This window comes from Micromonospora sp. NPDC049004 (assembly GCF_040649315.1).
GTDB lineage: Bacteria > Actinomycetota > Actinomycetes > Mycobacteriales > Micromonosporaceae > Micromonospora.
This window is the reverse complement of record NZ_JBEZFG010000006.1, coordinates 319,469-432,966: the sequence shown is the minus strand read 5'-3', so window position 1 is coordinate 432,966 and position 113,498 is coordinate 319,469. Positions and strand designations below refer to the sequence as shown.

Sequence of the window (113,498 nt, the reverse complement as noted above, 5' to 3'; positions counted from 1 at the left end):
GTGGGACCTGGGTGGTCTACCGCCGTACCTGCTGCGCAACCCGAGCATCAGGCTGCGCGTCCGCACCGCCGCCGACCCCAACTACATGGCCGCCGTCACGCGCTACATCACCGCGCTCGCCGCGGTGGTCAAGCCGCTCATGGTGGCCAACGGCGGGCCGATCCTGATGGTCCAGATCGAGAACGAGTACGGCTCGTACGGCAACGACGCCGTCTACCTGGAGGAGTTGCGACAGCTGTGGCTGCGGGCCGGGATCACCGGACCGTTCTACACCGAGGACGGCCTCGGCCAGGTGCAGGGCAACCGGACTGTCGTCACCGGTGGCGCGATCGCGCTCAGCGGTGGTGACGCCGCCGCCATCGCCGCCGCGCGGCAGTCCTTCCCGACCGTCCCGGCCATGTCCGGCGAGCTCTATCCGGGCTGGTTGACCCACTGGGGCGACGGTGGCTTCGCCGGCTCGAACACCGACATCTCCAGCCAGCTGCGGGGCCTGATGGCCGGCCGGCTGTCGTTCAACATCTACATGATCCACGGTGGAACGAACTTCGGGTACTCCGCGGGTGCGAACGCCGCCGACAATGGCTCCGGCTACCAGGCGGACATCACCACCTACGACTACGGTGCGCCGATCACCGAGCAGGGCGCCCCCTCACGGTTGTATCCGACCTACCGCGAGATCATCGGCACGGCCCTCGGGGTGACGCTGCCGGCCGTGCCGGCGCCGATCCCCACCATCGTGCGTACCGGCGGGCAGGCGGTGCTGCCCACGCCGTACGCCTCGCTGTGGGACAACCTGCCGGCGGCGCTGCCGACCCAGACGAACCCACAACCGATGGAGATGTACGGCCAGAACTCCGGCTTCATGCTCTACCGCCGGGTCCTGCCCGGCTACACCCGGGCGACGCTGGACATCAGGTCGGTACGCGACTACGCGACGGTGTTCCTCGACGGCGTCTACCAGGGCGGAATGTCCCGGAGCAACCTCCCGGCGGCCTACACGACGCCGCTCGGCGTGACGGTGCAGGACGCGCCGCTGGCGTTGAAGACCTCGGCGAGCGGCAGCCCCACGCTCGACATCCTGGTCGAGGGCATGGGCCGCAACAACTACGGTCAGGCGCTCGTCGACCGCAAGGGCATCACCGAACGCGTGTCCCTCATCGACGCGGGCACCCTGACCGGCACGTTGACCAACTGGCAGACCCACCTGCTGCCGGTCGACGAGGCGTTCGTGGCCGGCCTCCGTCCGGTGCTCACCAACAGCTCGCGGCCCGGCATCTTCTTCAAGGCCACCGTGAACCTCACCCAGACCGGCGACACGTACCTCGACATGTCCCGCTGGACCAAGGGCGTGGTCTGGGTCAACGGCCGCAACCTGGGTCGCTACTGGAAGGTGGGGCCCCAGCAGCGGCTCTACTGCCCGGCGCCGTGGCTGCGGGTCGGCGCGAACGAGATCGTCGTCTTCGACCTGCACCAGGTGCAGGCCCAGCCGATCTCCTTCGAAGCCAGCCTGAGCGGCCAGTCGGGCGCCGTCCGCCACACGGTGGTCAACCGGGCCAGCGGCAAGGCCCTCGACGTGCCGGACCTGTCCCGGGTCACCGGCGTGCAGCTGATCCAGTGGACCCCCAACGGCGGCGCCAACCAGGCGTGGCTGATGGCCGGCGCGGTGGGTGCCGTCACCACGATGACCAGCGTCAGCTCGGGTCTGCTCGCGGATGTCGAGGCGAGCTCCACGGCCGACGGGGCGCGGGTCATCCAGTGGACCGCTACCGGCGGCGGCAACCAGCAGTGGCGGGTCGTGACGGCGTCCGGCGAGTTCGTGAAGCTCGTCAACGTGCAGACCGGCAAGGTCCTGGCCGTGGCCGGCGGCGCGACCACCAACGGAGCCACGATCGTGCAGCAGACCGACACCGGCAGCGCCTCCCAGCACTGGCGGCTCACGCCGTCCTGACGCCGCCCGGGCGGCCAGACCCCGGCGGCGACCACCGGTCGGCCCGGGGTGGTGGGGGTCGGTGTGCGACCTGTTGCGGTGCGGCGGCCGCGCAGGTCGCCCACCGGCCCCGCGTCGTTCCCGGGAACTGCCCACGCAGTCGTTCCCGTGAACTGCCCACGCAGTCGTTCCCGTGAACTGCCCACGCAGTCGTTCCCGTGAACTGCCCACGCAGTCGTTCCCGTGAACTGCCCACGCACCGGAGATGCGAAGATGGCCGCATGGGCAGGCGGAGCGACCGGAGTGGGACGTGAACCAGCGCGAGCGGTGGCACCGGCTCCTGGAGATGGTCGCGGTCGAGGGCCAGCTCGACATCGAGTCCACCGCCCGTGAGCTGGGCGTGAGCACGGCGACCATCCGTCGTGACTTCGACGAGCTGGCCACCCAGCAGTTGGTGACGCGCACCCGGGGCGGCGTGGTCGTCACCAACGTCTCCTACGACCTGCCGCTGCGCTACAAGGCGGTACGGCAGGCATCGGAGAAGCAGCGGATCGCCGCTGCCGCCCTCGCGTTGATCCCGCCGGGCAGCACGGTCGGGCTCAACGGCGGCACCACGACGACCGAGGTCGCCCGGGCGCTCGCGCTGCGCACCGACCCCGACGGGCAGTTGTCGGCGGCCACGGTGGTGACCAACGCGCTGAACATCGCCCACGAACTCATCGTGCGTCCGCACATCCGGGTGGTGCTCACCGGCGGGACGGCCCGAACCCAGTCGTACGAGCTGGTCGGCCGGATCGCGGAGACGATGCTCGCGTCCGTGGCGCTGGACGTCGTCGTGCTCGGGGTGGACGCGATCGACCACCAGCACGGCGCGAGCGCCCACAACGACGGCGAGGCGGCGGTCAACCACGTCATGGTGACCAGCGCGGCGCGGACGATAGTCGTCGCGGACGCCTCGAAGCTGGGCCGCCGCAGCTTCAACCGGATCTGCCCGTTGGGCGACATCGACACCCTGATCACCGACCGGTCGGCCGACCCGCGGCAGGTGAGCCTCGTCGAGCAGGCCGGGGTCACGGTCCTCCAGGTCTGACGGTCGGCTGCCTGGATCGTCGGCCGGCGCACTCGTGTGAGCACGGGCACCTGGCAAAGATGTAACTCGATGCAAAATCGCGGGCTACTTATTGCATCTTGAGTCAAGCGGGTGCAGCATTCCATTTCATCGGTCTCTGTGAATGTCGTCCTCACCACACCGGGAGAAAACGATGATCTGGTCATCGCTGCCCGCGCCCACCCGCCGTACGTCCGCCCGGGCCGCCGTCGTGGTCCTCATCCTGCTCGCCGCGATGCTGCACGCCGTACCCGCCCGGGCGAGCACACCGGGCAGCGCGACCGGCCTCACCCGGGCCGGGAACACGTACACCATCACCACCAGCACTGCCGCCCGCATCCGGCTCACCCTGGCCCGCGCGGACATCTTCCGCGTCTGGGTCGCGCCCAACGGCACCTTCACCGAACCGGCGGCGAACGAGATCACCGTACGGACCGACTTCGGTACGGTCGCCAGCACGGCGACCGACGAGGGCAGCGCCTTTCGCATCGCCACCGCGGCGGTGGTCATCCGGATCACCAAGAGCCCCCTGACGATGCAGGTCCAGCGCCCGGACGGGAGGCTGATCTGGCGGGAGTCGCAACCCCTCGACTGGGGCTCGGGCCGCACCACGCAACGGCTGGCCCGCGCCGCGGACGAGCAGTTCTACGGCACCGGCCTGCGCCTCGGGGAGTGGGCGTTGCGCGACAAGACGGTGCCGATCGCCGTGGACAACCAGTGGCGGGAGAACACCAACGCCAGTCCGGCGCCCTTCTACCTGTCCACCAACGGCTACGGCGTCCTGCGCAACACGTGGGCGTCCGGCTCGTACGGCTTCACCGCGCCGGTGACCACCACCCACAACGAGGAACGGTTCGACGCGTACTACTTCGTGGGTGACTCGCTCAAGGGCGTGCTCGGCGCGTACACCGACGTGACCGGCAAGCCGTTCCTGAGCCCGATGTGGGGCCTCGAACTCGGCAACGCCGACTGCTTCAACGCGTCCAACCCCGCGTACCAGGGCGACCACAACCGGGCCGGGCACCAGCGGACCCCCGACGTGCTGTCGTACGCGCGGGAGGCCCGCGCCAAGGACATGCCGTCGGGCTGGTTCCTGCCCAACGACGGGTACGGCTGCGGCTACACCGACCTGCCCGCGACAGTCGCCGGCGCCAAGGCGCTCGGTTTCCAGACCGGCCTGTGGACCTCCACCGGCCTGTCGTCCATCGACTACGAGGTGGGCACCGCCGGCACCCGTGGCGTGAAGACCGACGTCGCCTGGGTCGGTGGCGGCTACCAGAACGCCTTCCGTGGCGTCCAGCAGGCGGTGGACGGCATCGAGCGCAACTCCGACGCGCGCCGCTACGTGTGGACCGTCGACGGTTGGGCCGGCACCCAGCGCAACGCAGTCGTCTGGACCGGTGACACGTACGGGCGGTGGGACGACATGCGGTGGACCGTGCCGGCCGTGGCCGGCGCCGGGCTGTCCGGCCTCAACTACGCCACCGGCGACGTCGACGGGATCTTCGGGGGCAGCCCGAACACCTACGTGCGGGACCTGCAGTGGAAGTCGTTCACGCCGGCGTTCATGACGATGTCCGGCTGGGGCGCGACCAACCCGGCGGCCGGCTACCAGGACAAGCAGCCGTGGCGGTACGCCGAGCCGTACCTGTCGATCAACCGCCGGTACCTCCAGCTCAAGATGCGGCTGATGCCGTACCACTACACGATGAGCCGCGTGGCCAGCGTGACAGGCGTGCCGTCGACCCGGGCCCTGGTGCTGGAGTACCCCAACGACCCGGTAGCCCGGGGCAACGCCACGTCCGGGGAGTTCATGGCGGGCGACGCGTTCCTGGTGGCGCCGGTGGTCTCCGACACCGAGCTGCGCGACGGCATCTACCTGCCGGCCGGCACCTGGACCGACTACTGGACCGGGCGGGTGTACCAGGGCCCGCTCACCCTGAACGGGTACGCCGCGCCGCTCGACCGGCTGCCCCTGTTCGTCAAGGGCGGCTCGATCGTGCCGATGTGGCCGCAGATGAATTACACAGGCGAGAAGCCGGTCTCCACGCTCACCTACGACCTGTATCCGCGCGGCTCGTCGAGCTTCACCCTCTACGAGGACGACGGCGTCACCCGCGCCTACCAGGGCGGGGCGTACGCCACCCAGCAGGTCGGCATGACGGCACCGACGTCCGGCACCGGGACGGTCACCGTGGACGTGGGCGCCTCCGTCGGCACGTACGCGGGCAAGCCGTCGTCACGCTCCTACGAGTTCACCGCGCACCTCGCGGCAGCTCCCCGCGCGGTAACGGTCGCCGGGCAGACCCTGCCGTCGCTCGCCACTCGCGCCGCCTACGACTCGGCGAGCAGTGGTTGGTTCTACGCGGACGGCGTGTTGCGGATCAAGGCCGGGTCGCGGAGCGCCGCGTTCCAGACCCGGATCGACGGCGCGGTGCTGCCCGTCGCCGGCACGAGCACGACGCCGCCGCCGATCCCGCGCGACAACTGGCGACTCGTGTACGCCGACAGCGAGGAGACCAGCGCGGAGAACGGCGCGGCCACCAACGCCTTCGACGGGAGCACGGCCACCTTCTGGCACACCGCCTGGTCGTCCACCCCCGCGCCCCTGCCGCACGAGATCCAGCTCGACCTGGGTGCCACGTACCAGGTCGACGGGCTGCGGTACCTGCCCCGCCAGGACGGGGGAGTGAACGGCCGGATCGGCGGTTACGAGGTGTACGTCTCCGACAGCCCGAGCACCTGGGGCACGCCGGTGGCGTCGGGAACCTTCGCCGACACGTCGACGCAGAAGGTGGTGCCGTTCACCGCCGCCCGCAGCGGCCGGTACGTGCGCCTGCGGGCACTGAGCGAGGCCGGTGGCCGGGGGCCGTGGACCACGGTGGCCGACCTGACGGTCACCGGCAGAGCTGTGGCGTCGGCGTCGGGGGGCTGACCCCGTACACCTGTGCAAGCGACGCCGCGGGCTGCTGGAGCAGCCCGCGGCGTCCTGCTACGGCGGTCCTAGGAGAGGGACCACTGCTGGCGGGTCGCGCCGGTGGCGGTGCGCTGGACGACGTCCGCGCCGTTGTCGGTGATCGTCCCGTCGAGGTCGAGCACCCGGCCGCTGTTGCGGTTCGTGATGGTGACGTGGGTGCCGACGCGCGTGATCCGCCACTGCTGGTTGGCCGCACCCGAGTACGTCCACTGGATCACGTCCGCGCCGTCCGCCGTCGAGCTGCCGGCCACGTCGAGGGCGCGTCCGCTGCGGCGGTTGACGATGCGGTGGTACCCGTTGCCGAGGGGAACTATCGACCACTTCTGGTGCAGACCACCGTTGTCGGCCCACTGGACGGCATCGCCGCCGTCAGCCGGTGCGGCGACCGCGACCTCCATGACCTTCCCGCTGGCCCGGTTCGTGAGCGTGTAGCTCGCGTTCGGGTCGAACGAGCCGTTCAGGGCGTCGAGTTCCTTGAGGCTGAACCGGACGGTCATGATGTACGGGTAGCTCGTGTCCGCCGGGTCGAAGTATCCGTACGACGTCAGCACGAACGTCCCGTCGGGGAGCACCACGTTGCCGGCGTAGCCGGTGTCGCCGCTCTTGACCGAGGGCGTGAAGTCCTCCAGCAACCGCACCCGGTACTGGCCCTCGCGGGAGTTGACCAGGTCGTCGTACGTGCCGACCCAGGCCACCCAGTCGCCGGCCACCCACGCGCCGGTGTTGCTCACGCTGTTGCGGATGATGTCGCGGAAGGTGATGACGAGTCGACCGGTGGCCGGGTCGTACGTGGCGGCGTGCCGCTCGCCCATCAGCGCACCCTGCATCTCGCGCGGCTCGGTCCAGGTGTTGCCCTCGTCGTTGGAGAAGGCAACCATGGCGTTCGTGCGCTTGTGCTGCGCGCGGGCGAGCAGCGCGAGCTGGCGACCGTCCGGCGACCGGATGATCTCGATCTCGCACAGGCCGGCGTACTTCTCGATGGTGTTGTGTGCGGCGAGCAGCCGGGTCGGCGTGCTCCAGACGGCGTTGCCGGCGGCGTCGAAGGTCAGGTACGTCTTCCAGTTGTTGAATCCGCCGTCGTGGAAGACGCCCATGTACCGGAAGTCCCACGACCCGTCGGCCTTCTTCAGCCGCACCAGCGTGGCGTGCGCGACGAACCCGGCGAAGCCCGCGTCGGCGAAGTGGTGGGTGAACTCCGACCAGGACCGACCGCTGTCGTCGGAGTACGCGGTCTTGAACCCACCCGGGCTCGCCGGGAGGCCGCTGACCAGCAGCAGCCGGGTCGTCCCGTTCGGCTTCACTACCTTGTAGAGGGTCGGCGTCTCCTTGCTGGTCGCCCAGCTCGCCGGCGTGGGGAGCCGGCCGGTCCAGGTGCGGCCACCGTCGTCGCTGCGCTTCAGGATGATCTGGCCAGTGCCGTGGCCCATGGGGTAGACGGCGAACATCGTGCGGCCGTCGTCGAGCAGGACGGTGTCGGGGTGCCCGAGGTACTGGCCGGCCTGACGGTCGGTGAGCATCTGGCGGCGCGTGTCGTCCTTCAGGTCCAGGAACGGGATCGTGTAGTCGATGCGCGCGCTGAGGTCAGGCTCAGCAGGAGGGCGAGCGCGGCGGTGGCGGCGGTACCGGTCCGGGCCAGCGCGCCCCGTGGCGCCCTCGATCGGCAGTTCATCGGGTGATGGTCCATTGCTGTTCGGTACCTCCGCGGTAGGTCGACTGGACGACGGCCGCGCCGTCGGTGGTCGCGGCGTTGGCGACGGTGAGCGCCTTGCCGGAACCTCTGTTGATGATCTTGAAGTACGTGCCGACCGGGATGACGCTCCACAGTTGGTTCGCGCCGCCGTGGTAGGTCCACTGCACGACGCTCGCCCCGTCGGCGGTGGACGAGCCCGAGACGTCCAGCACCTTGCCGCTGCTGCGGTTGACGATGCGGTGGTAGCCGCCGCCGGCCTCGACGAGCGTCCAGCGTTGGTGCGCCCCGCCGTTGCCCGACCACTGGACGGCACCGCCGCCGTCCCCGCTGCCCGCCGGCACCTCGAGCACCTTGGCGCTGTTGCGGTTGACCACGCGGTACTCGGTCGACGGGTCGAAGGCGGCGGCCGGGGTCGCCGCCGTGGACACCTCGACCTTGTCCGCCGTGACCGCCGTACCGGATGAGTTCGCGTTCTTGCTGTTCAGCACCCGCACCTTCAGGACGTGCGAGCCCTGCGCGAGCGGTCCGCTGGTGAAGACCATCGACTGGTCCACCCGGGTGGGGGAGTACAGGTCGACGACAGTCTCCGGACCGCCGTCGATCGAGACGCCCGCCCGGCCGTGGTTCGGCGCCCGGGCCACGAAGAGCTTGATCTTGTTGCCGGTGAACCGCACCTGGTAGGCGCTGTCGAGCGTGCTGCTGTAGTGGTCGTCGCGCTGGAACTGCTGGGTGCCGCCGGCCCCGTAGGACCACGTGCCCGAGTAGCTGAACTGGTTGTCGCCGGTCCCCACGGTGTTGTCGTTGACCTGGACCACGCTCGGCACGCCCGGGGCGTCCCCGATCGCGTCCACGCGGGCGAAGAACGCCTCCACGGTGCTCGACCGTGGCCCGCCCCACAGGCGCTCGGCCAGGACCTCGGCCGGCCGCTTGGCGTACTGGTCGAACCACTCGTCGCTCTGGTACTCCACAGCGTCCGACCAGCGGGCCATCTGGTAGCCGTTGACCTTGGCGTTGGTGTCCGGCGTCCAGCTCTCGTAGACGTTCTTCGTGTTGACGTAGAGGTTCAGGCCGGGCGTCACGTACAGGGTGCCCTCCGGCACGCCGACCACGGTGTAGCCCAGGTTGTAGAAGTAGCTGAGCGACCCGGTGTACGGGGTGAGGACGATGCTGGTCGCCGGCTTGATGCTGGTCTGCTGGCCGTTCGTCTCCCACCAGTTCCACAGCTGGGCCGTCTTGCCGTACGAGCGCACCTTGTCGTTCATCAGGTTCATGAACTCGGTGAAGACGTCACCGGGGTACGCGAAGCCCCGCGCCTGCGCGTAGCTGACCAGCTCGGGGCATGCGTTCTTGGCGCTGTCGGTCTGGTACTCGTCGCCGCCGATGTGGAAGTACGGACCGTCGAACAGCGGCACGAACTCCGACAGCAGGTTCATCACGAACGTGCGGGCGTTCTCCTTGGTCAGGTTCAGCGTCCAGCCGCCGTTCGACCCGCCCGGCCAGGGCGCGTAGTCCATCGACGCGCAGCTGAACCGCATCGTCGGGTCGTACCTCGTCATCGCGGTCGCGTGACCCGGCAGGTCGATCTCGGGAACGATGGTGATGTGGTAGCGCTTGGCGACGTCCTGCAACCGGCGCAGGTCGGCCTTGCTGTAGGACTGGGCCGACGCCAGACCCGGGTACCTGTCGCTGCGCAGCCGGAAGCCGTTCCACTCGGTGAGGTGCAGGCGCAACGTGTTCAGGCGTAGCCACGCCATCCGGCGGAGCAGGTTCTCCAGGTAGTCCATCTCGTAGAAGTGCCGGCCGACGTCGAGCATCACCCCCCGGTCCCGGTACTGCGGATAGTCCCGGATCGCTCCCGCCGGCACTGTCGTCCTCGTCGCGCTCTGCTTGATCATTTGCAGCAGGGTCTGGGTGCCGTAGTACACGCCGGCCGCCGCGTTCGCGCGGACCACGACTGTCGGGCCGGCGGTCAGCAGGTAGCCCTGGTCGCCGATGCCGGCGTCGGTGCTCGCCAGGGTGAGCAGGATGTCGCCGGTCCCGGGCGTCGCCGACGAGACGACAGGTACGTCCACGCCGCTCACCGCGCCGAGGTCGACGCGCAGCGACGTCGCGGCCGACGACAACTGGGCGCCGGACACGGGGTCCACCAGGATCCGGGACGACGGGGTCAGCGTGTACGTGCCGGTGCCGCCGGTCCACTCCCGGACGCTCGGCGCGACCTGGGGTGCCGGGTTGGCTGCCGCCTGCGCCGGCGTCGGGACTCCGAGCCCCACGCCGGCCAGCACTGAGGCGAGTACGAGAGAAGGAAGCCGCTTGCGGGATGAGATCACTGTCGCGTACCCCGATCGGTCAGAGCGGTAGGAGGTCCTTGACGTTGCCCTGCAACAGGGGCGCGGTGCCGCTGTTGGACTGCGTGCCGACCAGGTGCACCGGCGCGGTGCCGGCGCAGGTGACGGCGAGGTTGGAGAGCGTGCACCCGGACAGCAGCCAGCGGGTGCCGAGCAGGTTCGTGGCACGGACGTCGCTGTACCAGAGGGTGTTGCCGGTGAAGGTCGGTGGCAGGACACCGTCGACGACCACACCGGTGCCCGGGTCGCGGACTGTCGCGCCGATCGGAAACGACAGGGCGGTGCTCCAGCGCACGGGGACGCCGCCGTTGCAGTGGTTGAAGGTGTTGCCGGTCAGGCTGCCGTGCCCCCAGTTGTCACCGGCGAGCGCACCGTACGGGCTGGTCTGGGCGAACGAGTAGTAGGCGCCGTAGCAGCCGACGGTGATGTTGCCGTTGATCGTCCAGTTCCCCGACGAGTTCCAGATGGCGAGTCGGCACGAGGTGAAGCTGTTCGCGGTCAACTGCGAGTACTCACTGCGGTCGGCCAGCGAGACGCCGAAGTAGCAGCGGTGAAAGGCGTTGCCGCTGACCTTGAGCCGGTAGCCGAAGTAGTCGTCGGCGGTCGAGCCGGTGATCGCCAGGCCGGCGCCGCGCCAGTTCGTGAAGTCGCAGTCCAGGATGCGTACGCCGGTGCTGCGGCTGATCCGGACGGCGACGTGCGCGAACTGTGGCGCGGTGCCGACCGGGCTGGCCTGGCGGCCGAGGAAGTGGACGCCGCTGATGGTGACACCGCTGCGGCCCATGATGGACAGTGCGCCGGTCTGGTCGTTGGCAACGGTCACCGTCGCGCCGTTGCCGACGATGAGACAGCGGTCGGGCAGGGCGACCGGCGCGGTGAGGGTGTACGTGGCGCCGGGTGCGAGCTGCACCTGAGGCGTACGGGCGAGGACGGCGTTCCAGTCGTCGGAGACGCCGAGCACCGGGAGGGACGTCGAGGCGATCGCGGCATCGGCGCGGCCGGGCGGAACGACTGCGGCGAGGGCACCGGCGGCGCCCGCCAGTGCGACCGCGCGGCGGGGGAGTCGTGTGGTCATGGGTGGTCCTTCGGACAGCGGGGGGATTGTCCTACGTCTGATGTCGGACGAACTTACGAGGGATATCGACGCCCGTCAAGGGAGGGGTTCCCGGCTCTCGGCCGCCGTTACCGGCGGCGCTCCGGCCGCCGGTCTCGCGGGGCCGTGCAAGTTGGTGCAACTTTTAACTGGGGTTCGAGCGTGGCACGCGGACCTGCCAGCACGCTGTGGCTTCCTGGATGTTGGTGCCAACGGAGGCCGTGAGCGCGTGTGAGCGCTCGGGACCGACCTTGACGCCGCCGATGCCAGATCCTAGTGTCTGCAACATCGTGAGTGATTCTGGCGCTTGGGCGTCATGACAGATCATGCGCGCTCGTGTTGCCGGCATCGTCGGAAGAGGCGGACATGAAACGAGACCTGGACGGCGGTCCGCCGGAGTCCGGGATGCCCGGCGAGCTGATCATCTCGGTGGCGCTCAATCCGGCCCTGGACGTCACCTACACCGTGCCCGACCTGGTGCCGGACGCCTCCCACCGGGTGACGGACGTGGTCTCCCGCGCCGGCGGCAAGGGCCTGAACGTGGCCCGGGTGCTGCGGCAGTTGGGCGCCGAGACGATGGTCCTCGGCCTGGCCGGCGGCGCCGCCGGCGAGCAGATCGAGGCCGAGTTGGCGACCGCCGGCGTACCGGCTCAGTTCACCCGCCTCGACGCGGAGACCCGCCGCACGGTCACCGTCCTCGGGCGGGATACGGCGACAGTCCTCAACGAACCAGGTCCGTACGTCACCGCCGCCCAGTGGGTGGCGTTCCGGGACGTGTTCGCCCAGCGGGTCCGGGCGGCCCGGGTGGTGGTGCTGTCCGGCAGCCGGCCACCCGGCGTCCCCGAGACCGCGTACCGCGATCTCGTCACCATCGCGCGGGCCGGCGGTGCCGAGACCATCGTGGACACCGAGGGTGCCGCGCTCCGCCACGCGCTCACCGCCACCCCGACGCTGGTGAAACCCAACGCCCACGAGGCTGCGGATCTGCTCGGCCGCCCGGTGCGCACCCGCGACGACGCCGTCGAGGTGGCGCACCGGCTCGTCCGGCTCGGCGCCGACGCCGGCGTCGTGTCCCGTGGCGCGGACGGGTTCGTGGCGGTCAACGGCGGGACCGCCTACGACGCCCGCGCGCCCGAACGGGTGGCCGGCAACCCGACCGGCGCCGGCGACGCCCTCGCGGCAGTGCTCGCGCACGGGCTCCTCACCCGCGCGCCCTGGCGGGACGTCCTCGCCCGAGGCGCGGCCGTCTCGGCGGCCGCCGTCGCCTGCCCGTGGGCAGGCGAGTACGACGACGCCGTGGCTTCCCGGCTGCTGCCCGGAACCACTGTCGACGAACTGCACGAGCACCACACCGACAGAGAGCAGGAACCGTGTCGCACGTCGCCTCCGAGATAACCTCCCAGCCCGAGACGTGGCGTCGCGCCGTGGATCTGGTCGCCCGACCGGCCGTGGCGCGGGCCCTGCCCCAACCGGGCGAACGGGTCGCCGTCGTGGGCTGCGGCACGTCGTACTTCATGGCGCAGAGTTTCGCGGCGCTGCGGGAGTCGGCCGGCCAGGGTGAGACCGACGCCTTCGCCGCGTCGGAGTTCCCCACCGGGCGACGGTACGACCGCGTGGTCGCCATCACCCGTTCCGGCACCACCACCGAGGTGATCCGGCTCCTTGAGCAGGTGCCGCCCGGCAGCCGCTCGACAGTGCTCACCACCGACGCCGACCGGCCGGTGACCCGGCTCGTGAGCGACTGCGTCGTCCTCGACTTCGCCGACGAGCAGTCGGTGGTGCAGACCCGCTTCGCCACTACCGCGCTCGCCCTCTGGCGTGCCGGTCTCGGCGAGGACCTCACCCAGGCCATCGACCAGGCGCGCACCCAGCTGGCCACACCACTCGACCCGGCAGTGGTCGGTAGGGACCAGTTCACCTTCCTCGGCACCGGCTGGACGGTGGGCGTGGCGCACGAGGCGGCCCTCAAGCTGCGGGAAGCGGCGCAGATGTGGGCCGAGTCGTACCCGGCGATGGAGTTCCGGCACGGTCCGATCAGCGTGGTGGACCACCGGTCGGTGGTCTGGATCTTCGGGCCGGTGGTGCCGGGCCTCCTCGACGACCTGGCCGCCACCGGGGCGATCGTGGTGCACGAGGACATCGACGCCATGGCGCACCTCACGACCGCGCAGCGCCTCGCCGTGGAACTCGCCGTGCGTCGCGGCCTGCACCCGGACCAGCCCCGGCTGCTCACCCGGTCCGTCGTCCTGACCGCGCCGGTCGCCTGAGGACCGTCGATGACCCTCGTTCCCACCGCCGACCTGGTAGCGGCGGCCCGGGCCGCCGGTACCGGCGTGCTCGCGTTCAACGTGATCACGATCGAGTACGCCCAGGCGATCGCCGCCGCGGCGGAGCGTGCCGGTCGTCCCGCGATCCTGCAGATCAGTCAGAACGCCGCGCGCTACCACTCCGGCGTGTCCGCCATCGCGGCGGCGACGGCCGAGGTCGCCTGGCGTTCCAGCGCCACCCTGTCGCTGCACCTGGACCACGTCGAGGACACCACCCTGCTGGAGCAGGCGGCCGACGCCGGATTCAGCTCCGTGATGGTCGACGCGTCCACGCTGCCGTACGCCGCGAACGTGGCCGCCACCCGCAAGGCGACCGAGTGGGCGCACGACCACCGGCTGTGGGTGGAGGCGGAACTCGGCTACGTCGGCGGTAAACCGGACGCCCCGGCGAGCGCCCACACCGCCGGGGTCCGCACCGACCCGGCCGAGGCCGCCCGCTACGTCGCCGAGACCGGCGTCGACGCCCTCGCGGTCGCGGTGGGCAGCTCCCACGCGATGGTCGACCGGACCGCCTCGCTGGATCTCGACCTGGTGGCCGCGATCCGCGACGCCGTACCGGTGCCCCTGGTCCTGCACGGCTCCTCCGGGGTGCCGCTGGAGCAGATCCGCGCCGCGGTCACCCGTGGCATGGTGAAGATCAACGTCGGTACGGCCCTCAACGTGGCGTTCACCGACGCGGTCCGCGCCGCCGTGCCGCACTCCCGCGACCCGCGCCGATACCTCGCGGCCGGCCGGGACGCGGTGACCGACAACGTCGAGCGGCTGCTCACGCTCCTTCCCAGGGCCCGCTTCTAGGCGGGGAAGGCGGGTGCCGGCTCGGACAGGTTGAGCCGCAGGGCGGCCGCGACGGCGCCGAGGGCACCGCCCTCGTCGCCGAACTGGGCCGGCACGACGTCCGGGTGGCGGGTGTGTCGGGGCATCGCCAGTTCGGCGATCGCCGCGCGGACCGGCCCGAGCACCACCTCGCCGGCGTGGGCCAGGGTGCCGCCGATGGCCACCGTGCCCGGATCCACCTGCACCACCATGCCCGCCAGCACGCGACCGAGCAGCGTCGCGGCGTGCCGCACCACGTCCTCGACTGTCGGCTCGCCGGCGCGGGCCCGCGCCACCAGGTCGGCCGGGTCGCTGACGGTCACGCCCCGGGCGGCGCAGCGCTCGATGAGCACCGACGGACGGATCAGCAGTTCCAGGCACCCGCGGCCACCGCACGGGCACGGGTCCCCGTCGGGATCCACGCTGACGTGGCCGATCTCGCCAGCCGCGCCGTTCGCCCCGCGGGCGAGCCGGCCATCGACGATGAGGCCGCCACCGACGCCGTCACTCCACCGGACGTAGATGGCGTCCCGCACGTCGCGTGCCGCTCCCCAGGTGCCCTCGGCGAGCGCGGCCAGCCGCGAGTTGTTGTCGGTGACGACGGCGACGCCGTACCGGTCCTGGATCCGCGCGCGGACCTGCTTGGCGGCCGCCGACGGGCTGGCGCCGCCCGCCGGACGAGCCGGGCCGGCCACCAGGCCGGGCAGGCCGAGGCCGATCGCCTCCAGCGCCCGCAGGTCGATGTCGTGCTCCTGCACGAGGTCGTCGATCAGCTTGATCGCGGCGTTGGCCCGCCGGGCCGGCCCCGCCGCCAGCGCGACGGGGCGGCTGCCCCGGGCCAGGATGTCGTGCCCCAGTGTGGCGACGATGACGGTGATCGTCGCCCGGCCGAGGTCGATGCCGACGATGCGGCCGGCGGACGGGTTGAGGCTGACTGTCGTGGACGGCCGTCCCCGGCCCCGGTGGCCGGACAGCGCGGGTTCCCGCTCGACGACCACACCGCGGGCGATGAGGTCGGCGATGATGTCGAAGAGGGTGGTGCGCGATAGCCCGGTCAGCCGGATGAGGTCGGCCCGACTGAGCGGGCCGGCGCTGCGGAGCTGGGCCAGCAGGGCCTCCGTGTGCGCCAGCCGCACGCGTTGCATGGCATCCGGGCGTTCGATCACGGCACCATCATGACCGACGCCTGCCTCCGGGTGTCGTCGCGGCAACGTACGGCGCGGTGGCCGGCGCCGCCACGTGGTGAGGTGGCGGCGCCGGCCGGCGGTCAGCTGGCGCGGACGGTGACGCTCAGGGCCGCCTGGACCGGGGCCAGCCAGGCCGACCGCACGGACAACGTCCCGGTGTACGTCCCCGCCGCGCCGAACGTGCGCCGGGACACCACGGCGAACGCGCTGTTGATCTGCATCGCCGGGATGCTCGGCTCGCGCGTCGCGGTGGGCGTCAACGCCTCCACCCGGCCGTCGCTCCAGGTGATCGTGGCGGCCAGGTCGGTGCTGCGGAGCCCGGGGGCGGTGATCGTCCAGGTGGCGCCGGCCGGTGCGCCGACGACGACGGCGGTGGGCCGGCCGATCGCCTGGTGGCGCCACGGCACGTCGGCGGTGGGGAAGAAGTTGACGCCCTCGACGGTCAACCGTCCCCCGGCCACGGACAGGCGGGTGGTGAAGTCGGCGTAGTCGCGCTGCGCCTGCGGCGTCCACCCCACCTCAGCGGTGGCGATGAGGCGCGGGAAGCTGTAGTACTGCGCCTGGCCGACGCGGCGGATGAACTCGCCCCACAGGGCCGATTCGACCCCGAGCACGCTGGTCTCGGCGATGTTCGGGATGAAGGTGCCCGGGTCCCAGTTGTAGTGGCGGTCCAGCCCGCACGGTCCACCGCACGCCCAGGTGCCGCCGAGCGGCTGGCGGGAATCCTGCTTCTGCGGCACGTACGTGTGGGCGGCGGGGGAGAGGACGACCCGGGCGCCGCGGCCGTTCACCGCGTTGGCCACCGCCGTGCGGTCGCCGTTCCAGTACTGCACCACCGCGTTGCCCTGCGGCAGCGCCGTGCCGGCGTACTCGTTCCAGCCGACCACTGTCTTGCCGAGCGACGCGACAGTCGCGGTGAAGGCGTCGACCATCGTGGTGTAGTTCGCGTGGCTGGTCACGTGCGCCTCGTCGCCGCCGATGTGCAGGTAGGGCCCCGGCGTCATGGCGGCGATCTGGGTCAGGACCTGCGTGGCGAACTCGTACGTCGTCGCGCTGGCGGAGTCGAGCGTCGAGTAGCCGACGTTGCCGGTGCCGTTGGCCGGCGCGGTCTGCTGGCCGGACGCCGGCTTGGGCTGGGCGCCGGCGGTGTTCATCTGGGGGATGGCGTGCAGCGCCGCGTTGGTGTGCCCCGGCATGTCGATCTCCGGGATGACCGTCATGCCGTTCAGTCCGGCGTAGCGCACGATCTCGGCGTAGTCGGCCCGGGTGTAGAAGCCGGTGACACCCAGCTCGGTGCCCATCAGTTGACCGCTGTCGTTGTAGGTCATGGCGGTGCGTCCGCTGACCGAGGTGAGCCGGCCGTAGTCGATGCCCGCCGGGTTGCTCGCCGGGTTGTCGATGGCGATCCGCCAGCCCTGGTCGTCGGTCAGGTGCAGGTGCAGACGATTGATCTTGTATTGCGCGGCGCTGTCGATGTACGCCTTGATCTCGTTCACCGGGTAGAAGCTGCGGGCGACGTCGAGCATCATCGCGCGGTGGGCGAAGCGCGGGTAGTCGGTGATGGTCACCGCCGGCACCGTCCACGCGGTGCTCACGACGGTGTCGGACTCCACCCACTGGGGCAGGAGTTGCCGCAGCGTCTGCACCCCGTTGAGCGCGCCGTTCGCCGTGTCGGCGCTGATCCGGACCGTGCCGCTGGTGACGACCAACCGGTACCCCTCGGCGGCGTGGCCGGCCGGACCCTTGCCGGCCCCCACCTCCACGACGATGGGCGCGGGCGCGGTGCTCTGGGTGACCACCGGCAGGGCGTACCCGGTGGCGGGGCGGAGCAGCCCGGCGAGGTAGGTGGCAGGTGCTGTCGCCGGCGATCCGACCGCGACGATCGGTGTGCTCGGGTTCAGGGTGTACGGCGTGCCGCCGTTCTCCGCGAGCGACACCGGCTTGGGCAGCAGGCCCAGCGAGGGTGCCGGTGCCGGCTCGGTGCCGTCCCAGATCTCGAACTCGGAGATCGAGTAGCCGTAACCGGCCCATCGCTGGTGGCCCTGCATCCGTACGTAGGACACCGGCTGGGACGAGTTGACCGCGATGACGTCGGTGCGGGGGCAGGTGTCGCGCTGGAGGCGGGTCACTGTGGTCCACGCGACGCCGTCGGTCGACGTCTGCAGGGAGAAGTCGCGGGCGCACGCGTTGGGCCAGGTCAGCGTCACGTGGTCGACCCGGGCGGCGCTGGCCAGCCGTACCTGGACCCAGCTGTCGTCCTGGTACTTCGACGACCACCTGGTGCTGCGGTCGCCGTCCTTGACGTGTGCGGCGACGAAGTCGGCGCGGTCGAGTTCGACGCTCGACGCGGTGGCGGTGCCGGTGCGGGCCAGGTTCACCGGCGCGGCCATGGCCGGCGTGCCGGCCGGAAGCGGCGCGAGCAGCGACGCGGTGACCACCACGGCGAGCTTCGCCGCGCTCAGGCGGCGTCGGGATCCAGGGGTGTGGCGGGAGCGCGGAATCGACATGGGACTCCTTCGTCCGTCGCCCGGCTCGCCGGGAGACTGGTGGCTCGGGTAGCCGCAGTCTGGTCAAGCCGTTCAATTTAGTCAATGGGCCGGACAATAAACGGGTATGCCGGCCGGGCGTTGTCACATGGCGCGGCCAGCCCTAGGCTGCGGGCCAGAGGTCTGACATCTTATGAAACGCCGCGGCGCTCCCAGCTCGGGCTTTTTAGTCCGAAGGGTTGACATGATTCGTCGAGTCACCAAAGATTCGCTTACCTTCAGCGCCGCCGACCGGAAAGGGGCCCCATGTCCGAGCTGGGCTACGGAGCACCACCGTGGCGATAGACGTTCAACCGTCCCCACCCCGAGGGTCGGAGACCACCGCGGCGTCGCCGCAGCGCCGCGCCGTACCGCTGCTGGTGTGGAACGTGATCGCCGTCGTGCTGGGCATCGGCATCTGGACCGTGCTGGCACAGATCGGGGTCTCGGGCCTCCCGGGACCGCAGGAGGTCGCCGTCCGCGCCGGTGAGCTGGCGATGGACGGCACCCTCCTCGACGACAGCCTCGCCAGCCTGCGTCGGGTGCTCATCGGTTTCGCGCTCGGCAGTGCCCTTGCGATCCCGGTCGGCTTCCTCATGGGCTGGTACGGGACGGCACGCGGGCTGATCGAGCCCTACGTGCAGTTCTTCCGCACGATCCCGCCCCTGGCCGTCATCCCGCTGGCCATCCTGCTCATGGGCATCGGGGAGACCCCGAAGATCTTCGTCATCTTCCTCGCCGCGTTCCTGTCCTGCGTCGTGTCGACGTTCCAGGGCGTGGTGAACGTCGACAAAACCATGATCAACGCTGCCCGGGTGCTCGGCGCCAACGACGCGGTGGTGTTCCGCCGGGTGGTGGTCCCCGCGTCCACCCCGTTCATCCTGGTCGGCATGCGCGTCGGCCTCGGCGCGGCCTGGGCGACACTCGTCGCCGCCGAGTTGATCGCCGCGCAGGAGGGCCTCGGCTACCGGATGCAGCAGGCGCAGATCTACTACGACCTGCCGAGCATCTTCGTCGGCCTGATCACCATCGGTGTGCTCGGCCTGGTCATGGATCGGCTCCTGCTCGCCGCCGAGAAGCGCCTCACCGGATGGCAGGAACGCCGATGACCGAGAAGATCTCCTTCCGCTCCACCAGCCGCACGTTCGAGGTGGGCGGCAAGCCGTTCCACGCGTTGCGCGACGTCGACCTGGACATCGCCGACCGGGAGTTCGTCACAGTGGTCGGGCCGTCCGGCTGCGGCAAGTCGACGCTGATGAACATCGCCGCCGGCCTCGTCGAACCCACCGGCGGCGAGGTGCTCGTCGACGCACGACAGGTGCGGGGGCCCGGCCCGGAACGCGGCGTCATCTTCCAGCAGTACGCGCTGTTCCCCTGGCTCACCGTGCGCGAGAACGTCGAGTTCGGTCTCCGGATCGCCAAGGTGGGGCGGGCCGAACGGCGCCGACGGGCGCAGCACTTCATCGACCTCGTGGGCCTGACCGACTTCGCCGACGCGCTGCCCCGCATGCTGTCCGGTGGGATGCGGCAGCGGTGCGCCATCGCCCGCGCGTACGCCGTCGACCCGGGCGTCCTGCTCATGGACGAGCCCTTCGGCGCCCTCGACGCCCTCACCCGGGTGCAGATGCAGGATCAGCTGCTGGCCACCTGGGGCTCCGAGCGACGGACCGTCCTGTTCATCACCCACGACGTCGACGAGGCCGTCTACCTCGCCAACCGGGTCGTCGTCATGGCGGCCCGGCCGGGCCGGGTGCACGAGGTCATCGACGTCGACCTGCCCTACCCGCGGACCGAAGCGGTCCGCCTCTCCCCGGAATTCTCCCGGATCCGCAATCGGGTCTGGCGCGCTGTCTACCACCAGACCCCTCAGGAAGGTGCATCCCGATGAGCACTCTCTCCCGTCGCGCCCTGCTCGCCGGCATCGCCGGCCTCGGCGCCACCGCGGCCCTCGCCGCCTGCGGCGACGACGACAAGTCCGGTTCGGGCGGCTCGGCCACCGAACCGGTGAAGCTGGGCTACATCGCCGACTTCACCGGCGCGAGCCTGATGGCGATCGCCGAGGACAAGAAGCTCTGGGCGCAGCACGGCCTGAAGCCGGACCTCAAGGTCTTCACCAACGGGCCGCTCCAGGTGCAGGCCCTCGGAGCGGGCGACCTCGACTTCGGCTACCTCGGTCCGGGCGCGCTGTGGCTGCCGGCGTCCGGCAAGGCCCGGGTCATCGCCATCAACTCGCTCGGCTTCGCCGACCGGGTCATCGCCCAGCCGGGCATCACCTCCATGGCCGCGCTCAAGGGCAAGAAGGTGGGCGTACCCGAGGGCACCTCCGGCGACATGATGGTGCGGCTGGCCCTGCGACGCGCCGGACTCTCCATCGACGACGTCAGGAAGGTCACGATGGATCCCAGCACCGTCGTCACCGCGTTCGGGTCCGGCCAGATCGACGCCGCCGGCATCTGGTACCCGCTCATCGGCACGATCAAGAAGCGGGTCCCGAACCTCGCCGAGCTGGCCAAGAACGACGACTTCTACCCGGACATCAGCTTCCCGTCCGCCTATGTCGGGCGCAACGACGTGGTGACCGGCAAGCCGGAGCTGGTCAGGAAGGTGCTCGCGGTGCTGCGCGCCGCCAACGACGAGCGGGCGGCCAACGTGGACCGCGCCGTCGAGGTCACCGCGAAGTTCCTCAAGTCGGCGCCGGTCGAGCAACTCCGCGCCGAGGCCAACAACGCCCGGTTCCTGCCGTCGGCCGAACTCGCCGCCAAGTCCACCGACGGTACCGTCGCGGGCTGGCTCACCGGCCTCAACGGCCTGTTCAAGGACCTCGGCAAGCTGCCGGACGTCGTGGACCCGAGCACCTACTACGACGCCGCCGCGTACGCGTCCTGAGTCCGGTGAGAAGGGATCAACCCGTGCGGCCCAACATCGTCTTCATCATGGCCGACGACCACGCCGCGCACGCGGTGGGCGCCTACGGAAGCAAGATCAACGAGACGCCGCACATCGACCGCATCGCGACCGGTGGCGCCCTGCTGGAGAACTGCTTCTGCACCAACTCCCTGTGCGCGCCCAGCCGGGCCACCATCCTCACCGGCACCTACAACCACGTCAACGGCGTGCAGACGTTGTCGACCGAGTTCGACAACCGGCAGCTCGTCTTCCCGGAGCTGTTGCGCCGGGCCGGCTACCAGACCGCGCTGGTCGGCAAGTGGCACCTCGGGCACGGCCCGGAGCACGACCCCCGCGGTTTCGACTACTGGGAGGTCGTGCCCGGTCAGGGCCGCTACCGCGACCCCGTGTTCATCGGCATGGACGGCACCGAACAGGTCCGCACCGGCTACTGCACGAACATCATCACCGACCTGGCCGTCGACTGGCTCGATCAGCGCGACCAGCAGCGGCCCTTCTGCCTGCTGGTGCACCACAAGGCGCCGCACCGCAACTGGGAGCCCGACGACAAACACCGCGACATGTACGTCGACGACGTGGCCGTACCGGGCTCGTTCGACGACGACCACTCCGGGCACGCCGCTGCCGCCCGGGCCGCCCGGATGCGGGTGGACCGGGACCTGACCGCCAACGACATCAAGGAGATGCTGCCGCCGCACCTCGACCCGGACGAGGCGGCGCTCTGGACCTACCAGCGGTACATCAAGGACTACCTGCGCTGCGTCGCCAGCGTCGACGACAACGTGGGCCGCCTGCTCGACTACCTCGACGAGCACGGGCTGACCGACGACACGATCGTCGTCTACACGTCCGACCAGGGCTTCTTCCTCGGCGACCACGGCTGGTACGACAAGCGGTTCATGTACGAGGAATCGCTGCGCATGCCGTTCCTCATCCGCTACCCGGCGGAGATCCCGGCCGGCTCCACCACCGGCGCGCTCGCCATGAACGTCGACTTCGCCCAGACGTTCCTCGACTACGCCGGCGTCCCGGCCGACAGCCGCATGCAGGGGCGCTCACTGCGCCCGCTGCTGCGCGGCGAGGACGTGGACGACTGGCGGCAGTCGGTGTACTACCGCTACTGGGAGCACGACGACGACGAGCACCACGTGTGGGCGCACTACGGCGTCCGCACCCACGACCACAAGCTCGTCTACTACTACGCCGACGGGCTGGGTCTGCCCGGCACCTCCGACACGGCGCAGGAGCCGGAGTGGGAGCTGTTCGACCTGCGGGCCGATCCGTGGGAGATGCGCAGCGTCTACGACGACCCGGCGTACGCGCCGATCCGGGCGGCCCTCACCGCCGAGCTCGCCCGCGTCCAGCAGGAGTGTGGTGACACGCCCTGGCAGCCGCCGGCAGCGGCCACCGGGTGACTGACGAGTCGGCGGGACGAGCCGACCGCCGCTGGCCACGCCGGGTCTACGGGGTGGGCACCGAGCCGGACCCGAGGTTCACCCTCGCCAACGAGCGCACGTTCCTCGCGTGGCTGCGGACCGCGCTGGGTCTCATGGTGGCCGCCGCGGCGGTCAAGGCCTTCGGTACGGACGGCTCGCAGTGGGCGGCGGTCGTGCTCGCGGTGCTCGCCGTCGGGGTGGCCGCCGAGGCGTTCCCCCGCTGGAGCCGCAACGAACGGGCGTTGCGGCTCCAGATGCCGCTGCCGTCCACACCTGTCGTGGCCGTGTCGGCGGTGGGGGTGGTCGTGGCCGGCGTGACGATCGCCGTCGTGGTGCTGATCTGATGTCGTGGTGCTGAGGTGACGGATCCACCGCTTCTCACCGATCGGGGGGCGCAGGCCGAACGCACCCTGCTGGCATGGCTGCGCACGGCGCTGGCGACGGCCGCCGTGCTGGTGGCCGTCGGCCGGGAGCTGCTGCCGACTCGTCCGTTCGCCGCGGGGATCGTGCTGGCCTGCGCGCCGCTGGCCGTCGCGGTGGTCACGGTGGCGCGACGCCGGTACCGCACCGTGCGGCTGCCCACCGGGCTCGGGCGTCCCGACGGCGCGGCACCGCTGGCTGCTGCCGGAGCGTTGGTGGCGGTCGGCGGCATGGCGATCCTCGCCCACGTCCTCGCCCGCTGAGGGCGACAGGTGCTGCCGTCCCGGGGCGTCGACAGGGGGCGCCCCGGGACGGCGAATTCGGTCAGGCCGTCGATCCGTACAGGTTGATCTCGGCGGCCGAGGCGTACCCGGCCCCGTTCGCGGCGCGGGTGGTACGCAGGCGCACGTACCGGGTCGTGGTGGGGGCGAAGACCGCTGTCTTCAGGGTGCTGCCGGCGCCGAAGGTGCCGGCGGTGACCTGCGTCCAGGTGGTGCCGTCGACGCTGGTCAGGATCTGGTAGTCGGCGATGGTGCCGTTGGTGCCTCCGTCCTGACGGGGCAGGTAGTCGAGCCTGTCGACGCGGAAACTGCGGCCGAGGTCGATGGTGAGCTGGTGCGGCATGGGGGCGACCCCGCCGACGTAGCGGGTGTGCCAGATGGTGCCCGGGTTGCCGTCGATGGCGTTGGCGGCGACGCCGTTCTCGCCGACGGTCTCGATGCTGTCCGCAGTCGCGGTCCACCGGCTGCGGGGCAGCTGCGGGCTGTCCCCGCCACCGATCGGCTCGTCGGTCGGTGCGGCCTGGAAGACGGCCACCTCGAACGGTGCGAGGGTGATGTTCACCGGTGCGGCCGGACCCGACACGAAGCCGGTACGCCGCCCGTCGCGCTCGGTGAACCGGTACCGCTGGTGGGTCCCGCTGGGCAGCTCGAAGACCGTCTGCGGGTTGACGGTGAAACTCTGCGCGGACGCCGCCGGGTTACGCAGCATGAGCATCCCCTTCGACGCGCCGGCCGAGGAGTTCCAGGCGGCGGTGCCGTAGACCGCTCCGGCGGCCGGGTCACCGCCGACCCAGTGCACGTCGCTGAGCAACCCCTGGTTGGCCCGCGCCCACCGGGCGTTGGCCGCCACGGTGTCCCAGAACCAGGCCACGCCCGGCCGGCTCGCGTCGACGAGTGTGTTGCGGACGTACAGCTCCTGAAGGCTCAGCCCGAGCGCGAAGTAGGCACGGATGTCCTGCGACACCTCGGCCTGGACACTGGGCTTGGTCAGGTCGTAGTCGGCGGTGAACTGCGGGGTGCGGTCGGAGAAGATGATCCCGTGGTTCATCAGGCTCGGGATCGGGAACAGCGGGTTCTGCGTGGCGTTGTTGCGGAACGTCTCCGAGTCGCGGTAGTTGACGTAGCGCTGCTGCGCGCTGCCCGCGCCGACCAGGCTGGCGTCGTGCCCGTCGCGCCAGATCGAGTCGGTGAACCACAACCAGTACGGTGAGCCCCAGGTGCCGACCGTGGCGTTGACGAACACGTCCTTCTGGTGCGCGCGCAGGTCGCCGGTCAGCCCGAGCAGGGCCTCGTAGTCGGCGATGTAGTTGGCGTTCGGGCCGGACTGGTAGAGCCCGCCGCCGATGCCGTCGAGCTTGAAGCCGCGTACCCCCTGGTTGTCCATCATGTCGAAGGCGACCGACCGGAACCGGTCGTGGTAGCGGGCGCCGCCGAGTTTGAACTGGCCGCCGCTGTGCGTCTCCAACCGCTGGTCGGCGGGTTTGCTCGCGTTGATGGCCTGGCGGGTGGCGGCGCTGGTGCCGTACCCGCCGAACGGTGACATCCACACCGACATCGAGGCCCCGTACTGCGCGGCGGCGGCCTTCTGCGGTGCGAAGCCGGTGGGGAACTGGGTCGGGTCGAACGACCAGACGTTCAGGTTCGTCTCGTCGACCTGGGGCGTACGCAGATAGTCCCAGCCGTCGTCGACCCAGAAGCTGTCGATGGTGGCCCCCCGGTTACGCAACTGGGTGCCGAACAGGTTGATGGCCCGGGTCAGCTCGGCGCTGTTGATGACCTCGCCGGGTGGCTTGAGGTCCAGCCAGCTCTGGTAGTGCAGGAACGTCCGCCGGTCGTGGGCCCGTTCGCGTTGCAGGTAGTACTGGAACGAGCGGCGCAGCTGCCCGGCGGGTGCGACCCCGGTGGAGGCGGTGTAGACCCACGAGGCGCCGGTGGTGAGGTCACCGGCGCGGGGCACCGAGATGTCGACGGCGGACCCGTTCACTGTCGCCTTCGCCATCGGGTTCTCGATGCCGACGAACACCGTCTCGCTGCCGGCCGCGCCGTGCACCACCGGGCTGCCGTCGTCGCTGCCGAGGACCCGCGCGTTGGTGAGGCCGAGTTCCACCAGGCGCAGGGAGGTCACGTCGAACGTGCCGGCCACCGAACGCACGGTGAAGCTGTGCTGTACGGAGTTGGCCCCGCCGCGCAGCCGCACCTGCCACTGCACGTCGAGTGTCCGGGTGCCGGCGCCGTACCGGAAGGTGGTGGTGACCGCCTTGCCGGCGAAGCGTTCCGCGAGCCGTGCCGACCCGGCGTTCGCCGCCAGGTCGCTGACCACCGGGCCGGCGGTGACGCTCGTGTTCGCCGTCGTGATGGTGCTGCCGTCGGCCAGGGTGAGGGTGAAGAGCCCGCGCAGGCTCATCGGCACTGTCGCGTTCGCTGCCCGGTTGTCGAACCGGGTGAGCGACACAGTGCTGCCCTGCACGCTCCAGGTGGACGAGAGCGCCGCGTTGGCCAGGGTGAAGCTGCCGCCGGAGAGCGACGCCGTCGCCGCGCCCGGTTGGATGCCGGGGAAGACCAGGCCGGCGGCGTCGGTGTAGGTCGGGTCCGCCGGGACCGCCGCGCCGGCCGGGGCCGGATGGCCCCCGACCGTCGCGACGGCTCCGGCGATCAGACCCAGGACGATGGTGTGCACGACGAACCGCCGTGGCCGTGTTGTCGATGAGGATGGCAGGGGCATGGCGTGCTGCATCGTGCCTCCATCGGTGGTCAGACGGTGGGGGTGCTCCAGCGCTGGTTGGCGCCGTTGGTGCAGGGCCAGAGGATGAGGCGGGTGCCGTTGGCGGTCGCGCCGCCGTTGGCGTCGAGGCACTTGCCGCCGGTGCGGTAGCTGCCCGAGGTGGCGTCGTAGGTCCAGCGCTGGGTCGTGGCGCTGGTGCAGGCGTTGATCACGATCGTGGTGCCGTCGGCGACGCTTCCGTTCGCCGGTTCCAGGCACTTGCCGAGGGCGGTGAGGGTGCCGTCGTTGCGGTGGGTCCAGGTCTGGTTGGGTCCGCTGTTGCAGTCCCAGAGGTTCACCGCGGTGCCGTTCGTGGTGTTGCTGCCGGGGATGTCGACGCAGCGGCTGCTGGCGGCGCCGGTGATGGTGCCCTTCTTCGGCCCGTAGACCTCGAACTCCCAGAGGGAGTAGCCGAAGGTGGTGGCCCGTGCGGTGCCCTGCATGCGCACGTACCGGGCGGTGGTGTTGAGCGCGTGCTCGTCGAGGCCGCCGTCCCCGGCGGTGACGGTCACCGCGGTGGTCCAGGTGGTGCCGTCGGTCGACGTTTGAATCTGGTACGCCCTCGCGTAGGCGGCCTCCCAGCGCAGTGCGACGCGGGAGAGTTCCTGGCTGCTGCCGAGGTCGACCTGGATCCAGCTCGGGTCGGTGTAGGCCGACGACCAGCGGGTGCTGAGGTCACCGTCCACCGCCGCCGAGGCCGGGAAGCTGGGAGTCTCGGTCGACGACGCGGTCACCGGGCGGTTGAGCGACAGGCTGCCGGTCGTCGCCGCCGGGCCGCCGGGAGCCCGACCGATGCGGTCCATGATGACGCTGAAGGCGGTGTACGTGGCGGCCGGCTTCGGCGACCCCCAGGTCTGCTGGGCCACCACCCGCAGGATCGTCCGGATGCCCGCGGTGACCTGCTCCTCGGTCTCGGCGTTCGGGTTGTCGCACCAGACGTGCACGACAGTGCCGAGATTGCGCGAGGGGGTGTTGATGGTGTTGTTGCCCTGGAACAGATCCGGGTTCCAGGTCTCGTAGCCCCACGTCACGTTTGGTTTGCCGACGCCGAGGACGTAGTAGGTGGGGTTCCACGCCTGGTTGGAGATCGTGTGCCCGCGGTCCAGCAGGGCCTGCGGCGAGATGCCGTAGTTGTACCAGACCTCGACGTGGATGTTCGACGCCGGACGGATGGTGCCGTCGGTGCCGATTCCGTCGTTCCACATCCGGGTCGTCTTGCCACCGGCACGGACGATGTCGTTGGCCCAGTTGATGAAGCCGTAGTAGGCGTCCTTGGCGGTGGCGTTCGGCCCGTACGTCGCGCGGGCGTACGTCAACAGCTGCGGGTAGGCGGCGTAGTTGCCGATGTACTCGTCCGCGCCGATGTGCCAGTACCGGCCGGGGAACAGCGGCAGGAACTCGGTGATGAGGTCGCGGGCCAGGGTGTACGCGCCCGGCTTGGACAGGTCGAGGTAGTAGGGGTTGCGGTTGCCCGCCGTGTCGGCGAGTTGCAGGTCCGGGTGGTCTTCCAGGATGGCGTTCATGTGGCCCGGCATGTCGATCTCGGGCACGACCTCGATGTGATACTGGGTGGCCAGGGCGATGAGGTCGCGGATCTGCTGCTTGGTGTAGTACTGCTCCGACATCGCCTCCGGGTGGGTGGTGCTCTCCAGCCGGAACCCCTGCGAGTCGGACAGGTGCAGGTGCAACCGGTTCATCTTCAGGTAGGCGAGCTCCTTGACGTGCCGGCGGAGCCAGTCGACGGTGAAGTACTTGCGGCCCACGTCGACCATCAGACCGCGTTCGGACTTGGTCGGGGAGTCGGTTGTCGTCCCCGCCGGGACCGTTGTCGACTGCTTGAGCAGTTGCAGCACCGTGCGGGTGCCGTAGAAGGCGCCAGCGTCGGTCGAGCCCTGGATGGCGATGCTCGACCCGACAGTCATCGTGTAGCCCTCGGCGGGCTGGCTGCCGCCCAGGGTCAGCCGGATGTCGCCGGTGGCGGCGGCTCCGGTGGCGACCGGCACGGTGCGTCCGGTCAGGTCCCGCAGGTCTGCGGCGAACGTGGCCGCGTCGTCGTTGAGTTGGGCGGTGTAGGCGGGGTCCACCACGATCCGGGTCGCGGCGCCGAAGGTGTAGCTGCCGGTGCCCGCCGTCCACTGCTTCAGCGCCGGGATCACCTGTAGGTCACCCGGTACGGCCGAGGCCGGCGTCGCCGGCACGGTCAGCAGTGCGGTGGCGAGGACCCCCACTGCTCCGGTGACGCTGATACGTCGAAGACGCATGAACCGTTCCTCTCGGGATAGGGCGGGGAAATCAGCAGGACGCCGGGTTGGCGGTGCTGTCGGTCGCGTACGCGGTGAGCGTCGCGACCTGCGGTACGCCGCGCGCGGCGGTGACCCGCAGCCGCAGCCGGTCGCTGGTCACGGCGGTGGACAGCGGCACGATCCGCTTGTAGCCGACCGTCCCGGCGGCGGCGACCTGCTGCCAGCCGCCGTTGATCCAGGCGTCCACGGCGAACGCCTCGATGCGCTGGCCGCTGCCGACCGATTCCTGCACCAGGAGCCGGTCGAACGTGCGGGCCCGGCAGGCGGTCAGCTCGACCGCGCCGGTGGTGGCACCCCCCGAAGGCGACCAGTACGTGTTCAGTGCCGTGTCGGTGAGGGCGGCGGGGGTGCCGGTCGCGCCCGCCCTGGCGAACAGCTCCCGGCCGTACCGGGCGCGCTGGGCGGTGCCGAACCCGTCGAGGGCTGTGACGTCCGGCGCGTCAATCACACCGGCCCGGTTCGGCGGGACGTTGAGCAGCAGGTTGGCGTTGCGGCCCACCGCGTTCTCGTAGAGCTGCATCAGCGCGGCCGGCTGCTTCACCGAGCCGTTCTGCCCGGAGTGCCAGAACCAGCCGGGCCGGATCGACACGTCCGCCTCGGCCGGATACCACGACAGGTACGTGACCGTCCCCAGGTTCCGGCCGATCAGCGCACTGGAACCCAGGTCGCTCGACGAGGCGCCGGCGAGCAGGTCGTCGTCGCGGTTCAGCGCGCCGGGATCGGTGCCCCGGAACGGCAGCGCGCTCCACTCGTCGGCCCGGAACGCCCCGGACTCCGAGCCGACCCAGCGCACGTCCGGGCCGTTGATCGCGATCGTGGCGTTCGGTTGCAGCGCCCGGATCAGTCGGTACCAGTCGCCGACCTGGTACGGCTGCGGGTACGCGGTGTACGGGTTGGCGCCGTCGAACCACACCTCGGCCATCGGCCCGTACTCGGTGAGCAGTTCGTAGAGCTGGTTGAGGAAGTAGGCGTTGTAGTCGTCGGCCTGGTAGGCGTACGTCTGCGTCGGGGTGCGGGTGTCGCCGGCGACGAGCGTCGGGATGCTCACCGCCCGCTTGGCGCTGCCGTTGCCGAACCGGTCGCCACCGCGTCGGCCGGGGATCTCCGCGCCGTCGGCGGGGGAGAGGTAGAAGCCCACGGCCAGACCGGCCGAGCGGGCGGCGTCGACTGTGGCCCGCAGGATGTCGCTCTGGCCGGTACGGCCCCACCAGGGGCTGCTGCGCACCGAGTGCGTGCTGTACCGCGACGGGTAGAGCAGAAAGCCGTCGTGGTGCTTGACGGTGAGGATGACCTGCTTGAACCCGTTGCGTTTGAGGACGTCCATCCACTGTGCCGGGTCGACCGCCGTCGGGTTGAACAGGGCCGGATCCTCGTTGCCGCTGCCCCACTCGACGTCGGTGAAGGTGTTCATGCCGTAGTGCAGGAACGCCGTCAGCTCCCGTTGTTGCCAGGCCAGCTGGGCGGCCGACGGGACGACCTGGGCGGCCTTCTGCCGGATCCGGTCGAGCGTGTCGCACCTGTCGACGGTGATGACGGTGGCCGGGGTGACCGGACCGCTGCTGCCGGGATTGCCGGCGCAACCGGGTGGCGGCGGGGTGCCGCCGCAGACCGGCGCGTCGAGCTGGAAGTCGACCGGGCCGGCGGCGCCGGTCATCGTCGCCAGCGCGATGGCGTCCACGGTGCCGTGCCAGCCACGGTTACGGGTTCCGGCGTCGTTGCCGAAGGTCAGCAGGCCCTGCGACGCGTTGGCCGCGGCGACCGGAGTGGTGACGGTGCTGCCCACCTGGCAGCCGTTGACGTACGCGACGAGCCGGGCCGAGGTGTCGCTCACGTACTCGTAGGCCAACGCCACGTGGGTGTCCTGGGTGTCGGACAGGTTGGGCCCGCTCTGCCGGGTGTCGTGGTACGGCGAGTCCGGGCCGTACATGCCGAACTCCGTGGTGGTCTGCGAGCCGCTGGCGTACCGGAAGTAGCCGCCACCGGCGAGGCTGAGCACCGTGTCGAAGGTCAGGGTGGCGCCGCTCTGGCGGCGTACCACCGCCTCGGCCAACAGGCTCCGGTTGACGTACTTGGTGCTGGTCACCGGGATCCGTGGGGAGAACCCGATGCCGGTGCCCCCGCCGGTGAGCGTGACCGACGTCCCGCTGATCGCCTCACTGCCGGCCAGCCGGGTGAGCTGCCCGTCGACCAGCTCCCCGGTCGAGGGGGTGTAGCCGGTGGCGGAGGTGAAGGTGCCGCTGAAGCCCACGTCGAGCAGCGGCTGGTAGTCCGCGGCGGCCACCCGCCACTGCTGGTTGGTGGCTGTGGTGCAGGTCCAGAGGATGACTGCGGTGTTGTTGGTGGTGCCGCCGCCGTTGGCGTCGAGGCAGGTGCCGGTGGCCTGGTTGCGCAGGGTTTTCGCTGTGGTGTCGTACGTCCATCGTTGGTTGGTGGCGGTGCCGCAGGTGGTGATGGTGGCTGCGGTGCCGTTGGTGGTGCTCGCGGCGGTGAGGCACGTGCCGCGGTTGCGGATGGTGTTGTCGGCCTGTCGGGTCCAGGTCTGGTTGGCGGCGCCGGTGCAGTCCCAGAGGATGACTGCGGTGCCGTCGGCGGTGGCGCCGCCGGGCACGTCGACGCAGCGACCGCTGGCCACGCCCGTGATCGTGCCGTCCCCCGGGGCCGCGGCGGCCGGCGCTGCCGATGGGGTGAGCTGGATCAGGCAGGTGGCGAGCAGGACCACGGCGGCCAGGACGGCCCCGCTCGCGTGCGGACGATGACGGCGCAGGGTACGGGTCATGGGGGCGTCCTTCCCGGGAACGGGCAGGCAGGGGCGGTACGGGTGGGTGGCGGGTGCTACATCAGCCACTGCTGGTTGGTGGCTGTGGTGCAGGTCCAGAGGATGACCGCGGTGTTGTTGGTGGTGCCGCCGCCGTTGGCGTCGAGGCAGGTGCCGGTGGCCTGGTTGCGCAGGGTTTTCGCTGTGGTGTCGTACGTCCATCGTTGGTTGGTGGCGGTGCCGCAGGTGGTGATGGTCGCCGCGGCGCCGTTGGTGGTGCTCGCGGCGGTGAGGCACTTGCCACGGTTGCGGATGGTGTTGTCGGCCTGCCGGGTCCAGATCTGGTTGGCGGCGCCGGAGCAGTCCCAGAGGATGAGTGTGGTGCCGTCGGCGGTGGCCGCACCCGGCACGTCGACGCAACGGCCACTCGCCACACCGGCGATCGTGCCGGTCGCGGCCGTGGAGACGGCCTGGTAGCGGTGTCCGGCCACGGCCGTGAACGTCACCCGGTCACCGTCGCGGGTCACCGGCACGGTCTGGTTGGTGTTCAGGTCCACCAGCGAGGCGGTGGCCAGCATCGGGTTGCGGACGGTGAGGGCGCCGCCGCTGCCGGCGGTGAGCGTGATCCGGCTGGCCAGTCGGTTGCGCCACTCGGCGTCCACTGTCACGTTGCCGCGTGCCCTGAGGCCGTTGACCGAGCCGGTGGGCCACGCCGCCGGCACGGCGGGCAGCACGTCGACCACGCCGTTCTGGCTCTGCAGCAGCATCTCAGCGATGCCGGCGGTGGCCCCGAAGTTGCCGTCGATCTGGAACGGCGGGTGGGTGTCGAACAGGTTGGCGAGCGTACTGCTCTTGAGCTGTTCGGCGAGCATCTTGTGGGCGTGGTCGCCGTCGAGCAGCCGAGCCCAGAAATTGATCTTCCACGCCTTGCTCCAGCCGGTGCCACCGTCGCCGCGCGCCGTGAGGGACACCCGGGCGGCGTCGGCGAGCGCCGGGGTGGTCAGCGGCGAGATCTGCCGGCCCGGGTGCAGGGCGAACAGGTGCGAGACGTGCCGGTGGTCGTTGGTCGGGCTGTCCCAGTCGGCCTTCCACTCCTGCAACTGGCCCCAGGAGCCGACCCGCAGGCCGGGGTCGAGCTTGCTCAGCGTGGTCTGCCACTGCGCGCGCAGGGTGGCGTCGACGCCGAGCGTGGTGCTCGCCTCGATGGTGTTGGTGAGCAGGTCCCACACGATCTGCTCGCTCATCGACGCGCCGGCCGAGAAGTCACCCTGCTCCGGCGAGTAGCTGGGCGTCACGACCAGCCTGCCGTCACGCGGGTCGACGCGCAGGTTGGCCCGCCAGAACTCGGCGGCCTCCTTCATCGCCGGGTACGCCTGGTCGCGCAGGAACGCGGTGTCGCGGGTGAAGCGGTAGTGCTCGTAGAGGTGCTGGCACAGCCAGGCCGCGGCCTCCGGGAACCAGAATGCGGTGGCCCAGTCCTGGACACCGGTGAAGCCGTACGGGTTGGTGCTGAGGTGGGTGACCCAGCCGGTCGTGCCGTAGATGGTCTGGGCGGTGGTCCGGCCCGGCGCCCGCAGGGCGTCGATGAAGTCGAACAGCGGTGCGGCGGTCTCGGTGAGGTTCGTGGTCTCCGCCGGCCAGTAGTTCATCTGCACGTTGATGTTCGTGTGGTAGTCGGCCTGCCAGGGCGGGTTGTTGGAGTTGTTCCAGATGCCCTGGAGGTTGGCCGGCAGGGAGCCGCCGCGCGACGACGCGATGAGCAGGTACCTGCCGAAGGAGAAGTACAGCGACTCCAGCGCCCGGTCCTGGGCCCGTCCGGCGGCGCCGGTGTAGGCCGACCGCAGCTCGTCGGTGGGAACGTTGGGCATCTGCCCGCCCACGTTGAGCCGGACGCGGTCGAAGAGCCGCTGGTAGTCGGCGAGATGAGCCGCGCGCAGCGCCGCCCACGTCGAGGTCGCCGCGGCGTCGACCGCCTGGGTGACCCGGGTGTGCGGGTCCGCGCCGCGATAGGTGGGGTACGTGTCGGCGTACGACGTGCCGGCCGACAGCACGACGAACGCCGAGTCCGCGCCGGTGACGGTGACCCGGTCGCCGCCGTCGGTCCGGGTGCCGCCGGTGGTCACGACCCGGTACTGCGTCTCGTGGATCAACCCGTTGCCGGGCAGGGTGCCCCGCACGGTGATCCGGCCGTTCGCCACCGTGACGGTGCTGCCGGGCTGGGCCGGGACGGTCCGCAGGACGAAGGAGACCTTCCCGGCCTGGCTCGCCGACAGCCGGGCGACGATCACGTTGCCGGGGTAACTGGCGACGTACTCGCGCTGGTAGGTGACCCCGCCGTGGGAGTACGCGACGCGGGCGGTCGCCTCGGCGAGGTCCAGCTCGCGCCGGTAGCCGCTCACAGTCGTCGGGGTGCCGGTCATGTCGAGGTACATGTCGGCGAGGTTCTGGTACGAGCCGAACGCGGTGGCCGGTTGCCCGAGCGCGGTCGCCACCGGGCCGGGCGCCATCCGTCCGTCCCGGTCGATCTGGGCCTGTACGCCGGCCAGGGCACCGGGCCGTGGTGACGCCCAGTTGCCGTGGTTGTAGCCAGTGGCGCCCGGTCCGCCCGTCCAGAGGCTCTTCTCGTTGAGTTGGAGGTGTTCGGTCTGGACGCCGCCGAAGACCATGGCGCCGAGCGCGCCGTTGCCCAGCGGCAGCGCGTTGCTCTCCCAGGCGGCGGCGGGCTCGTCGTACCAGAGCGCCAGGCTCGGGTCGGCGGCGGCACGGGCGGGAGGCGTGCCGACGGACACGGAGGTCAGGCACGCGGCGACGAGAAGGGGCGCGGCTGACGCCCGCAGGATCCTCCGGAGACTGCTGTTCCCGAACATAGGACCTCCTCTATGTAGAGGAGAGTTAACGTGGGATGTTTATTATTGTCAATGGACCGGATCCTTAAGTTCTACTGTGGCCTTCGAGGAGGAAGATCGCGGGCTTGGTGGCCAATCATCAGCTCATCGGCCTGTCGCCGAAGGGGCAGTTTCCTGGTGGACGTCCGATGTCAGAGCTCCGGAGGCAAAAAACATCCGATGTATGGCTCCCAGACGCTCTTCGGGTGTCGCTGTCGGCATCCATCAGCTAGGAATGGAATCCTCGCGGTCACGGCAACGGGCTCGAACCGACGCGGAGGCAGCGATGGCGCTCACCGACGAGGCGATCGGCAAGATCAAGAGCATGATCACCTCGGGCGAACTCGGCCCCGGCGATCGACTGCCCAAGGAGGCGGACCTGGCCCGGCGGCTCGGCCTGTCCCGCAACTCCCTGCGGGAGGCGGTGAAGGCGCTGTCCATCATCCGCGTCCTGGACGTCCGCCAGGGCGACGGCACCTACGTCACGAGCCTTGCCCCGCACCTGCTGCTCGACACGCTCGGCTTCGTCGTGGACTTCCACCGCGACGACACCGTGCTGGAGTTCCTTGAGGTCCGGCGGATCCTCGAGCCCGCCGCCACGGCGTTGGCCGCGCAGCGGATGGTCGCCGAGGACATCGCCGGCCTCCAGGCCGTCCTCGACGACGTCGGCGACACCAGCGACGTCGAGGCGCTGGTCGCCAACGACCTGGAATTCCACCGCAGGATCGCCGTCGGCGCCGGGAACGCGGTGCTGTGCTCGCTGCTCGACGGGCTCTCCGGCCCCACCACCCGGGCCCGCATCTGGCGCGGTGTCACCCAGGAGGGCGCCGTCACCCGGACCCGTGAGCAGCACCAGGCGATCGTCGACGCGATCACGGCCGGGCAGCCCGAGCTGGCGCGCTCCTGGGCCACCGTGCACGTCGCCGGTGTCGAGGAGTGGCTCCGCCGGACGCTGTGAACGGGGGCCCCGGAACCCGCGTCACGACGGGCCGTGGGGCGTCCGGCCCCTCTCATCCGGGCGCGATTCCGGCCCGGGGCGTATCGGTGCGGTCACGAATCCGGCGGCGTTGGCGGAGTCGCTTCAGGCCTGTACGACGCGCGCGATGCTGGCCCGGATGGGTGCGTAGTGATCGGCGATGGCGGCGCGTAGCTCCGACGCATCCCCGGCCGCGACCGCGTTCACGATTGCCCGATGCCGCTGGGCGGTGATCACCCGGTCCTCCGGCTCGGTGCGCAGCGTGGGGGCGACGATGGCCTGCACCTGCCAGAACGCCTCGGTCAGTTGGAGGATCAGGTCGTTGCCGAGGGGCTCCAGCAGCTTCACGTGGAAGGCGCGGTCGACGTCGAGGAAGTCCGCCCCCTGGGCGGCGAGGGTCTCCATCTCGTCGACGAGGGTGGAGAGTTCCGCCAGGTGCCCGCTGTCGAGGACGGCGATGACCTGGGCTGCCAGCCCCTGTTCGAGGGTCTGCCGGACGTCGACGACCTGCCCCAGCACATGGTGATCCTCCTCGCCGCTGAGCAGGCCGCGGAAGGTCAGGCTCTCCACGAGCGCGGCGAGAGACATGCGGCCGACGAAGGTGCCGTGACCGTGCCGAACCTCGACGATGTCGAGGGCCGAGAGGATCTTGACGGCCTCACGGACGCTGGAGCGGCTCGCGCCCACCGCTTCGCACAGCTCCGCCTCGGTGGGCAGGATGTCTCCCGGCTTGAGGCGATTGCGCAGGATGTAATCCTTGACCTTGGTCGCCACCTCCTGCCGGCGGGGACCCGGGCGCTCCGCACCGCGCAGCGGGGACGCGTCAATGGTCGTCATCTGCCACTTGCCCTTCGTTCACGGATCTGACACGCTCACCCTATCGGCATCAGATGTCTGACGTCAGACCCCATTACCTTCGAATCCCTCAGCGCGAGCGGTACGCGAGCGCATGAAGAGCCTATGGAGGCAGCTACGTGAGCACCACCGTTGAGCCAAAGGAGAGTCGGCGCTTCCCCCCGCGCCGGTTCCGCTCGTTGGCCGTCGCATCCACCGCGGCAACCCTCGCACTCGGGCTGGTCGCGTGCAGTGGCGGCCCCGCCTCGACCAATGCCGTCGAAGGCGGTAACGGGGGTGCGACCTCGATCGAGACCACTCTGGCGTTCACCCTTTCCAGCGGGTTCGACCCCGGGAACGCCTCGTCGGCGGTGGCGACCGCGGTCAACCAGCACATCTTCGAGGGTCTGATCGATCTCGACCCGGTCACGCGGGAACCTTACCGTGCCCTGGCCAAGGAAGACCCGGTGGCCAGCCCGGACGGGCTCACCTACACGGTGGCCGTTCGTGACGGCGCGAAGTTCTCCGACGGCACGCCAGTCACCGCCGAGGACGTCGCCTGGTCCTTCCAGCGCGTGCTGAAGCCGGCGGACCCCAAGGCCCCGCCGCTGATGCAGGGGTTCGTGTCGTTCATCGACTCGGTCACCGCCAAGGACGCGACGACCGCCGAGTTCAAGCTGAAGTACCCGTTCGCCCTGTTCTCCGAGCGGATCTCCGTCATCAAGATCGTGCCGAAGGCGAAGACCGCGGACCCCGCCGCGTCGAAGTCCTTCGACACCGCGCCGATCGGCTCCGGCCCGTTCAAGCTGGACAGCGCGTCCAAGGAGTCGGGCGTCAAGCTCAGCAAGAGCCCGAACTACAACGGCCCGAAGCCGGCCAAGGTCGAGACGATGACGTGGAACACCACGTCGGAGGCCTCCGCCCGGGTGTCGGACCTGCAGGGTGGCCGTGTTCAGGCCATCGAGTCGGTGCCGTACCTGAACGTCGACTCGCTCAAGGGCAAGTACACGGTTGACGTGAAGCAGGCCTTCAACCAGGTCTTCCTCATGTTCAACTCGTCCGCGGCGCCGTTCAACGACAAGCGCGTACGCCAGGCTCTGCACTACGCGATCGACAAGGACGCGGTCATCAAGACCGCGCTCAACGGCTACGGCACCCCGGCGACGAGCTACCTGGACGAGGGCAACAAGGACTACCAGAAGGCCGCCACCGTCTACGACCACAACGTGGACAAGGCCAAGGCCCTGCTCGCCGAGGCCGGCGTCACCAACCTGTCGTTCCAGCTCGACACCACTGACAACTCCGCGGTGAAGGACGTCGCCCCGCTGGTCATCGAGCAGTGGAAGAAGATCGGCGTCAACGCCACCCTCAACACGGTGCCCTCGTCGGCCATCTACGGCGACATCGTTCCCAAGGACACCTTCCGGGTGCTGATGGCCACCGGCGACCCGAGCGTCTTCGGCGTCGACACCGACCTGCTGCTGCGCTGGTTCTACTACGGCCAGACCTGGCCGGGCCTGCGGTACCGGTGGGACGCCGCCGACCGCAAGGCCATGGCCGACCTGCTCGACAAGGCCGCGCAGACCTCCGACGAGGCGGCCCGCAAGGCCCTGTGGAAGCAGGCTCTGGACAAGGTGGCCGACGAGGTCCCCCTGTACCCGATCCTGCACACCAAGGTCGTCACCGCGTACGACCCCGCGAAGCTCAGCGACTTCTCGGGCGCGGCGACCACCGGCCTGTACTTCCTGGGCAGCAGCCGAAAGGGCTGAGCCCGCCCCCGGGGGCCCCGGATCCGGCCCCTCCGCGTCCCGCCCAGCCCTTCGCCCCTCGGGCTGGGCGGGACGCCCCGGCGCCCTCGACGAAAGAAAGACACCATGCTGAGCGTTCTGAGTCTTGTCGCGCGACGACTCCTGACCCTGATACCGCTGGTTCTGGGCATCACGATCTTCGTCTTCGTGATCATGCAGTTCTCGCCGATCGATCCCGCGCTGTCCGTCCTCGGCGACCAGGCGACGCCCGCGCAGGTGGCCGCGTTCAAGGCCGCCAACGGCCTGGACGACCCGCTGCCCCTGCGGTACCTGCACTTCCTGGGCGACCTGCTCCGGGGCGATCTCGGCGTGACCTTCCCGCCGTCCGTTCCGGTCGCCGACAAGATCGCCACCGCGCTGCCGCTGACGATCCAGCTCACGGCCCTGGGCATCGTCGGCGCGCTGGTCATCGCGTTGGCCCTCGGCATCACCGCGGCGCTGTACCGCGACCGCTGGCCCGACCAGGTCATCCGGTTCGTCTCGATGGCCGGTATCGCCATGCCGTCGTTCTGGCTGGCCCTCCTGCTCATCCAGGAGCTGTCGGTCCGCCGCCCGATCTTCCCCACCGGCGGGTACGTCAACCCCGGTGACTCGTTCTCGATGTGGCTCCAGTCCCTCGCCATGCCCGCGCTGGCTCTCGCCGTGCCGGTCGGCTGCTCACTGGCCCGGATCGTGCGGACGTCGATGGTCGAGGAACTCGACAAGGACTACGTCCGTACCGCCATTGGCGCCGGGCTGCCGCCGCGCGTGGTGGTCGGACGCAACGTGCTGCGCAACGCGCTCATCAACCCGCTCACCGTGCTGGGCCTGCGGATCGGCTACCTGCTGGGCGGCACTGTCGTCATCGAGGCCATCTTCTCGCTGCCGGGCATGGGCACCCAGATCATGAGCGCGGTGCAGCAGAACGACACAGCCCTCGCACAGGGGACCGTGCTGACGATCGCCATCTGCTTCGTCTTCGTGAACCTGGTGGTCGACATCCTCTACCTCTTCGCCAACCCTCGACTGCGCGGAGCCCACTGATGCGTCGAACACTCACCGCCCGGCTGTCGGTTCCCGGCATCGCCTTCAAACGGCTCAGCGTCACGTCCCGGATCGCCCTGAGCTTCATCCTGCTCATCCTCGTGGTGGGCGTCTTCGCGCCGCTGATCCTGCGGCACGACCCCGCGCAGGCCGGGCTCGGTCCCGCGCTGACCGGCCCGAACGGCGACTACTGGTTCGGCCTGGACAAGCTCGGCCGCGACGTGTTCTCGCGGCTGGTCGCCGGCACCCGACGCTCGTTGATCGTGGGCTTCGGCAGCGCCGGCATCGCCCTGGTGGTCGGCGCGATCCTCGGCGCGCTGGCGGGAACCAGCCGGCCCGCGGTCGACGAGGTGGTGATGCGGTGCCTCGACGTCGTCATGGCATTCCCCGCCATCGTGCTGTCCGCCCTGCTGATCATCTCCTTCGGCAAGAACAGCCTCCTGGTCCTGGTGATCGCGATCGGCTTCGTCTTCGTCCCCCAGGTCGCCCGCATCGTGCGCGCCAACGTGCTCTCGCAGTACCGGGAGGACTACGTCGCCGCCGAACGCATCATCGGCGCCCGCCGGCCGCACATCCTGTGGCGGCACATCCTGCGCAACTGCGCCGCACCGATCCTCGTCTTCGTCACCGTCATGGTGGCCGACTCGATCGTGTTCGAGGCGTCCCTCTCCTTCATCGGCGGCGGCCTCGCTCCCCAGGAGGCGGCGTCCTCGTGGGGCTCGGTCATCGCCTTCGGCAAGGAGATGGTCCAGATCGGTGGCTGGTGGGCCACGTTCTTCCCCGGCCTGCTGATCCTGCTGACCGTGCTCGCCCTGAACGTGCTCTCCGAGGGCATGTCGGACGCCTGGGCCGCCCCGGCGGCGCGGCGGGCCACCAGGACGAAGGCCGGCGACGCACAGGAGGAGGCGCAGCCCGGCTCCGGTGAGATGGTGCAACTGCCCGGCCTGCCCGAGGCGGCGCAGCGGCTGCGCGAGCGGGCCCGTCCGCTCCCGCAGGGCGAGCCCGTCCTGGAGGTCCGGAACCTGTCCATCGGGTTCCAGGGGCGTCACCGGGGCGTCGACATCGTCGACAACCTGACCTTCGACGTGCGTCCCGGTGAGGTGCTGGGCCTGGTGGGGGAGTCCGGCTCGGGCAAGTCCCTCACGTCGCTCGCCGTGATGGGTCTGCTGCCGCAGGGTGCCCGGGTTCGCGGCGAGGTCCACTTCGGGGGCACCGACCTGCTGACGTTGAATGCGAAACGACGCCGCGCCCTGATGGGCCGCGAGATCGCGATGGTCTACCAGGACGCCCTCTCGGCCCTGAACCCCTCACTGCGCATCGGGCCCCAGCTCGCCCAGATGATCAGTCGGGGCGGCACCAGGTCGGCCGAGGAGCTGATGGAACTGGTGGGTCTGGACGCGCAGCGCACCCTGTCCGCGTACCCGCACGAACTCTCCGGCGGCCAGCGGCAGCGTGTGGTGATCGCGATGGCGCTGTCCCGCGACCCACGCCTGATCATCGCCGACGAGCCGACCACCGCGCTCGACGTCACGGTCCAGGCGCAGGTCATGGAGCTGCTGATGCGGCTGCGCGGCCAGTTGGGCTTCGCGCTGATCCTGGTCAGCCACGACCTGGCACTGGTCAGCGACGTCGCCGACCGCGTCGTGGTGATGTACGGCGGTCAGATCGTCGAGAGCGGTGTCACCGCCGACGTGGTCGGAGCGCCCGCGCACCACTACGCCCGGGGCCTCCTCGGCTCCGTGCTCTCCCTCGAGGCCGGCGCGGAGCGGCTCACCCAGATCCGCGGTGTGGTGCCGTCGCCTGCCGACTTCCCGTCGGGTTGCCGGTTCGCCGACCGCTGCCCCATGGCGACGGAGATCTGCCGGGAGGAGACGCCCCACCTGGAGGGCGACGCCGGGCACCGGTACGCCTGTCACCACCCGGCCGTCACCGTCAGGGAAGAGGAGCTGGCCCGATGAGCGAGTCGGTCCCACACCAGTCGATCGTCGAGCTGCGCGACGTGCACGTGGTCCACCGCACCGGCGGGGGCGGCATGTTCGGCCGCGAGCGGGTGTACGCCCTCACCGGCGCCGATCTGACCGTTCGTGCCGGCGAGACCATCGGCGTCGTCGGCGAGTCCGGCTGCGGCAAGTCCACGATGGCCAAGGTGCTGGTGGGTCTGCAGCGGCCGACGAGCGGCACTGTCGCCTTCGCCGGCAAGGACGTCTGGTCGATGAACGCTGCGGAACGCCGGATGCACATCGGTGCCGGCGTCGGCATGATCTTCCAGGATCCGGCCACGTCGCTGAACCGGCGCATGCCGGTCCGGGACATCCTGCGCGACCCGCTCGACGTGCACCGTCGCGGCACGAAGGCGCAGCGCGAGGAGCGGGTGCGGGAACTGATGGCCCTGGTGGGGCTGCCCCGGTCGGTCGCCGACGTCCTGCCGAGCCAGCTCTCCGGCGGCCAACGCCAGCGGGTGTCCATCGCGCGGGCCCTGGCCCTGGAACCGGGGCTGGTCATCGCCGACGAACCCACCAGCGCCCTGGACGTGTCGGTACGGGCGCAGATCCTCAACCTGCTCCTGGACCTCAAGGAGCGCCTGAACCTGGCCATGGTCTTCGTGTCGCACGACATCCAGACCGTGAAGCGGATCAGTGACCGGGTGGTCACCATGTATCTCGGCCGGATCGTGGAGCAGACCCCCGCCGCCGGCCTGCCCGAGGTCGCGCAGCACCCGTACACCCGGGCGCTCTTCTCCGCGACGCCCGGTCTGCTCTCGCCGCTGGATCCGATCCCGCTCGTCGGCCCCGTCCCGCTCGCGACCCGGCCGCCCACCGGCTGCCCGTTCCGCACCCGCTGCTGGAAGGCCACCGACGGCTGCGCCATCGAGATGCCACCACCCACGACGGGCGACGGCGGTGCCGGCCTCCACGAGTTCCGGTGCTACCACCCCGTTCCCGCCGGATCGAGCAACACGGAGCTGGTCGAGCTCGCCAGAGCAGCGACCGGCCGCAACACCCCCCTACATGTCGAGGAGACAGCGTGACCACCCCTGCCCCGCGGTTCGCCGGAGTCGTGCCGCCGGTCGTCACCCCCCTGACCGAGGAGGGTGCTGTCGATGTCGCCTCCCTTGAACGGCTCGTCGAGCGGATGCTCGCTGCCGGCGTCGACGGCATCTTCGCCCTCGGCAGCTCCGGCGAGACGGTCTTCCTCACCGACAGCCAGCGGGACCAGGCTCTCGAAACCATCGTGAAGACCGTCGGCGGCACCGTCCCGGTCATCGCGGGCTGCATCGAGCCCACCACCCGCCGGGTCGTCGACCGGGCCGAGGCCTCGACGCGTCTGGGTGTCGACGGCCTGGTGGCCACCGCACCCTTCTACGCCATCGTCGGCCCGCACGAGGTCGAGCGGCACTTCCGGTCGCTCGCCGCGGCGGTCGAGCTGCCGCTGCTGGCGTACGACATTCCGGTCTGCGTGCACACCAAGCTGTCGCCGGGTCTGCTGACCCGGCTCGCGGCGGACGGCGTCCTCGCCGGCGTCAAGGACTCCAGCGGCGACGACGTCTCCTTCCGCCAGTTGGTGCTGGCGATCGCGGAACACTCGCCGAACGCCGACTTCAGCCTGTTGACCGGCCACGAGGTGGTGGTCGACGCGATGATGCTCGCCGGCGCCTCCGGTTCCGTCCCGGGACTGGGCAACGTGGACCCGGCCGGCTACGTACGCCTGCACCGGGCCTGCGTCGACGGCGACTGGGATGCCGCCCGCGCCGAGCAGGACCGCCTGACCCGGCTGTTCCGGATCGTCGACGCGGCCGATCCGGCGACGGCGGCCGGGGCCACCCGCGGGGTGGGCGCGTTCAAGACCGCCCTGGCCCTGCTCGGTGTCATCGACAGCAACGCCGTGTCGCTGCCCCTGCGACCGCTCGACGCCGACGAGGCGGCCCGGGTGCGGGGCCACCTGGAACTGGCGGGGCTCGTCTAGCCATGCCCACGGTACGCACGCCCCCGGTTGTCGCCGCGCTCGACATCGGAGGCACCAAGACGGCCGCCGCCATCGTGACCCGCGACGGCGAGGTCATCGACCGACTCACAGCCTCGACCCCTGGCCGGGCCGGGGCGACCGCCATCCTCGACAACGCAGCCGATCTCGTCGGTCGGCTGCGGTCGAGGGTGGCGGGACGAGTCGGTGCCCTCGGTGTCGGCAGTGCCGGTGTGATCGACCCCCGGACGGGCCTGGTGCTGTCGGCCACCGACGCCCTGGCCGGCTGGGCCGGTACGGACCTGCGGGGACGACTGCGCGAGCAGTTGGGCGTACCCGTGTCCGTCATCAACGATGTGCACGCGCACGCCCTCGGTGAGGCGCGGCACGGCGTCGCGGCCGGCTACGACACGACGCTCTTCATCGCCGTCGGCACCGGCATCGGCGCCTCCTTCGTCGTCGACGGCGACGTGCTCACCGGCGCCCACTCGACTGCCGGCCACGCCGGCCACCAGCCCTCGCCGTACGCCGGGCAGTTGCAGTGCACCTGCGGCGGCCAGGGCCACCTGGAGGCCATCGCCTCCGGCCCCGCCCTCACCGAGGAGTACGTGCGGCGTACCGGCCAGCGGGTCGACGACCTGCGGTCGGTCGCCGCGCGGGCCGCGGACGGCGACGCGGCGGCCCGGGACGTGATCCTGCTGGGCGGCACCGCCGTCGGCTCGGCGGTCGGCGGGCTGGTCAACATGCTCGACCCCGGCGCCGTCGTGATCGGCGGCGGCGTTGCCGGCCTCGGCGACCTCTGGTGGCAGGCCCTTCGCGCCGCCGTACGGCGGGAGATCCTGCCCAGCCTGGACGACGTGCCGGTGCTGGCCTCCACCCTCGGTTCGGACGCCCCACTTCTCGGGGCCGCCACGCTCGCCTGGAAGGGCATCTCATGAACGCGCTCATCGAAGGACTCCGCCACCGGCTGGTCGTCTCCTGCCAGGCGTACCCCGGTGAGCCGATGCGCACCCCGGACACGATGCGCCGGGTGGCCCTCGCCGCCGCCCAGGGCGGAGCCGCCGGCATCCGCGCCCAGGGCCTGGCGGACATCGCGGCCATCCGGGAGGCCGTCGACCTGCCGCTGATCGGCCTGTGGAAGGACGGGAACGACGACGTCTTCATCACCCCCACGCTGGAGCACGCGCTGTCGGTGGCCCGGGCCGGCGCGCACGTCGTCGCGCTCGACGCCACCGCGCGGCCCCGGCCGGACGGCCGGAGCCTGCGCGAGACCATCGCCGCCGTCCACCAGTTGACCGGAGCTCTGGTGATGGCGGACTGCTCCACCCTCGCCGAGGGGATCGCCGCCGCTGCGGCGGGCGCCGACCTGGTCGGCACCACCCTGGCCGGCTACACCGCGTACACCACCAAGCAGCCCGGACCGGACCTGGACCTGGTCGCCCGGCTCGCCGCCACCGTCGACGTGCCGGTGGTAGCTGAGGGCCGGATCCACACGCCGGCGCAGGCTGCGCAGGCGCTGCGGGCGGGGGCGTGGTCGGTGGTCGTGGGTACGGCGATCACCCACCCCGCCACCATCACCGGCTGGTTCGCCTCGGCGATGGCCGCCCGGTAGCGCAACCCCCCCCACACACCGACAAACCTGCTGTCACGGAGGCCATGCTGTGGCTCTGAGCGATCTCACCCTCGCCGAGTGCTGGGCGTACCGACCCGAGTTGGACGTGCCGAAGGACCTGGACACCTTCTGGGAGCGGACGCTGGGCGCCGACGAACCCACGGCGGCGACGTACGAGCCCGTGGACACGGGCCTGACCCAGATCCGCACGTACGCGGTCACCGTCGCCGGTTTCGGCGGCGAGCCCGTGCACGGCTGGCTGCACCTGCCGGCGACCGCCACCGGGCCGTTGCCCTGCGTCGTCGAGTACCTGGGGTACGGCCGTGGCCGTGGCCTGCCCCACGAGAAGCTATTCTGGGCCGCGGCGGGCTTCGCCCACCTGATCATGGACACGCGGGGTCAGGGCTGGAGCGCGGCGCCCGGCGTCACCGCCGACCCGGACCGGTACCCGGCGGGAACCGTCCCGGGTTTCCTCACCCGCGGCGTCACCGACCCGGACGACTTCTACTACCGCAGGCTGATCACGGACGCGGTCCGGTTCGCCACCGCCGCCGCCGCGCATCCCGCCATTGACGCCGACCGGATCGCCGTCACCGGCATCAGCCAGGGCGGCGGCCTGTCGCTGGCCGTGGCCGCGCTGGTCCCCGGTGTCGCGGCGGCCATGCCCGACGTGCCCTTCCTCTGTGACGTCCGGCGTGGCGTCCAGGTCGCCGGGGCGGGCCCGTACGGCGAGATCACCGAATACCTCGCCCTCTACCGCGACCGGGCCAGCCAGGTGTTCCACACCCTGTCGTACGTCGACGCCGCCGTGCTCGCGCCCCGCGCCACCGCGCCCGCGCTGTTCTCCGTCGCCATGATGGACCGGACCTGCCCGCCCTCGACCTGCTTCGCCGCCTACCACCGGTACGGCGGTGACAAGGAGGTGCGCGTGTACGAGTTCAACGACCACGAGGGTGGCGCGGCGCACCAGCAGGTCGAGCAGCTCACCTGGCTGCGCGCGCTCTTCGGCTGCTGAGGGCGGCCCCGCCGCCCGGCGTCAGCGTGGTTCCCAGGCGTCGGGCAGGGCGGTGAGCTTGCGGACGTGCGCGGGCAGCCGACCGCTGACGATCTCGGCGAGGCTCACCTCGTCGACGACCCGCCGTACGGCCGCGCGGACCGCCACCCACAGGCCGGGCAGGTTCTCCGCCGCGCCCTCGTAGCGGGTCTCCTCGGGCCGCAGGCCGCGTACACCCGCGAGGGGGCCCTCCACCGCGCGCAGCACCGCGCCGACGGTCACCTCGCGGGGCGGACGGGCGAGCGTGTAGCCACCCTCGGCGCCGCGCTGGGCGCGCACGATGCCGGCCCGGCGCAGATCGGCCAGGACCGCCTCCAGGAACTTGCGGGGCATGTCCTGTTCGGCGGCGATGGCCTGGGTGGACATCAGCGAGGGGTACGCGGTCGCGAGGCTCAGCGCCGCCCGTACCGCGTAGTCGCCGCGCGCGGAGATCTGCACTCCGCCATCATGCCCGCCCGGTGCCGCCGCCCGCCCCGGTGGGCTTCCCGGACCGCGTGGCGTGACCGCCGTTGGCCGGTTCGGCGGCGGCGCCGGAGCGGAACCGCCCGCCGTTGGCGCCCGTCGGTTCGGCCGCCGCTCGGGGCCGGACGACCCGGCCGGTGGCCGGCTGATCACGGGTGGCGCGGAACGCCCCCGGGCTGACCCCGATCTCACGGGTGAAGAACCGGCCGAAGTTGGTGGGCTCGGAGAAGCCGAGCTGACGGCCGATCTGGGCGATCGGTTCGTCGCTCGCGGCGAGCAGCCGGGCGGCCTGCAACGCGACCCGCTCGTCGATGACCTGTTTGGCGCTGCGACCGGTCACGGCCAGGCAGGCCCGGGTCAGGGTCCGCACCGAGCAGCCGAGCGCGGCGGCATAGTCCTCGACCCGCCGGGTCAGCTGGTAGCCGTGCTCCACCTCCCGGCCGAACCGCTGGAACGTCTCGACCTCCGGCCGGTGCCCGGACCGGGCCAGGCCGGGCAGGGTCAGCCGCAGCAGCAGCACGGCGAGCTGGTGGCGCAGCAGCGCACGACCGGCCGGGGCGCCGCCGTGCCGCTGGCAGTCCACCGCCAACTGGCTCACCTCGTTGATCACCGCGTCCTCGTCCTCGCCGGCCAACTGTCGCCAGGTCTGCGGGGCGTCCGGATCGACGGCCAGGCCGTGCAGCGCCTCGGCGGTCCAGCCGACCACCGTCGCGTCGAACTGTGGGCCGACACAGCGCAGCACCTGGCCGGCGCGGACCCGCAGCAGCGTGCCGGGCCGGCACGGCAACAGGTGGAAATCCAGCTCGGCGTCGCCGTGACCCCTGGTGGTGAGGATCAACAGCTCCCGCTCGACGAACACCGGCCGCCGCCAGCCGGGGTCGCCGGCCAGGTCGGCAAGCGCGAACGTGGAAATCTCGTCGGGTACGGGTGACGCCGTTCCGATCGATGGCGCGGGGGAGGGATCGGTGGAGACCATCGCCTGCGACGGTAGCCCGAACCGCAGGTCACCGCATCCCGATCTCGTGTGCGGCGGCGGCGAGGCTTGTCGCGATCCCCGCGGCCGGGCTACGTTACCCGGCGGTAGCGCTGTGCGGTCCGTGGCCGCCCGGCGCCCGCCGTCCGCCCGACCGCCCGGCGGACCCGCCGACACGCGATGGGATGGGCATGACGCAGCTGTTCTCGGTCGAAGGCAAGACGGTCCTGGTCACCGGCGGATCGCGGGGGATCGGGCTGATGATCGCCCAGGGCTTCGTCCGCGCCGGCGCCCGTGTGATCATCTCGTCCCGCAAGGCGGACGTCTGCGAGGCGGTCGCCAAGGAACTCTCCGCCGAGGGCCACTGCGAGGCCATCCCCGCCGACCTGGGCACCGACGCCGGCGCCGAGGCTCTCGCCGCCGCCGTCCGCGAGCGCGTCGACCGCCTCGACGTGCTGGTCAACAACGCCGGCGCCACCTGGGGCGCCCCGCTGGAGAGCTACCCGGAGGCCGCGTTCGACAAGCTCTGGGCGGTCAACGTCAAGGCCGTCTTCCGGCTCACCACAGCGCTGCTGCCGGCGCTGCGCGCCGCCGCCAGCGCCGACGACCCCGCCCGCGTGATCAACATCGGGTCCATCGACGGCATCCGGGTGCCGTTCATGGAGGTGTACGCGTACTCCGCCACCAAGGCGGCAGTGCACATGCTCACCCGCAGCCTCGCCCACCAACTGGCCGGCGAGCAGATCACCGTCAACGCGATCGCGCCCGGCCCGTTCGAGAGCAAGATGATGGCGTTCGCCCTCGACGACCCGGCGAGCAGGGCCGCCATCGAGCAGCAGGTGCCGCTGGGCCGCATCGGTCGCCCCGAGGACATGGCCGGCACCGCCATCTACCTCTCCTCGCGGGCCGGCGCGTACCTCACCGGCGCGGTCATCCCCGTCGACGGCGGCATCACCACCCACGGCTGAGCGCCGGCCACCCCCGGTCGGGCTGCCCGCGTACCCCCGGGGTGTGCCAGGGCCGCGCGGACTCGGCAGATCCGCGCGGCCCTGTCTGGCCGGTGTTGCCCGTTCGGGCGGTGCTCAGCGACCGGCGAGCAGCCGGTTCACCGCCGTGTCGACGTCCAGGTGCTCGGCCTCGCGGCCGCGCGGGACGACGACGTACGTCCGTCGAAGGAAACGCACCAGGACGCTGCGCGGCACCTCGAAGAGGGCGTTGCCGTCCGGTGACGAGAGGGCCAGCGCGACGAAGTCGCCCCGCGGTGTGGCCCAGGGCCAGACCCGCACATCGCCGATGCCCGCCGGCTCGTCCAGGCCGGTGACCAGAAGTTCGCGAGCGAACGACCAGCTCACCGCCTCGCCCCCGGCCGATTCGGCATGGAACAGGACATGGACCGCATACGGGTCAGCAGGGTCGTAACGCAGACTGGCACGCACCGGCAAGGCGGTGGCGTCAGGTGCGACGAGCCTTAGCGACGTCTCGACCTCTACGGTCGTCGGTCGGATGACACTCATGGACGTTCTCCCCCCGGCACCGCTGCGGAACGCGCGTGTCCCGCTTTTCCCATACTCAGGTGCTACTCCTGGCTACGCTCCGCCATACGCTGACTTCACCCAGTGGTGGGAAGGGGGACGGAAAGACCGCGTGAATGTGAGCATTCATGTAGGATTTCCGGTTCTGCCCAGTGCGTGATTCCGCCCGGCGTCGGGTGGCTCAGTCGTCGACTTACTCCGGTAACGTCCAGTCGGCCGTTGCAGTGACGGGCCCGAGCGACACTGGGGGGTGAAATGGTCACGAACCGATCCTCAGTGGATCCGGTGGCCGCGTCCGGTCCGCCGAAAGTCGCGGTCCGAGCAGCCGAAAAGCGGGGGTACGACGTGCCGATGGAGCAGCCCGAGCGACCCGGACGGTCGACGCCCGACACGGGCCGTACCGGCGGCGTCCTCGTCGTCGGCGAGCCGCCGAAGCGACCCCACTGGCGGCAGCGGATCTCGACGACCCTCGACCTGATCCGCGCCAACCCCACCGGCCGGATCGCCCTCAAGATCTTCATCGCCATCGCTGGCGCGCTGGTCGTCACCATCGGCATCGCCCTCATCCCGCTGCCCGGGCCGGGCTGGCTCCTGGTCATCGCCGGCCTCGGCATCTGGGCCGTGGAATTCCACTGGGCCCGCCGACTGCTCGGCTTCACCCGCCGACACGTGCACGGCTGGACCCGCTGGGTGACGCGACAGTCGCTGCCGCTGCGCTTCGTGCTCGGGGTCGTCGGCCTGGTCTTCGTGGGCGCTGTGGTCTGGCTCTCACTCAAGCTCAGCTTCGGCATCGACGTGGTGGCCGAGGCGATGCGGTACCTCGCGACGCACTGACCCCGGATTTCCGGTCTCGTTCCACGATCGGGTAGAGTCAACGGCGCTGAGGGCGATTAGCTCAGTGGGAGAGCGCTTCGTTCACACCGAAGAGGTCGCTGGTTCGATACCAGCATCGCCCACTCTCAGTTTTCGCAGGTCAGAAGCCCGTTGCCGGATCAATCGGTAGCGGGCTTCGCCGTGGGCGTGCTCACGCTGGTCACCCTGGTATTTGTCGCCCTCCTCCCGTCGGGGCTGACCGCCCTGCTCGGCTCGTTCACCAATGTGGCCGTGGCGGCGTTGCGCGTGCTCGGGGGGTATGCCTGGGTTGTGAGCCGCGCGGTCCAGCGCCATGGCACCGCCCCGATCGCCGCAGTGGGTGTCACGCTGCTGGCCACGGTGGCCTGGCTCGCGGTGGACGATGCCTGGCGGAGTCGGCCGGAGCCGCGCGGCAGCGACGCCTTCTACCAGACGGGCGTGAGTGTGTCGGTGGCCGTCGAGACCGGGCCCGACGTCGAGACCGCCGTCGCCGTCGCGGCGCTGCTGCTCGGAGCCGCCCTGACCGTGCTGGCCTGCGCGAGGCTCAGCACGACCCACAGCGAGACGTGCTGAGCCCGGCGCCCTCCAACGGCGACTTCTGAATGGCAAGCGCGCACATCTGCCGATGAGCGGCTGTTCGCTTCGCGTTGCGCTCCGGATTGCCTACCCTTTTCCCTATGACCCTCATCTCCGTCATGCTCGCGGTGCCCGATGCCGCAGCAGCCTCTGCTTGGTACCAGCAAGCCCTTGGTGCCACTGAGCTGTGGAACCTGGGGTCGGTTATTGGACTCCAGCTCGACGGGGCACCGTTCTTCGTCGCGGAACCCGCGAACAACGGCTGGGAGAGCCCGACGGCGCTCGGCAGCACCTCGGCGCGGGTCGAGGTCTTTGTCGACGATCCAGACGCCGTCGTCGGTGGTGCTGCTGCGGCAGGAGCCGACTACCACGATCCGGTACGCGACCACTCCGCGCCATGGGGCACGCACCGCCAGGGCGGCTTCTTCGACCCATGGGGTCATCTCTGGCTCGTGGGAGACAAGTCGCCGCTACGGCGTCATGGGTAGTCGATGTGGCGTGGGGACGGACCGATCTCGACAGACCGCCGGGCTGAGAGAGCGTCCGGAACTGCCGCTGACAATGCGCGACGATTCGTGAGCGACGCTATCCGGACACCGAGCATCGGCGCCGACTCGTCCGACCCGTTGACTCGCCACGGGTCCGGGTCTGGCCGGATCGTCCAGCCGGGGCAGCAGCGATCATGTGATGCCGCGCCTCCGGTAGTCGGTGCCTGAATTATTTAGCGGCAGCGGTGGCATGCCCGTCGGGTAGTCGCCGCCGATGCGGTACGTGAATGCAACTTGGACCGCGCGCGGGTGAGAGCGGCGACCAGGTCCATGTGGTCGTTCGTGGTTTAGCGGACGACGAGCGCGTCGCCGATGCGTAGGACTTCGCCGTCGTGGTGGATGTGCTGACCGTCGTTGAACGCGGTGCTGGTTATTCGGAACCGTGACGGGTGGGTGAACTCCTCGCTGGTGAGAGTCCACGGTACTGCGGGGTCCGCGCCCGGCACTGCGGCGAGAAGGACGGCACAGCCGTCGTGAGGTACGTCGTAGTCGTCGTGGGGCTCGTCGTACCGTGCGTGACGTAGCACGACCGGGCCGTAGTGGATCGCCTCAGGTGGCACCGTGGGTGGTATGTGACGCCACCGTCGTTCAAGCTCCACGAACGCCGTCTGACGCTCTGCTCCACGACGCGTGCTCGCGCTGAGAATGGCGCTGCCCGCGTCGGCCGCGATACGGCAGATGTCGAGGATCGGCACGCCGGCGGCAAGGTTCGGATAGTGGTGGACGAGTCGAGCATGGTTCATCAACATGACGAGCGCTTGGGCGGCGGCCCGTTGCGGTGCGCTCAGGGTCGACGTCTGTAGCGGCTTCCGTCGTTGTGGCCGTGCGTGTGGCGTGGTGAGGTCGGCTGCCTGGCCTGCCGTTGACTCGTTCCATCGCGGGTCGTCGGGCCAGACTGAAGCCTCGGTCGCCAGCAGGCGACCGGTCCGCCCAATTGTCACGGCCAACCCGGCGTCAGTGCGGCTTACGGCCATCCCGATCCGGTCCTCGGCGTCGAACTGCAATTTGGTGACCCCGTTGAGGGTGAGCCTCAGCGGCGCGGCCGGCCAGGGCTTCCTGGATCCGTCCCGCGAGATGCGTCCGGCAGTGGGTGTGAACCGTCGTGGAGTGGCCAGGGTCAGGTGTACTTGCAATCCCTCGTCCGACGGTTGGGCGGTGAGCGAGCGCACGCTGCCGTTGGCGAGGTCGTAGTCGTGGACAAGAGCATCGATGATTCCAGCGGTCAGCCGAAAGGCGCCCGGGAAGACGCGTCCTTGGTAGTCCCGATGTACGGAACGCTCCGGCCTTGCGGTGGGAAGCACCTTGTCCAGGCTCGGGTCGAGATCGACCATCAGCCGGCGTCGGTCGGCCCCGAGGTCAGCCATCCACCGCAGGCCGGCGCTTGCTCGTCTGGATCGAAGTGGCCAGGGAGCACATGCCGCGCTCACCAAAGGCACGGCGTTATTGTCCCAGATATCAGCGATGCGGCCGATACGAGTCGCGTCGAAGCTCCGGGCGTCCGTGGCCATTGCGGCGATCTCCCCGATGGAGCGATCGAGCAGCCCTGCGAAGGCTTCCAGCAGCGAGCTCACGTCGGCGAGTATGGCACCGCGCGAAAAGGACGGCCGCGTCGACCACGAGGCGACGTGCCAGGGGGACGCTCCACGATCGATGGGGCTGCTGGCGCCCGCGCTGGTGCCAACCAAGGCAACGGGCCGGGAGTAGGTTGGACGCAGCGGGCTGTCTAGAACAGCCTTGAACTGCGTCCAACGGCATCGAACTGCCCTGACGGTGAGGTGGAGGCGGCACCGCTGCTAAAGAGCGTGCAGGTCATCGATGGTCAGCCTGAATTCATCGAACTGATGGCCTGTGGGAGTGGGCGGCACATCGTCGCTATGGTCGGTGTCGTGGAGACACTGGGCCGACTTGCCGGAGTCACGGTCGACTGCCGGGATCCGCAGCGACTGGCTGACTTCTGGTCCGTGGTGCTTGGAGGACGCGTGACGGAGTCTCTTCCCGGCTGGCGGCGCGTCACTGTCGCCGGGGACGGCCCGGTGCTGACATTCCAGCCGGTTCCGGAGCCCAAGGCCGGCAAGACGCGACTACACCTCGACATCGCCGTTACCGACGTTGACGAAGCGGTCGATCGGATCGGGATGTTGGGCGGGCGGTGGACAGGTGAACGGCATGACTACCACGAGGGCGCGGTCCTCGTCATGACCGACCCGGAGGACAACGAGTTCTGCGTCGTGCAGTACTACCGGGTGTGATCTGGTTCGGCTTTCGACCGAGCATCCGAGACCTGCTGATGGCGTCGTACGCACCGTCGTCGTTGCACACTGATCACAAGCGGCCGCGAGAGCGTGGAGCCGTCGACACACTCTTCTGCCGCTGACAAGGCGCGGTGCTCGTGGGCGTGCTTTCCCAATTACCGATGCGGCTGAGGGAGCCAGCGCTGGTGCCAACCGCAGCGCTGGGCCGGCAGTTCAGGAGCGGTCGGCGGCCCGGTGCGAGCCCGGTCTAGGGGGAGCAGGCTGGGAGCAGTCGGCGGCATACGGGATGGTGAGCTGCGGTGGCAAGTCTGTAGGGGTACCGAGGAGAGGCAGCTTGGTGCCGACGCGTGAAGATTTCACACAAGGTGCGCAGTGGTGCTTCCGGTTATGCGATCAACCGATCATGCTTCATGGGTGATCGCCATCGTCGTGCTTGGCGCGCTGCCAGCTGTGGCGTGGTGGCTCGCGTCATTCGACCACCGCCTCACCAAGGAAACGGCTTCACGGTCGTCGACATGACGGGCTATCCGATGGAGTGGCGGATCGCGATGGCGAAGAGAGCCGACGACTCGGGGCGGAAGGACGTCATCCGCATCGGCTTCTGCTGTACCAGTTCTGTTGCTCGGCATGGGGGTCCTGGTGTTGGCGGTGCTGTTCGACGACGACCTGGAGTGGTGGATCCAGGGCAGGGTGCTGGCGCACGTCATGAGGCTGGTCCCCGCCGACGTGGCCGCAGTCGACGAGTTCGACGAGTGGCTCAGCCCCGGCCGGGCAATGGGATATCTGGACATCCGGAAGATCGACGATCCGGAGGCCGCCAAGCGGCTCGTGCGTGCGCTGTCCGTGGGCGCCCGCAGGGCCCTGGAGGAGACGCAGGAGCAGGAACCGACAGACGAGGAGATGGTCGAGTTCTACCGTGGCCTCTGCCGAACGGTGGACAAGGCGGTTCGGCTTCCTCGTTTCTCGTGACGTGTCGTCGCGTCACATGGTCGGTCGTTGATTGAGTGATGCCACCGCCGCCGGGCCCACCGACCCGGCGGGGTGACGAAAACGGGGCGTCCCCTCAGGGGTACGCCCATACGACCCGTAGTCGCCCTGGATGTCGGCACCTCTCGCTGTCGGCATCGACCAGGTGAGCATGAACATCAGCTACTCGCCGCGAGGGGGTCGACGTCGTCTTGGGCCTCGCGGAGCTGCACGGCCTGATCGTCGACGACCTTCAGGATGACGAGGTCACCGGCTCGGGTGGGGACTACCAACGCACGTCAGCTCGGCAGCTTCTCCGAGCAGTTCCCGCTGCTCTTTTGTGACCATCTACGGGCACATCCCCCGGCCGGCAGCGAGTACGCCGATGTGGAACGCCGACCGGCGGCGCAGTTTCGCCACGACCGGCCGGCCTACGTCGGGGCCAAAGGCTCGATCGTCTGGAAGGTCATCCGGCACGCGGACGCCTGGGCTCAGCACATCGGAGGTGGTCAGGGTGGATTCGGCCTTGCCAGTTGTCCGTACGCCGGCTGTCAACGAGCTTCGTATCGTGCCGATGGTGTGCTGTGAATCCTGCTTCACCGGCGTGGCGCGCTGGGATGCCTTCTGGCGCCGGTGCGTGGGCTAGGTGAACGGTGCTTGCGCCATGGTTGCGTGAGCTGCCGTTTCCTTCTGCGAGAGGCGGCTGTGAGGAAGACTGGGACGGTCAAGCGGCGGTTCGCTTGCTCGATGTCTGTCGTATAGCGAAGGGGTCGCGTGCCTGCCCCCTCGCGGCTGTTGGCAGACCCGTGACCTGAACGGCCATCCTGTAGGAGGGCGAGAGTGAGTAGTGCGGATCTTGGCGCTCGCAGTGACCGTGGCAGTGCGTACGCCGAGCTGTCTCGCCTGGTCCGGGGCGCGGGTCTCCTCGACCGTCAGCCCTGGCGCTACGCGACGCGGATCGCGCTTGTGCTGGGTTGTCTCGGCGTCCTGGGCGTGGTGTTCGTCCGGCTCGGACCGTCGTGGTGGCAGACGGCTGTCGCGGCCGCCGTGGCGATGTTCCTCGGGCAGTTGGCCTTCGTCGGTCACGACGCCGGGCACCGGCAGATCTTCCGATCCCGTCGGGCCAACGATGTTCTCGGCCTCGTCTGTGCGAATCTGCTGACCGGGATCAGTTTCGGATGGTGGGTCGACAAGCACAACCGCCACCACGCCCATCCGAACACCGAGGGCCGCGACCCCGATCTCATGGTGGCTCCGCTGTCTTTCACTCCGGGCCAGGCTGCGACGCAGCGTGGCCTGCGGGCGCTCTTCGTCCGGCACCAGGCGGCACTGTTCTTCCCTCTGCTGTTGGGGGAGGGTGTGCACCTGCACGGCGCCAGCGTCCGGGCGATCATCAGCCGTCCTGGGCTCCGGCACCGACCGGTGGAGGCCGGCCTGCTCGTCCTGCACTTCGCCGCGTACCTCGGGGCCGCGTTCCTGGTTCTGAGCGTTCCGCAGGCGATCGTGTTCATCCTGGTCAACCAGGCCCTGTTCGGTCTCTACCTGGGCAGTTCCTTCGCACCCAACCACAAGGGGATGCCCATCCTCACCGAGGCCGACGACCTCGACTACCTGCGCCGACAGGTCCTCACCTCCCGCAACGTACGTGGTGGTCGACTCCTCGACGCGCTCCTCGGCGGGCTGAACTACCAGATCGAACATCACCTGTTCCCCAGCATGCCGCGACCCAACCTGCGCCACGCCCAGCCGCTGATCCGCCAGTTCTGCACCGAGCATGGCATCGCCTACCACGAAACCAATCTGATCCAGTCCTGGGCGCAAGGGCTGGCCCACCTGCGGGCGATCGGGACCGGAGCGACCCGCCAGGGCAACGGCTGAGTCTGGTCAGCGATTGCCCTGGTCACCGACCAAGGCCCGGGCAGGCCACCGCTGAGAGACGGCTGCTGGGGATTGCTGTCGGGGTCGGGGTGGGTGACCGGCGGTCAGGAAATCTAGGTTCCGACGACTAGATATCTTCGGTGGTGTGGCATACTCTTCTTCGAGTCGAGAGGAAAGATCCGTCAAGACGTAGACGGGCTGTCCGGCCGTGGGATCACGACGGGCGGCGAGGAGAGGAACATGCTTCACCGTTCCTCTCGAGAGGTAGTAGGAGCACGTCAGTTACGGCGTGACGCACGCCGGTTGCAGGTGGGGCCAAGGCTCTTTTCGGGGCTCCAGCTGATGTTCGCCGTACGTGTCGGGGCCATGAAGTCGCGTGGGCTCCGGTGCCGGCGGACCGTACGACAGCAAGGGGAAGAAGTAGCAGAGGAAAGGGAGGGCCTTACACCGTTGGATCGCCCGCCGTCGGCTGTCATGTCAGGCCGGGCGGACACCGCAGTTTCCATCGAACGAGAGGTGGTCTCCGGTCACGCATATGCGATCCTCGCGCCCGATGCCGTCAGTGGCGGCTGGTGCGGATACGACAAGCCGACGTTTCTGTCGGAAGATGGTGTTCTGACCCGTAACCCTGGGCCCCGGCGCTTATGCGCCGGGGCCCTCGACGTGGAGGTGACATGGGGCAAAACCCCGAGGACATGTTCGGCGATGAGAACTACCCGGCCTACACCATCGGCCAGGCCGCGGAGATGCTCGGCGCCACGCAGGACTTCCTGCGTCGCCTGGACGAGGCGAAACTGATCAACCCGCACCGCTCCAGCGGCGGGCACCGCCGCTACTCCCGCTACCAGCTGCGCCTGGCCGCCCGGGCGCGGGAGATGGTCGATCAGGGCACCGCCCTGGAGGCCGCCTGCCGGATCATCATTCTCGAAGACCAACTCGAGGAAGCCCTCCGGCAGAACGAGAAGCAATAGCGTGCGCGGCGAACCGGCGGGCGGCGCGTAGCGCCCGATCATTGGCAGCGGCGGTACGGACGGCGTGGGTGCCGGGAATGGTGCACACGGCCCGCGTCGGCACGGTCATCCCACTGGAGTGAGGTCAGGTGACCCGACGGCCTGCCGGTGTTCGGCCGGGCTGAGACCGCGTACCCGTTTGAAGGCCGCGCTGAGTGCGAATGAGCTGCCGTAGCCGACCTGGCGGGCCACCGCGGCGACGGTGGCGTCCGGTTCGCGCAACAGGTCGGCGGCCAGCGCGAGCCGCCAGTTGGTGAGGTATGCCATCGGCGGCTCGCCGACCAGTTCGGTGAACCGGCGGGCCAGCACCGCCCGCGAGGTACCGGTCCCGGCCGCGAGGGTGGCCACCGTCCACGGCTCTGCCGGGTGGTCGTGCAGCAGCCGCAACGCCGTGCCGACCACCGGATCGCCGTGCGCTCGGTACCAGGCGGGCGCCGCCGCCTCCGGCCGGGAGAACCAGGCCCGGAGTACGGCGATGAGCAGGAGGTCGAGCAGCCGGTCCAGGACCACATCCTGCCCCGGCTCGTCCTTGGTCATCTCGTCGTCGAGCAACGGGATGAGCGGGCTGTCCAGTGCCCCGGCCGGCAGCACCAGGAGATGGGGCAGGACCCTCAGCAGCCGTTGGCTGACCTCGCCCTGCAACTGGTACGTGCCACTGAGCAGCACCGCCGCCCCGTCGGCGCGTTCGCCCCAGGTCCGGATACCCAGGTCCATCACGTCGCACAACTCGTCCCCGGTGGGCGTGGTGCTGCGCTCACCGGGATGAATGACCGCCTGCGGCGCCGTGGCCGGGTCGTCGGCGATCGTGTACGGCTCCGGGCCACGGATGATCGCGACGTCGCCGGGGCGTAGCGGCACCGCAGCGCCCTGGTCCGGCACCACCCACGCTGTGCCGCGCAGCATGGTGACAAGGGTGAGGGGCGCGCGATCCTGGATCCGTACCGACCAGGGCGGGTCGAACACCGACCGCATCAGGAACGCGCCGCGCGCCCTCGGCCCGTCCAGCAGCCCCGCGAGCGCATCCATGCGCTCAGGTTAGCCCTGCGACGTGGACCGTCGAGACGCCAGGACATGCGATCGAGAGTCTCGCCCATTCCCGGTGCGCTCGCCCTCGAATTGACTGGTTGGCATGACGAAGACCGTTGATGAGCAGCCAATCCTCGTACTGGGCGGCACCGGCAAGACCGGCCGCCGGGTGGTGGACCGGCTCGCCACACTCGACCGGCCGGTGCGGGTCGGCTCCCGCTCCGGCGAGCCGCCGTTCGACTGGACCGACCAGCGCACCTGGGCACCCGTACTGGACGGGGTTTCGTCGGTCTACCTGGTGTACTACCCGGACCTGGCCGCACCGGACGCCGTCGCGACGATCCGCTCGTTCACCGAACAGGCGGTGTCCGGCGGGATCGAACGGCTGGTTCTGCTTTCCGGCCGGGGCGAGGAGGAGGCCACGCTCAGCGAGCGGGTGGTCCAGGACTCCGGAGTGGCCTGGACGATCGTGCGGGCGAGCTGGTTCAACCAGAACTTCAGCGAGGACTTCCTGACCGACTCGATACGCGGCGGCCAGGTCACCCTCCCGGCCGGGAACGTGCCGGAGCCGTTCGTCGACGCCCGCGACATCGCCGACATCGTGGTCGCGGCACTGACCGACGACGGGCACGCGGGGCAGCTCTACGAGGTGACCGGCCCGCGGCTTCTCACCTTCGCCGAGGCGACCTCGGAGATCGGCGACGCGCTCGGACGGGAGATCCGCTACCGATCGGTTTCGCCCGAGGAGTACGCCGCCGTCATGGCCGGGTACGACGTGCCGGCGGAGCTCGTGGCGGTGCTGACCGAGCTGTTCGGCAAGGTGTTGGACGGCCGCAATGCGCGGCTCGCCGATGGTGTGCAACAGGCGCTGGGCCGCAGGCCGCGCGACTTCACCGACTATGCCCGCGAAGCCGCCGCCGCTGGCGCATGGGACACGTCACCCGCTGGAGACCGGGCATGAACGCCACTCTGGCTGCCTGGTCGGCCGCGGCGACAGTGGTGGTCACGGGTGCGATCACCGGTGTCTACTACGCTTTTTCGGTGGCGGTGATGCCCGGTCTGAACGCCGTCGCCCCCGGTACCGCCATCCCGGCCATGACGAGCATCAACCAGAGGATCCAGAATCCGCTGTTCTTCGTCACGTTCTTCGGCCCGCTCGTCGCCGCCACGGTGACCGGTGTGTTGCTGTTGCTCCTCGGGAAGCGGTCGGCGGGTGTGCTGTTCCTGATGGCCGCGGCGGTGTACCTGGTGGGCGCGTTCATCCCGACGGTGGTCGTCAACGTGCCGATGAACGAGAACCTCGACGCCGCGGGCGTGCCGACCGATCCTGCGGAGGCGGCCCGGGTGTGGGCCTCCTACTCGTCCGCCTGGACGTCGTGGAACTCGGTACGCGCCGGTGCCAGCCTGATCAGCCTGCTGCTGGCTGGTCTCGGGATCTACCTCTCGGGCACGTCCCGATGACGTCGCCGTCCGGTGCTGGCAGGGTGGACGCTGTGACGCGGCATCACGTCGTGGCGCGGATTGTTATCTCCGGGCCGACGACAGGTGTCACGCCCGGCTCAGGCCGAGCGCCTCGTCCACCCGGTCCAGCACCGTCATGTCGTCATGGCCGACGCCGCGCAGCAGGTCGATGGCGGTCGCCCGGATCTGCCCGACGATCATGGTGACCGGCAGCGGCGGATCGGACCGGAGCAGGCCCGCGGCGATCCGGACCGCTTCCAGGGCCGCCGCGTCGGCGCGGTGCGCGTGCCGGTCGGCGTCGGCGCCGCTGAGGTCGCTGGCCAGCGCCTCCCCGGCCGACCGTACGGCGGCGGTCAGCGCGCCGATCGCGGCGGCCAGCTCCGGCGGTGTGGCGGTGTGCCGGCGGGTCAGGGTCGCACTGGCCCGAGCCAGCACCCGGATGTTGCGGGCGGCGTAGTCGAGCTGCCGCAGCGTCGCTTCCACGTCGGCGAGCTTGCCCAGGTGCCGGCGGCGCAGCCCCAGCCGCAGCGTCTCACCGGTGGCGAGCACGGCGGTCTGCAACTGGGCGACGCAGTCGTCCACCTGCCGGGCCTGGTCCAGCGCGGCGCTGGCGGCGTCTTCGTCGCAGCTCTGCAGCGCCGCGTTCACCTCATCGAGCAGGTCGGCCAGGTCGGTGTAGCTGCGCCGGGCCTGCGACACCAGCGGCGCCAGCGGGTCGCGGGCGGCCCTCAGCTGGCTGGCGGCCAACGCCACCGCGCCGCCGATGAGCGCGTCGATGAAGCGGAACGGCATCAGCGTCCCGTGCGGCGCGGCGACCACCACCAGGTACATGGCCGAGACGGTGGCCTGCACGACCAGGGCACGGCGGGCACCGATCACCACGAGCGTCGAGGTGGTCAGTACCAGCACCAGCAGGACCGTGCCGGTGCCCGGGCCCAGCGCGTACACCAGCAGCTCCGCGACGAGCACGGCGGCGGCCACGGCGAGCAGGATCTCGACAGTCTGCCGCAGCCGTCGCCCGCGGGACTCACCGAGCACGACGAGCGCGGCGGTCGGGGCGTAGAACGGGTCCGGGTGACCGATCACCACTGCTGCCACGAGCCAGGCGATCACCGCGGCGGCGGTCAGCTCGACCACGGTCATCCCGTCGCCCCGCAACCGCGCGACGGCGTCGCGCCCCCACGTCCGCACCGGTGACACCCCTTCCGCCCCAGCGGACCGGGGACGGCCGCCGATTGATCTTCCGCGAGGACGGGCACTACCCCGCCCGTGACCTGCTCAATCGTCAGGTGGTGGGCGGCACTCGGGACGGGAGGCCCGTGACGCGCGGTCAGTCGTCTCCGTCAAACTCGGCCGCGTCGACGAGGCCACCCAGTCAGTACGGGGATGTGCCGGACCGTAGTCCGTCGACGAGGAGCGCGACCATGCGTCGGCCGTAGCAGTCGGTTCGGTGGGCCGGCTCGAATTCCGCTTTGTCGGTCAGGGGTTGATCAGTTTCCAGTCGCCTTCGGAGATGACGTCAACTGTGCCATCGACCACCTTGATGGCGGTGTTGTCGTCGATGGCGTAGGTGGGGACCGGGATTCCGGACGCCCATTTCTCGATGCTGGACAGCTCGGTGTCCTCCATCTCCGGATGATTGAGGTGGGGGTACAGCGTGAAATCCACAAGCCCCAGCGCCCGGTCGGCGCCGTGCGCCATGTCGCTGCCGTCCGGGACGAAGTCAAGGTCAAATTCGGCGTCGCAGTTGTACGGGGTGACCGCGATGCTCCCCGCGCTGACCCCGACGTAGACCGTGTCACTTAGCGACGGTAGGAGGTCGGCCAGGCCCGACTGGCGCAGCCAGTGGGTCAGGTAGAGCACATCGCCGCCCCAGACGAGGAGGGCATCGGCCTGCCGGACGGCCGGGACCCAGTTCTCTTCTCGGATGGTCGGCAGTGCGGTGAGCTCCAATATCCCCAGGGATTTCCAACCGAGCTGCGACAGCGGGATCGCGGCCGGGCCGTCAATCGCCTTCCATGCCCGCTCGGCTCCACCGGGGAAGGGGTAGACAGCGGTGGGGATGAACAGGGCCGTGGACTCGGCGATCGGCTTGCCCAGCAGGTCGACGAGCGCGTCGGCGATGCTCGGATTGCAGATGCCCGACGACGTGAGAAGGAACTTCATGAAATCACTCTCCTGGCGCCGCCGCATGACGGCGATGAGGTCGTCCATCAGGGTCGGCGTCTCGGATCGCTAACCCGAGCGACACATCGCTGGATCATCCGCTGACGGCCGTCCAACCGTCAACAGCCTCTCCGGTACGACGACCCGGACCCGCTGCCACGCGCCTCGCCCGCACTTTGCTCGCCCCGGACGCGGACTTCATGGCGATCATCGACATATGCCGCTACGATCCGATATCGAACCATCACCGAGCGTCAATGCGTGGCTGTTCGTGAGCCCTGGACGCTGGCAATCGGCGCCGCTACGAACGTGGTGCCCGGCCTGAGGATCACGCCGTTCCGACGAAGGGAATCCGGATGACGGAGAGCGCGCAGACCACCGAGAGCCGGACCGTTCCGCCCGCGCGACAGTACCCGTTCGGTGTGCCCGACCGCCTCGTCGTCGATCCGACCTATGGCGAGCTGCGCGAGAACGAGCCGATGACCCGGGTGCAGCTCCCGTACGGCGAGGAGGCATGGCTCGCCACCCGGTACGAGGACGTCCGTACGGTCCTCGGCGACGTGCGGTTCGGCCGCGCGCCGGCCGTTCAGCGCGACGAGCCCAGGCTCACCCCGCGCCAGCAGTACAGCGGCATGCTGACCATGGACCCGCCCGATCACACCCGGCTGCGCCGGCTGGTGGCGAAGGCGTTCACGGCACGTCGGGTCGAGGCGCTGCGACCCCGTACCCAGGAAATCGCCGAAGCGCTGGTCGACGACATGGTCCGGCTCGGTCCTCCGGCCGACCTGGTGGAGCACGTCGCCACGCCGCTGCCGATCCAGGTGATCTGCGAGCTGCTCGGAGTCCCGTACGCCGACCGCGACCGCTTCCACGTCTGGTCCGAGGCGATCGTCTCGACCACCTCGCTGCCCCTGGAGACGATCCAGGAGTACCTGAACAATCTCTGGGGCTACATCGGTGGTCTGGTCGCCGAGCGCCGCCGCGAGCCGGAGATCGACGACCTGCTCGGCGCGCTGGTGCGGGCCCGTGACGAGAATGAGGATCGGCTCAGCGAGACCGAGCTGGTGGAGCTGGCCGGAGGGCTGCTCGCGGCCGGCCACGAGACCACGGTGACCCAGATCCCCAACTTCGTCTACGTCCTGCTGCACAATCCGGACCAGCTCGCTCGGCTGCGGGCCGACCCGTCGCTGGTGCCGGCCGCGGTCGAGGAACTGTTGCGGTACGTGCCGCTCGGCGTCGGCTCCTCCTTCGCCAGGTACGCCAAGGAGGACGTCGAGGTCGGCGGGGTTCTCGTCCGGGCAGGTGAGCCGGTTCTCGGCTCGCTGTCGTCGGCGAATCGTGACGGCACCGTCTTCGCCGACCCGGACCGGCTGGACTTCGACCGCGGGCAGAACCCGCACCTGGGCTTCGGGCACGGCGTACACCACTGTGTCGGCGCGCAACTGGCCCGCATGGAGTTGCAGGTCGCCGTCGCCACAATCGTGACCCGCCTGCCCGGGTTGCGGCTCGCCGTACCGGAAGCCGAGCTGGAGTGGAAGCGCGGCATGTTGGTGCGGGGCCTGCTCGGCATGCCGGTGGCCTGGTGAGTACGGCGTGGCGGCTCGGGGTGGACTCGCGTCGCTGCATTGGCACGAGCATCTGCGCCGGCACCGCGCCCGAGCATTTCCGCCTGGTGGGCGGCCTGTCCGAGCCGCTGGCCGACGTCGTCGCCCCGGCCGACGTCGTCCTCGACGCCGCCGACTCGTGCCCGGTGGAAGCGATCACGGTCCGCGACGCCACCGACGACCGACTCATCGCGCCCGAGGAATGACCCACCCGGGGGTCGCGACGACCGTTCCGACCGCCCCAAGACCGGCGAAGCCATGGCTGGATTTGTGCTGTTTATCCAGATCGCAGGATGCGGGTGGCGTGCCCGACCAGGACGGGGCCGCCAAGGCTGATCATGGCAGGAGCCGGGCCTCGACGCAGGCGTTGGCATTACTGCGGACGCCGCCTATGGTGGAGACATGTCCCCGGTGACGTTCCGCTCTTCTGCCGTCACCGGTGTGGCGGCAATCGGGGCTGCCCACGTGGCGACGGCGGCGTGCCGGATGGTCGGGATGCGGGTGCCGGTTGTGCGCGAGTTGCACATCGCGTCCACGTTCCGGCTGTCGAGCCCGGCGCGAACCGGCCGAGGCCCCCCGCGGAATCGTTGCATCACGAAACGACCGCCAGGGCGAAGCTTTCAAGCTTCGGCCCTTTTCTTTTTCCCTTGAAAGGTAGAGGTAGACCATGAGCGTCGATCATCGAACCGTCGACCAGGGCTGGCTGGCTGATCTGCGAGCGTCCCTGGCGGAAGACTTCGCCACGCAGACGGCTCGGCTGCGGGAACTGACCGAGCTCAACGCGGACACCGGCGACCCGAGCGAGGCCCACAACCGGGCCGCACTGCTGGTGGCCACCCGCCGCAACATCGAGCAGATCACCGGTGCGTTGAGCCGCATCAGCGACGGCACCTACGGTGCCTGCAAGAAGTGTCGCCAGAACATTCCGGCCGAGCGGCTCGAAATCCTTCCGCACGCGCAGTTCTGCGTGTCCTGCCAGGCGAAGCACAACGGCTGACTCGCGGTGTGGCTGCCGTGCCCCGGTGGGCACGGCAGCCGCAGACCGTCACCCAGGAGATGACTCCGCCACGGTGACGATGTCCAGGACATCAAGGATTCCCAGGAGTCTGGCAAGGGTCACCGCCTCGTCGCGGGTCAGGGTCAGAGAGCAGGTGGCGTCGGGGTCGTCGGGGGACTCGTAGACGAGATCTCGCCGGCCACCTGGACGGTGCGTGACCACGCCCACGCGGCGACCGTCAGCGGTGGTGAACATGCGGCATATCCCGATACCGGGCAGCGGGGTCAGTTCGACAATCATGGGGACTCCAGCGGGCAGGGTGCGGATTCGCGCAGCGGCGCAGGCCGACGGAGTGTGGCGAGCCACGTGCGGCGGGCGCGGTGACAGTGCTGCCGGCCGGTCACGGAGGCCAGCCGGGCGCAACGATGGGGATCGGCGCGAGCGGGGCGAGTGGATCAGGCGAGGCCCCGCGCATGGCGCGGGGGAGCACGATCCGCCGACCAGGCGGGCACACAACCGGGGATCGCCCGCCGTGCGGAACGGAACACGATGCACAGCCCGATCGACCGGGTGGCGGAGAGCACCAGCACGAGCACGGCAAGCAGCAGCATCGTCGGCAGCGGCGCTCGCTCGCCGACGCGCCGGAGGCCGCGTCGATCGTGCATGCCCAAACCATAGCCGTCGCCCAGAGTGCGGACCACCTTCGCATCGGGTGACCACCCACGCCCCGCCAGCAACGCCGGTGACCGGCCTCGCGCGCCGGGCCCGACACCAGCGAGCACCAGGTCGGCGACCAGTTGCGAGGGCCGAAATGCTACGAAGAGACGTGCCCGAGATGACGAGTTCCCCTGATGCCACGTCCCTGGAAACTCCGCGGCTGCTGTTGCGTCGCTGGCAGAGCACCGATCTGGACGGCTTCGCCGCGGTGAACGCACAGCCTGAGGTCATGCACTACATCCATGACGGTCGCACCCTGGACCGGGCGGGGACCGCGGAGCGCCTGGCCAACTATCAGCGACACTGGGATGAGCACGGCTTCGGCCTGTACGCGGTGGAGGTCAAGGAAACCGGCGATCTGGCCGGTTTCACCGGGCTGGCGGTGCCGACCTTCCTGCCCGAGATCATGCCGGCCGTGGAGATCGGCTGGCGACTCGGCCGCGCGTACTGGGGCCGGGGCCTGGCCACCGAGGCTGCCCGGTCTGTGGTCGCTCACGCTCGCGCCGGGCTCGGACTGCGGCGGCTGGTCAGCATCCACATTGTCGGCAACGAGGCGTCGGCGCGAGTGATGGTCAAGCTGGGCATGACGCTGGACCGCGAGACCGTGCAGCCGGACACCGGCCGCCGGGTCCGGGTCTATGCGATGGATCTGTAGGCGGTCCACCCGGAGACCGTTCCAGTACTCAGCTCATGTCGACGGCGTACGTCCGGGTTCCGGGTGCCGGTGTAGCCCGATCAGAAGGTCTCGCCACGGCGCCTTCCGGCCGTAGCCGGCCCCGTGGCGGATCCCCACAGCGGAAAAGCCCGTACGCTGGCGTAATGATCGACTTTCGCGCGGCCGTTGAAGCACGCGACGCCGATGCCCTTGAGGCGGCCCTGGCCGACGACGTGCTGTTTCGCAGCCCGGTGGCGTTCAAGCCTTATCCGGGTAAGGCCATCACCGCCGCGATCCTGCGGGGTGTGCTGCGGGTGTTCGAGGACTTCCGGTACGTCCGTGAGCTGAGCGGCGAGGGCGGTCGCGATCACGCGCTGGTATTCGAGGCGCGAATCGGCGACGTCGCCGTCGAGGGCTGTGACTTCCTGCACCTGGATGAGAACGGTTTGATCGATGAGTTGACGGTCATGGTTCGTCCCCTGTCCGCCGCGCAGGCCCTGGCTGCCGCGATGGCCGCTCAATTCGAGCGGATCCAGCGTGAGGCGACCGCCGGCTAGAACGTCCGAGCTGGAGCGTCACGCAGCATGCCGAGCCGCTCGGGCACCGTGTCCTGCCCGGCGTCCACGAGCGAGATGAAGTGCTGCAGGTCGCGCATCGGCATCCTGGTGAGGAACACCAGGCGTCGCACCGCTCTGGCGTCGTGGACGCGGTGACCGTAGTGGTCCCGGGCCACCTCGACCAGCCCGGCCCGCTCGTAGTAGCGCAGCGTGTGAGAGGCGTGATGTCGAGCAGGTCGGCAACCGCCGCGATCGTCGTCGGCTCGGGGAGACGTCGGACAGGTCGGTGAGGTGTCCGGGCGGGAGTTGCCCGTCGCCGCTGTGTTCGATACGGCCGGCGGGCTACGACTACTTCATGAGGACACCGCCGAGAACGAGAGGAAGCTCGACCATGACGGCACATGTGGTGACGCCCGAGCAGTGGCTGGCGGCGCGCAAGGAGCTGCGCGAGCAGGAGCGTGGGGCGATGGAGGCGCGCGACGCGGTCAACGCCGCCCGCCGGCAACTGCCCTGGATGGCCATCGAGGACGAGTACGTCTTCGACGGCCGGCACGGCAAGGCACGGCTGATCGACATGTTCGAGGGCCGGTCGCAACTGATCATCCAGCACTTCATGTTCGATCCCGCGTGGGACGAGGGCTGCAAGCACTGTTCCCTGCTGACCGACGGCATCGGCGACCTGGCACACCTGCACGCCCTGGACACGACGTTCGCGGTGGTCTCCCGGGCGCCGATCGACAAGATTGAGGCCTTCCGGCAGCGCATGGGGTGGAACGTGCCGTGGTACTCATCGCACGGCGGCACGTTCAACTACGACTTCCACGTGACGCTCGACGAGACCGTGGCCCCGGTCGAGTACGACTACATGGACAAGGCCACCCTGGCGGCATCGGGTGAGTGGTTCACCGAGGGCGAAGCGGGTGGCATGAGTGTGTTCGCCCGCGACGGCGAGAAGGTCTACTACACCTACTCCGCGTACGGCGACGGGATCGACGTGTTCCACACGACGTTCAACTACCTCGACCTGACGCCGAACGGCCGCCCGCTCGAGCCCGGCCGGCCGTGGTTGCGACACCACGACCGGTACTGAGCGTGCTGGTGGCGGGCATCCGTCCGGAGGCCCGCCACCGCTGCGGTCAGCCGTGCGGGTGCCGGCGGTAATACTCCACCAGCGACGTGTGCACCGGCTCCCAGCCCATCTCGCGCCGGGTCCGGTCCGCGCTCACGACGTGGTCCATGAGATAGAGCTCCGCGATGGGAGCGATCTCCTCGGGCGGTTCCTGGTCGGCGGGCCAGCAGATCGCCCGACCGCCGGCCGCCGCAGCCACGATGTCGGCCACCGGCAGATTCTCGGCCACACCGTTCCAGCGGGTGCCGCCGGCCGCCCGCTGGGCGACGGCCAGATAGAGCCGCGCCAGGTCCTCGACGTGCACCACGGGCCATTGGATGCCGGCATGACCCAGATAGACGCCGGTGCCGAGACGCTCCTGCACAGGCACCATCGTTCCCCGGATGACGCCGCCCCGGTTGCCGTAGATGAGCGCCGGCCGCACGATGATCCCGCCTCCGGCGACAACCCTTCTCTCCATGTCGGCACGCCAGGCCACCACCGCGGGCGGTCGTGGCACGGTGTCCTCGTAGGTGGTGCCGGGACCGAGGACGTCGGTGCCCGAGGTGTGGATCAACCGTGCCCCGGCTGCCATGATGGCCTCGGCGCTTCGGCTCTCGACGTCCCCCGGGACCCAGGCGATCTGGATGACGAGGTCGAAGCCATCCGCGGCGGCTTTCAGCGACGAAGGGTCGGTGATGTCGCCCGGCACCGGCCGGTAAGCCGGCGGCACCGGCCGGCCGTCGGGGCGCTGCAGCGCCGCGACCTGGTATCCGGCTGCGGCAAAGGCCTTGGCCACGTGGGAACCGGCGTAGCCGGTCGCGCCGATGACCAGAACGGTAGTTGATTGCGGGTCCTCGGGCATGCCGTCCATCTGTGCTCCGTTCGGTGAAGGGGGCGCCGGTGCGGGAGGGGTTGCAGGCCTTGGCCGGTCAGCAGGTATGCGTCGTCCGCCGCACCGACCATTGGGACGGCCTGCCCGAACTCCGCGTCCATGCCACCCACCAATTCCTGCAAAGCCGATCGGCGCAATAAATTTAGGCAAGCTCCCGGTGGCATGCGTCTTTGAAATTGCGCGGTCGGGACCCGGCTCCTTTTCTGCCGTCGTTCGGGCGACTGCCGGGCAGGGTCGTACTCCGGCAATTCCTCAGCACACGTACGAAGCTGGGCGCGCGCTCGCCCACTTCGGGATGCGCGCGCTGGCGCGCTTCGGCGGCTACGGGGCCGCCGCGCACACAACCTGCCCGGCGGTGGCATCGGGCTGGGCGGCGGCTACGGGACGGCCGCGTTCGGCGTGGCGGCGATGAAGCCGAGGGGCGCGTACGGCGGTTCACCTCGACCTCTGCGGGCTGGAGCCCATATCCTCGCTACCGGAACGGCCGGCCGCCGCACCTCGGCGGGCCGTTCCGGGCGGGCGGTGCGGTCAGAAGTCCTTTTCGGAGACCTCTTCGACCGGGCGAACCTCGACGGCCCCGACCTTGGCGTCGGGGAAGCGGGAGGCGATCTCGGCGGCGCGCTCCGGGCTGCCACATTCGAGGAAGAAGACGCCGGCGAGGTACTCCTTCGCGTCCGGGAACGGTCCGTCGGTCGGGCTCGGCACTCCGTCGCGAGCGGACAGCCTGGTGCCCTCGGCCGGGGCGGTCAGTGCGGCAGCGGTCAGCAGCTCGCCGGAGGCACGGATCTCCTCGACCAGGTTGACGTGCTGAGCGACCCGATCGGCGCGTTCCTGCTCAGAGAGCGTCTCGCCGTCGTGGAGGAAAAGCGGGTGCTTCCAGGTTGAGGAGTTGGTGTAGATCAATACCACGTACCTCACGGGCAATCCTTCACGTTTGTCGTCCGCTGCCGAACGTCGGACGTGCTGGGCTGGTGACTGCCGCAGGCTACCGTCCGCGTCGGACACCTTTCAATCGTGCTCAGGAAGCGGCGCACACTCGAAGTTGCCAGCCATTCCGGCGACGCCAACCTCCGACGGGGGAGCTGGAAGAGGTGGTGGGCGATTCCCGTTGGGCTCCGATAATGGCGGGCATTTTCGGCGGTATGCCGAGCGGGTTCCGCGCCGAGTGGACGGGACAGGCCGGGACTGTCCCGGCCCGCACCGTGGTGTCAGCGTGCCGCTGTGGCGGTCACGTGGACGCGCTTGCCGATCCGTCCCGCCTCGGCGAGCAGGTCGGCTCCCCACCGTTTCCACAGGCCGTCGAGCCGGGAGGTCACGATGACGTCGTCGACTGTCCCGTCCTCCAGTGTGGTGCGTAGCCCGATGCCGTGCCGGACATCGTGCCGTCCCGGTTCCGCTGCGGCGAGTCGGGCGACGGCGTTCACGTCGAGGTCGTACAACACGGCGGCCGGCAGGCCGGGGGGCACCTGATCGCCGGCGCCGAGCACCGCCAGGCTCCCGCCGGTGGGCAGACCGGCCAGGACTCCGGTGATCTCGCCGGTGACGTCGCGGCCCTGAGCGGCCGCAGTCTGCTCCAGGACCTGGCGCAGCTCGTCCTCCCACGTCCAGTAATCGTCGCGGTAGCGCATCAGCAGGACCCAGCCCACCTCGAGCGGCGGGGACGGATGCTTGGCGAAGAAGCGGTCCATGTTGCGCAGCAGCTCGTCGAAGCGTGCCGGGTCCCGCGGGTGCGGCGACTCGATCGCCCACGCCGTCCGGCTCATGCGCAGGCCGACGCCGTCGCGCAGCAGGCGGTACGCCAGCTCGAGGTCCTCGAAGCCCCACCCGACGAAATCCTCATCGAAGCCGCCGACGGCCGCGAAGTCGGCGGCCGCGACCGAGCAGTTGAGGGTGAAGAAGTTCTGGTACGGCACCAGCAGCCGGGACAGGTCGAACTCGTGGGCCGCGAGATGTGCGTGCCGGACGTCCCGCAACGTCGCGCCGGCACGTTCCACGAGTTCGTCAGGTGTCGATTCGTCCAGTTGCCGCATGAGACCGGCGTCGACTCCTTCCGGGTCGTAGCCGTACGTGTACCCGACGATCGCCCAGCGGCCGGGGACTTCGCGGTGGGCGCGCAGGTGGGCGTCGACGAAGTCGCGGCCCACGAACGTGCCCGTGTCGAGGAAGATCAGTAGAGGTGCGGTGGCCAGCCGGGCGCCGGCGTTGCGCGCCGTGCCTACCCGGTTGCCGCGGTCCTCCTGGCGGTGATACTTCAGGCGCAACCGGTCGCGGAACTCTCCGACGGCCGCTTCGGTGTCGTCGCTGGATCCGTCATCCGCGACGATCACTTCGAAACGATCGGTGTCCAGGCTCTGCCCAACCAGTTGGGCCAGATTGCGGCGTAACAGGTCCGCCCGGTTGTAGGTCGGGATGATCAGCGAGGCCGGCGGGGTGTCGTGGGACATCGGTCTGCTCCTTTCGGTGATGACGGCGGCGGGATGCGGCCGGAGCCGCTCACCCCCTTCTGAGGCGTCGGATCCGGCACGACCCGGCCGACAGGGCAGCTACGGATGTGACGCGGGTCACGTTCCGGATGCGGCTGTGGATGTCTCGTTCGTGTCCCAGGGGTCCGACGAGCAGATAGAGACCGTCCGCAACCGACAGGGGAGTGAGCAGATGACTGACCACGAGGAGCGTGGGCCGCGTTCGCCCGACGGGGTGCCGGTGCTGCTGGAGACGCCGGATCGACCGGAGGCAGTCAGCGAGCCGGTAGGTGTCGCGGCGGCCGTTCGTGCGCGGTGGGCCGTGACCGGGGTCTTCTTCGTCAACGGCCTGCTGCTGTCGACGTACATCACGCGGATCCCGTCGATCAAGGCTGTTCACCAGTTCGGTGACGCGCAGTTCGGCATGATCCTCACGCTGCTCGGCGTCGCGGCGTTGCTGACCATGCAGTTCGTCGGCGGCATGGTGGCACGGTTCGGCAGTTCCCGGGTGATCCGCACGATGTTGCTGTGCATGCCACTGGCCCTGGCCGCTGTCGGTTTCGCGCGAACCGCCCTGCAACTCGCCGTCGCGGTGATCCTGCTCGGCATCGTGCACGGCGCGACCGACGTGGCGATGAACGGCCATGCCGTAGTGGTCGAGCGCGTCGGTCGGCGACCCATCATGAACGGCTGCCACGCGGCGTGGAGCATCAGCGCCGTGCTGGCGTCGCTCGTCGGCGTCGGTCTGATCAAGGCCGGCATCGCCCCGTCGTGGCATCTGGCCGGCGTTGCGATAGTGATGCTCGCGGCCGCCCTGCCGCTGACCGCGATGTTGCTGCCCGCGTCGGTCGACCGCAACCCGGTGCAGGCCTCCGCCGACGCCAAGCCCCGGGCGAGCTGGCGTACCGGTTGGAGCCGCCGGGTGCTGATGTACGGCGCGATGGGCGCGACGCTCATGGTGTGCGAGGCGGCCGTGACCAGCTGGAGTGGCATCTACCTGCACGAGATCCGCGGTGCCGAGCTGGCCGTGGCGTCGCTGGCCTTCACCGCGTACACCGCCTTCCAGACGTTGATCCGGCTGTTCGGTGACCGCCTCACCGAGCGCTTCGGCGGTGCGGTTCTGTTCCGGGTGAGCGGGCTGGTCGGCATCGCCGGCATCGCGGTGGTCGTCCTCGTACCCTCGCCCTACGTGGCGATCGCCGGGTTCGCCATCCTCGGCGCCGGCACCGCCGTGCTGCTGCCGCTGATCTTCAGTGCGGTCGGCCACGCCGGTGGCGACGGACCGGGCGCGACAACGTTCGTCGCGCGGGCCACGACCTTCGCGTACGGCGGCATCCTGCTCGGCCCGGCGATGGTCGGTTGGTTCGCCGCGGTCTTCGGTCTCACCTGGACGTTCGCCGGGCTGCTCCCGCTGATGGCGGCGATCGTGCTGAACAGCCGCGTCATGGGACAGGCGGACGCCGCCACCGACCGGGAGGCGGCCGCCTGAGCCGGGGGCAGGGACGGTGTGGGTGCTTTCCCCTTGCCCCGCCCGTCCCTGCCGCCGCCTCACTGCGTCATGTGCTGCGCATCGAAGCCGTAGCTGCCGATCAGCTCGGCCTCGGCGGCCTCCGGGCCGCCGGCCACCCGGGCCTTGAAGTCTCGCTGGAACGCCGCGAACGCCTCCACGCCGCCGAGGGCGTTGGAGCCGTCGGAGACGCCTACGTGAACGAACGTGACTCCGTCGGCGAGGCGGAAGGCCGCATAGCTCAGGCCGTCGGGCCGCTCGGCGGTCAGCTCGGCGAACACCTCCTCGATCAGGCGCTGATTCTCCTCGGCCGAGTCCGGCCGCATCTCGTACCGCACCACGAATCCCTGTCCCATCGCGTTCCCTTCTCCTTGCGGGCCGCCGACGGCGACCCGCTGCCGATGTGTGGTCGCTGGTCGGTCGGCGCCGGGCGTACTCCCGCAGGCCGGCCACGTAGAGGTTGGGGGTTTCCAGTGCGGGGAAGTGGCCCACCGCACTCGTACTCCCGTCAGTGGACGATCGACGGAAAGTCGCTGTCGGCGTAGCGCCCGATGGGCCGTGCCGGTTCACGCTGATGAACGGCCATGGCGAGCGGTACCAGCGGCGGCACGGCCGGGTACGCCGACGTCCCGCCCCGCAGCGCGCCGGCGGGCTGCGGCGAGACGACTGCCCCGGCCGTCCAGGCGGTCCGCGGAGCGTCGATTCGGAACGGCTTCAACGCGCTCCTAACAGGTCGCGGCGATGGTTCGGGAATGGCATAGGCAGCAGTTTCGCGAGCCCGGTGAACGCGGGTGCACGCGAAGCATTCCCGCGCTGGCCATGCTATCGGGGGCCGCTGGCGGTGGTCGATCGGCGCGCGCAAGGAGCGCAATCTGCGAGAAGTCTGCTCCGGTGCTGCTGCCTACTCTGACTGCACCTGGTCGACCGTCATGAATGTGTGGAGGCAGCATGGGGGAGTCGAAACGCCTGCGGTCGTCCCGGGCTCCAGCGGCGCGGACCCTTTCGCGGCACGACAACTCTCACATCCAGGTCCGGGTCTTCGCCCACGCCCGTCAAGACCCGGTTGGGCACCTTCTCCATCCCGCTACCGCGGACGGCGGCCGCCGATGATCCGGCGTCGTCCGAGGCGGTTCTGCGCACCGCCGGGCTGGTCGATCCGCCGTAGGCGCTGACGCGGCCCGGCGTCGTCAGTCGCCTGTTCCCGCACCCCTGAGAACCCTGGCCTGCGTCGACGCCGGCCAGGGTCACCGTGCGAAAACGCGAACACCTATCGAAAGGGCCCCTGAGATGGCGATAACCGAGACCGCATCCGCGCCACCGAGCCGGCTGGACACCCGCCGCTGGCTCATTCTCGCCGTGTTGTGTCTGGCGAACTTCATGGTCATCCTCGATTCGCAGGTCACCATCCTGGCCGTGCCGTCCATCCAGTCGGCACTGCAGATGACTCCGGGCGCGGCGCAGTGGGTGCTGAGCGCGAACCTGATCACCTTCGGCGGCATGCTGCTGCTCGGCGGACGCGCCGCGGACCTGCTTGGCCGGCGTCGGGTCTTCATGGCCGGAACGGTGCTGTTCCTGATCGTCTCGCTGGTTTCCGGCCTCGCGTGGAACGGTGAGGTGCTGATCATCGCCCGGGCGCTGCACGGGGTCTCGGCCGCGCTCATGGCGCCAACCGCGTTGTCGATTCTGACCAGCGAGTTCCCGGAGGGCCCGCACCGGCACCTGGCACTCGGCGCGTGGGCGGGCATCGCCGGCGTCGGCGCCACCATCGCGCTGCTGGCCGGTGGCGTTCTCGTCGACGTACTCGGCTGGCAATGGATCTTCTTCCTCAACATCCCGGTGGCAATCGTGATGCTCGTCGTCAGCCCGCTGCTCCTGCGCGAGAGCACCGATGTCACCCTGCGCCGCCGGTACGACGTGGCCGGCGCGCTCTCCAGCACCGCGATGCTGGCGCTGCTCATCTACGGCGTGCAACTCGCGCCGACCGCAGGCTGGTTCGCCGGCCGTACTCTGGCGGTGTTCGGCGCCGCGGTGGCGCTGCTGATCCTGTTCGTGGTGATCGAGTCACGGTCGGAGGCGCCCCTGCTGCCCCTGCGGATCCTGCGGTCGAACTTCGTGGTGGGTGGCAACCTCTCGATGGTCACCATGGGCATGCTGGCCGTCGGCGTCTCGGTGCTCGTGTCCCAGTACGCCCAGGGTGACCTGCTCGGATGGTCGGCGACGGAATTCGGGCTGCGTCAAGCGATCATGCCGTTCATGGCGTTCGCTGGCTCGTTCATCGGCCAGCGGTTCGTCACCCGCTACGGCACCCGCGCGGTGGCGGTCGTCTGCCTGGTGCTCATGGGCGTCGGCCCGGGCATGATGATTTTCGCGGTGGGCGCCGGTGGCCCGTTCCTGCTGATCTTCGCGGCCATGTTCTTCTTCGGCTCCGGCCTCGGCCTCGGCACGGTCGCCGCCTCGGCTGCCGCCCTGACCGGCGTACGCGAGAACGACCTGGGCCTGGCCTCCGGCATGAACACGGCCGCGCAGCAGATCGGTGGCGGTTTCGGCGTGGCCATCGTCTCCACTGTCCTGGTCTCGTACTCGACCGGCGGCACTCCGCAAGCCGCCGAGATGGCGGGTTACCAAGCCGGCTTCGTCGCGTGCGTCGGCTTCGCCCTCCTCGGGCTGCTGGTCACGGTGCCCTTGCTGCGGGGCGTGCGGCGTCCCCAGCCCCGGGATCCGGCACTCGAGTTCGCGGTGCACGCGGACTGATCGCCCGCCCGGCTCGGCTGACCCCTCAGCTGAGCCGGGCGACGCGCCGTTCCAGATAACGGCGCTCCGGCAGACTTGTGGCGCGGCGAGCGGCCAGCTCGTACGTGTCGCGTGCCGCGTCGTGCTCGCCGGCCATCTCCAGAAGATGCGCGCGTACGGCGTGCAGCCGGTGACCGTCGGCCACCCGGGCGTCGTCGACCAGCGGCTCGAGCACGGCGAGCCCGGCGTGCGGCCCGTGCACCATGGCCACCGCGATCGCTTCGTTGAGTTGCACGACGGGATTGGGCCAGATGCGGGCGAGCAGTCGATAGAGCACGAGGATCTGCGGCCAGTCGGTGTCCTCCGCCCGAGCCGCCTCGTCGTGCACCGCCGCGATGGCGGCCTGCAACTGATAGACCCCCAGCGGCGCCGACGACAACGCTCCAGTGATCAGCTTGACGCCCTCGTCGATGTAGTCGCGGTTCCACCGGGAGCGGTCCTGCTCGCCCAGCGGGATGAGGCTTCCGTCCGGCCCGGAACGCGCCGGACGACGCGCCTCGGTGAGCAGCATCAACGCCAGCAGCCCGGTCACCTCCCCGTTGCCGGGCAGCAGCCGGTGCAGCTCCCGGGTGAGGCGCACCGCTTCGGTGATCAGCTCCGGACGGTTCAACTCAGCCCCGGTCGTCGCGGCGTACCCCTCGTTGAAGATCAGATACAGCACCTGCAGCACGACCGCGAGCCGGTCCTCCAGTTCGCCCTCCGGCGGCAGGCGGAACTCGGAGCCGGCCGCCTTGATGCGCTGCTTGGCGCGGGTGATGCGGCGGCTCACTGTCGCCTCCGGAACCAGGAACGCCCGCGCGATCTGTGCTGTCGTCAGCCCGCCCACCGCGCGCAGGGTGAGCGCGGCCTGCGACAGCGGCGAGACGGCTGGATGACAGCAGAGGAACAGCAGGGTGAGCGTGTCGTCGGGAGAGCCCGGGGCGTCGGCTGGCGGCGCGTGCATCTGATCGGCGGGGGTGAGCGCCGCAACGGTCACCTCACGCTGCTGACGTGCCGTCTCGCTGCGCCGCGCGTCCACCAGCCGCCGGGTGGCAACTCGGATGAGCCAGCCCACGGGGTTGTCCGGGACGCCTTCCTGCGGCCACTGCACGGCCGCGGCCACGAGCGCCTCCTGTACGGCGTCCTCGCACGCGTCGAACGAGCCGTGCCGCCGCACCAGGGCACCGAGCACACGGGGCGCCAGCCCGGCCAGAACGTCGTTCATGCTCACATCTCCCAGCCGGACAGGCCCAGGACGGGCCGGATCTCGACCGCCTGGCTACCGGCCACGGGCAGGCGGCGTCCGATCTCGACAGCGCGGGCGCGGCTCTCGCAGTCGACGACGAAGAATCCGGCCACGTACCGGCCGCCGGACTCGACGGACCCCTCAACCAGCTGCGGGCCGTCGGCAGCGTCCTTCGTCTGTAGCGTCGTCGTGTTGATCGGGTCGGCGAGCGCGGTGGCGTCGATCAGTTCACCCGATTCGGCGAGCTCGTGCAGCAACGACTCGACAGGTGGCGGCCGGTCCTCTCCGCTGCCGGCCGCGGATCGGCCACCGCGCAGGAACATCGGGTGCACCCAGGCGCCGGGGTCGCCGTAGACGACCAGGACGAACCTCATGACGTCTGCCTTCCTGTGCGGTGAGCGGCCTGGCGGGCGGTGACGTGCGGAACGATACCCAGCAGATCCGGCCCAGGCGTTGTCCCACAACTCCAACTCCACCAGGTGCGACCGGCGTACCAGATCGGCCGAGCCCGCGTCCGCGCAGCTGCGCGTCACTGAGCTCTTCGACCGCTCCCACCATTGACGGTGTGATGATCGGGTGGTGCGGGTGATGATGGCCACCGATGCGGGGCACCCGGGGCGGACGAATGAGGATATCGCCGGTGCCGTGCCGTCCGGCGTGGTTCTGGTTGACGGCGCGGGCGGCATCGCCGGCGCCGAGAAGGTCTGCCACCACGGAGTGACCTGGTACGCCACCCGTCTCGGCGGTGCTCTCCTGGGCGCGTTGTCCCAGCACCGGACCCTAGGTGAGGTGCTGGCCGAGAGCATCGAGCGGATCACCGACGAGCATCGCGACACCTGCGATGTCACCAACTCGATCAGCCCTTACGCGGCAGTCGCGATGCTCCGGTTCTCGGATGGCCTCGTCGAGCACCTGGTCCTCGGAGATGCCGTGGCGGTCATCGGCCGGACCGGCGCCGATCCCTTGGTCATCAGCGACCCGCGCGAGGCGATGATCGCCAACCCCGTGGAGGCCCGGCTGAAGGGCGTGCCCGAGGGCACTGACGAGTATCGGCGGATCCTGCTGGAGTTGCGTGCTCGACGCAACAGCCCGGGCGGTTTCTGGGTGGCCAAGGACGACCCGCGGGTTGTGGACGAGGCGATCACCGGCAGTTGCCCAACGGACGAGGTGACAGTTGCCGCTCTGCTGAGCAACGGCGCGAGCCGGCTGGTGGACACCCTCGGACTGACCAGTTGGGCGGGACTGCTGCAGCTGGCGGAGACCGCCGGACCCGGCGAGGTCATCGGCCGGGTCAGGGAGGCCGAGGTTCGCGGCGACGTCGCCCCGGACGACGCGACGGTCATCTGCTGCAGCCGCACGAGACAGCTCGGCGACGGGTAACCCGATCACCGGTTCCCGGCCGGGCATACTCGCTGTTCATGACGTACGACCTCGCGGTCTGGGAAGGCGAGCGCCCAGACGAGTCGAACGCGGCGGTGACTTTCAGCGCCCTGTACGACCAGTACATCGGACGAGACGATCCGAGGTTGATACCGCCCACGCCAGCGATCACGGCGTACGTGGAGTCGCTGCTGGACCGGTGGTACGAGATGGGGGACCCACGCGACGTCGATGACACGAGCCCGTGGTCGGACGCGCCCCTGATGAGCAATGCTCAAGGTCCGATCATCTACCTTGCCATGCGATACAGCATGGCCGCCGAGGTCTCCGCCGCCTGCGCTCATCTGGCGGCCGAGAGCGGGCTTGTCTGCTTCGACGTTCAATGGAACCAGCTCCGTCCAACCGCCACCGAGTCGTAGCGGGCGACACCATCGATCGCACCGAGCCAACCTGGCCCGTTGACTTCAGGGAGCCTGGCGGGAAGGTCAGGCAGCCTGCTCAGGCTGCGCGGCGTCCCCATGCCGAGATCAGCGGCGCGAGGGTGAGGTCGAGTTCGCCGGCATCGACGGCGGCCAGGTGCGCGTCGATCTCGGCGTCGTTGGCCAGCCCGGCGGCGAGCAACTCGGCGCGGACCAGGCGCACCGTCGCCGTCTCCAGCCGGTCGCAGGCCACCCCGCCGACCGGGAAGGAACCGGCCGCCGCCACATCGACCAGGCCCGCCGCGCGCAACGACTGCGGCAGCGTACGGCCGTAGCGCAGATCGGCGCCGCGGCGCGTCAGCAACTCCCGGACGGCACGCCGCAGTCGGTTGGCACGCCGCTGCGCCGGACCGACCTCATCGAGGCAGGCCAGCGGCTGCAACTCGGTGTCGGCGTCCTCGATCAACAACCAGCCGCCGGGCTTCAGCGCCGCCACCATCGTCGCCAACGCCCGGGCACGGTCGGGCACGTGAACGAGCACGAGCCGTGCGTGTACCAGGTCAAACGTGCCGGACTGCGGCGGCGGGTTCGCGACGACGTCGTGCCGAAGCACCTCGTACCCGCCGTGCGGGTCCAACCAGGTCGGGTTGATGTCCGTGGCCAGCACGTGACCGGTTGTCCGACGGCCGCGGCCAGGGCCTCGGGAATGCTGGGACCTCCGGCACCGACTTCCCAGCAGCGCCAGCCCGCCCTCAGCCCGAGCCGGTCGAGGTGCCCGCGCGTGACACCGTCGAACAGCTCGGCCAGCCAGCCGAATCGCTCGCCCGCCTCGCGCCGGGCATTGTCGAGCAGGTAGCGGTGATCCGGCGCAGCCTCGGGGGAGTGCGGTGGCGGGGTCCCGGACCGGGTGCCCGCGGTATTCACCGGTTCGTCAGTCGTCGCGTCCGGCTCGGGCTCGGGATCGACGACGGGCTGCGATGAAGTCATGCCCCCATCCTCACGCCACCGCGTGCGGTGTCAGCAGGAAACGGGCTGCATTCGAACACAGCCCCGGCTCCGGCCGACCAGGCCGACCCCGCACCCTCGACACGATCGGCCGCCCGGGGATCGAGCAGCGCTGTGGGCCAGCGTTTCGGTCAGCCCGGTCGACCAGGGCCTGCGGCACGTCGCGGAGCGTGCGGTCGGATTCCGGCGAGACCTTCGCCAGGATGGGCGCTCGTCCTCCCGGGGCGACCGCCACGGCGATCGCCCCGGGGTTCCGCGTGGCGGACGGCCGGCGTATTCCCTAGATCGACGTGGCCGGAGTCAGCTCGACGACGCTGCCGGTGGCGCGGGACCGCTCGGCCGCCCAGACGACTCGGTGGGAGGAGATGCTCTCCTCGGGTCCGGAGGTGACACGTGAGCGGTCCCCGGTGGCGACCGCCGCGATGAACGCCTCGATGAGCGCCCCGTCGGCGCCGCCGTGCCCGTCCGCGGCCGAGGCGTCGCCGTCGGGATCCAGGTTGATGGTCTCGACGGTGTCGGTGAGGAAGTCGTGGACGTGCAGGGTACGGCCGTCTCCCTCGATGCTGCCGAACGTGCCGAAGATCCGCGTCTTGCGAAAGTCGAGCGCGGTGAAGGCCGTCATCGTGAAGGCGACTGTGGTGCCGCCCTCATATTCGAGGTTGACCACCTGGTGGTCGACGACGTCGTTGCGGCCCGCGTAGACGCAGACGCCGTACGGGCCGTCCCTGAGGGCTTTGTGGACACCGTCCGCGCTGACGTCGTCGGTGAGGACGCCCAGCGGCCATGCCTCGTGGATGGGGTCACCGAGGAAGCGTTCGTAGATCCGGATCGCGGAGTAGGCACAGGATCGTTCGACCGGGCAGTCGACGCAGCGCTCGGTCGCTCCGGCTGGACGGTTCTCCGGCCGGAAGTGGGCGAGGCCGCCGAAGGAGGAGACCCGTCGGACCGGTCGGCCGATGAGGTGGCCGAGCCAGTCGATGTCGTGGCAGGACTTGGCGAGCAGCATCGACGAGGATTCGGCCTCCACCGCCCAGTTGCCGCGCACGTAGCTGTGGGCGTGGTGCCACCAGCCGACCGGCTCCAGGTGATCGATGCTGACGATCGCGCCGATCCGCCCGGAGTCGATCAGCCGCTTGAGTGTCTGGGAATAGGGCGTGTATCGGAGTACGTGACAGACGGCGAGGAGGACGTCGTTGTCGACGGCTGCGGCGACGATCCGTTCCGCCTGCTCGGGCAACGGGGCCATCGGCTTCTCCAGCAGGATCGCGTAGCCGCGTTCGGCGAAGGCCACCACCGGCTCGACATGCGCGCGATCGGGGGTCGCCACGATCACCGCGTCGGCGAGCCGAGGCTGTGCGGCGAGGTCTTCCCACGAGGCGAACCGGCGCTCCGCGGGTACGTCGAACTCGTCGGCCAGGGTGCTGCGGCGGGCGGGGTCGGGATCGGCGACAGCCGCGATCGTGGCGTTGGCGGTGGCGACGGCGAGCCGCGCGTAGGCGGCGCCTCGCGCTCCGGCACCGACGATCGCCAGTGTGATGGACATCAGGTGTCTCCTATTTGATGGCGCCGGAAAGGATGCCTTTGACGAAGTGGCGCTGGAAGAAGAGGTAGAGGATGACCACGGGGACGATGACGATGATCGTTCCGGCGCTGAGCAGCGGGATGTTGCGGCCGTAGGCCTGGATGAACTTGCCGAGCCCGGACGGCGCCGTCCGCATCGCCGGGTCCTGGATGAGGATCAGCGCGAGCAGGAACTGGTTCCACGCCCACATGAAGTAGAGAAGGCCGAGGGTGGTGAGCGCCGGCCGGGCGGTGGGCAGCAGGACCTGGCGCAGGATCTGCCTGCTGGTCGCGCCGTCCATCTCGGCGGCCTCGGTGAGTTCCGGCGGCAGCGACTCGAAGTGGCTGCGCATCCAGAACACCCCGAACGGCATGAACGCCCCGATGAGCGGCAGGATGACCGCCCAGTAGGTGTTGAGGAGTCCGACCGACTTGAGGTCGTAGTAGAGCGGGATGACGATCGACTCGTACGGCAGGGCCAGACCCAGCATGAGCAACGCGAAGATCGGCCCCCGGACGGCGAGCCGCATCATCGCCAGCCCGTATCCGGCGAGGGTCGCGAGCACCAGAGCGAGGGGTACGACGCCGAGCGCGATGATCAGGCTGGACCGCATGAGGTCAGCGAAGCCGCCTGTCGACCAGGCGTCGACGTAGTTGTGCCACTGCGGATCCGACGGCCACGCGAGGCCCGGGCTGAGATTGTCCTGTGGTTGCAGCGACGCGGCGAGGATCGCGTAGAAGGGAACCAACACCGAGGCGGTGGCAGCCAGCAGCGACAACCGGGTCATCGACCGGATCATGTCTTCTCCCGGGTGAGGCGGTTCAGGGCGAACATGACCGCGCAGGTCAACAGGGACAGGACGACGGCGAGCGCACAGGCGGTGCCGACCTGCCCCGCGGTGAAGGTCAGCCGGTAGATGGCGACACCGGGCACCAGTGTCGACTCGCCGGGGCCGCCGGCGGTCATCACGTAGACGACGTCGAAGCTGGCCAGGGCAGCGATCACGGTGACGGTCGCGGCCACCGACATCTCCCGGCGCAGACCCGGCACTGTGACGTGCCAGAACTCGTGGATCGCGCCGGCGCCGTCGAGTCGGGCGGCTTCGTACAGGGCCGGATCGATCTTGCCGATTCCGGAGTACAGCAGCAGGAAGCAGAGCCCGGTCGAGACCCAGGTCCCGACGACTCCGACCGCCGGGTAGGCCCAGGTGAAGTCACCCAGCCAGGCCCGGGTGAGGTCGGACAGGCCGACCGCGCGCAGCAGCGCGTTGAACGGTCCGTCGTCGTCGAAGAACAGCTTCCAGACGCTGCCGACCGCGACCAGCGGAAGGATCTGCGGCAGGAAGATCACGGTACGGACGAAGGGCATGCCCTTCCAGGGCACGTTCGCGACGAGCGCCGCCAGCACCAGGCCGAAGCAGATCGGGATGACCGAGTAGAAGAGGATCAGCCCGAAGGCGTGGACCAGGGAGAGCCGCAGCGCCGGGTCGGCGAGGATCTCCCGGTAGTTGTCGAGCCCGGCCCAGGTGGCGACGCCGATTCCGTTCCAGTCCCAGAACGAGATCCAGAGGCTGTGCAGCCAGGGCGCGATCACGAAGGCCGCGTAGAAGAGCAGCGCCGGTGCGGTGTAGAGCAGCGGTACGAGTCGTGCCCGCGACCGCCGGGCCCGCACCGGCGTCGCGGGGGCGACGACGGTGCGGTCCCGGACGGCCACGCGGTTCGCGAGGCTGTCAGCCATGCGTCTTGGACCAGTCGGACTGGACGGCCCGGATGAAGGTGGCGGGGTCGACCTTGCCGGCGATCAGCTTCTGGGTCTCGGCGACCAGCGTGTCGTTCATGGTCGCGGTGGCGTTGTTGTTGAACCCGATGAGCCCGTCATCGGCGTTGACCTTGTTCCACGCGGCGATCAGGTCGGCGGAGATCGTGCCGGGCTCGGCGGTCACGGTGGAGGTGTCCGAGGGCAGGAAGCCCTGGGCGAAGGAGGCCTTGGCAGCCTCCGGGCTGCGCAGGAAGTCCAGGAAGGCGGCGGCGGCCTGCGCGTTCTTCGACTTCCGCGAGATCCCGTACGCCACCGAGGTGCCGATCGCGGTGGCCTTGGGGCCGGGGAAGGCCACGAAGCCGGCGTCGCCCCGCAGCGCGTCGCCGATCTTCTTCGAGTCCCAGGAGCCGTCGACGAAGAAGACACCGTCGCCCTTGGTGAACTTGTCCACCGCACCCTGCAGGTCGATGCCGTTGGCGTCCTTGGAGTAGTAGCCCTTCGTACCCCAGTCGGTGATGCTCTGGGCGCCCTTCGCGTTCCCGGCGGTGTCGAAGGTGGCGCCGCCCTCACCGAAGACCCACTTGGCGTACGCGGCCGGGCCGTCCGTGGACTGCCCGATGAGCTGGATCGGGAAGGAGGCGTGGCCCTCCTTGTTGCCGAGCTGGAGCGGGGTCTCGCCGCCGGCCTTGGCCTTGGCCAGGGCGGCCTCCAGGTCCTCGAGTGAGGCCGGAGCGGCGGCGATGCCGAGCTTCTTCAACTTGGCCTTGTTGTAGTAGAGCCCGACCTGCGAGAAGGAAGCGGGTGCCGCGTACAGGTCGCCGGAGCCGAGGGTGGTGCCGTCCTTGGCGACCCGCCACTGGTTGAGCTGCCCGGCCGGGTACGCCGTCTCCCAGCCGTACGCCTTCGCATACGGCTGAAGGTTGAGGATCAACTGGTCCTTGACCGTGGTGCCCACCGCGTTGAGCAGCACGATGTCGGGGGAGGTGTCGCTGGACAACGCGAGGTTGAGCGACTTGTTGTAGTCGTCGTACGTGGTGTCGACGTAGTTGATCTTGACGTTGGGGTGCTTCGCCTGGAACGCCGGGATGATGTCCTTCATGGCGGCACCCGACTCGGGGGTGGCGATCAGGTTGAGTTCCACAGGTCCGGACGGGACGCCGGTCTGAACGGCCGTGTTCGCGTCGGCGGCCGGTTCGTCGCTGGAGGAGCTGCCGGGTGCGCACGCGCCGAGCGCGAGGAGCACTGCTGCCGCGCTGAGCGCACTCTTCACCGATGGCAATGACTTCATGGGGGATCCCCCTGGGCAGGAGTAGTTTCGAAGGAAACTTGCGTTCGCTATAGTGAGCGGTCTACGAACCCACGTCAAGGGGCAGCGAATGACCGTAGGTGACGCTCTTCCGGGCGGGGACCAGAGCGCCCTACGGCATCTGAACACGCGCCGTGTGCTGCGGCTGCTCTACGAGGGGCCGTCGCTGACCATCAGCGGTGTCGCCCGCGAGACCGGGTTGTCCCGCCCCACCGTGCAGGGCATCCTGACCTCCCTGGTGGAGTCCCGACTGCTGCTGCTGGACGGTTTCGACACCGCCCGGACCGGAGGGCGGCCGGCGCAGCGGTACCGCTTCGCCGCGGACGCGGGCATCCTGGCCGGCCTCGACATCGGGGCGCACGCGGTGTCGGTGCGGATCACCGACCTCGCCGGAGCGCAGGTGGCGGCCGCTCGGGCCGCGATCGACCCGGCCCTGGACCCGACCGGCCGCATCGACGCCGCGGTCAACCTGCTGCGACGGACGATCCCGGCCGACTCACCTCGGCTGTGGGCGGCCTGTGCCGGCTCCCCGGGCATCATCGCCGACGGTGTGGTGCGGCTGAGCGTGGCCATCCCGGACTGGACCGGCACGGCTCTTGCCAAGGAACTCGCCGCCCGCCTGGACTGCCCGGTGAGCGCCGTCAAGGACGCCAACCTCGCGGTCCTCGCCGAGCACCGGGTCGGTGCCGCGCAGGGCGTCGACCACGTCCTGTACGTGCACGCCGGGCATCGCCTCGGCGTCGGTGTCCTGGTCGACGGCAGGCCGTTCGGCGGTGGCCGGGGGGCTGCCGGCGAGATCGGTCGGCACCCGGGCCTGGGCTGGGAGGCGGCCCCCCGAAAGCTGCTCTCCGACGCCGGGGTCGCTCCCGGCATGAATTCCCGCGAGTGGGTCTTCGCGCAGGCCAGGCGGGGGGACAAGCGTGCGGTCCGGGCCGTCGACGACTACGCCCGGGCGCTCGCCGAGGGGGTGGGCGCCATGGTTCTCGCCATGGACCCGCAGGTGGTCGTGGTGGGCGGTGGCATCGCGCGCGCCGGCGAGACGGTGATGGAGCCGGTGCGGCGCCACCTCGCCGAGATCCTGTACGAGTTGCCAGGCCTGACGATCTCCGCGCTCGGAGACGACGCGGTGGCGATCGGCGCGGTCGAGACCGCCCGGGACACGGTCCGCGCGGAGCTGTTCACCGACGGCTCTTGACAGCGGCTGGGCTCGCCGGCATATTCCGAAAGAACTTTTCTTTCGTTACCCCCGGGAGTGCCACATGGCGCATCGCTTTCGAAGAGTTCTCGCCGCAGCCAGCTCGATGATCCTCGGAGTCACCCTCGCCGGCATCGTCACCGCCGCGCCGGCGCAGGCCGGCGACACCCCGCCCAGCCCGCTCGCCAAGCCGGGCTACACGCTCGACTTCTCCGAAGAGTTCGACGTCAGCACCCTGAACACGAACCGCTGGCTGCCCTACTACCTGCCGCACTGGACCTCCCCCGCCAACCGCGAGCTGGGCGCCAAGGCGCGCTACACGATCGCCGACGGCGTGCTCACCCAGCGGCTCGACGCCGACACCCCGGCGTGGAATCCGCAGTACGACGGCACGGTCAAGATCTCCTCGTTCCAGACCTACAACAAGGACTACTGGCACAAGTTCAACGGCTCGATGCCGTTGAACCACCACGAGCCCGACTTCAACGGCTACACCTTCCAGTACGGCTACGTCGAGCTGCGGGCCAAGAAGTCGAACGTCGGCGGGGGCGGCCACCAGGCCCTCTGGCTGGTCGGCACCGGGGACACCTCCAGCGCATCGCGCAACCCCGAGGTCGACATGGTCGAGACGTTCTTCTCCGAGCCGAACAACTGGCGGATCGCCGCCCACAGCTGGGGCGACCCGAACTTCCTGTCCAGCTCGTACGCGTCGATCGCCCCCGTGCCCAGCGGGTCGCCGACCACCGAGTTCCACACGTACGGCATGGAGTGGACGCCCACCGACATCAAGTTCTACTACGACGGCCAGCTCTACCGGACGATCAACGACGCGCCCAACATGCCGATGGGGCTGATCATGGGCATCTACACCGACGCCGGCTCCGGTCAGCACAACGACGTCTGGCCCAAGACCTGGAGTGTCGACTACCTCCGCGTGTACAAGAAGGACGGCGGCTACCCGGTGGCCTATCAGCGGCTGAAGAACCGGCAGACCGGCCAGTACGTCAAGGACGACGGCAGCGGCACCGCCAGGTACGCCGCCGCTGCCAGCACCGACCAGTCCGCCCAGTGGGCCGTCGAGAACGTCGACGGTTACGTCCGGTTCAAGAACCGTGCCACCGGCAACTACCTGCACGTGGAGAACCAGACCGGCAACGTGCAGACCGGTGCGGTTCCCGGCACCTACTGGTCGGCGCAGTGGGCCCAGGAGCCGGTCGACGGCCGCTTGCGCCTGAAGAACCGTTGGAAGGGCACCTACGCCCATACCGAGAACATGACCGGCAGCGTCCAGTATGGTGCCGCGCCCGCCAACTGGTGGACCAGCCAGTGGGCCCTCGAACCCGCCTCCTGACGAACCGCAACCCACCGGCGTCGCCCGCTCTCAGTTTCCGCAGGTGAAAGGCCGCTTCCCGGATTCGGGAAGCGGCCTTTCACCTGTCGTGCAGACGAGCGCAGCGGTCCGCCTCGGCGGCCGAGAGCGTCACCGAGCCGTCCCCGCACTGGTCCCGGGCGAACTCTCGCCCGGGACCGCACCGGGAACGGGGCCTACGGTTTGCGGGCGAGGAGCCCGACGAAGGTGTGATAGGTGTCGGTCTGCGCCGGAGCGGGCGTACCCGGCTCGGGACGCCACTCGGCCAGCGGCACCAGCCCCGGCTCCAGCACCGTCAGCCCGTCGACGAACGAGAGGATCTCCTCGTCGGTACGCCAGCGGCCGGTGCCCAGCGACTCGTTGAAGACCCGCTCGACCTCGCGGGCCTTGCGGGAGCCTTCGGGGTCCCGCTCACCCGGGTCGCGGAAGTGCGAGACCGCCACATAGCTGCCGGAGGGCAGCGCGTCGATCAACGCCGCCGCCACCGCACGCGGATCCTCGTCGTCGCCAAGGTGGTGCAGGATCGCGAAGAGCAACAGGCCGATCGGCCTGTCGAAGTCGAGGAACCGACGTACGTCCGGGTGGTCGAGGATCTCCTGCGGCTCCCGGATGTCCGCCTGGATCACCGTCGCGGTGCCGTCGGCGGCGAGCAGAGCCCGGCCGTGTGTCAGGACGATCGGGTCATTGTCCACGTACACCACCTGAGCCTTCGGGTTCTGCTCGGTGGCGACCTCGTGGACGTTGCCCTGGGTGGGCAGCCCCGATCCAATGTCGAGGAACTGGTCGATGCCCGCCTCGGCGACGAGGAAGCGGATCACGCGACGCAGAAAGGCCCGGTTCGCCTGACCGGCCGCCGGTCCATCAGGTGTGATCCGCAGGGCGTGTTCGGCGACCTGTCGGTCGACCTCGAAGTTGTCCTTGCCGCCGAGGAAGAAGTCATAGACCCGGGCCACGCTGGGGATGCTGGGGTCGATGCCGGGGGGTGCCGCCTTGTCGCGGGTCACAGGCGTCTCCATTCGATCGGGACGGGCGCAGGCTGAGGTCTGCGGGCGGTGCCGGGTTGCGGCGAGTGTAGCGATCGGGAGGGTTGAATTCCGCCCCGACTGGTACCGCTCCCAGCCAGCCGTCCCCTCACCAGCGCACTCATCGAGCGACGCGCCCACCCGGGCGCCGACTGGCGGCTGGATACGATCGACGACGGATCGCCGGGCCCACCGCTGGCCGGGATGCCGGCTGGCGGTGGGCCCGACGTCAGTAACCCGTCAGCGGCCCTGCAGGCGCTTGACGTTGTCGCCGAAGGTCCAGCCCTTCGACCCGTCCCAGTTCGCCGACCAGGTCATCAGGCCCTTGATGCCGGGAACGCTGTTGTACGCCTGCGTGACCAGCGACGTCGACATGTAGCCGCCGCCCGCCCCGTTCTGCGCGGGCAGGCCCGGGACCTGCTTGTCGTACGGCACGCGGATGGTGGTGCCCCCGATGGTGAGGCCGTTGTTCAGGCACTGCGTCTGCACCGTGAACCCCTGCACGGTGCCGGCGGGGTACGAGTCGCCGGCGCAGCCGTACATGCTGCCGTTGTAGTACTGCATGTTCAGCCACCAGAGCCGGCCGTTGTCCACGTACTTCTTGATGATTGGCAGGTAGGAACCCCAGATCGAGCCGTAGACGACACTGCCGCCGGTGACGTAGGCGGTCTCCGGTGCCATGGTCAGGCCGAAGTTCGAGGGCATCCGGGCCAGCACTCCGTCGATGATCCGGATCAGGTTGGCCTGCGACGTCGACAGGGTGTTGATGTTGCCGCTACCGGTCAGGCCCGTCTCGATGTCGATGTCGATGCCGTCGAAGTGGTAGGCCGTCAGGATCGGCACGATCGTCGCGATGAACCGGTCGGCGACAGCGGTGGAGCTCAGGTCGATGCCCGCGGCGGCTCCGCCGATCGACATCAGGATCGTGGCGCCGGCGGCCTTGGCCTGGCACATCTCGGCCGGGGTGGCCACCTTCACGCCGGCGTCCATGCCGTTCTCCCAGAGGACCGTGCCGTCCGAGCGGATCACCGGGAACGCCGCGTTGATCACGTTGTAGCCGTGCTGGCTGAGCCGGCTGTCGGTGATCGGGATCCAGCCGAGTCCGGGGTGGACGCCGTTGGAGGCGCCGTCCCAGTTCTCCCAGTAGCCCTGCAGCACCTTGCCGGTGGGCCGCGACTTCACCGCGCAGGTCCCGCCAGTGGGCGGCGGCGTGGTGGGGGGAGCCGTGGTCGGCGGCGGCGTCGTCGGCGGCGCGGTCGTCGGTGGCGGAGTGGTGGGTGGAGCGGTCGTCGGGGGAGGCGTGGTGGGCGGCGGCGTGCTCCCCGAGCAGGCGCCCAGGTCACGCCACAGCGACGGGGTCGCGGCGGGGTTCCAGCCGGCGCCGGCGTACGCGGTGTGCGTGACCAGCGCCTGGTAGAGCCGGCCGCCGTAGGTCACCTGGGCGCCTGCCTGGTAGGTGGTGCCCTCGGCCCAGGCCGGTGCGGTGCAGGCGACCAGCGCGACGGCGTTGGCCGAGGACACGGCCGCCATGCTGCTGGGGACGAAGGCGATGGCGGCCGTGACGGTCATCGTCGCCCCGGCCACCACTGCGAATATTCGACGGCTTCTCATGGCTCACTCCCCGGCTTCGGCGACCCGTGACCTCCACATATTGACGTTGGTGCGCCTTAATAGCAAGGGTTGTTTACAGATAGCGGAAGTCGGGGCCACGCGCAGGTGGAGATGTGCCCTGGTCGTCGCCGAGAGCGCTGGCGCCCGGGTGCCGCGGCTACCGCTTCGAGAGGCGGCGACAACTGTCGTGCTGGATACTTCCCCGATGACCAATCCAGAGCTCGATCCGGACGTCTATCCACCCCTCGATCCTCGCGAGCCCGTTCCGGAGACCGCCGAGGAGCTGCTTCCCGGTACGCCGAGCGACCTGCCGGAGGCGCCCACCGAGCCGATGCCCGACGACGGCGATCCTCCAGGCGTACCCGAGCCGGCGTGACTGTCGTCCGGCGGCGCCGTCCCGCCTGCGTGCGGGCGGTCAGCAGGAGCGCGGCTGCCAGCTCACCTTCGTCACGTGCATGGGCACGTACAGGTCACCACTGCCGTTGGCTCGCGCGCAGACAGTGCCGGTGAGCGGCGTCCCGAGGTACGTGTAGGACCAGGTGATCTCGGCGTTCCGGGAGGTGTAGTTGTAGTAGTTGAAGGCCGGGGCGTAGCCGGACCACTCGGTGTTGGTCAGCACGGACGGCGTCTCGACCGGCCCCTGGGGCGGGTGGTTCCAGTTTGGCCAGATGCAGAGCATGCCCTGTGGGCAGTTCCCGGGGGCCCAGGGGCCGTCCGCCGCCTGGGTGGTCGCCGCCGAGGCGGCGGGGGCGGTGGCCAGCACACCTACGACGGATGCGGCGACGGCGATGGTCTTCAACAGCATGGTTCACCTTCTTAAATCGATGATCCTGAATGGAGATAAGCTACTGCGGGAAAGTTGAGACGTCAATGACCCGGGTGAGACCCGAGCGCGGTCGCCGACCGAGGCGTGAGATACGTTGGCGATCATCGATGTCTGGCGGGATCGTCGACGTATGACAGGCGTGTTCCCTTCCTCGCTGATCCGCCGACTCCGGCCGGGTCTGCTGGCCGCCGTCGTGGTGTCGACGGCGGTGCTCATCAGCGCGTTCAGCGTCGCTCCGGCAGCCGACGCCGGGGCCGCGCCGCCGGCCGCGTACCCCGGAGGCGTCCCGGCCCCCGGCGGGCTCGCGGAGCCGACCGCCACCGTGCCGCCGGCCCCAACCACGGCGCCCAGTACGCCGAACACCTCGCCCTTCCCGCCGAGCGCGCCGACGAACCTGGCCGCCAGCGAGGTCCGCAGCGGGTCGGTCACCCTCACCTGGACTGCCGCCAAGCCGGGCTGCTGCGCTGTCACCGGCTACGACATCACGTACTACCAGGCGTTCGACGACGTCATCTACAGCGCCAGCGTCGGAGCCGTCACCACCGCCACGATCAGCAACTACATCCGGCCGGGCAGGCAGTACTCGTTCCGGGTGGCCGCCCGGGACAGCCTCGGACACCGCTCGGCCTCGACGGACGCGCTGACCGTTGTCACCCCGTTGATCGACACCGGCCCGGACACCACCCCGCCGAGCGCCCCGCAGAACCTGACCGTCGGCGAGGTGACCGCCTCGACCGCCACGCTGTCCTGGTCGCCGTCGACGGACAACGTCGGCGTGCTCGGATACAACGTCTACCAGTTCGACGGCTGGTTCAGCTCGACACTGATCGCCACCGTGCCGGGAACGACGTACACGGCGGCGCTGCCCGCGTCGACGCCGCTTCGCAACCTGATCTACGTACGCGCCCGGGACGCGGCGGGCAACGTGTCGATCGCGTCCAACACGGTCACCCTGCCCACGACGTCCACTCCGCCGCCCCCGCCGCCCTCGACCTGCCAGGTGACGTACCGGAACCAGTCGCAGTGGCAGGGCGGCTTCGTGGCCACGGTGACGGTCCAGAACCTCGGCGCGGCACCGATCGACGGCTGGATCGTCACCTTCGGCTACCCGGGAGACCAGCAGGTCACCTCGGCCTGGAACGCCACGGTCGGCCAGACCGGGACCAGCGTGACCGCCCGTAACGTCGACTGGAACCGCGCCCTCGCGCCGAACGGCTCCGCGAGCTTCGGCGTCCAGGGACGGTGGGGCGTCAGCGACGCGCCACCCACCGCCTTCTCGCTCAACGGCGCTCCCTGCGCGGTGGGCTGAACGCGTCCCCATTGGAGGATCCTCGTGCGCACACCCCACCGCCGCCGCAGAGCACTGCTCGGGGCGGTCACGGCCGGCATTCTCGCCGTCTCGACCACCCTCGGCGGTACGACCACGCCCGCCGCGGCCGCGAACACGCTCAGCATGCGGGGCGCCGACGTCTCCTCGTTGCAGCGGAGCCTGGATCTGGGCGCCAGGTACTACGACGCCGGAGGTGTCGCCCGCGACCCGCTGGACATCCTGAAGTCCGTGGGCGTCAACTACGTCCGGCTGCGCGTCTGGAACAACCCGGTCAGCGGCTACAACAACAAGAGCAGGGTGTTGGCCCAGGCGAGGGCGGCCAGGGCGAAGGGCCTCAAAGTGCTCATCGACTTTCACTACTCCGACACCTGGGCCGACCCCGGCAAGCAGTACAAGCCGGCCGCCTGGGTCGGCCACAGCCTGAGTCAACTGCGCACCGACGTCTACACCTTCACCTACGACGTCTGCTCCAGCCTCCGCGGCCAGGGCACCACGCCGGACAGCGTGCAGATCGGCAACGAGATCAACGTCGGGATGCTGTGGGACGAGGGCAAGGTCGTCAACAACGACTTCGCCCCGCTGGCCGGCCTGCTCAAGCAGGGCTACAACGCGACCAAGGCGTGTGGCAGCGGCATCCCGGTGATGATCCACACCGCCGACGCCGACAGCAACGCCAACGCGCGATGGTTCTACGACGGCATCCGCGCGCAGGGTGTGCAGTGGGACATGACAGCCCTGTCGTACTACTGCATGTGGCACGGGACCCTGGCGAACCTCTACAACAACATCGTCGACCTGCGCGGCCGCTACGGAAAGCCGGTGGTGATCGTGGAGACCGCGTACCCCTTCACCCGGAACAACGCGGACAGCGAGCCGAACGCCATCGGCGACGCGACCTGTGACGGCATCGGCGCGACGTGGTCCGGGCAGGCCCAGGAGTTCGACTGGGTCCAGAACACCGCCCGCAACGCGGGGGCCATCGGTGTCTTCTACTGGGAGCCGACCTGGTATGCCGTGCGGGGCAACGGCTGGGATCCGGCCAACATCAACGGCACCGGAAACCAGTGGGACAACATGGCCGTCTTCGACTGGACCGGGCGGGTGAACCCGAGCGTGCGCTGGACGCCCTGACCCGTCGTCTCCGCGTCGGACCGGGCCGGGATGGGTCGTGGGTCCGCGCTGGGGGTGGCCGCCACGCGCACGACCGCCCACGACGCGCGCCGAATGAGCGGCGCCGCCCGGTCACGGTCCCGGCCAGTGGCGGGCGGCGGGAGTGGCCACCGCGTCCCCTGAGCCGCCCGCCATGGCCGACCGGACCACGCGAAGGTTCGTGCGGACCACGACGCTGGCCATGAACACGCCGCACACGGCCTGTTCGATGCGCAGCCAGACCGGGAACGCGCCGGGCCAGGCGACGACAGCGACGATCGCGGCCAGCACCACCATGGCGATGATGCGGAGGCGGCGGAAGGAGCCGCGGTGCCCCGCCGCTGCGCGCCGGGACAGCACCAGGAGCACCGCCGCGCTGGCGGCGACAAGTGGTGTGCGGACCCAGACGGCCGCGGTGACGAGCGCGGGGTCGTGGCGCATGAGCACCACGGCTACGACGGTGGACACGCTGATCACCAGGAAGGCGGCCAGCAGTTTGACAACGGTGGTCAGATGGTCGTTCCTCATGCCGTTCAGCCTGCGTCCGTAGGCCGGGGTGAAGCATCGGCGCGCGGATCGATGTTCCGTCTCCACCCACGGTTGCAGACGGGTCTGCAACCATGCGCCGATGCTGCCGTGGCGACATCGGTCTAGGTTCTAACGGTGCAGACCGAGGAGCCGACGCTGACCCGCCTGCGGGTCGTGCGGTGGATGCAACTGCTGACACCGCTGATGCTGTCGTGGTTCGTGTGGGCCGCCGCCACCGCCGAGCCTGGATTCGGGCTGACCGGCAGGCGATTGATCGTCGTGCTGGCCACCGCCGTGTTCGTGGTCGGGGTGTTCGGCCGCAACGCGGTCGCCGACCTGCCGATCCGACCGGCGTACGTGGTCTTCGTCGGGGCGATGCTGGTGAGCTCGGTGACGCTGGTGGCGGTGCAGCCCGGCGGGCCCGCCTCGGTGGCGGTGCTGGTGGCGGTGCTGTGCGCCGCGACCGGACTGATGCCCGTACGGGTGGCCGTCCCGGTGTTGATCGCGGCTTTCGTGGTGCTCGAGATGGTGGCCTCGATCACCGGGCAGGACTTCGGCTTCCTGGCCGTGCTCGCCGGGTTCGCCGTCCTGTTCGGCCTGATGTATCTGGCGTTCCGCCTGGCCGAGGCGCAGCGTGAGACCAAGCGGCTGCTCGCCGAGTTGGAGGCCGGTCAGGTGGCGCTGGCCGAGGCGGCCGGGCTGGCCGAGCGCCAGCGGCTGGCCCGCGAGATGCACGACGTGCTCGCCCACTCATTGTCGGGGCTGTCGCTGCAACTGGAGGGTGCTCGGATGCTGATCGCCGAGGATCCGACCGACCCGCGCCTGCCGGCGGTTGTCGACCGTGCCCACCACCTCGCCCGTACCGGCCTGCAGGAGGCCCGCCGGGCCATCGGCATGCTGCGCGACGACGACCTGCCCGGCCCGGACCGGCTGGCCGCGCTGGCCGCGCAGTTCACTCGCGACCAGGCCGTACCGTGCGACTTCGTGGTATCGGGGGAGCCGCGCCCGCTGCAGTCGGAGGCGCGGCTGGCGCTCTATCGCGTGGCGCAGGAGGCGATGACCAACGTGACCAGGCACGCGTCCCCGGCGCGGGTTTCGCTGCACCTCACCTACGAGTCGACGGTCACCCGCCTGATCGTCGAGGACTTCGCCGCTCGACCGCCCGTGGTCCCCGACGAGACCGACGGTTACGGGTTGACCGGAATGCGTGAGCGGGCCGAGCTGCTCGGCGGGACCCTCAGCGCGGGCGCGACAGCCCAGGGGTTCCGGGTCGAGTTGGCGGTGCCGGCGTGATCCGGGTGCTCATCGCCGACGACCAGCGGGTCGTCCGCGAAGGGCTGGGCATGGTGCTCTCTCTGATGAAGGACGTCGAGGTGGTGGGTGGGGCCGCCGACGGCGCCGAGGCGGTCAGGCTGGTTCAGGCCGCGCGGCCGGATGTTGTGCTCATGGACCTACGGATGCCGCGGTGCGACGGGATCGAGGCCACCCGCCGCCTACGCGTCGAGGCGCCCGAGGTCAGGGTGGTGGTGCTGACCACCTACTCGGACGACCGGTCGGTGCTGGACGCGTTACGGGCCGGCGCCCGGGGCTACCTGACCAAGGACGCCAGCGGCGAGCAGATCCACGAGGCGCTGCGGCAGGTGGTCGACGACCACGCCGTCATCGACCCGGCCGTTCAGCGGCACGTCGTCGATGCCATCGCGGCCGAGTCGACGTCACCGCCGAGGTTTCCCGACGGTCTGACGCCGCGCGAGGCCGAAGTGCTGTCACTGATGGCCCAGGGCCTGTCCAACGCGGAGATCGCCTCTGATCTGACGGTGAGTGAGGCGACGGTGAAAAGCCACGTCAACCACCTGTTCGCGAAGATCGGTGCCCGGGACCGGGCGCAGGCCGTCGCCTACGCCTTCCGACATGACCTGGGCGGGTCGTGACTCCCCGCTGACGCGGCGCTCCCCACGATCAAGGGCATTGCTGGCTGGTTGCGTCGGTTACTGTCGCAGCGTGGCGGACGCGGTCCCTCTGGCATCGGGCCGAGACGCTGACGTCTTCGCCATCGACGATCGGCGCGTCCTTCGCCGCTACCGCCACGGCGGTGACGTGGCCGCCGAGGCCGCCGTCATGGGGTACGTGGCCGGTCTCGGGTTCCCGGTACCCACCGTCCATCAGGCGCGCGGTGCCGATCTCGTCATGGAACGACTGGACGGGCGCACCATGCTGTCGGCGCTCCTGGCCGGTGAGGTGGATGCCGTTGAGGCGGCCACGTGTCTGGCGGATCTGCAACACCGGCTCCACGCGTTGCCGCCCCGGCTCGGCGAACGCGACGACGCCCGGATCCTGCACCTCGACCTGCACCCGGACAACGTCATGCTGACGTCGCGAGGGCCTGTCGTCATCGACTGGCGCAACTCCACCGAGGGGCCGGCGGAGCTCGATGTCGCGCTCTCCGCGGTCATCCTCGCCCAGGTGGCGGTCGAGGAGAACCATCACCTGGCGGCGCCGGCTGCAACGCTGTTGGCAGCGTTCCTCGACCGCGTCGGGGGCGGCCTGCTGACCGTGCTGGACAGCGCCCTGGCGATCCGGCGCAACGATCCGGCTCTCACCGGCCGTGAGCGGGAGCTGCTCGGCGCCGCCGCCGCCCTCATCATCGGTCACCGCTCGGGCCGGGAGACGACGTCGGTCGACGGCGTCTGACGTCCTCATGTCGCGGGCGCCCGCCTGTCCGACGTGGCATCAGTAGGGGATGGGACGCTCGTCGCCGCCGCTTTCTCGTCAGGGACGCTTGCGGAACGGGGCGAGGACGGCGCGGATCTGGTCGGCCGCGCCCCAGTCGTCGTCGAACTGGGCCAGCACGGCGAGGTGTTGCCGCAGCTGGACGATCGGCATCCGGGCCTGCCAGCCGCTGTCGAGCGAGGTCAGGTCGGCGTACACGTCGAACATCCGTCGCGCCTCGGGCGGGGGCGAGGTGGACCACACGTGGGCGAGGTCGACCTCGGCCCACATGTACGACACGGCCGGATCGATCAGCGCGGGCTGCCCGTCCGGAGTGGCCAGGATGTTCTGTGCCCACAGGTCGCCGTGCGTGAGGCAGGCCGGCCGGTCCGGCAGCAGGTCGGGCAGGCGGTGACACAAGCGCTCCAGCGCGGCCCGTTCGCCGGCGTCCAGCGCCGCCTCGACGCGGGGCTGCCCGAGCCACCGCAGCAGCCGGTGCTGCGCGAAGAAGGCGTACCCGTCGTCGCTCCACGTGTTGATCTGGCGGCGACGGCCCAGCCAGTTGTCGTGGTGCCATCCGAAGCGGGGATGGGTCGTGCTCGTGTGCAGGTGCGCGAGGACGTGCGCGAACTGCTCCCAGAAGACCTCGCTGCGTGGCCTCGGCTCCAGCATCGACAACACGAGCAGCTCCCGGTCCGCCAGGAGCACCTCGGGTGTCGCCACACCGCCGAGCTCGCGGAGGGCGGCCAGCCCGTCGGCCTCCGCGACGAAGACGTCGTCGGCCGGAGCTTCGGCGAACGCCTTGACGAACACCTGCGGCGCGTCCCGTCGGGTGGCGATGCCCGCGAGCGCCGCGAGGCCGCCCGTCACCGGTTCCACCGCGACGATGTCGGGCATCCTGGGTCGGAGCAGGCGCTCCAGCAGGCCGGTCGTCGAGCGCATCGGGTCCGACTCCTCGGGTGCGGCGGTTCGCGTCGCGCAATCCTAGGCGGCGGACGGCCCCTTGTGGAGGATCAAGGGGGCCATCGAGGGGTCACGGTGTGAGGCCGGCCCGGATCGCCAGGATGGCGGCGCCCACCCGGTCCCGGCTGCCGGTCTTGGCCAGCACGTTGGTGACATGGGTCTTGACGGTGCTCATCGACAGGTAGAGGCGCTCGGCGATCTCGTTGTTGTTGAGTCCGGCACCGACCAGGGCGAGCACGTCGGTCTCCCGAGGCGTCAGCTGGTAGACCGCCAGGTCCACGCGGGCGGCCGGTCCGGTGGCGCGGAGCCGGTCGAGAACGGCGCCGGTGACCTCGGCGGAGAGGATGGCCTCGCCGGCGGCGACGGCGCGTACCGCAGCGATCAGGTCGGCCGCGCCGCACCGCTTGAGGAGGAACCCGCGCGCGCCGGAGGCGATGGCGTCCAGGACGTAGGCGTCGTCGTCGAAGGTGGTCACGACGATCACGTCCGGAGCGTGCGGGATCGCGGCCAGCTCGCGGGTGGCCTGCAGGCCGTCGAGCACCGGCATGCGGATGTCCACGAGGGCGACGTCGATGCGGGGGTCACGACGCACGGCATCGAGGAACTGCCGGCCGTCGGCAGCCTCGACGGCGACGTGGATGTCGGGTTGGGTCCGCAGGATCAGGCTGAAGCCGTCGCGGATCAGCTGCTGGTCGTCGACTATCGCTACCCGGATCACGGGTTCGCCACCGGCAGGTTGACCTGCACCATCGTGCCGCCGCCCGGGCGCTGCGTCAGCTCCCAGCTCCCACCGCGCGCCCGTACGCGCTCCTCGATGCCCAGCAGGCCCGAACCACGCCGGGGCGTCCGGGGCGGCCCGACGCCGTCGTCGCTGACCCGCAGGCGGGCGTGGTCGCCGACGCGGACCAGTTCGACCCAGGCCGCCGTGGCCTTCGCGTGGCGGGCGATGTTGGTGAGGGCCTCCTGGGCGATGCGGTAGGCGGTCAACACGCCGACCTCGTCCAGACCCGGCTCGGGGTCCACGCGTACCCGTACCGTCACGCCCTGCTGGCGCAGCGGCTGCGCGAGCAGCTCGTCGATGTCGGACAGGCGGGGCTGCGCGCTCACCGCGATCGCCGCCTGCGGATCGCGCAGGTGCACGACGAGCGTGTCGAGCTCACTCAGCGCGGTGCGACCGCTGCCCGCGATCGCCCGCAGCGCCGCCCCCGGGTCGGCGCTGAGCTGGCCCGCCTCGGCCTGGACCACCATCGCGGTGACGTGGTGACCGACCACGTCATGCAACTCGCGGGCCAGGTTGGTGCGCTGTTCGAGCCAGGCCGCCTGGCCGCGCAGGTCGTCCGCCTCCCGGGTGAGCGCGCGGCCGCGGGACCACGACCGCAGCAGGATCGCCAGGAGATAGCCGACCGTCACGAAGACGAATGGCTGCTCGTACATGCCGCGCCCCGTGAGCAGCGCGGTGGCGAGGGCGCCGGCCGCGCCGAGCAGGCCAGCCAGCCAGCCCAGCCACGGACGCCGGGCCGGGTCTTCGCACGTCGAGACGAACACCAGGCAGGCGGCTGCGAGGCCCAACTGCACCGACTCGCCGGTGCTCACGATCGCCACGAACCCGGCGCAGGCCGCGAAGACCAGGGCGCGGTAGCGCTGCCGCAGCGCCGCCGCACCGAGGCCGACGGGCACCACCAGCCACGCCCAGCCCGCCGGCACGGACAGGCCACCCTCGGCGGTCGTGATCACGAGAGCGATGATCAACCCCGCCGCGCCGTACGCCAGCCGGCGCACCCGCTCGGGGTCCCGCAACCACTCCCGGATGTCGGTCATCACCTGGACAGTCTCCGCGACCAGCTCGGAGGCCGGCCAGTACCTGGGTACCAGATCGGGCGGCACCCCGGTGCCGCCCCGGCGAGCAGATCGGCACCACGGCACGTTCCGCCGAGATGCGTACCGCACGAGGCTTCTGGGGTGACTCTCGTCGACTCCCGCGCCGCCATCAGTGTCGGCCCTCTCCGTACGGTTCCCAACTACATCACCGCCGTCCGCACGGTCGCCGCGGTCACCGTCGGGGTCGCCGCCCTCGTCGCGGGATCGGTGGTATTTCTGGCGGTAGCGTACGGTATCTACTGGATTGGCGACATGCTCGACGGCTGGGCCGCCCGGCGGCTCGGGCAGGAGACCCGGGCCGGGGCCGTCCTCGACATCGTGAGCGATCGCGCGTGCACCGCCGTACTCTGCGTGGGCTTGGTCTCCCTCGTGCCCGACGTCGCAGTCGTGGCCCTGGTGTTCCTGCTGTCGTTCCTGGTGCTGGACACCATGCTGTCGCTGGCCTTCCTGTGCTGGCCGGTGCTCAGCCCCAACTACTTCCACCTGGTCGACCGCCAGGTGTGGGCGTGGAACTGGTCGCCCGTGGCCAAGGCCGCCAACACCGCCGGAGTTGTCGGCGCCATCGCGTTCGGCCAGTACCGGCTCGCGCTGGCCGTCGCCGTCGCCGTCGTCGTGGTCAAGCTGTGGTCGGTTGCCGCGGTGGCCCGGCTGCTCGACCGGGACGGCCGGGCGTGAGCAGCCTCGCCGAGGCCGTGGTGGCGCTCGGTTACGGCCTCGCGTCGGCCCTCGTTCCGGTCGTCAACGCGGAGGCGTACGTCGTGGTCGCCGGCCACCGTGGCGGCCCCGTTGTCGTCGCCGTGCTCGCCCTGGCGCTCGGGCAGACCGCCGGCAAGCTGCTCCTGTTCGAATCCGCGCGCCGTGGAACGGGACGGCTGGCCCGCCGGCTCGGGAGACAGCGCGGGTCAGGTCGTACGGCGGCCCGAGCCGCCCGGTGGACCGGGCCGATCCGGCGCTGGCTCTCCCGCCGCCGCACCGCGGTTCCCACAGTTCTGGTCTCCGCCGCGGCCGGGGTCCCACCGCTGGCCGTGGTCAGCGTCGCCGCCGGCACCGTGGGCCTGCGCCGCTGGGAGTTCGCCGCCGCCTGCCTCGTGGGGAGGGTGATCCGTTTCGCCCTCCTCGTCCTGCCGGCGACGCTGACCTGACCCCGTCGTCAGGTGGCCGCACCAGAGCGCGTACGTGTGGATGACCGGCAACCCGCCCGCCACGCGCACCGCCGCCTGGTCGGTCCGTTCCCATGCGACGCGCTGGTCTGATCGCTCGATCGCGGTCCGGCGAAAGGCTCCCGCTGCCTGCACCACGCGCGCGTTAGTGGGTCACACGGGGCCGACGGAGTTCGCGCAGCACGCCGTGGCGGCGCACGGCCCACGCGAGGCGTCGGACGCTCGGGTGCCGCACGAACAGTGCCGCCGCCCGGCGGATCAGGCCGAAGCGGTTGTCGCTGACCTGGTTCTCCATCGCCTGCCAGATCAGCTCGCGCACCTTGGCGCTGTCCAGGGCCGCCCGGACCTCACGGCGTACCGCAGGGTCCTCGGCCGCCGCGGCGATGGCGGCGGCCAGGCCCGGACGGGCCGCAAGCGGCTCCACCGCCGCGGCGACGAGCGGCCGGCGCACCTCGTCCTGCTCCAACAGCAGCAGTACGGCCTCCCGGATCTCGACCGTTTCCAGGCCCGAGCGCAGCAGGCTCAGCAGGCTGCGCTCGACCTCGCCGTCGTGGTCCGGGACGGACAGCGTGGCCAGCAGCACGGACACCTCGTCGAGGTCGATGAGGTGTCGCACCCCGCTGCGGAAGTCCGGCAGCTCCCAGGCGACCTGGAGAGCCCTGACGAGATCGCGGTTCATGCGCCATCCGCTACCCGCAAGCGACCGCCGGCGAAACTCCGCCGGCCTGCCCGGCACGACGGGCCGCTCGGGCGCCCGCCGGTGCCGTGCTCGCCTAGACTCCGACGGGTGGACGTGCGCAAGGGCGGCGTGGCGGACGCGGCGGCGCTCGCGGAACTACGCGGCGTCGACGGACACAAGCTCGGGGCGTACGCGGACTGGGTGGCCGCCCACGCGGAGACCCACCTGCCGTTCGTCGCCGAACTGGACGGCCGTGTGGTCGGAGCCGCCTGGCTCCTCGTCGCCCAGCGGGTGCCCAGCAACGAGTCGATGGGCCGGTGGTACGGCGACGTGCAGTCCGTCGCGGTCCGCGAGGAGTACCGCGGTCGCGGTGTCGGTGGTGCGCTGATCGCCGCGATCCTGGCCGAGGCCCGGACGCGGGGGCTGCTGCACGTCACCGTTCACTCCAGCCGCCGCGCGGTCGACTTCTACCTGCGCAACGGCTTCGTCCACCACCGTGAGCTCCTGCTCTGGGAGCCGCCCGCCTCCTGACCGGACGGGTATCCCGCACGGGCGACGGGTCCGGCGGTGCCCGGGGCGGTCCGGGAACTATCGTGCTGGGGTGCACATCCGTTTCGACGTCCCCGCTGATCCCGACTACCCGGGTCGCGTGGCGGCCACGCTCGGCGGTGTTCGGCTGCGCCGGTACAGCTACGTCGGCGCGGTGCTGGCGGCGGTGGGGGTGATCGGTCTGGTCGTCTCGCGCGGATTCGCGTCCGGCGAGCGGTCGACACCGCTGTGGATGGCGTTGCTCGTGGGCGGCGTGCTGTCGATGCTGTACCTGCCGTGGGTGCGGTGGCGCGCACGTCGCCGCTCCGGTCGTTACGCCGTCGAGGGCGGCTACGACATCACCGACGACAACATCATGATGCGCAGCGGCTCGGAGTCCGGTGGTATCGCGTGGGACGGCGTCGCCCAGGTGAAGGACACCCCGGACTTCTGGATCGTGTACGTCGGGCGGATGCCGGCGACCGTGATCCCCCGGTGGTTGATGTCCGCCGAGGATGCCGAGACGCTGCGGGCGTTCATGGCCGACCGCGGGCTGCTCCGGCACGGGTGAATTCAGGTCCCGCCGAGGTGCGGGATCGCGGGTTCTCGGCGGACTTCACCCCGGTCGGGGTGCGTCGTCGCCGAAGGCCGCCGCGAGCGCCGTCGCGATCAGGTCAGGCAGGTCGGTGCGTCCGTCGTCCTGCGCCCACCGCACCAGCGCGGTGTGCATCGCGGCCAGGCAGGCGCTGGCAGCGGCTGCCGCCGCGAAGGCCGTGTCCGGATCGGCGGCCTCGTCCCCGAGGCCGTCCACGATGGCCTGTTGAAGCACGTACTGGCTGTCCAGGTGCCGGGCGCGGAGAGCGGGCGTAGAGATCATCAACCGCAGGCGGGCTAGCAGGAGCCGGTCGTCGCCGGCGGTCAGCGCCCGCGCCGATTCGACGAGCGCGCCGCCGATGCGGCGCACGAGGGGCTGCCCGGCAGGCGTCGCGGCGATCTGTTCGGCGACCAGTATGCCGTTCTGGTCGAACAGCACGAGGTCCTCCTTCGTCGGGAAGTGCCGATACAGCGTCATCGGAGACACGCCAGCGGCCTGTGCGACGTCGTTCACGGTCGTGCGGTCGTACCCGCGTTCGACGAACAACCGGACCGCGTGGGCCTGGACCATGCGCTGCGTCTCGGCCCGTCGTTGCTCGCGAAGTGTTGGGTGTCGCTCGCCCATGTGTTAGACACTATCGCACTGGTAGTAGCTATCACATTGGGAGCGACTAACACTATGAGCGAGCTGAGTGGTAGGACCGCATTGGTGACCGGCGCGTCACGCGGCATCGGCCAGGCGATCGCGCTCCGGCTGGCGGCGCGGGGAGCGACGGTCATCGCGCACTTCGGCGCGGACGAGGAGGGCGCGGCGGCGACTGTCGACCAGATCCTGGGTGACGGTGGAACGGCGTACGCAGTCGGCGCGGAACTGGGTGTGGAGGGAGACGTCGAGACGCTGCTCGCCGGCGTCCGGACCAGCCTGGCCGGGCAGCCACTGGACATCCTTGTCAACAACGCGGCGGCGCCACCTGCGGGCCCGCTCGGCGCCACGACACGGGCGGCGTTCGACCGTCTGTTCGCGGTCAACGTACGTGCGCCGTACTTTCTCATCGAGCGGGCGTTGCCGATGTTCCGCGACGGCGGCCGGATCATCACGATCTCGTCCGCGGCGACCCGGATGGCCAACGCCACGCAGACGTCGTTCGCCATGACCAAGGGCGCGGTCGAGACGATGACCCTGACACTGGCCAACCAGCTCGGCGCCCGGGGCATCACGGTGAACGCGGTAGCGCCCGGCGCCACCCGGACCGCGACCAACCAGGGGGTCTTCGAGACGCCCGGTCTGGCCGAGCTGATCACCGGAATGACGGCGCTCGACCGGCTGGGTGGCCCCGACGACATCGCCGACGTGGTCGCGTTCCTCGCCTCCGACGCCGCGCGCTGGGTCACCGGGCAGGTCATCGAAGCGAGCGGCGGCCTCTTTCTGGGCCCGCGTCCCTGACCGTGACGGACCTGTTGCGGGCTGGACGAGGAAGCGCAGGTGCGCCGGTGTCGGCCCGGCCACCGGACAACGTGCGGGCGGCGTGATCCCACTCGGAGGTGTGACGCTTGATTCAATAGGAATCTGTCAATAGATTGAGGGCGGGCGCCGCCGAGGTCCGGGCAACCGGGCCGTCGGCGACTGACAGGTCCACCCCGAGCCGGGCACGTCGGTCGTACGCATCGACCAGTCGCTGTGGCGCATCGCCGCGCCGCACCCGGCGCGTTGTCGCGCCGCGTCCGTCACGGACGCGCGCTGCCGCGCCGATTCCCCAGCTTGATGGCAGAAGGACTTCTCATGACGATTCTCCGCGCCCGCCCCGCCCCGACCCTGGCGGTCGTCGCCGCGCTGGCCGCCGCCGTGACCGCGACCGGAACGGCAGTGCTCGTGGTGCCCGCCGCGGCTGCCCAGGGCTGCCGGGTCGACTACACGCCCAACCAGTGGCCCGGCGGCTTCACCGCCAACGTCAAGGTCACCCCCGGCGACAGCGCCGTCTCCAGTTGGACCGTCACCTGGACGTACGCCGGGGACGAGCGCGTCACGAACGGCTGGAACGCCACGGTCAGCCAGTCCGGATCGACGGTGACGGCCCGCAACATGTCGTACAACGGCAGCATCCCGGCCGGCGGCGCCACCGAGTTCGGCGTGCAGGGCACGTACGGCACCAGCGGCGGCTCGCCGAGCGGGTTCAGTCTGAACGGCGTGCCGTGCAACGGCACCGGGCCGACCCCGACGACCGGCGTGCCCACCACGCCGCCACCGACGACGCCTCCGCCCACGACGACGCCTCCGCCCACGACGCCTCCGCCGACGACGCCACCGCCCACCACACCGCCGCCGGCCGGGTGTGCCGGTGCGGTGCTCTGCGACGGCTTCGAGAACCAGACGGGCTCGACGCCGTCGGGTGACTGGACGGTGGTGAACCCGGACTGTTCCGGCGCCGGCACGGCCACCATCGACACGACCACCACGCACAGCGGCAGCCGGGCGGTCCGGATCAACGGCGCGGCCGGGTACTGCAACCACGTCTTCATCAGGTCCACCAAGAACCTCAGCAGCGTGGGCAGTGTGCGGTACGGCCGGATCTGGGTGCGGCACACCACCGCCCAGCCCACCGACCACACGACCATGATGGCGATGGCCGACGCCGCCGACGGCAACAGGGACCTGCGGATGGGCGGCCAGAACGCTGCCCTGCAATGGAACCGCGCCTCCGACGACGCGACCCTGCCCGAGCAGAGCCCGGCCGGGGTGGCGCAGAGCGTGCCGCTTCCCATCAACCGGTGGACCTGCCTGGAGTTCATGGTGGACGGCTCGGCCGGTCAGCTGCGTACCTGGCTGGACGGCACGGCGATCGCGGGGCTGACCGCGGACGGCGTACCGACGCACGACATCGACGGCCAGTGGTACAACCGCACCTGGCGTCCGCAGCTCACCGACCTGAAGCTCGGCTGGGAGAGCTACGGCAACGGGGCCGACACCCTCTGGTACGACGACGTCGCGGTCGGGTCCAGCCGGATCGGCTGCTGACCCTCCGGAACCTGGCAGGAGACAGCTGGATGTGCCAAGGGTGTGGCCCGGTCGACGTGTCACACCCTTGGCCGTTCCGACTGCCCCGGCCGGCGGTCGGGTCGGGACGTCCACCGACAGCCGTAGCTGTCACAGGGCGGCGATAGCCTGCTGCCATGGCGAGCGCCGAACTGGAAGAGTTGATCGTCACGGACGCCGGCGCGCTGCGCGCATGGTTGTCGGAGAACCACGCCACGTCGCCCGGCGTCTGGCTCGCCCTGACCAAGAAGGGCGGCACGGTCACCACGCTGACCTGGCAGCATGCGGTCGACGAGGCGCTGTGTTTCGGCTGGATCGACGGGCAGGCCCGCAAGCGGGACGAGCAGTCCTCCTGGATCCGGTTCACCCCTCGCCGGGCCCGCAGTGTCTGGTCCCGACGCAACGTCGAAAACATCGCCCGGTTGGAGGCGCAGGGACTGATGATGCCCGCGGGCCGCGCGGTGGTGGAGGCCGCGAAAGCCGACGGACGGTGGGCCGCCGCGTACGCCCCGCCGTCGGAGGCCGAGGCGCCGGCCGACCTGCTCGCCGCCATCGCCGCCGAACCCGCCGCCCAGGCCATGTTCGACGTGCTCACCAAGGCCAACAGGTTCGCGCTCATCTACCGCCTCAACGCCGTCAAACGGGCGGAGACCCGCGAGCGGAAGATCGGCGAGTTCGTCGCCATGCTGGCCCGCCACGAGACCGTCTATCCGCAGAAGGCCCGGCCGGCGGGCGCCCCGCCTTCGTGATCACGGCGCTCCGCTGGCCCCAACCCGGGGCGTCGAACAGGTCCGCCCGGCCGCGCGCCGCGACAACGACGTCCGCCGACCGTACGCGCCCCCGGGAACGGCGAAGGGGCTCTCAGTCGGCGCCGTCCACGCGGGCGGCGATCTCGCGCAGGGCGGCGATGTGGGCGCTCAGGGCGGCCCGACCGGCCGTGGAGAGGTTGATCCAGGTCCGTGGGCGCTTGCCCACGTAGCCCTTGCGTACCTCCACGTACCCGCCGTCGCTCAACGTCGAGATCCGCTTCGACAGGGCGGAGTCGCTGAGCTCCACGGCGTCGCGGACGAACGCGAACTCGGCCCACTCGGTCCCCGCCAGCAGCGCCAGGATGGCCAGCCGGGTGGGATCGAGCAGGGCCGGGTCCAGCTTCGGGTCGGCCACCGGTCAGGCCGTGCGGGTGAGCACGCGGTGCTGCCACCACGGGCCGGCGGCGGCCAGCAGGACACCGATGATCACGCCGCTCCACAGCCAGACGTGCGGGACGTCCAGAGCGGTGGCGAGCGCGGTGCCGCCGATCAGCAGGGCCAGCACCAGTGCCGACCACAGCAGGCTGGCCGGGCTGGGGACGATGCGCGGGCGCACCGGCCGGCGCAGCAGGGTTGCGCCCCACCGGGTGTTGCCCGCCATGGAGAGCAGCAGCAGCAGGATGACGATTGTGGTGCCGTACGTGCGCACGAAGTCCGGATACCGGTCCGCGAGGACTCCGTAGGCCGCGACGAGGACACCGGCCCCGAGCCAGGTCCACCGTGACCGACTGGCGGCCGCTACGGTCTGGCCCCGCCGCCGGTCGACGTCCTGCAGAGCCCGTCGTGCCTCTTCGGGTGTCGGAGTGGTGCTCATCAGGCAGCTCCTCGGGGTGGGGAAAGTACTTGCTCGTACGGAAAGCTAACACTCACTTTCCGTACGAGCAAGTACTTGCCGGGGCGGGAGGTCCCGGGTGGCAGCGCTGCCGCCCGACAGTCATGGACCGGGCGGCAGCGCTGGGGAGTCACTCCGGGAGTTGGTAGAGGCGGTAGCGGGCGACGGTCTCGAAGCCGATCTGCCGGTACACCGGCTCGCCCTCGCTGCTCGCCTGGAGCGTGACGATCTGCCGTCCCGAGGCACGGGTGAGGCGCAGCGCCTCGCGGGTGAGCGCCGTGGCGATGCCCCGCCGACGAAAATCGGGGTCGGTGGCGATGCAGTACAGAGCGCCGATGTCGGTGCCGAGCGACAGGGTGCACGTGCCGACGGTGCGGCCGTCGATCGTGCCCGCGAGGCGGACCACGTCCGGGTAGGCGAAGTTCAGCTCCCGGTCGACGGCGAGCGCGGGATCCCCGGGGAGGCCGAGCGGCCCGGCGTACGCGCCGACGTACTCCAACATCTCGGACGGGTCGGCGACGTGCCGGATCCGCAGGTCGCCCGGCGCATCGACCTCGGCCACGGTGGTCACGTCCACCGCCATCACGGGCATGTCGGCGATCTGCTTCGCGCCGCGGTCGAGCAGGCCCTCGGCGGTGCCCTCGTCGCTGTCCGCCCCCACCCACCAGCCCCAGTGCGAGCCGGTCAGGTGCTTCCTCGCCTCCGTGATCGCCTCGTCGAGTGGCAGATCGCGGACGCGAAGGACCCCGTTGAGCAGCGGGTGCGCAATGTCGGTGCGATAGGTGGGCAGGTCGGTGTCGGGGTCGGTGCCCGCCCAGCCACACCAGTACCGGCGGTTGGCGGCGAGTTGCGGTTCCAGGTCGTGGATGGAGTACGTGGTCATACCCTCAGGACATCCCTGGGCTGGCAGAAGTTCGATTCGCCGCGGAAGAAATCTCCGGCCGGGCCGGCCGCGGGGTGTGCAGGAGGCGCACCTCGCGTACCAGGCCCCCTTTCTCCCGGAGCAGCCAGGTCGCGCCGGGTGGGCAGTGGAACGGGTCCTCCGGCGGGTTGATGAAGGCGTTCTCCCAGATCGTGATGCCGGAGCCGGCCAGCACTCCGGTGATCTTGTGGCTGACACCGAGGTCGTTGTCCTGCCGAATGACCGCGAAGAGTGGTTCCCTCCCGATCGTCCGGGTGCCGTCCGGCCACCAGAAAACCATGTCCTCGGCCCAGCGCGCGGCCACCTTGGTCACGGACGCGCCATCGGCCACCGCCGACAGGATCGTCGCCGCCTCCTCGCGCCGCTCGGCGCGCAGCGTCCCGGCCCCGTCGTGCCGCGCGTCCCGGACGCGGGGGAGGACCTCGGCCAGCTGCCGACGCGCCTCGCTCAGGCGGCTGCGGACGGTGCCGACCGGGGTCCCGCACAGCTCCGCGATCTGCTCGTACGAGTTGTTCTCGGTGAAGTAGCGCAGCAACGCCACCGTCTGGGCGGCCGGCGACAACTGCTGCAGCCCGTGCCAGACCCAGTCCCGCATGGCGCTCTGCTCGATGCGGGCGACCGGGTCGTCGAGCTCCGAGGCGAGCAGGTTCTCACCTGCCACTCCGACCGGCACGGGCCTGCGCGCGCGCAGCATCGTCCGGCAGTTGTTGCGGACGATGGCGTGCAGCCACTGTCGCACCGCGCCGGGATCGCGCAGCTCACCGATCCGGCTGAACGCCGCGATCGCCGCGTCCTGGCAGGCGTCCTCGGCGTCGGGCCCGCCGCCCAGAATGCGGTGGGCCACGGCGAGCATGCCGGCGTAGTGACAGTCGAACAGCAGCGCGAAGCTGCGGGGATCGCCCTGCTGGGCGCCCCGGACCAGCTGCGCCGTGTCGTCGGCCGGCACGGGTCTCGAGGTCGAAAGGAGCATGCCGGAACGCTAGCTCGACCTCCACGAGAAGTGGTCTTCCCCGAATCTCGACAGCCAGGGCCAAAGCGGGCAATGGAAGCCGGGTGACGCGCCGAGCCAGGCACAGACCTGGGCGGTCGAGAGCAACGGCGACCACCCCAAGCTGGCGGACATGGCCGCGTCCGGTCAGGCCGGCCCGAAGGACGTCCGTGACCGAGCACGAGCCGCTCACCGACGCGATCGGCGCGTACCGCGATTTCGATCTGCGCAGCCCCGGGCGCCGCTCAGGCGGAGGAGGGCAGGCGCGAGCCCGAGGCGTCGACGGTCTGCCGCGTCCCGTGCACGGTGACGCCGGTCAGCCGGATGCTCCCCAATGCCTCGGGGATGCGCGGATCGGTGCCGAGACGGCCGTCGCGGACGTCGAGCCCGAGCATCGACCGCAGGAGCAGCAGGGGTGCGCCGCTGGCCCAGGCCTGGGGATTGCAGGCGGTGGGGTAGGGCACGGGCCGTCGTCCGAGCGATCGGTCGTACCCGGAGAACGCCTCGGGCAGGCGGTAGTCGAAGTGTGCCGCCGCATCGAGCATCGCCATCGCGATCCGGTTGGCCGCGTCCCGGTGGCCGTACCGGGCGAGCCCGGCCGCGATGATCGAGTTGTCGTGCGGCCACACCGTGCCGAGGTGGTAGCCGATGGGGTTGTATCCCACATCCTCGGTGGACAGGGTCCGGACACCCCAGCCGGAGAACATCGCGTCGGACATCAACTGCCGAGCCACCGCGGCGGCGCGATCGGGCGGGACGATTCCGCTCCACAACAGGTGACCCATGTTCGAGGTCATCGAGTCGATGGGCCGCTTGTCGGCGTCGAGGCCGATCGCGTAGTAGCCGCCGCGCGTCGGCAGCCAGTAGTCACGGTTGAACCGCTCGCGCAGATCGGCGGCCTCGCCACGCAGGCGTCGCGCCAACGGGGCGTCGGCCCACGGCCCGTCGGCGAGTTCCGCGGCGCGGAGCTTGGCGTCGTAGGTGTAGCCCTGGATCTCGCAGGTGGCGACCGGCAGGTCGGGGAGCCTGCTGTCGGCGAACTGCACACCGTCCGGTGAGTCGCGCCAACACTGGTTGCGCATCCCGTCGGGGGAGCGCGTGGCGTACTCGACGTAACCGTCGCCGTCGCGGTCTCCGAATTCGTCGATCCACCGCAGGGCGGCGTCGGCGTTGGGCCGCAACTGCCGCACCAACGCGTCGTCGCCCGTCCACCGCCAGTACTCCGAGAGCAGGATGAGCCACAGCTGGGTGGTGTCGGCCGAGCCGAAGCAGGGGCCGTACGGTGCGATGCCGAGCTGCGTCAGCTCCCCGGAGCGGAACTCGTGCAGGATCTTCCCGGGCTCCTGGTCGCTGAAGTGGTCGACGGTGTTGCCCTGGTGGGCGGCGAGCGTCACCAACGCACCCCGCGCGACGTCCGGTCCACAGCTGATGCTCTGGTAGGCGGTGACCAGCGTGTCCCGCCCGAACACGGTCAGGAACCAGGGCATCCCGGCGGCCAGCAGGACGACCTTCTCGCCGTTGATCTCCTTGACGATGCGCATCGACAGCAGGTCGGCGGCGGACTTGTGATAGACGTTGCGCAGCAGTTCCGAATCCGCGCTGAGGTCCGGCTTGTTGGCCACCCACCGCGATGCCAGGTCGTCGGCGTCGGGGTCGTGTGCCTCGCCGAAGGCGCGGCCGCGCGGCCGGTAGTCCGCGCCCTGGCAGTTCAGCAGCACGCGCAGCTCGCAGTTCCAGGTGTCACCTCGCCCCAGGTGCACGTCCCAGACCAGCGCGTCGCCTTCGACCTGGTCGGCAGGTGGGTTTGCCTCGACGGTCGTGCCGGCCGACCAGTGCGAGTTCTGGTAGGAGAAGCGCAGGGTCGAGCCGTCCGACAGGTGGGTTCGGCGGATGTCGGCCCGTCTGCTCCGCCCCGCCCGCTTGATCTCGAAGAGGTCGGCGAAGTCCACACCAACATCCAACCGCAGGCGTACGCGGACCGGTTCGGTGCCGAAATACTGCACCGCGATCCGCTCGTGCATGCCGTCTCCGACGAACCGTTCCCGCCGCACGCCGATCCTGTTCGCCTGCAGACCCGGCAACTCCGGATTGGCGAGGAAGAACGCCGCGGAATAGGCATCGACCGCGCTGGCGCTGAGCACGAGTGGGGCGAGCCCGTCGAGAGTCAGCTGCCAACGGCTGAGGTAGCGGGTGTCGTCGTGCACCAGACCGGCGATGGAGTCGCCCGGCACGTCACCTGTCGAATTGGACAACATGAAGGTCCGGCCTTCAAAAATGCCGATGGAGTCCGAGCCCAGTTCCGGGGGCATGTCGCGATTGGCGCCGCCGTGAGCCTGTTCCTGCTGTTGCGTCGGCCGCGAATTCATGGCACCCGCACCTCCCCGTTTGGCAGGGGCGGCCCCGCCGTGCACGTTCGCAGTCTAGGACTCGAAAAGATGACCTCGCTGCGATATCGAAGGGCACTGCCAGCGGCGTCCGCAAACCCGGGGCCGGGCCGCTCCGTCCGCTGTGGCCGGTTCCGCGGCACTCGGCCGGTTGAGGATGTTATCGATAACATGCTATCTTTCGGCGCGGGAGCGAAGGGCACGCTCCCAGTCACCTCAGTCAATCGGCAGAGGCACGCCGAGGGCTCGCCCTCGGGCCGCTTCGCCGGTCGGTGACCAGTCCGGGCCGCTCCGCCACTGCCAGGCGACCGCAGGCGGTCGTCGGACGACCCTGGTCCGGCTGCACTCCCCGCTTTCCTTGCCCCGTCACGGACAACCCCGGCAGCGACGGTACGGCCCGTACGCGACCCGTGTGCGCCATCCGGCCCCAGGAGCATGCCGGCCCGCACACCGGTGCGAACCGACTCGTCGACGGCGAGGTGCATGTCCTACGGACGATCAACGGCAAGGAGTCGAGCAATGGTCAAACGGAGACAACTCTTCTCGTTCGTCGCGGCCGCGGTGGTTTTCGCCGCGGCGACAGGTGGTGCGCTGCGCGGCGGATTCGGCACCGAGGCGGTGGCCGCCACCAACGGCACCCTCGCGGCGACCGCGGGCTGCGGCAAGGCGCCCACTCTCACCAGCGGGACGCGCACGATTTCCAGCAGCGGCCAGAATCGCAGCTACATCCTCCAGATCCCGGGCGGTTACGACAGGAACCGTCCGTACCGACTGATCTTCGGCTTTCACTGGCTGAACGGCTCGGCCAACAACGTCGCCTCGGCCGGCTACTACGGGCTGGCGCCGTTGTCGAACAACAGCACGATCTTCGTCGCGCCCCAGGGTATCGACGCCGGCTGGGCCAACACGAACGGTCGGGACCTGACCCTGTTCGACGACATTTCCCGGCAGGTCGAGAACGACCTCTGCGTCGACACGACCCAGCGTTTCGCCCTCGGCTGGAGTTACGGCGGGGCCATGAGCTACGCGGTGGCCTGCGCCCGACCCACAGTCATCCGCGCGGTCACCGTGCTCTCCGGCGCCAACCTCAGCGGCTGTAACGGCGGCACCCAGCCCGTCGCGTACTTCGGCATCCACGGCATCCACGACAGCGTGCTGAACATCTCCCAGGGCCGGGCGTTGCGCGACACGTTCGTCCGGAACAACGGCTGCACCGCACAGAGCCCGCGCGAGCCCAGCCAGGGCAGCCTCACCCACATCACCACCACCTACTCCGGCTGCCGCGCGGGTTACCCCGTGCAGTGGGCCGCGTTCGACGGCGACCACACCCCGAGCCCGGTCGACGGGTCGTCCAGCCCCAACGACTCCAGGACCTGGACCTCGGCGGAGATCTGGCGATTCTTCAGCCAGTTCCAGTCCACCACGCCGCCGACCACGCCCCCGCCCACCACGCCCCCGCCGACCACGCCGCCTCCCACCACGCCGCCTCCCACCACGCCGCCGCCGACGACGCCGCCGCCGACCGGGGAGCCGGGCAGCTGCGCCGCCACCTACCGGGCCGTCAACAGCTGGCCGGGCGGCTTCCAGGGTGAGGTCACCGTCGCCAACAACACCGCCACCTCCATCAGCGGCTGGACCGTACGCCTGACACTGGCCAGCGGCCAGGCCATCAGCAGCCTCTGGAACGGCACCAACACGGGCACCACCGGCAACGTCACAGTCCGCAACGCCGCCTACAACGGCGCCCTGGGCCCGAACGCCTCGACCACCTTCGGGTTCACCGCCACCGGCAACGGTGACACCGCGCCCAGCAACGTCACCTGCACGAGCCCCTGACCACTGAGCCCGGGGTCCGGAGCCACCAGCTCCGGGCCCCGGGTCGGGGTTCGACCCGGCGGTCACCGCCACGGCGGGCAGCGTTCGCGCGGCGGGGGCCGTGCGCCGGGTGACGCGAGCTTCGGCGGCACGCCTGTCGGAGCGCCGACGCCCGAGGCGGCCGGGACCAGGTCATGAGTGGACGTCAATGTTAGCGCCAACCATTCCGGATCTTCCGAGGCGTCTTCCCCGTTCGAGGACCGCGGACGGTGTGGTGGCCGCGCATGATCGGCGTCGATCGGTCGCGCCGTGCGTGGGCGCGGGTCGCCGGCTCACCGAAGCGCCAATGTTACGACTTGACGAACAGCATGTTATCGCTCACAGTCGATGGTCAAGGACGGCGGCGGCTACGGCTTACGGGGCGGGCCTGCTCCGCCAACCTTGGTTCAGGCGTGCGTCCACAGCATGCAGGGGATCTTGTTAGCGCGAACATTCCCGACGCATGCACCCGGTCGCGTGTCGCGGTGCGCCCAGCTTCGGGTGACCGTTCGGCTCCTGGTGATTGAGGAGGATCATGTCTGCCTTTGGTAGGTCTCCGTCGACGGCACCGCCCTCGCGGCGGCGAGGGTGGTTGGTGCGGGCAGTGGCCGCCGGCGCGGCAGCGGTGGTGGTCGCCGGCGCCGCAGCGATGGCGGTGTCGTCACCCGCGTCAGCGGCGACTGTGGACACCAGCGCGTGGTACGTGTTGGTCAACCGCAACAGCGGCAAGGCTGTGGACGTGTACAACCTGGCCACGAACGACGGTGCGCGGATCACGCAGTGGACGCGTAACAACGGGAACCAGCAGCAGTGGCAGTTCGTGGACTCCGGAGGTGGTTACTACCGGGTCAAGTCGCGGTTGTCGGGCAAGGTGCTGGACGTCTCCGGCCGCTCGACCGCCAACGGCGGGGCGATCGTGCAGTGGTCCGACAACAACGGCACCAACCAGCAGTTCCGGTTGGCCGACTCGGACAGCGGCTATGTGCGGTTGATCAACCGCAACAGCAACAAGGCGATGGAGGTGCAGGGCGCGTCGACCGCCGATGGTGGCAACATCGTGCAGTACGACGACTGGAACGGCACCAACCAGCAGTGGCAGCTCGTGCGCGTCGACGGCGGGGGCAACCCGACCACGCCGCCGCCCACCACGCCGCCGCCGGGCGGCACGTGTGATCTGCCGTCGTCGTACCGGTGGTCGTCGACCGGCGCGTTGGCGCAGCCGAAGTCGGGCTGGGTGTCACTCAAGGACTTCACCGTCGCCCCGTACAACGGCCGGCAGTTGGTCTACGCGACCACCCACGACTTCGGCTCGTCGTGGGGCTCGATGAACTTCGGCTTGTTCACCAACTGGTCGGACATGGCCTCGGCCAGTCAGAACACGATGAACAGCGGCACCGTCGCGCCGACCCTGTTCTACTTCGCGCCCCGCAACATCTGGATCCTGGCCTACCAGTGGGGCGGCGCCGCGTTCTCCTACCGCACCTCCACCGACCCGACCAACCCCAACGGCTGGTCCGCGGCGCAGACCCTGTTCACCGGCAGCATCTCCGGCTCCGGCACCGGCCCCATCGACCAGACCCTCATCGCCGACAGCACCACCATGTACCTGTTCTTCGCCGGCGACAACGGCAAGATCTACCGCGCCAGCATGCCGATCGGTAACTTCCCCGGCAACTTCGGCAGCACCTACACCACCATCATGAGCGACTCCACCAACAACCTGTTCGAAGCCGTGCAGGTCTACAAGCTCCAAAACCAGAACCGCTACCTCATGCTCGTCGAGGCCATCGGCTCGCAGGGCCGCTACTTCCGCTCCTTCACCGCCACCAGCCTCGGCGGCACCTGGACCCCCCAGGCCGCCACCGAGAGCAACCCCTTCGCCGGCAAAGCCAACAGCGGCGCCACCTGGACCAACGACATCAGCCACGGCGAGCTGATCCGCACCAGCGCCGACCAGACCTTCACCGTCGACCCCTGCAACCTGCAACTGCTCTACCAGGGCCGATCCCCGTCCTCCAACGGTGTCGACTACGGCCTCCTGCCGTACCGACCGGGCCTGCTCACCCTGCAACGCTGACCCTGCACCACCCCACGACCCGGGGCGGGTTCGGCACCACGCCGAACCCGCCCCGCGTCACGTGCCAGGGCCGTCCGTCCGTGCCAGGGTGGGTCATGCCACTGAACGCACACCATCTGCGAACATCGGTCGCCGTTTCCGACATCGCGCGGGCCGTCGAGTTCTACGAGGGCAAGCTGGGGCTGGTACCGCTGTGGTCCGCGCCCAGCGCCACCATCGCCGACGGTAGCCGCATCTACGCCTCCGGTGGCGGTCCCGCCCTCAACGTGTACCAGTCGGTCACCGCCGGGAAGACCCCTGCGACGCTGGCGACGTGGTACGTCGACGACATCGACGAGATCGTCGACGAGCTGTCCTCGTCCGGCGTCGAGTTCGCCCGCTACGAGCAGATCGAACACGACC

General features: G+C 70.2%; 106 protein-coding genes and 1 tRNA gene (2 of these 107 running past the window's edge). 61 read left to right on the top strand and 46 right to left on the bottom strand.

The window, feature by feature from the left end; translation table 11 throughout:
* The 3 genes from AB0B97_RS20650 to AB0B97_RS20640 form a co-directional block, all read left to right on the top strand.
* A protein-coding gene (locus tag AB0B97_RS20650) for a beta-galactosidase (protein WP_357495567.1) crosses the window boundary here: on the top strand, positions 1–1,948 show its 3' portion. It extends 395 nt beyond the left edge of the window; the window shows 1,948 of its 2,343 coding nt (coding positions 396–2,343); its start codon lies off the left edge, out of view; it ends in the stop codon at positions 1,946–1,948.
* 289 nt (positions 1,949–2,237) lie between these two features.
* Positions 2,238–3,017: a DeoR/GlpR family DNA-binding transcription regulator gene (locus AB0B97_RS20645; protein ID WP_234581657.1), complete on the top strand. Its 780-nt coding sequence runs from the start codon at positions 2,238–2,240 to the stop codon at positions 3,015–3,017.
* A gap of 172 nt (positions 3,018–3,189) precedes the next feature.
* Positions 3,190–5,970, top strand: coding sequence for a discoidin domain-containing protein (locus AB0B97_RS20640; RefSeq protein ID WP_357495564.1), 2,781 nt, complete (start codon positions 3,190–3,192; stop codon positions 5,968–5,970).
* Positions 5,971–6,038: 68 nt separating this feature from the next.
* Here AB0B97_RS20640 and AB0B97_RS20635 read toward each other — a convergent pair whose 3' ends face one another.
* From AB0B97_RS20635 to AB0B97_RS20625, 3 genes are all read right to left on the bottom strand, one after another.
* A complete protein-coding gene (locus AB0B97_RS20635) occupies positions 6,039–7,529 on the bottom strand; it encodes an RICIN domain-containing protein (RefSeq protein WP_357495562.1) in 1,491 nt (496 codons plus the stop codon).
* 148 nt (positions 7,530–7,677) lie between these two features.
* Positions 7,678–9,975: a family 20 glycosylhydrolase gene (locus AB0B97_RS20630; protein ID WP_357495560.1), complete on the bottom strand. Its 2,298-nt coding sequence runs from the start codon at positions 9,973–9,975 to the stop codon at positions 7,678–7,680.
* Between the two features lie 76 nt (positions 9,976–10,051).
* Positions 10,052–11,125: a right-handed parallel beta-helix repeat-containing protein gene (locus tag AB0B97_RS20625; protein WP_357495558.1), complete on the bottom strand. Its 1,074-nt coding sequence runs from the start codon at positions 11,123–11,125 to the stop codon at positions 10,052–10,054.
* A 384-nt stretch (positions 11,126–11,509) separates the two neighbouring features.
* Here AB0B97_RS20625 and AB0B97_RS20620 point away from each other — a divergent pair, with 384 nt between their 5' ends.
* The 3 genes from AB0B97_RS20620 to AB0B97_RS20610 are packed head-to-tail and all read left to right on the top strand — an operon-like array spanning position 11,510 to position 14,265.
* Positions 11,510–12,538 carry a 1-phosphofructokinase family hexose kinase gene (locus AB0B97_RS20620; RefSeq protein WP_357495556.1) on the top strand — a complete coding sequence of 343 codons (1,029 nt, stop codon included), beginning with the start codon at positions 11,510–11,512 and terminating at the stop codon, positions 12,536–12,538.
* A complete protein-coding gene (locus AB0B97_RS20615; protein ID WP_234581663.1) occupies positions 12,514–13,410 on the top strand; it encodes an SIS domain-containing protein in 897 nt (298 codons plus the stop codon). The genes AB0B97_RS20620 and AB0B97_RS20615 overlap by 25 nt, the downstream gene beginning before the upstream one ends.
* A gap of 9 nt (positions 13,411–13,419) precedes the next feature.
* On the top strand, positions 13,420–14,265 hold the full coding sequence (locus AB0B97_RS20610; protein ID WP_357495553.1) for a class II fructose-bisphosphate aldolase: 846 nt from the start codon (positions 13,420–13,422) through the stop codon (positions 14,263–14,265).
* On the opposite strand, the gene AB0B97_RS20605 is transcribed toward AB0B97_RS20610, so the two are convergent.
* Both AB0B97_RS20605 and AB0B97_RS20600 read right to left on the bottom strand, forming a co-directional pair.
* Positions 14,262–15,449 carry an ROK family transcriptional regulator gene (locus AB0B97_RS20605; RefSeq protein WP_357495551.1) on the bottom strand — a complete coding sequence of 396 codons (1,188 nt, stop codon included), beginning with the start codon at positions 15,447–15,449 and terminating at the stop codon, positions 14,262–14,264. The genes AB0B97_RS20610 and AB0B97_RS20605 overlap by 4 nt on opposite strands.
* A gap of 101 nt (positions 15,450–15,550) precedes the next feature.
* Complete coding sequence (locus tag AB0B97_RS20600) at positions 15,551–17,977, bottom strand: family 20 glycosylhydrolase (protein ID WP_357495549.1); 2,427 nt, start codon at positions 17,975–17,977, stop codon at positions 15,551–15,553.
* Between the two features lie 314 nt (positions 17,978–18,291).
* Between AB0B97_RS20600 and AB0B97_RS20595 the strand changes: the two genes are divergently transcribed.
* Genes AB0B97_RS20595 through AB0B97_RS20570 form a run of 6 tightly spaced genes read left to right on the top strand, consistent with a single transcriptional unit; the run spans position 18,292 to position 23,021 of the window.
* On the top strand, positions 18,292–19,104 hold the full coding sequence (locus AB0B97_RS20595; protein ID WP_234581667.1) for an ABC transporter permease: 813 nt from the start codon (positions 18,292–18,294) through the stop codon (positions 19,102–19,104).
* Positions 19,101–19,883 carry an ABC transporter ATP-binding protein gene (locus AB0B97_RS20590; RefSeq protein WP_357495546.1) on the top strand — a complete coding sequence of 261 codons (783 nt, stop codon included), beginning with the start codon at positions 19,101–19,103 and terminating at the stop codon, positions 19,881–19,883. Before AB0B97_RS20595 ends, AB0B97_RS20590 begins: the two co-directional genes overlap by 4 nt.
* On the top strand, positions 19,880–20,881 hold the full coding sequence (locus AB0B97_RS20585) for an aliphatic sulfonate ABC transporter substrate-binding protein (protein ID WP_357495544.1): 1,002 nt from the start codon (positions 19,880–19,882) through the stop codon (positions 20,879–20,881). The genes AB0B97_RS20590 and AB0B97_RS20585 overlap by 4 nt, the downstream gene beginning before the upstream one ends.
* Positions 20,882–20,904: 23 nt before the next feature.
* Entirely contained in the window at positions 20,905–22,317 is a 1,413-nt protein-coding gene (locus AB0B97_RS20580; protein ID WP_357495542.1) for a sulfatase, read from the top strand.
* Positions 22,314–22,682: a DUF202 domain-containing protein gene (locus AB0B97_RS20575; RefSeq protein ID WP_357495540.1), complete on the top strand. Its 369-nt coding sequence runs from the start codon at positions 22,314–22,316 to the stop codon at positions 22,680–22,682. The genes AB0B97_RS20580 and AB0B97_RS20575 overlap by 4 nt, the downstream gene beginning before the upstream one ends.
* A 15-nt stretch (positions 22,683–22,697) precedes the next feature.
* The gene (locus tag AB0B97_RS20570) at positions 22,698–23,021 is read left to right on the top strand and encodes a DUF202 domain-containing protein (RefSeq protein ID WP_357495538.1); all 324 of its coding nucleotides are present in this window, start codon (positions 22,698–22,700) and stop codon (positions 23,019–23,021) included.
* A gap of 61 nt (positions 23,022–23,082) precedes the next feature.
* On the opposite strand, the gene AB0B97_RS20565 is transcribed toward AB0B97_RS20570, so the two are convergent.
* From AB0B97_RS20565 to AB0B97_RS20550, 4 genes are all read right to left on the bottom strand, one after another.
* Positions 23,083–25,716: a discoidin domain-containing protein gene (locus AB0B97_RS20565; protein ID WP_357495536.1), complete on the bottom strand. Its 2,634-nt coding sequence runs from the start codon at positions 25,714–25,716 to the stop codon at positions 23,083–23,085.
* A 74-nt stretch (positions 25,717–25,790) separates the two neighbouring features.
* Positions 25,791–28,061, bottom strand: a complete 2,271-nt coding sequence (locus AB0B97_RS20560; protein WP_357495534.1) for a family 20 glycosylhydrolase — start codon at positions 28,059–28,061, stop codon at positions 25,791–25,793.
* 31 nt (positions 28,062–28,092) lie between these two features.
* A complete protein-coding gene (locus AB0B97_RS20555; protein ID WP_357495532.1) occupies positions 28,093–30,879 on the bottom strand; it encodes an alpha-L-fucosidase in 2,787 nt (928 codons plus the stop codon).
* 56 nt (positions 30,880–30,935) lie between these two features.
* Positions 30,936–33,725 (bottom strand): glycoside hydrolase N-terminal domain-containing protein, encoded by a 2,790-nt coding sequence (locus AB0B97_RS20550; protein ID WP_357495530.1) that lies wholly within the window; start codon positions 33,723–33,725, stop codon positions 30,936–30,938.
* Positions 33,726–34,029: 304 nt separating this feature from the next.
* Here AB0B97_RS20550 and AB0B97_RS20545 point away from each other — a divergent pair, with 304 nt between their 5' ends.
* A complete protein-coding gene (locus AB0B97_RS20545; protein ID WP_357495528.1) occupies positions 34,030–34,701 on the top strand; it encodes a FadR/GntR family transcriptional regulator in 672 nt (223 codons plus the stop codon).
* Positions 34,702–34,824: 123 nt separating this feature from the next.
* Here the strand turns inward: AB0B97_RS20545 and AB0B97_RS20540 are convergent, their stop codons facing one another.
* The gene (locus tag AB0B97_RS20540) at positions 34,825–35,556 is read right to left on the bottom strand and encodes a FadR/GntR family transcriptional regulator (protein ID WP_357495526.1); all 732 of its coding nucleotides are present in this window, start codon (positions 35,554–35,556) and stop codon (positions 34,825–34,827) included.
* A 137-nt stretch (positions 35,557–35,693) separates the two neighbouring features.
* Here AB0B97_RS20540 and AB0B97_RS20535 point away from each other — a divergent pair, with 137 nt between their 5' ends.
* From AB0B97_RS20535 to AB0B97_RS20500, 8 genes are all read left to right on the top strand, one after another.
* Positions 35,694–37,322 (top strand): ABC transporter substrate-binding protein, encoded by a 1,629-nt coding sequence (locus tag AB0B97_RS20535; RefSeq protein ID WP_357495525.1) that lies wholly within the window; start codon positions 35,694–35,696, stop codon positions 37,320–37,322.
* Between the two features lie 105 nt (positions 37,323–37,427).
* Positions 37,428–38,384: an ABC transporter permease gene (locus AB0B97_RS20530; RefSeq protein ID WP_234581680.1), complete on the top strand. Its 957-nt coding sequence runs from the start codon at positions 37,428–37,430 to the stop codon at positions 38,382–38,384.
* Positions 38,384–40,342 (top strand): dipeptide/oligopeptide/nickel ABC transporter permease/ATP-binding protein, encoded by a 1,959-nt coding sequence (locus AB0B97_RS20525; protein WP_357495522.1) that lies wholly within the window; start codon positions 38,384–38,386, stop codon positions 40,340–40,342. The genes AB0B97_RS20530 and AB0B97_RS20525 overlap by 1 nt, the downstream gene beginning before the upstream one ends.
* A complete protein-coding gene (locus tag AB0B97_RS20520) occupies positions 40,339–41,412 on the top strand; it encodes an ABC transporter ATP-binding protein (protein WP_357495520.1) in 1,074 nt (357 codons plus the stop codon). Before AB0B97_RS20525 ends, AB0B97_RS20520 begins: the two co-directional genes overlap by 4 nt.
* Entirely contained in the window at positions 41,409–42,347 is a 939-nt protein-coding gene (locus tag AB0B97_RS20515) for a dihydrodipicolinate synthase family protein (protein WP_234581683.1), read from the top strand. The genes AB0B97_RS20520 and AB0B97_RS20515 overlap by 4 nt, the downstream gene beginning before the upstream one ends.
* Positions 42,348–42,349: 2 nt before the next feature.
* The gene (locus AB0B97_RS20510; protein WP_357495518.1) at positions 42,350–43,282 is read left to right on the top strand and encodes an ROK family protein; all 933 of its coding nucleotides are present in this window, start codon (positions 42,350–42,352) and stop codon (positions 43,280–43,282) included.
* The gene (locus tag AB0B97_RS20505; RefSeq protein WP_357495516.1) at positions 43,279–43,956 is read left to right on the top strand and encodes an N-acetylmannosamine-6-phosphate 2-epimerase; all 678 of its coding nucleotides are present in this window, start codon (positions 43,279–43,281) and stop codon (positions 43,954–43,956) included. Before AB0B97_RS20510 ends, AB0B97_RS20505 begins: the two co-directional genes overlap by 4 nt.
* A 49-nt stretch (positions 43,957–44,005) precedes the next feature.
* Positions 44,006–44,971, top strand: a complete 966-nt coding sequence (locus AB0B97_RS20500) for an acetylxylan esterase (protein WP_357495514.1) — start codon at positions 44,006–44,008, stop codon at positions 44,969–44,971.
* A gap of 21 nt (positions 44,972–44,992) precedes the next feature.
* Here AB0B97_RS20500 and AB0B97_RS20495 read toward each other — a convergent pair whose 3' ends face one another.
* A complete protein-coding gene (locus AB0B97_RS20495; RefSeq protein WP_357495512.1) occupies positions 44,993–45,448 on the bottom strand; it encodes an Rrf2 family transcriptional regulator in 456 nt (151 codons plus the stop codon).
* Between the two features lie 7 nt (positions 45,449–45,455).
* Complete coding sequence (locus tag AB0B97_RS20490; protein ID WP_357495510.1) at positions 45,456–46,448, bottom strand: helix-turn-helix transcriptional regulator; 993 nt, start codon at positions 46,446–46,448, stop codon at positions 45,456–45,458.
* Positions 46,449–46,636: 188 nt separating this feature from the next.
* On the opposite strand from AB0B97_RS20490, the gene AB0B97_RS20485 reads away from it, so the two are divergent.
* Positions 46,637–47,413: a glucose 1-dehydrogenase gene (locus tag AB0B97_RS20485; protein ID WP_357495509.1), complete on the top strand. Its 777-nt coding sequence runs from the start codon at positions 46,637–46,639 to the stop codon at positions 47,411–47,413.
* Positions 47,414–47,527: 114 nt separating this feature from the next.
* Here the strand turns inward: AB0B97_RS20485 and AB0B97_RS20480 are convergent, their stop codons facing one another.
* The gene (locus tag AB0B97_RS20480) at positions 47,528–47,959 is read right to left on the bottom strand and encodes an SsgA family sporulation/cell division regulator (protein WP_007457244.1); all 432 of its coding nucleotides are present in this window, start codon (positions 47,957–47,959) and stop codon (positions 47,528–47,530) included.
* Between the two features lie 273 nt (positions 47,960–48,232).
* Between AB0B97_RS20480 and AB0B97_RS20475 the strand changes: the two genes are divergently transcribed.
* From AB0B97_RS20475 to AB0B97_RS20460, 4 genes are all read left to right on the top strand, one after another.
* The gene (locus AB0B97_RS20475) at positions 48,233–48,811 is read left to right on the top strand and encodes a PGPGW domain-containing protein (RefSeq protein ID WP_357495507.1); all 579 of its coding nucleotides are present in this window, start codon (positions 48,233–48,235) and stop codon (positions 48,809–48,811) included.
* A gap of 50 nt (positions 48,812–48,861) precedes the next feature.
* Positions 48,862–48,933, top strand: a tRNA-Val gene (locus AB0B97_RS20470).
* Between the two features lie 58 nt (positions 48,934–48,991).
* Positions 48,992–49,402, top strand: a complete 411-nt coding sequence (locus AB0B97_RS20465; RefSeq protein WP_357495505.1) for a hypothetical protein — start codon at positions 48,992–48,994, stop codon at positions 49,400–49,402.
* 104 nt (positions 49,403–49,506) lie between these two features.
* Entirely contained in the window at positions 49,507–49,893 is a 387-nt protein-coding gene (locus tag AB0B97_RS20460) for a VOC family protein (RefSeq protein WP_357495503.1), read from the top strand.
* Between the two features lie 347 nt (positions 49,894–50,240).
* Here AB0B97_RS20460 and AB0B97_RS20455 read toward each other — a convergent pair whose 3' ends face one another.
* A complete protein-coding gene (locus AB0B97_RS20455; RefSeq protein WP_357495501.1) occupies positions 50,241–51,524 on the bottom strand; it encodes a hypothetical protein in 1,284 nt (427 codons plus the stop codon).
* Positions 51,525–51,728: 204 nt separating this feature from the next.
* Here AB0B97_RS20455 and AB0B97_RS20450 point away from each other — a divergent pair, with 204 nt between their 5' ends.
* From AB0B97_RS20450 to AB0B97_RS20430, 5 genes are all read left to right on the top strand, one after another.
* Complete coding sequence (locus AB0B97_RS20450; RefSeq protein ID WP_357495499.1) at positions 51,729–52,202, top strand: VOC family protein; 474 nt, start codon at positions 51,729–51,731, stop codon at positions 52,200–52,202.
* Positions 52,203–52,832: 630 nt separating this feature from the next.
* The gene (locus AB0B97_RS20445) at positions 52,833–53,174 is read left to right on the top strand and encodes a hypothetical protein (protein WP_357495497.1); all 342 of its coding nucleotides are present in this window, start codon (positions 52,833–52,835) and stop codon (positions 53,172–53,174) included.
* Between the two features lie 255 nt (positions 53,175–53,429).
* A complete protein-coding gene (locus AB0B97_RS20440) occupies positions 53,430–53,759 on the top strand; it encodes a GrpB family protein (protein ID WP_357495495.1) in 330 nt (109 codons plus the stop codon).
* A gap of 252 nt (positions 53,760–54,011) precedes the next feature.
* Positions 54,012–55,049, top strand: a complete 1,038-nt coding sequence (locus tag AB0B97_RS20435) for an acyl-CoA desaturase (RefSeq protein ID WP_357495493.1) — start codon at positions 54,012–54,014, stop codon at positions 55,047–55,049.
* Between the two features lie 674 nt (positions 55,050–55,723).
* Entirely contained in the window at positions 55,724–56,020 is a 297-nt protein-coding gene (locus tag AB0B97_RS20430; RefSeq protein ID WP_234581695.1) for a helix-turn-helix domain-containing protein, read from the top strand.
* A 105-nt stretch (positions 56,021–56,125) separates the two neighbouring features.
* Here the strand turns inward: AB0B97_RS20430 and AB0B97_RS20425 are convergent, their stop codons facing one another.
* Entirely contained in the window at positions 56,126–57,085 is a 960-nt protein-coding gene (locus AB0B97_RS20425) for an AraC family transcriptional regulator (RefSeq protein WP_357495490.1), read from the bottom strand.
* 103 nt (positions 57,086–57,188) lie between these two features.
* On the opposite strand from AB0B97_RS20425, the gene AB0B97_RS20420 reads away from it, so the two are divergent.
* Positions 57,189–58,046: an NmrA family NAD(P)-binding protein gene (locus AB0B97_RS20420; RefSeq protein ID WP_357495488.1), complete on the top strand. Its 858-nt coding sequence runs from the start codon at positions 57,189–57,191 to the stop codon at positions 58,044–58,046.
* A complete protein-coding gene (locus AB0B97_RS20415; RefSeq protein ID WP_357495486.1) occupies positions 58,043–58,546 on the top strand; it encodes an anthrone oxygenase family protein in 504 nt (167 codons plus the stop codon). The genes AB0B97_RS20420 and AB0B97_RS20415 overlap by 4 nt, the downstream gene beginning before the upstream one ends.
* 87 nt (positions 58,547–58,633) lie before the next feature.
* Here the strand turns inward: AB0B97_RS20415 and AB0B97_RS20410 are convergent, their stop codons facing one another.
* Both AB0B97_RS20410 and AB0B97_RS20405 read right to left on the bottom strand, forming a co-directional pair.
* Positions 58,634–59,737 carry an FUSC family protein gene (locus AB0B97_RS20410; protein WP_357495484.1) on the bottom strand — a complete coding sequence of 368 codons (1,104 nt, stop codon included), beginning with the start codon at positions 59,735–59,737 and terminating at the stop codon, positions 58,634–58,636.
* A gap of 288 nt (positions 59,738–60,025) precedes the next feature.
* On the bottom strand, positions 60,026–60,712 hold the full coding sequence (locus tag AB0B97_RS20405) for a Type 1 glutamine amidotransferase-like domain-containing protein (RefSeq protein WP_357495704.1): 687 nt from the start codon (positions 60,710–60,712) through the stop codon (positions 60,026–60,028).
* Positions 60,713–61,068: 356 nt separating this feature from the next.
* Between AB0B97_RS20405 and AB0B97_RS20400 the strand changes: the two genes are divergently transcribed.
* The 3 genes from AB0B97_RS20400 (at position 61,069) to AB0B97_RS20390 (ending at position 63,313) form a co-directional block, all read left to right on the top strand.
* A complete protein-coding gene (locus tag AB0B97_RS20400) occupies positions 61,069–62,298 on the top strand; it encodes a cytochrome P450 (RefSeq protein WP_357495482.1) in 1,230 nt (409 codons plus the stop codon).
* Complete coding sequence (locus AB0B97_RS20395) at positions 62,295–62,522, top strand: ferredoxin (protein WP_234587540.1); 228 nt, start codon at positions 62,295–62,297, stop codon at positions 62,520–62,522. Before AB0B97_RS20400 ends, AB0B97_RS20395 begins: the two co-directional genes overlap by 4 nt.
* Positions 62,523–62,983: 461 nt before the next feature.
* A complete protein-coding gene (locus AB0B97_RS20390; RefSeq protein WP_234587543.1) occupies positions 62,984–63,313 on the top strand; it encodes a TraR/DksA C4-type zinc finger protein in 330 nt (109 codons plus the stop codon).
* A 48-nt stretch (positions 63,314–63,361) separates the two neighbouring features.
* Here AB0B97_RS20390 and AB0B97_RS20385 read toward each other — a convergent pair whose 3' ends face one another.
* Positions 63,362–63,613, bottom strand: coding sequence for a potassium transporter TrkA (locus tag AB0B97_RS20385; protein WP_234587545.1), 252 nt, complete (start codon positions 63,611–63,613; stop codon positions 63,362–63,364).
* A gap of 155 nt (positions 63,614–63,768) precedes the next feature.
* A complete protein-coding gene (locus AB0B97_RS20380) occupies positions 63,769–63,978 on the bottom strand; it encodes a hypothetical protein (RefSeq protein ID WP_357495479.1) in 210 nt (69 codons plus the stop codon).
* 170 nt (positions 63,979–64,148) lie between these two features.
* On the opposite strand from AB0B97_RS20380, the gene AB0B97_RS20375 reads away from it, so the two are divergent.
* Together AB0B97_RS20375 and AB0B97_RS20370 are read left to right on the top strand one after the other, a co-directional pair.
* Positions 64,149–64,685: a GNAT family N-acetyltransferase gene (locus AB0B97_RS20375; protein ID WP_357495702.1), complete on the top strand. Its 537-nt coding sequence runs from the start codon at positions 64,149–64,151 to the stop codon at positions 64,683–64,685.
* A gap of 164 nt (positions 64,686–64,849) precedes the next feature.
* A complete protein-coding gene (locus tag AB0B97_RS20370; RefSeq protein ID WP_357495477.1) occupies positions 64,850–65,242 on the top strand; it encodes a nuclear transport factor 2 family protein in 393 nt (130 codons plus the stop codon).
* On the opposite strand, the gene AB0B97_RS20365 is transcribed toward AB0B97_RS20370, so the two are convergent.
* A complete protein-coding gene (locus AB0B97_RS20365) occupies positions 65,239–65,373 on the bottom strand; it encodes a hypothetical protein (RefSeq protein WP_357495720.1) in 135 nt (44 codons plus the stop codon). The genes AB0B97_RS20370 and AB0B97_RS20365 overlap by 4 nt on opposite strands.
* A gap of 260 nt (positions 65,374–65,633) precedes the next feature.
* Between AB0B97_RS20365 and AB0B97_RS20360 the strand changes: the two genes are divergently transcribed.
* Positions 65,634–66,332 carry a DUF899 domain-containing protein gene (locus AB0B97_RS20360; protein ID WP_357495475.1) on the top strand — a complete coding sequence of 233 codons (699 nt, stop codon included), beginning with the start codon at positions 65,634–65,636 and terminating at the stop codon, positions 66,330–66,332.
* A 46-nt stretch (positions 66,333–66,378) separates the two neighbouring features.
* Here the strand turns inward: AB0B97_RS20360 and AB0B97_RS20355 are convergent, their stop codons facing one another.
* From AB0B97_RS20355 to AB0B97_RS20345, 3 genes are all read right to left on the bottom strand, one after another.
* Positions 66,379–67,224: an NAD-dependent epimerase/dehydratase family protein gene (locus AB0B97_RS20355; RefSeq protein ID WP_357495473.1), complete on the bottom strand. Its 846-nt coding sequence runs from the start codon at positions 67,222–67,224 to the stop codon at positions 66,379–66,381.
* 549 nt (positions 67,225–67,773) lie between these two features.
* Positions 67,774–68,163: a YciI family protein gene (locus AB0B97_RS20350; RefSeq protein WP_234587559.1), complete on the bottom strand. Its 390-nt coding sequence runs from the start codon at positions 68,161–68,163 to the stop codon at positions 67,774–67,776.
* 290 nt (positions 68,164–68,453) lie between these two features.
* Positions 68,454–69,689 (bottom strand): glycosyltransferase, encoded by a 1,236-nt coding sequence (locus tag AB0B97_RS20345; protein WP_357495471.1) that lies wholly within the window; start codon positions 69,687–69,689, stop codon positions 68,454–68,456.
* A gap of 211 nt (positions 69,690–69,900) precedes the next feature.
* Here AB0B97_RS20345 and AB0B97_RS20340 point away from each other — a divergent pair, with 211 nt between their 5' ends.
* The gene (locus AB0B97_RS20340; protein ID WP_357495469.1) at positions 69,901–71,196 is read left to right on the top strand and encodes an MFS transporter; all 1,296 of its coding nucleotides are present in this window, start codon (positions 69,901–69,903) and stop codon (positions 71,194–71,196) included.
* Between the two features lie 59 nt (positions 71,197–71,255).
* Here the strand turns inward: AB0B97_RS20340 and AB0B97_RS20335 are convergent, their stop codons facing one another.
* Positions 71,256–71,570, bottom strand: coding sequence for a hypothetical protein (locus AB0B97_RS20335; protein WP_357495467.1), 315 nt, complete (start codon positions 71,568–71,570; stop codon positions 71,256–71,258).
* A gap of 152 nt (positions 71,571–71,722) precedes the next feature.
* Positions 71,723–71,932, bottom strand: coding sequence for a hypothetical protein (locus AB0B97_RS20330; RefSeq protein ID WP_357495465.1), 210 nt, complete (start codon positions 71,930–71,932; stop codon positions 71,723–71,725).
* 569 nt (positions 71,933–72,501) lie between these two features.
* Between AB0B97_RS20330 and AB0B97_RS20325 the strand changes: the two genes are divergently transcribed.
* Complete coding sequence (locus AB0B97_RS20325; RefSeq protein WP_234587572.1) at positions 72,502–73,965, top strand: MFS transporter; 1,464 nt, start codon at positions 72,502–72,504, stop codon at positions 73,963–73,965.
* 25 nt (positions 73,966–73,990) lie between these two features.
* On the opposite strand, the gene AB0B97_RS20320 is transcribed toward AB0B97_RS20325, so the two are convergent.
* Positions 73,991–75,208: a DUF6596 domain-containing protein gene (locus tag AB0B97_RS20320; protein ID WP_234587574.1), complete on the bottom strand. Its 1,218-nt coding sequence runs from the start codon at positions 75,206–75,208 to the stop codon at positions 73,991–73,993.
* A 2-nt stretch (positions 75,209–75,210) separates the two neighbouring features.
* Positions 75,211–75,603, bottom strand: coding sequence for a YciI family protein (locus AB0B97_RS20315; RefSeq protein ID WP_357495462.1), 393 nt, complete (start codon positions 75,601–75,603; stop codon positions 75,211–75,213).
* 283 nt (positions 75,604–75,886) lie between these two features.
* On the opposite strand from AB0B97_RS20315, the gene AB0B97_RS20310 reads away from it, so the two are divergent.
* Together AB0B97_RS20310 and AB0B97_RS20305 are read left to right on the top strand one after the other, a co-directional pair.
* Positions 75,887–76,609: a hypothetical protein gene (locus AB0B97_RS20310; RefSeq protein WP_357495460.1), complete on the top strand. Its 723-nt coding sequence runs from the start codon at positions 75,887–75,889 to the stop codon at positions 76,607–76,609.
* Positions 76,610–76,647: 38 nt separating this feature from the next.
* Positions 76,648–77,028 (top strand): hypothetical protein, encoded by a 381-nt coding sequence (locus AB0B97_RS20305; protein ID WP_357495458.1) that lies wholly within the window; start codon positions 76,648–76,650, stop codon positions 77,026–77,028.
* 79 nt (positions 77,029–77,107) lie between these two features.
* On the opposite strand, the gene AB0B97_RS20300 is transcribed toward AB0B97_RS20305, so the two are convergent.
* From AB0B97_RS20300 to AB0B97_RS20280, 5 genes are all read right to left on the bottom strand, one after another.
* Complete coding sequence (locus AB0B97_RS20300) at positions 77,108–77,695, bottom strand: methyltransferase domain-containing protein (protein WP_357495456.1); 588 nt, start codon at positions 77,693–77,695, stop codon at positions 77,108–77,110.
* 618 nt (positions 77,696–78,313) lie between these two features.
* Positions 78,314–79,576, bottom strand: coding sequence for a Gfo/Idh/MocA family oxidoreductase (locus AB0B97_RS20295; protein ID WP_357495454.1), 1,263 nt, complete (start codon positions 79,574–79,576; stop codon positions 78,314–78,316).
* A 10-nt stretch (positions 79,577–79,586) separates the two neighbouring features.
* Positions 79,587–80,393, bottom strand: coding sequence for a carbohydrate ABC transporter permease (locus AB0B97_RS20290; RefSeq protein ID WP_357495452.1), 807 nt, complete (start codon positions 80,391–80,393; stop codon positions 79,587–79,589).
* Positions 80,390–81,331, bottom strand: a complete 942-nt coding sequence (locus AB0B97_RS20285) for a sugar ABC transporter permease (protein WP_030328490.1) — start codon at positions 81,329–81,331, stop codon at positions 80,390–80,392. The genes AB0B97_RS20290 and AB0B97_RS20285 overlap by 4 nt, the downstream gene beginning before the upstream one ends.
* A complete protein-coding gene (locus AB0B97_RS20280; protein WP_357495449.1) occupies positions 81,324–82,640 on the bottom strand; it encodes an extracellular solute-binding protein in 1,317 nt (438 codons plus the stop codon). The genes AB0B97_RS20285 and AB0B97_RS20280 overlap by 8 nt, the downstream gene beginning before the upstream one ends.
* Before the next feature lie 88 nt (positions 82,641–82,728).
* Here AB0B97_RS20280 and AB0B97_RS20275 point away from each other — a divergent pair, with 88 nt between their 5' ends.
* Together AB0B97_RS20275 and AB0B97_RS20270 are read left to right on the top strand one after the other, a co-directional pair.
* The gene (locus tag AB0B97_RS20275) at positions 82,729–83,853 is read left to right on the top strand and encodes an ROK family transcriptional regulator (protein WP_357495447.1); all 1,125 of its coding nucleotides are present in this window, start codon (positions 82,729–82,731) and stop codon (positions 83,851–83,853) included.
* A gap of 64 nt (positions 83,854–83,917) precedes the next feature.
* Positions 83,918–85,204, top strand: a complete 1,287-nt coding sequence (locus AB0B97_RS20270) for a family 16 glycosylhydrolase (protein WP_357495445.1) — start codon at positions 83,918–83,920, stop codon at positions 85,202–85,204.
* 194 nt (positions 85,205–85,398) lie between these two features.
* On the opposite strand, the gene AB0B97_RS20265 is transcribed toward AB0B97_RS20270, so the two are convergent.
* Positions 85,399–86,226 carry an SAM-dependent methyltransferase gene (locus AB0B97_RS20265; protein WP_234587595.1) on the bottom strand — a complete coding sequence of 276 codons (828 nt, stop codon included), beginning with the start codon at positions 86,224–86,226 and terminating at the stop codon, positions 85,399–85,401.
* Between the two features lie 258 nt (positions 86,227–86,484).
* Entirely contained in the window at positions 86,485–87,855 is a 1,371-nt protein-coding gene (locus AB0B97_RS20260) for a glycosyl hydrolase family 18 protein (RefSeq protein ID WP_357495442.1), read from the bottom strand.
* 205 nt (positions 87,856–88,060) lie between these two features.
* Here AB0B97_RS20260 and AB0B97_RS20255 point away from each other — a divergent pair, with 205 nt between their 5' ends.
* Positions 88,061–88,231, top strand: coding sequence for a hypothetical protein (locus tag AB0B97_RS20255; protein WP_234587599.1), 171 nt, complete (start codon positions 88,061–88,063; stop codon positions 88,229–88,231).
* Between the two features lie 39 nt (positions 88,232–88,270).
* Here AB0B97_RS20255 and AB0B97_RS20250 read toward each other — a convergent pair whose 3' ends face one another.
* A complete protein-coding gene (locus tag AB0B97_RS20250; RefSeq protein ID WP_357495440.1) occupies positions 88,271–88,660 on the bottom strand; it encodes a hypothetical protein in 390 nt (129 codons plus the stop codon).
* Positions 88,661–88,811: 151 nt separating this feature from the next.
* Here AB0B97_RS20250 and AB0B97_RS20245 point away from each other — a divergent pair, with 151 nt between their 5' ends.
* The gene (locus tag AB0B97_RS20245) at positions 88,812–89,990 is read left to right on the top strand and encodes a cellulose binding domain-containing protein (RefSeq protein WP_357495438.1); all 1,179 of its coding nucleotides are present in this window, start codon (positions 88,812–88,814) and stop codon (positions 89,988–89,990) included.
* 24 nt (positions 89,991–90,014) lie between these two features.
* Positions 90,015–91,142, top strand: coding sequence for a glycosyl hydrolase 53 family protein (locus AB0B97_RS20240; RefSeq protein ID WP_357495436.1), 1,128 nt, complete (start codon positions 90,015–90,017; stop codon positions 91,140–91,142).
* Between the two features lie 111 nt (positions 91,143–91,253).
* Here AB0B97_RS20240 and AB0B97_RS20235 read toward each other — a convergent pair whose 3' ends face one another.
* On the bottom strand, positions 91,254–91,688 hold the full coding sequence (locus AB0B97_RS20235; protein ID WP_357495434.1) for a hypothetical protein: 435 nt from the start codon (positions 91,686–91,688) through the stop codon (positions 91,254–91,256).
* Positions 91,689–91,823: 135 nt separating this feature from the next.
* On the opposite strand from AB0B97_RS20235, the gene AB0B97_RS20230 reads away from it, so the two are divergent.
* The 3 genes from AB0B97_RS20230 to AB0B97_RS20220 all read left to right on the top strand — a co-directional run bounded on the left by AB0B97_RS20230 (position 91,824) and on the right by AB0B97_RS20220 (position 94,379).
* The gene (locus tag AB0B97_RS20230; RefSeq protein WP_234587605.1) at positions 91,824–92,981 is read left to right on the top strand and encodes a histidine kinase; all 1,158 of its coding nucleotides are present in this window, start codon (positions 91,824–91,826) and stop codon (positions 92,979–92,981) included.
* Positions 92,978–93,619, top strand: a complete 642-nt coding sequence (locus tag AB0B97_RS20225) for a response regulator transcription factor (protein WP_357495432.1) — start codon at positions 92,978–92,980, stop codon at positions 93,617–93,619. The genes AB0B97_RS20230 and AB0B97_RS20225 overlap by 4 nt, the downstream gene beginning before the upstream one ends.
* A gap of 70 nt (positions 93,620–93,689) precedes the next feature.
* A complete protein-coding gene (locus tag AB0B97_RS20220; protein ID WP_357495430.1) occupies positions 93,690–94,379 on the top strand; it encodes a phosphotransferase in 690 nt (229 codons plus the stop codon).
* Positions 94,380–94,457: 78 nt separating this feature from the next.
* Here the strand turns inward: AB0B97_RS20220 and AB0B97_RS20215 are convergent, their stop codons facing one another.
* From AB0B97_RS20215 to AB0B97_RS20205, 3 genes are all read right to left on the bottom strand, one after another.
* Positions 94,458–95,339: a fructosamine kinase family protein gene (locus AB0B97_RS20215; RefSeq protein WP_357495428.1), complete on the bottom strand. Its 882-nt coding sequence runs from the start codon at positions 95,337–95,339 to the stop codon at positions 94,458–94,460.
* Positions 95,340–95,430: 91 nt separating this feature from the next.
* On the bottom strand, positions 95,431–96,078 hold the full coding sequence (locus tag AB0B97_RS20210; protein ID WP_357495427.1) for a response regulator transcription factor: 648 nt from the start codon (positions 96,076–96,078) through the stop codon (positions 95,431–95,433).
* Positions 96,075–97,178 (bottom strand): sensor histidine kinase, encoded by a 1,104-nt coding sequence (locus AB0B97_RS20205; RefSeq protein ID WP_357495425.1) that lies wholly within the window; start codon positions 97,176–97,178, stop codon positions 96,075–96,077. Before AB0B97_RS20205 ends, AB0B97_RS20210 begins: the two co-directional genes overlap by 4 nt.
* A gap of 141 nt (positions 97,179–97,319) precedes the next feature.
* Between AB0B97_RS20205 and AB0B97_RS20200 the strand changes: the two genes are divergently transcribed.
* On the top strand, positions 97,320–97,913 hold the full coding sequence (locus AB0B97_RS20200; protein WP_357495423.1) for a CDP-alcohol phosphatidyltransferase family protein: 594 nt from the start codon (positions 97,320–97,322) through the stop codon (positions 97,911–97,913).
* Entirely contained in the window at positions 97,910–98,380 is a 471-nt protein-coding gene (locus tag AB0B97_RS20195; RefSeq protein WP_357495421.1) for a VTT domain-containing protein, read from the top strand. The genes AB0B97_RS20200 and AB0B97_RS20195 overlap by 4 nt, the downstream gene beginning before the upstream one ends.
* A gap of 163 nt (positions 98,381–98,543) precedes the next feature.
* Here AB0B97_RS20195 and AB0B97_RS20190 read toward each other — a convergent pair whose 3' ends face one another.
* Positions 98,544–99,077, bottom strand: coding sequence for a hypothetical protein (locus AB0B97_RS20190; RefSeq protein WP_357495419.1), 534 nt, complete (start codon positions 99,075–99,077; stop codon positions 98,544–98,546).
* Between the two features lie 108 nt (positions 99,078–99,185).
* On the opposite strand from AB0B97_RS20190, the gene AB0B97_RS20185 reads away from it, so the two are divergent.
* Both AB0B97_RS20185 and AB0B97_RS20180 read left to right on the top strand, forming a co-directional pair.
* Positions 99,186–99,608 carry a GNAT family N-acetyltransferase gene (locus AB0B97_RS20185; RefSeq protein ID WP_357495417.1) on the top strand — a complete coding sequence of 141 codons (423 nt, stop codon included), beginning with the start codon at positions 99,186–99,188 and terminating at the stop codon, positions 99,606–99,608.
* A gap of 70 nt (positions 99,609–99,678) precedes the next feature.
* A complete protein-coding gene (locus tag AB0B97_RS20180) occupies positions 99,679–100,176 on the top strand; it encodes a YcxB family protein (RefSeq protein WP_357495415.1) in 498 nt (165 codons plus the stop codon).
* A 45-nt stretch (positions 100,177–100,221) separates the two neighbouring features.
* On the opposite strand, the gene AB0B97_RS20175 is transcribed toward AB0B97_RS20180, so the two are convergent.
* Positions 100,222–100,824, bottom strand: a complete 603-nt coding sequence (locus tag AB0B97_RS20175; RefSeq protein ID WP_357495413.1) for a helix-turn-helix domain-containing protein — start codon at positions 100,822–100,824, stop codon at positions 100,222–100,224.
* 84 nt (positions 100,825–100,908) lie between these two features.
* Between AB0B97_RS20175 and AB0B97_RS20170 the strand changes: the two genes are divergently transcribed.
* The 3 genes from AB0B97_RS20170 to AB0B97_RS20160 all read left to right on the top strand — a co-directional run bounded on the left by AB0B97_RS20170 (position 100,909) and on the right by AB0B97_RS20160 (position 103,979).
* A complete protein-coding gene (locus AB0B97_RS20170) occupies positions 100,909–101,643 on the top strand; it encodes an SDR family oxidoreductase (RefSeq protein ID WP_357495411.1) in 735 nt (244 codons plus the stop codon).
* Between the two features lie 336 nt (positions 101,644–101,979).
* Entirely contained in the window at positions 101,980–103,212 is a 1,233-nt protein-coding gene (locus AB0B97_RS20165; RefSeq protein WP_357495409.1) for a cellulose-binding domain-containing protein, read from the top strand.
* A 155-nt stretch (positions 103,213–103,367) separates the two neighbouring features.
* On the top strand, positions 103,368–103,979 hold the full coding sequence (locus tag AB0B97_RS20160) for a YdeI/OmpD-associated family protein (RefSeq protein ID WP_357495407.1): 612 nt from the start codon (positions 103,368–103,370) through the stop codon (positions 103,977–103,979).
* A 112-nt stretch (positions 103,980–104,091) separates the two neighbouring features.
* On the opposite strand, the gene AB0B97_RS20155 is transcribed toward AB0B97_RS20160, so the two are convergent.
* The 5 genes from AB0B97_RS20155 to AB0B97_RS20135 all read right to left on the bottom strand — a co-directional run bounded on the left by AB0B97_RS20155 (position 104,092) and on the right by AB0B97_RS20135 (position 109,090).
* On the bottom strand, positions 104,092–104,394 hold the full coding sequence (locus AB0B97_RS20155) for a transcriptional regulator (RefSeq protein WP_357495405.1): 303 nt from the start codon (positions 104,392–104,394) through the stop codon (positions 104,092–104,094).
* A 3-nt stretch (positions 104,395–104,397) separates the two neighbouring features.
* The gene (locus AB0B97_RS20150; protein WP_357495403.1) at positions 104,398–104,853 is read right to left on the bottom strand and encodes a hypothetical protein; all 456 of its coding nucleotides are present in this window, start codon (positions 104,851–104,853) and stop codon (positions 104,398–104,400) included.
* Positions 104,854–105,001: 148 nt separating this feature from the next.
* The gene (locus AB0B97_RS20145) at positions 105,002–105,754 is read right to left on the bottom strand and encodes a GNAT family N-acetyltransferase (protein WP_357495401.1); all 753 of its coding nucleotides are present in this window, start codon (positions 105,752–105,754) and stop codon (positions 105,002–105,004) included.
* A gap of 4 nt (positions 105,755–105,758) precedes the next feature.
* Positions 105,759–106,763 carry a sigma-70 family RNA polymerase sigma factor gene (locus AB0B97_RS20140; RefSeq protein WP_357495399.1) on the bottom strand — a complete coding sequence of 335 codons (1,005 nt, stop codon included), beginning with the start codon at positions 106,761–106,763 and terminating at the stop codon, positions 105,759–105,761.
* A 263-nt stretch (positions 106,764–107,026) separates the two neighbouring features.
* Positions 107,027–109,090, bottom strand: coding sequence for a glycogen debranching N-terminal domain-containing protein (locus AB0B97_RS20135; RefSeq protein WP_357495397.1), 2,064 nt, complete (start codon positions 109,088–109,090; stop codon positions 107,027–107,029).
* Between the two features lie 594 nt (positions 109,091–109,684).
* On the opposite strand from AB0B97_RS20135, the gene AB0B97_RS20130 reads away from it, so the two are divergent.
* The 3 genes from AB0B97_RS20130 to AB0B97_RS20120 all read left to right on the top strand — a co-directional run.
* Positions 109,685–111,001 carry a cellulose binding domain-containing protein gene (locus AB0B97_RS20130; protein ID WP_234587624.1) on the top strand — a complete coding sequence of 439 codons (1,317 nt, stop codon included), beginning with the start codon at positions 109,685–109,687 and terminating at the stop codon, positions 110,999–111,001.
* 553 nt (positions 111,002–111,554) lie between these two features.
* Positions 111,555–113,096, top strand: coding sequence for a non-reducing end alpha-L-arabinofuranosidase family hydrolase (locus AB0B97_RS20125; protein ID WP_357495395.1), 1,542 nt, complete (start codon positions 111,555–111,557; stop codon positions 113,094–113,096).
* Positions 113,097–113,191: 95 nt separating this feature from the next.
* On the top strand, positions 113,192–113,498 hold the 5' portion of the coding sequence (locus AB0B97_RS20120; RefSeq protein WP_357495393.1) for a VOC family protein. 92 nt of this gene lie beyond the right edge of the window; the window shows 307 of its 399 coding nt (coding positions 1–307); it begins with the start codon at positions 113,192–113,194; its stop codon lies off the right edge, out of view.

Coding starts and splice junctions, on each gene's coding strand:
- AB0B97_RS20520 (WP_357495520.1), top strand. CDS start 40,339: ATGAGCGAGTCGGTCCCACACCAGTCGATCGTCGAGCTGCGCGACGTG.
- AB0B97_RS20370 (WP_357495477.1), top strand. CDS start 64,850: ATGATCGACTTTCGCGCGGCCGTTGAAGCACGCGACGCCGATGCCCTT.
- AB0B97_RS20485 (WP_357495509.1), top strand. CDS start 46,637: ATGACGCAGCTGTTCTCGGTCGAAGGCAAGACGGTCCTGGTCACCGGC.
- AB0B97_RS20165 (WP_357495409.1), top strand. CDS start 101,980: ATGACGATTCTCCGCGCCCGCCCCGCCCCGACCCTGGCGGTCGTCGCC.
- AB0B97_RS20130 (WP_234587624.1), top strand. CDS start 109,685: ATGGTCAAACGGAGACAACTCTTCTCGTTCGTCGCGGCCGCGGTGGTT.
- AB0B97_RS20260 (WP_357495442.1), bottom strand. CDS start 87,855: ATGAGAAGCCGTCGAATATTCGCAGTGGTGGCCGGGGCGACGATGACC.
- AB0B97_RS20375 (WP_357495702.1), top strand. CDS start 64,149: ATGACGAGTTCCCCTGATGCCACGTCCCTGGAAACTCCGCGGCTGCTG.
- AB0B97_RS20425 (WP_357495490.1), bottom strand. CDS start 57,085: ATGGATGCGCTCGCGGGGCTGCTGGACGGGCCGAGGGCGCGCGGCGCG.
- AB0B97_RS20390 (WP_234587543.1), top strand. CDS start 62,984: ATGAGCGTCGATCATCGAACCGTCGACCAGGGCTGGCTGGCTGATCTG.
- AB0B97_RS20545 (WP_357495528.1), top strand. CDS start 34,030: ATGGCGCTCACCGACGAGGCGATCGGCAAGATCAAGAGCATGATCACC.
- AB0B97_RS20280 (WP_357495449.1), bottom strand. CDS start 82,640: ATGAAGTCATTGCCATCGGTGAAGAGTGCGCTCAGCGCGGCAGCAGTG.
- AB0B97_RS20385 (WP_234587545.1), bottom strand. CDS start 63,613: ATGATTGTCGAACTGACCCCGCTGCCCGGTATCGGGATATGCCGCATG.
- AB0B97_RS20145 (WP_357495401.1), bottom strand. CDS start 105,754: ATGACCACGTACTCCATCCACGACCTGGAACCGCAACTCGCCGCCAAC.
- AB0B97_RS20420 (WP_357495488.1), top strand. CDS start 57,189: ATGACGAAGACCGTTGATGAGCAGCCAATCCTCGTACTGGGCGGCACC.
- AB0B97_RS20270 (WP_357495445.1), top strand. CDS start 83,918: ATGGCGCATCGCTTTCGAAGAGTTCTCGCCGCAGCCAGCTCGATGATC.
- AB0B97_RS20540 (WP_357495526.1), bottom strand. CDS start 35,556: ATGACGACCATTGACGCGTCCCCGCTGCGCGGTGCGGAGCGCCCGGGT.
- AB0B97_RS20140 (WP_357495399.1), bottom strand. CDS start 106,763: ATGCTCCTTTCGACCTCGAGACCCGTGCCGGCCGACGACACGGCGCAG.
- AB0B97_RS20640 (WP_357495564.1), top strand. CDS start 3,190: ATGATCTGGTCATCGCTGCCCGCGCCCACCCGCCGTACGTCCGCCCGG.
- AB0B97_RS20405 (WP_357495704.1), bottom strand. CDS start 60,712: ATGAAGTTCCTTCTCACGTCGTCGGGCATCTGCAATCCGAGCATCGCC.
- AB0B97_RS20400 (WP_357495482.1), top strand. CDS start 61,069: ATGACGGAGAGCGCGCAGACCACCGAGAGCCGGACCGTTCCGCCCGCG.
- AB0B97_RS20600 (WP_357495549.1), bottom strand. CDS start 17,977: ATGTCGATTCCGCGCTCCCGCCACACCCCTGGATCCCGACGCCGCCTG.
- AB0B97_RS20150 (WP_357495403.1), bottom strand. CDS start 104,853: ATGAGCACCACTCCGACACCCGAAGAGGCACGACGGGCTCTGCAGGAC.
- AB0B97_RS20345 (WP_357495471.1), bottom strand. CDS start 69,689: ATGTCCCACGACACCCCGCCGGCCTCGCTGATCATCCCGACCTACAAC.
- AB0B97_RS20480 (WP_007457244.1), bottom strand. CDS start 47,959: ATGAGTGTCATCCGACCGACGACCGTAGAGGTCGAGACGTCGCTAAGG.
- AB0B97_RS20340 (WP_357495469.1), top strand. CDS start 69,901: ATGACTGACCACGAGGAGCGTGGGCCGCGTTCGCCCGACGGGGTGCCG.
- AB0B97_RS20320 (WP_234587574.1), bottom strand. CDS start 75,208: ATGAACGACGTTCTGGCCGGGCTGGCGCCCCGTGTGCTCGGTGCCCTG.
- AB0B97_RS20415 (WP_357495486.1), top strand. CDS start 58,043: ATGAACGCCACTCTGGCTGCCTGGTCGGCCGCGGCGACAGTGGTGGTC.
- AB0B97_RS20305 (WP_357495458.1), top strand. CDS start 76,648: ATGACGTACGACCTCGCGGTCTGGGAAGGCGAGCGCCCAGACGAGTCG.
- AB0B97_RS20205 (WP_357495425.1), bottom strand. CDS start 97,178: ATGACCGACATCCGGGAGTGGTTGCGGGACCCCGAGCGGGTGCGCCGG.
- AB0B97_RS20245 (WP_357495438.1), top strand. CDS start 88,812: ATGACAGGCGTGTTCCCTTCCTCGCTGATCCGCCGACTCCGGCCGGGT.
- AB0B97_RS20635 (WP_357495562.1), bottom strand. CDS start 7,529: ATGCTCACCGACCGTCAGGCCGGCCAGTACCTCGGGCACCCCGACACC.
- AB0B97_RS20625 (WP_357495558.1), bottom strand. CDS start 11,125: ATGACCACACGACTCCCCCGCCGCGCGGTCGCACTGGCGGGCGCCGCC.
- AB0B97_RS20525 (WP_357495522.1), top strand. CDS start 38,384: ATGCGTCGAACACTCACCGCCCGGCTGTCGGTTCCCGGCATCGCCTTC.
- AB0B97_RS20490 (WP_357495510.1), bottom strand. CDS start 46,448: ATGGTCTCCACCGATCCCTCCCCCGCGCCATCGATCGGAACGGCGTCA.
- AB0B97_RS20510 (WP_357495518.1), top strand. CDS start 42,350: ATGCCCACGGTACGCACGCCCCCGGTTGTCGCCGCGCTCGACATCGGA.
- AB0B97_RS20430 (WP_234581695.1), top strand. CDS start 55,724: ATGGGGCAAAACCCCGAGGACATGTTCGGCGATGAGAACTACCCGGCC.
- AB0B97_RS20460 (WP_357495503.1), top strand. CDS start 49,507: ATGACCCTCATCTCCGTCATGCTCGCGGTGCCCGATGCCGCAGCAGCC.
- AB0B97_RS20160 (WP_357495407.1), top strand. CDS start 103,368: ATGGCGAGCGCCGAACTGGAAGAGTTGATCGTCACGGACGCCGGCGCG.
- AB0B97_RS20620 (WP_357495556.1), top strand. CDS start 11,510: ATGAAACGAGACCTGGACGGCGGTCCGCCGGAGTCCGGGATGCCCGGC.
- AB0B97_RS20285 (WP_030328490.1), bottom strand. CDS start 81,331: ATGGCTGACAGCCTCGCGAACCGCGTGGCCGTCCGGGACCGCACCGTC.
- AB0B97_RS20355 (WP_357495473.1), bottom strand. CDS start 67,224: ATGGACGGCATGCCCGAGGACCCGCAATCAACTACCGTTCTGGTCATC.
- AB0B97_RS20175 (WP_357495413.1), bottom strand. CDS start 100,824: ATGGGCGAGCGACACCCAACACTTCGCGAGCAACGACGGGCCGAGACG.
- AB0B97_RS20190 (WP_357495419.1), bottom strand. CDS start 99,077: ATGAACCGCGATCTCGTCAGGGCTCTCCAGGTCGCCTGGGAGCTGCCG.
- AB0B97_RS20275 (WP_357495447.1), top strand. CDS start 82,729: ATGACCGTAGGTGACGCTCTTCCGGGCGGGGACCAGAGCGCCCTACGG.
- AB0B97_RS20325 (WP_234587572.1), top strand. CDS start 72,502: ATGGCGATAACCGAGACCGCATCCGCGCCACCGAGCCGGCTGGACACC.
- AB0B97_RS20295 (WP_357495454.1), bottom strand. CDS start 79,576: ATGTCCATCACACTGGCGATCGTCGGTGCCGGAGCGCGAGGCGCCGCC.
- AB0B97_RS20440 (WP_357495495.1), top strand. CDS start 53,430: ATGACGAGGTCACCGGCTCGGGTGGGGACTACCAACGCACGTCAGCTC.
- AB0B97_RS20315 (WP_357495462.1), bottom strand. CDS start 75,603: ATGAGGTTCGTCCTGGTCGTCTACGGCGACCCCGGCGCCTGGGTGCAC.
- AB0B97_RS20560 (WP_357495534.1), bottom strand. CDS start 28,061: ATGCGTCTTCGACGTATCAGCGTCACCGGAGCAGTGGGGGTCCTCGCC.
- AB0B97_RS20335 (WP_357495467.1), bottom strand. CDS start 71,570: ATGGGACAGGGATTCGTGGTGCGGTACGAGATGCGGCCGGACTCGGCC.
- AB0B97_RS20255 (WP_234587599.1), top strand. CDS start 88,061: ATGACCAATCCAGAGCTCGATCCGGACGTCTATCCACCCCTCGATCCT.
- AB0B97_RS20505 (WP_357495516.1), top strand. CDS start 43,279: ATGAACGCGCTCATCGAAGGACTCCGCCACCGGCTGGTCGTCTCCTGC.
- AB0B97_RS20250 (WP_357495440.1), bottom strand. CDS start 88,660: ATGCTGTTGAAGACCATCGCCGTCGCCGCATCCGTCGTAGGTGTGCTG.
- AB0B97_RS20610 (WP_357495553.1), top strand. CDS start 13,420: ATGACCCTCGTTCCCACCGCCGACCTGGTAGCGGCGGCCCGGGCCGCC.
- AB0B97_RS20135 (WP_357495397.1), bottom strand. CDS start 109,090: ATGCCCCCGGAACTGGGCTCGGACTCCATCGGCATTTTTGAAGGCCGG.
- AB0B97_RS20590 (WP_357495546.1), top strand. CDS start 19,101: ATGACCGAGAAGATCTCCTTCCGCTCCACCAGCCGCACGTTCGAGGTG.
- AB0B97_RS20235 (WP_357495434.1), bottom strand. CDS start 91,688: ATGAGGAACGACCATCTGACCACCGTTGTCAAACTGCTGGCCGCCTTC.
- AB0B97_RS20125 (WP_357495395.1), top strand. CDS start 111,555: ATGTCTGCCTTTGGTAGGTCTCCGTCGACGGCACCGCCCTCGCGGCGG.
- AB0B97_RS20215 (WP_357495428.1), bottom strand. CDS start 95,339: ATGCGCTCGACGACCGGCCTGCTGGAGCGCCTGCTCCGACCCAGGATG.
- AB0B97_RS20360 (WP_357495475.1), top strand. CDS start 65,634: ATGACGGCACATGTGGTGACGCCCGAGCAGTGGCTGGCGGCGCGCAAG.
- AB0B97_RS20585 (WP_357495544.1), top strand. CDS start 19,880: ATGAGCACTCTCTCCCGTCGCGCCCTGCTCGCCGGCATCGCCGGCCTC.
- AB0B97_RS20380 (WP_357495479.1), bottom strand. CDS start 63,978: ATGCACGATCGACGCGGCCTCCGGCGCGTCGGCGAGCGAGCGCCGCTG.
- AB0B97_RS20555 (WP_357495532.1), bottom strand. CDS start 30,879: ATGACCCGTACCCTGCGCCGTCATCGTCCGCACGCGAGCGGGGCCGTC.
- AB0B97_RS20445 (WP_357495497.1), top strand. CDS start 52,833: ATGGGGGTCCTGGTGTTGGCGGTGCTGTTCGACGACGACCTGGAGTGG.
- AB0B97_RS20290 (WP_357495452.1), bottom strand. CDS start 80,393: ATGATCCGGTCGATGACCCGGTTGTCGCTGCTGGCTGCCACCGCCTCG.
- AB0B97_RS20475 (WP_357495507.1), top strand. CDS start 48,233: ATGGTCACGAACCGATCCTCAGTGGATCCGGTGGCCGCGTCCGGTCCG.
- AB0B97_RS20550 (WP_357495530.1), bottom strand. CDS start 33,725: ATGTTCGGGAACAGCAGTCTCCGGAGGATCCTGCGGGCGTCAGCCGCG.
- AB0B97_RS20530 (WP_234581680.1), top strand. CDS start 37,428: ATGCTGAGCGTTCTGAGTCTTGTCGCGCGACGACTCCTGACCCTGATA.